The sequence below is a fragment of the Pseudomonas deceptionensis genome, from assembly GCF_900106095.1.
In the GTDB taxonomy this organism is placed as follows: Bacteria; Pseudomonadota; Gammaproteobacteria; order Pseudomonadales; family Pseudomonadaceae; genus Aquipseudomonas; species Aquipseudomonas deceptionensis.
The window spans coordinates 4,952,559-5,063,886 of sequence record NZ_FNUD01000002.1 but is presented as its reverse complement, the minus strand read 5'-3'; the positions used below and the strand labels follow the sequence as shown (position 1 = coordinate 5,063,886).

The window sequence follows — 111,328 nt, the reverse complement described above, 5'->3', positions numbered from 1 at the left end:
CTTGAGGCTCTGCAAGAGTCGCTGGCAACCATCGTTCAGGCTGTGAAAAGCGCGCTGGAGCAGTCTCCGCCAGAGCTGGCTTCGGACATCGCCGAGCGTGGTCTGGTACTGACCGGTGGTGGCGCCTTGCTGCGTGACCTCGACAAGTTGCTGGCTCAGGAAACCGGTCTGCCGGTGATTGTTGCCGAAGACCCGCTGACCTGCGTTGCGCGTGGCGGTGGCCGTGCGCTGGAAATGATGGATAAACACACAATGGACCTGCTCTCCAGCGAATAAGATCGCGTGGTGCAGTCCTTTGGTTATCACCAGAAGGTAGCACTTTGCAGTGCTGCCTTTTGGCGTTTATCTTCTGTCAATCTTCATCCAGGCCGCTTGAAGCCGTATGAATAAATTGAACACTTGCCCGGGAGGAGCGGCCTATTAAACCGCTCTTTTCCAAAGGCCCGTCATTGGGCGTGCGCTTTCTGGTGCTGGTCGTGCTATCCGTCACGCTGATGGTAGTGGACGCTCGCTTCACGTTGCTCAAGCCTGTGCGCAGTCAAATGTCGCTGGTGCTGATGCAGTCCTACTGGATCACCGATTTGCCGCAGCGATTGTGGCAGGGCGTGGCCAGTCAGTTCGGCAGCCGTACCGAGCTTGTGGCTGAAAACGAGAAACTCAAAACTGAAAACCTTCTGCTTCAAGGCCGCATGCAAAAGCTGGCCGCCTTGACCGAGCAGAACGTTCGCCTGCGCGAGTTGCTGAACTCTTCTGCGCTGGTCAACGAAAAGGTCGAAGTGGCCGAGCTGATCGGCATGGACCCCAACCCCTTTACCCATCGCATCATCATCAACAAGGGTGAGCGCGACGGTGTGGTGCTGGGTCAGCCAGTGCTCGACGCACGCGGGCTGATGGGGCAGGTGGTTGAGTTGATGCCCTACACCTCCCGTGTACTGTTGCTCACCGATACCACCCACAGCATTCCGGTGCAGGTAAACCGTAACGGCCTGCGTGCGATTGCCAGCGGTACGGGTAACCCCGAGCGTCTGGAACTGCGCCATGTGGCCGACACTGCGGATATCAAAGTGGGTGACTTGCTGGTCAGCTCGGGCCTGGGGCAACGCTTCCCGGCCGGTTATCCGGTGGCGACCGTCAAGGAAGTGATTCACGACTCGGGTCAGCCGTTTGCCATTGTGCGTGCGGTTCCCACGGCGGCATTGAATCGCAGTCGCTACCTGCTGCTGGTGTTCAGCGATAGCAGAACCCCGGAAGAGCGGGCCAACGATGCGGCCAAGGCCCAGGAGGCCGAGCAGAACGGTGAAGCACCGCCGATTATCCCGGCAACTGTGCCCAAACCGGTCGCTCCTGCTCCGGTTGTTGCGCCCGTCGTGGTTCCTGCCCCGGCAGTCACTGATCCCAAGGCTGTGAAAAAACCTGCGCCAGTTGCAACCCCCGCGGCCGCCAGGCCGCCAGCCGCTGTGCCGGCCACTACTCGGGAGAGGCAATAATGGCGAGTACGCGTTCGAGTAACAGCTGGCTTATCTGGCTGACGTTTGCCATAGGCATGTTGCTCAGCATCTCACCGATGCCGCAGTTCATGGAAATTCTGCGTCCGCTTTGGCTGGCTCTGTTATTGGCTTTTTGGGCCTTATACATGCCGCACAAAGTGGGTATGGTTACAGCGTTTTGCCTGGGGCTGGCCGAAGACGTGCTGTACGGCACGTTGCTGGGGCAGAACGCCCTGACACTGACCCTTATCACCTTCCTGGTACTGTCGCTTCAGCAGCGTCTGAGGGTGTTCCCGATGTGGCAGCAATGCCTGGTGCTGCTGGTGATTTTCGGTCTGGCTCAGCTTGCCCAGTTGTGGCTCAGTGCCTTGACCGGGAACCGACAGCCGACTCTGGCGCTGGTGCTACCCGCGTTGGTCAGCGCTCTGTTGTGGCCCTGGATCAGCTATGGGCTTCGCGGGTTGTGCAGACGCTTTAAAATCAATTAACCGGATCGCGAGCCATTTCCTGGTTTGTGCACTTTGACAGGGAGATGTCTCGATGACTTCGCTTTATCTGGCCTCTGGCTCACCACGTCGGCGCGAGTTACTGACTCAAATCGGCGTGCCGTTCCAAACGGTCAGTGCCGCCATTGACGAAACTCCCCTCCCGAATGAGTCCCCGGTGGCCTATGTCGAGCGCCTGGCGCGCGAGAAGGCCCTGGCCGGACGTCAACAGTTGCTCGGCGCATTGTCTGGCAGTACCCATTGCGTGCTGGGGGCCGACACGGCCGTTGTGCTCGATGAACGTATTCTAGGCAAACCGGTCGACGAGGCTGACGCCTTGGCTATGCTCATGGCGCTGTCTGGCCGAGAGCACGAGGTGTTGACCGCCATCGCACTTGTTGACGCCGGGCGCTGCGAGACCCGTGTGGTCAGCAGCCGGGTGCGCTTTCGCAACATCAGCACACAAGAAGCCAGCCTGTACTGGGCCAGCGGTGAACCCCGGGACAAAGCCGGTGGCTATGCCATTCAGGGGTTGGCAGCGGTGTTTGTTGCAGGCCTTAATGGTAGTTATTCCGCCGTTGTGGGCTTGCCTGTGTGCGAAACCGCAGAACTGCTGGGGCATTTCGGCATACCCTGTTGGCAAAACCTTACCGTGCGCTGAATACCGCACCTACGAGACGTGGCACTAATGTGATGACGCCTGAACGAGACCCAGCCATGAGTGAAGAGATCCTGATCAACATCACGCCGATGGAATCGCGCGTGGCGGTGGTAGAGAACGGTGTTCTGCAAGAGGTGCATGTCGAACGTACCCAGCGCCGGGGCATTGTGGGCAACATCTACAAAGGCAAAATTGTCAGGGTTTTGCCCGGCATGCAGGCCGCCTTTGTCGATATCGGCCTGGATCGCGCTGCTTTTATTCATGCCTCCGAGATTTCCCTGCGCGAAGGCCAGGCCGTTGAAAGCATCAGTGCGCTGGTGCACGAAGGCCAGAGCCTGGTGGTGCAAGTCACCAAGGACCCGATTGCGTCCAAGGGCGCACGTCTGACGACTCAACTGTCTATTCCTTCGCGCTATCTGGTGTACATGCCGCGCACTGCCCATGTTGGCATTTCGCTGAAGATCGAAGACGAAGCCGAGCGTGAGCGTCTTAAAAAGGTGGTCAGTGATTGTGTGGCCCTGGAAGGCATCCAGGAAGCCGGTGGTTTTATCCTGCGCACGGCGGCCGAAGGTGCCGGCGCGGATGAAATCCTGATGGATATCCGTTACCTGCGTCGTTTGTGGGACCAGATCGGGGCTCAGATCAAAACCGTTGGCGCGCCGACCGTGATCTATGAAGACCTGGGCCTGGCACTGCGCACACTGCGCGATCTGGTCAGCCCCAAGATCGAGAAAATCCGCATTGATTCGCGCGAAACCTTTCAGAGAACCACGCAGTTTGTGGCCGAACTGATGCCAGAAATTGCCGACCGCCTTGAGCATTACCCGGGCGAGCGACCGATTTTTGATTTGTACGGCGTAGAAGACGAGATCCAGAAAGCACTAGACCGAAAAGTGCCACTCAAGTCCGGCGGATACCTGGTGGTGGACCCGGCAGAAGCCATGACCACCATCGACGTCAATACCGGCGCATTTGTGGGCCATCGCAATCTTGAAGAAACCATTTTCAAGACCAACCTCGAAGCGGCCACCGCCATTGCCCGGCAACTGCGCCTGCGCAACTTGGGCGGGATCATCATCATCGACTTCATCGACATGGAAGATGAAGAGCATCAGCGCCAGGTCATTCGCACGCTCGAAAAACAGCTTGAGCGCGATCACGCCAAAACCAACATCATCGGAATCACCGAGTTGGGCCTGGTGCAGATGACCCGCAAACGTACCCGCGAGAGCCTGGAACAGGTGCTGTGCGAGCCGTGCGTGTGCTGCCAGGGGCGGGGCAAGTTGAAAACCCCCGAAACCATCTGCTATGAAATCTTCCGTGAAATCCTGCGCGAGGCCCGGGCTTATCAGGCCACCGGTTATCGGGTACTGGCCAACCAGAAAGTGGTCGATCGCTTGCTGGACGAAGAGTCGGGCAACGTCGCGGAGCTGGAAGGGTTTATCGGGCGCACGATTCGTTTTCAGGTCGAAACCATGTATTCCCAGGAACAATACGACGTGGTGCTGCTCTGAAGTCGCAGGCGCCGTATAGCGTTAAAAAGGGGCTGCACTCAGCCCCTTCGATCATTACTGAAGGGGCCACCTGACATGGAGCGTCTGACACGCTTTTTTGCCGCGCTGACCCGCTGGGGCCTGGGGCTGTGTGCCCTTGTGTTGGTGCTGACGGCGTTGTACGTCAGCCTGGGTCGCGAACTCACGCCCCTGGTTGCTGAATACCGTGTAGAGGTCCAGAGCAAGGCCCGCGAAGCTTTGGGCATGCCCTTGACCATTGGCAGCCTGGAAGGGCGCTGGAGTGGCATGGCGCCGGTGTTGCTGGCCCACGACGTGATGATCGGCGAAGGCAACAGCGCCCTGCGCCTTGATGAAGTGCAGGTGGTGCCCGATGTGTGGGCCAGCCTGCTGAACCGCGATATCCACATCGCCCGCATACAGCTCAATGGCCTGCAACTGAGCTTGCGTCAGGACGAGCACGGCCACTGGACCCTTGAAGGGCTGCCGGTTCAGGACGACCAGCCACTGGACCCTGAACAGCTGCTCAATCAACTGCAACGCGTGGCGCGGTTGTCTGTGCTCGACAGCCAGGTGACCCTCGAACCGTACAAGCAAGCGCCGCTGACCTTTACCTATGTGGGGCTTACGCTCGACGTTGGTCCCTCCGACCAGCGTCTGGATGCGCGACTGACCTTGCCTGATGGCCAGCCAGTAGCGCTGAGCCTGAAAACCCGGGTCCAGGCCAGTCACTGGCGTGACGGCGCGGCTCAGGCCTACGTGAGCCTGCCGCAAAGCGATTGGGCCAAATGGCTGCCCGCCACGCTGATTGCGCCCTGGAAAGCCTCCGAACTGAAGGCGGGCGGCGAGCTCTGGTTCAACTGGGGCCAAGGCTCGGTACAGAGCGCGGTAGCGCGCTTGAATGCGCCAAAACTGAAGGGTTCCTACGCCGACCGCAAACCCGAAACCATCGAGAACCTGGCCCTGCATGCCTGGGCTGAGCGGGGCAAACAGGGTTTCACTGTGGTACTCGATTCATTGGCAATGAATCTGGGCAAGACCCGCTGGGAAACCCGCATGCAACTGCAGCAGTTCGCGGCCACCGACAAGGAGCAGGAGCGCTGGCACTTGCAGGCCGACCGCCTGAATCTGACCCCGATCACTCCGTTGCTCGATTCGCTGGCGCCCTGGCCTGAGGGCCTGGCCAAGGTCGTCGACCAGCTCAAGGTCACGGGTACGCTGCGCAATGTTCTGGCCGATTACCGGCCCTACGCAACGGATGATCAAAAACTCAGCTTCGCGGCCAATCTGGAGCAGGTCGGCTTCAATGCCACCCACGGTGCGCCGGCTGTGCGCAATGTCAGCGGCCTGATCAGCGGCGACCTGGGCAAGGGTGAACTGCGTCTGGACAGCAAGGATTTCATGCTGCACCTGGACCCGATCTTCGCCAAGCCCTGGCAGTACCTGCAAGCCAATGCCTTGCTGACCTGGACCCTGAATAAAGACACCTTCACCCTGATTGCGCCGTACATCAAAGTGCTGGGCGAAGAGGGCAAGATCGCGGCTGACTTCCTGATCCGTATTAACCTCGACCATTCTCAGGAAGACTACATGGACCTGCGGGTCGGCCTGACTGATGGCGACGGTCGCTTCACCCCCAAGTACTTGCCAGAAGTATTGAGCCCGGCACTGACCGAATGGTTGAGCACGGCGATCATCAAGGGCGCGGTAGACGAGGGCTTTTTCCAGTACCAGGGCTCGTTGAGCCACGACGCCGTTGCGGCGGCGCGCAATATCAGCCTGTTCTTCAAAGTGCATGGCGCCGAACTGGCGTTCCAGCCCGGCTGGCCCCATGTGCGCAACGTCTCGGGCGATGTGTTTATTGAAGACAGCGGTGTGCGGATCATGGCCAGCAAGGGGCAGTTGCTCGACACCCAAGTGCGCAACGTCTCCGTCAGCATCCCCCATGTGCCCAGCGGCAAGGTCAGTCACCTGTATCTGGACGGCGACTTCGATGGCGGGCTGGGTGATGGCCTGAAAATCCTTCAGGAAGCGCCGATTGGCACCGCCCAAACCTTTGCCGGCTGGCAGGGTGAGGGTTCGCTCAAGGGCCGCGTCGATCTCAATATTCCGCTGGAAAAGGGCGAAGAGCCGAAAATCCTGGTGGACTTCAATACCGACAAGGCGCGCCTCAAACTCAGCGATCCCGAGCTGGAACTGACCCAGCTCAAGGGCGATTTCCGCTTTGACAGCGCCAAGGGCCTGAGTGGCAAGGGCATCAGTGCCCGAGTATTTGATCGCCCGGTCACCGCGCAGATTTTTGCCGACGGCAAGCCCGGTCGGATAAGCACCCGCGTCGTGGCCAGCGGTCAGGTCGGGGTTAAAAAGCTTACGGACTGGCTCAAGTTCAACCAGCCGATCCCGGTGACGGGGGATCTGCCTTATCAACTTCAGCTCACCCTGGACGGCGCTGACAGTCAGCTGCGGGTCAGCTCCAGCCTCAAGGGCGCGGTGGTTGACCTGCCCGCGCCCTTTGGCCTGGCGGCCAATGAGAGCCGCGCCAGTGTGTTCCGCATGACCCTGCAAGGGGCTGAGCGGCGTTACTGGTTTGACTACGGCGACCTGGCCAACCTGACCTTCGCGGCCCCTGACGGCAAATTCGAAGACGGGCGCGGCGAGCTGTTCCTTGGCGATGGTGACCCCGTACTGCCGGCCAGCAAGGGCTTGCGTATCCGTGGCGTACTCTCGGAGCTGGACGTTGCCCCGTGGCAGGCGCTGGTCGAGCGTTATGCCGGTAATGACCCGGGTGGCAGTGCCAAGCAAATGCTCAACAGTGCCGATTTCAAAGTCGGTAAGTTGATTGCCTTCGGCACCCAGCTGGATCAGGTTCGCTTGATCATGAAGCGCCACGCGGCCGCCTGGGCGCTGCAAATCGACAGCAAGCAGGCTATCGGTGCGGTGACCTTGCCGGATGCCAAAAACGCTCCGATTGTGGTCACGATGCAAAGCATTCGACTGCCCGCGCCCGACCCCAAGGTCGTGGCCGACGAAAATGCGCCGGACCCATTGGCCGCGGTTGATCCGCGTAAAATCCCTGCGCTGGACGTCACCATTCGCCAGCTCTATCAAGGGCCGGACCTGCTCGGCGCCTGGTCACTCAAAGTGCGACCCACCAGCCGGGGCATCACCCTGAGCAGTTTGAATCTGGGGCTCAAGGGCATGCTGCTCGAAGGCTCGGGTGGCTGGGAAGGCGTCGCGGGCAACAGCAAGAGCTGGTATCAGGGCCGCCTGGGTGGCGGTAATCTGGCCGATGTACTGAAGAACTGGGGCTTTGCCCCCAGCGTGACCAGCCAGAACTTCCACGTGGACATTGATGGTAACTGGCCGGGCTCTCCAGCCTGGATCGGCCTCAAGCGATTCTCCGGCACTCTGGACTCCTCGTTCAATAAAGGTCAGTTTGTGGAGGTCGATGGCAGCGCCCAGGTGCTGCGCATTTTTGGCCTGCTGAACTTCAATGCCATTGGCCGGCGTTTGCGCCTGGACTTCTCGGATCTGTTCGGCAAGGGGCTGAGCTATGACCGGGTCAAGGGCGTGCTCAATGCCAGCAGTGGCGTATACAGCACGAGCAAGCCGATCCTGATGACCGGGCCGTCCACCAACCTTGAGCTGAACGGCACGTTGAACATGATTTCGGACCAGGTCAACGCCAAGCTGCTGGTGACCTTGCCGGTGACCAACAACCTGCCCCTTGCCGCGTTGTTGGTGGGTGGGCCGGCGGCAGGCGGGGCGATGTTTTTGCTCAACAAGCTGATCGGTGACCAGGTATCCCGTTTTGCCAGCGTGCAATACAGCATTCAAGGCCCCTGGAACGACCCGAAGATCACCTTCGACAAGCCTTTTGAGAAAAACTAGGAGCGCGCCATGTCACTCGCAGTGATTCAAATGGTCAGCCAGAGCGATATTCCGGCCAACCTGGATCAGGCTCGGCGCCTGCTGGAGGAGGCTGCACGCGGTGGTGCGCAACTGGCCGTGTTACCCGAAAATTTCGCGGCCATGGGCCGTCGCGATATTGCCGATATCGGCCGCGCCGAGGCATTGGGCGAAGGTCCAATCCTGCCATGGTTGAAACAGACCGCTCGCGACCTCAACTTATGGGTAGTTGCAGGGACTTTACCCCTGCCACCCGAGGGTCGGCCTGAGGGCAAGGTTAATGCCTGCTCGCTGCTGATCAACGCCGACGGCGAGCCAGTGGCCCGTTACGACAAACTGCATTTATTCGACGTGGATGTGTCAGACAATCGTGGCCGCTATCGTGAGTCCGATGACTATGCTCATGGTAAACGCGTGGTGGTAGTGGATACCCCGGTTGGCAAGTTGGGCCTGACCGTCTGTTATGACCTGCGCTTCCCGGAGTTGTACAGTGAGCTTCGAGCCGCTGGCGCTGAACTGATTACTGCGCCGTCGGCATTCACTGCCGTAACCGGAGCTGCGCATTGGGACATTCTGATCCGTGCCCGTGCCATTGAAACCCAGTGCTACGTGCTTGCAGCGGCCCAGGGTGGCGTTCATCCGGGCCCGCGCGAGACCTACGGGCATGCTGCCATTATCGACCCCTGGGGGCGGGTGCTTGCCGAGCAGGCGCAAGGCGAGGGCGTATTACTGGCCCGCCGCGATGCTGGCGAACAAGCTGATATCAGGGCGCGCATGCCGGTGGTGAACCATCGACGGTTCAACACCCATTTGATTTAGGTTGGAGCGGGTTTACCTGCTCCCACAGATCCAGGCAGGACTAATTTTCAGGTCCGTGTATTCAGCACTCAAAGATGCTGAAGCAGGGGCCAAGACGGAGTGAATATGAGCGAGTTGTTGACCTCAGTCAGCGAACACCTGTTGGCACCGGGCGGTGTCACCATCGAAAGCCTGCAATCGGTACTGGGCGACCTCGCCGGGCCGGGCATTGATGCTGCGGACCTGTACTTTCAGGGCCAGATTTCCGAGTCCTGGGCACTGGAAGACGGCATCGTCAAAGAAGGCAGTTTCAATCTCGATCAAGGCGTAGGCGTACGCGCTCAGTCTGGCGAGAAGACCGGCTTTGCTTACAGCAATGCAATTACCCTGGAAGCGCTGGGCCTGGCGGCACGGGCTGCGCGCTCCATCTCCCGCGCCGGGCAAAACGGTACGGTGCAGGCGTTCACCACCCAGGACGTGGCTCAGCTGTACGGCTCGGACAACCCGCTGGAAGTCATCAGCCGCGCCGAAAAAGTCGAGCTGCTCAAGCGCGTCGACGCTGCGACCCGTGCGCTCGACCCGCGTATTCAGCAGGTGACCGTGAGCATGGCCGGGGTCTGGGAACGGATCCTGGTGGCATCCACTGACGGTGGCCTGGCGGCCGATGTGCGGCCTTTGGTGCGCTTCAATGTCAGCGTCATCGTCGAGCAGAATGGCCGTCGCGAGCGCGGCGGGCATGGCGGCGGCGGTCGTACCGACTACCGTTATTTCCTCGCTGAAGACCGCGCCATGGGGTATGCCCGTGAGGCGCTGCGTCAGGCGCTGGTCAACCTTGAAGCCGTGCCGGCACCGGCGGGCACCTTCCCTGTGGTTCTGGGTTCCGGTTGGTCCGGTGTGTTGCTGCACGAAGCCGTGGGCCACGGCCTGGAAGGCGACTTCAACCGCAAGGGCAGTTCAGCCTACAGCGGGCGCATGGGTGAAATGGTTGCCTCCAAGCTGTGCACCATCGTCGATGACGGCACACTGGCCGGCCGTCGTGGCTCGCTCAGCGTGGATGACGAAGGCACCCCGACCGAGTGCACCACGCTGATCGAAAACGGCGTGCTCAAGGGCTACATGCAAGACAAGCTCAACGCCCGCCTGATGGGCGTGGCCCGCACCGGCAACGGCCGTCGCGAGTCGTACGCGCATCTGCCGATGCCGCGCATGACCAACACTTACATGTTGGGCGGTGAAAGCGATCCGGCCGAAATTATTGCCTCGGTGAAAAAGGGCATCTACTGCGCCAATCTGGGCGGTGGTCAGGTGGATATCACCAGCGGCAAGTTTGTGTTCTCCACCAGCGAAGCGTATTTGATCGAAGACGGCAAAATCACTCGCCCAGTCAAAGGCGCGACCCTGATTGGCAACGGGCCGGAAGCGATGAGCAAGGTATCGATGGTCGGTAACGACCTGTCGCTGGACAGCGGCGTGGGCACGTGTGGCAAGGATGGGCAGTCGGTGCCGGTAGGCGTTGGGCAGCCAACCTTGAAGATTGACGCGATTACAGTAGGCGGTACGGGCGGTTGATGGAAGTTGCCGGGAAGGCTGCAAGGCAACCTTCCTGGCTACGAGGCTTAACGCAGACCGCGTTGAGTCTCGTCCAACCCACGGATGTACTTGAACAATTTGCGGCTTGAGGCCGGTGCCTTGTTCTGAGCCAGCTCGTGTTTGGCCTGACGTATGACCGAACGCATTTGCTGGCGATCGGCGTCAGGGAACTCGGCGACAAACTTTTCCAGTACAGCGTCATCACCTTCGATCAGGCGATCACGCCAGCGCTCGAGGTTGTGGAAACGTTCGTTGTACTGGCGAGAAGAGGCATCGACTTGATCGATCAAAGCAAGAATTTCGTCAAGCGGTTGATCGCGCATCAGTTTGCCGATGAACATCATATGGCGCTTGCGCGCAATATTGGCCGTGTGTTTTGGAGCATCTGCCAGAGCCTTTCGCATTGCGTCAGTCAGGGGCATTTTGTTCAGCAAGTCAGGCTTGAGTGTCGTGAGACGCTCGCCCAGATCAACCAGAGCATGAAGCTCGCGTTTGACCTGCGATTTGCTTTTTTCGCCGTCGAAGGCGTCGTCGTAAGAATCAACCATGGTGGCAGTCCGCAAAGAAACGCCGCCATGATAACCAGTCGGGGGCCGCTTGTCCGGCCCGGTCGCTCGGCGGCCCTGCCGAAAACAGAATTTGAGTGGAGAAAACCATGAGTGCAGTACAAAGCGTCGGCCCGCAGGCCTTGCCGGCACTGCAGGAGCAGGTCGAACACATCATCGCCGAAGCCAGGCGCCAGGGCGCCAGCGCCTGCGAGGTGGCCGTGTCGCTGGAGCAGGGGTTGTCGACCTCGGTGCGCCAGCGTGAAGTCGAAACCGTTGAGTTCAACCGCGATCAAGGTTTTGGGATCACCCTCTACGTAGGTCAGCGAAAAGGCTCGGCCAGCACCTCGGCCACCGGCCCTGATGCCATCCGCGAAACCGTCGCGGCAGCCTTGGCGATTGCCAAGCACACTTCCGAAGACGAGAGCTCGGGTCTGGCGGATGCCAGCCTGATGGCCCGTGACCTGCAAGACTTCGACGTGTTCCACACCTGGGACATTACCCCCGAGCAGGCCATCGAAAAGGCGCTGGCGTGTGAAGCGGCGGCGTTCGAGGCAGACAGCCGGATCAAAAATGCCGATGGCACGACCTTGAGCACCCATCAGGGTTGCCGTGTGTACGGCAACAGCAACGGCTTCATTGGCGGCTCGGCTTCGACCCGTCACAGCCTCAGTTGCGTGATGATTGCCGAAGGCGACGGCCAGATGCAGCGCGACTACTGGTATGACGTCAACTGCCAGGGCGAATTGTTGATGGACGCTGCAACCATCGGCCAGCGCGCCGCCGAGCGCGCCGCTCGCCGCCTGGGCTCGCGTCCGGTGCCAACCTGCGAAGTGCCGGTGCTGTTTTCGGCCGAGTTGGCCGGTGGTCTGTTTGGCAGCTTCCTGGGCGCGATCTCGGGTGGCAACCTGTATCGCAAGTCTTCTTTCCTGCTGGATGCAATGGGCCAGCAGATCTTCCCAGAGTGGCTGACCCTGGATGAGCGTCCGCACCTGATGCGCGCCATGGGCAGCTCGTCGTTTGATAACGATGGCCTGGCCACTTACGCCAAACCGTTCATCAAGGACGGCGAGTTGGTGTCCTACATCCTCAGCACCTATTCCGGCCGCAAGCTGGGTATGCCGAGCACAGCCAACGCAGGCGGCGTACACAACCTGTTTGTGACCCACGGTGATGAAGATCAGGCGGCGCTGATTCGCCGCATGGGCCGCGGCCTGTTCGTCACTGAACTGATGGGCAGTGGCCTGAACATGGTTACGGGCGACTATTCCCGTGGCGCGGCCGGTTTCTGGGTCGAGAATGGCGAGATTCAATTCCCGGTTCAGGAAGTGACCATTGCCGGCAACATGCGCGACATGTTCAAGCAGATCGTGGCCGTGGGCAACGACCTGGAACTGCGCAGCAACATCCGAACCGGCTCGGTGCTGATTGAACGCATGATGGTGGCGGGTAGCTAATAAGCGGGGCTGTGTGTGGACAGCCTGCGATCTCGGACTTCAACGGTGGGAGCGAGCCTGCTCGCGAATGACCTTCGCGAGCAGGCTCGCTCCCACCGTTGAAGTCGTTCTTCAAAACCAAATTGGAAAGCCGTTGCACCCTTGTACGCAGCCTTCGTTCCTCGTCAGCGGTACAGGGCTTGCTGCATCCGCAGGCTAGTCATAATTAAGCGTGTAAGTGACCCCGGAGTTTGCCGTGCCGCCTTTAATGGGGCCGGGGAGCCTTACATAGTTCACCGAGAGCGGGATTGAATAACTGCCCACGCCCGCCGCGCCATCAAGCCACTGTCCTGGGTTGCCCGTGCCAGACAAGTCCGGGCCGAAGCTGACAGCGCCAAATTTGTTGTGGACTTCGAGGGCAATGCCTTGTGCCCCGGAGTTTGGCGACAGATTTAACTGTGTTGAAGCGTTCGCCGGACTGTTGGCGTCGGTGAGCGTTACATGTACATCTCTCGTTCCAGAACCTCCCGTACAGTTCAGATCGATACTGAAATTTTGAGGTGTTGTTCGGCCACTTTGATTGAAATCTGAAATGTTAACCTCACCCAAATTGACATTGAGAATTGGGGTGTTTGCTACGCAAGTTGGCCTTAGTATGGTCACTGTTATGGGTTGTGCTAATGTAATGTTCAAAAAGTTAGTGTAGTCGTGATTGCGGATAGTACCTCTCATGGCTATATGGGTGGGAAGTATTTTGCCGCCTGTGAGTATTTCGCCTGTTTTGAAGAGGGCTATTTCGTTAGATATAAATGATTCTATTGTGTAAGTATCGCTGAGGGTGGTGAAGAGATGAGGTGCTTTCCCTGAGAAGAGGTTTGTCGATATATAAAAGCCCATCCCGATTCCAGGAATACCGCTCTCATAAACATTGTAATCAGGGGTCGTGAATACCAGTGGGTAATCAGAGTTTATTTCGAGCTCGGAGCCAGTCGCGTCACATGTAATTATTGTATCCGTTAACGAGCCGTTAAGTTTGATCAACGCTAAAAAACTACCCACAGGAGCCGATCCGTCAACTTGCACTATCCAAGAATCTGTGTTGTCCATCAATCGATCAATTGCACCTTCGACAGTGCAGCTAGCCAATGCCGCATAACTAAAAAAACTCCCGCCCATAACGACGAGCGTCATGATGATTTTTTTTGCTGTTTTAGCCGGGCAATAAAATTTACGAGGTGCTCGATATGTAATAGTGTTCATTATGTTCCCCGCTCTAAATATATTAAAAGTTTGTGCTGTGACCCGTAAATTAATTATCGGCACACCAACTTCATCTGGTCATAACCTTGGGTACTGCTGCGTTCCGGCAATGCATAACCCGCCTCACACGCCAGCGCACCCGACTTGATGTTCAATGTGCCTTTGTCCGACTCGACCAGTACCAGCGCCTGGCCGCTTGGATCGGCGATGGCCAATAGCGTGCCTTCGGCGTTTTCTACGCGGGTGCCAAAGGGCATTGGCGTGCCATCGGCCTTGACCAGCTCGAACTGCACCCGGCGACCCTGCTTTATGTTGAACCGTGCCACCGTCACCGAACCCCGGCGCGGAATGACTTGTTGGGTCGGGTTGTCGATTTCAATATCAGCGCCCAACTGGCTGGAGTCCAGGTTGATCCAGTTGGTGCGGTAGGGTTGCGAGTTTGGCACCACGGCATAGCCATTGGCGCCCGTGGTGACCCCGGCGTTGTTACCCACCGGGATCCCGGCCGCGCCCGGGACTTCTACCAGGGTAAAATTCTCGCCCACGGTTTGACCGAAGTTGATCCCTCCAGCATGCACCACGATGGAGCCGACCGCTGCGCCGTTGAGGGATTTGAAGGTGTCACCCTGGGCGTACCCAGCACTCACTTGGGCCACGGGGGTGGTGCCGTTGAGATTGCCGCTGAAGGTTTTGCCGCCCAGGCTTTCGTGACCCGCATTCACCGAATAGAACAAGTCGTCACGGCCCATGACCGAGCCATTGGCACCGGTTTGCAGGCTATGGGCACCATTGTTGTCAGTCGCCAGCGTGCTGCTGACCCGGGTAGGTCGGCTGCTGCTGCCCAGCGGGAACGACAGCGACAGCGAAACCCGTGTGCCTGCCGATTTTGCCCGGGAGGCGTCAGGCCTCAGTGTTTGCGTGGCATTCAGTTTGTAGGTCATAGCCCCCCAATTGCCGCCATACCCCAGGGAGAACTGCCGTGTTTTGCCTGGCAGGTTCCAATAGCGCTGCTCGCCCATTCTCAGGTAAAGCGCACCGTATTTGCGCCCGCCCAGACTCTGGTTGAGGGTGAGGTCAAAACGCGATTTGGCACGGCCACCACGGCGGTGCGGGTCATTGAAGTCCATATCGCTGACGTGTTCGTTCAAGGTGCGATAGCCCTCGGTCGAGTAGCGATAGCTGGCCAGGCTGAAGGTGGTGTCGGTACTGGCAAGGGTTTTGGAGTACAGCAGGCGTGCACTCTGGCCCTTGCTGCGTTGACCGGCAGCGTTGGTGCTGGTGGATTGGGTGACATCCGCCGAGAACGCACCGATGGCCGTGTTCTGCGAGGCGCCCAGATTGATGGCGCTGAAATCTTGGGCCCATTGCACGCCGCCGAACAGGGTGGTGTTATCGGCCGCACCATACGCCAGCCCGGCGATGCCAACCATAGGGGCAACCCCGTAGTAGCCATTGCTGTCGTATTGCCCCATGGCCAGGTTGTAGCGAAACGTCCCGCGACGCACCATTTGCGGCAAGGACGCGAATGCCTGGGTGGTCACCCGGCGGCGGCCGTCTGCCTCGATCACGGTAATTTCAAGATCGCCGTTGGAGCCGTTGGGGTAGATGTCGTCAATCACAAAGGGCCCGGGAGCCACGGTGGTGCTGTACAGCAAGTAGTTGTTCTGGCGCACCTCGATGGTCGCATTCGTTTCGGCATCACCCCGGATGGTGGGGGCATAACCGCGCAGGCTGTCTGGGAGCATGGAGTCATCGGATGCCAGGGTCAGGCCCTTGATACGAACGCTGTCGAAGACTTGGGAGCTGGTGAAAGTCTGGCCCAGGGTCAATTGGCTTTTCAGTAAGGTGATATCGCGCTGAGCAAAGGTGCGGTTGCTGGTCAGCGTGACGCCACTGGCTTCAGTGCTGCTGATGTTTGAATCATTGCGCAGGCGCCATGGCCCCAGGTTGATGCCGTTATTGAGGCCCACCGAGTAGCTGTCGTTGTTGCCTGCCCGGGTGGTATTTCGACGACCTGTGATGTTGTAGTTGGCGAATGCAGCCGGGACGCCTGCATCCCACAGGGCCGGGTCTACATAGCCCCGTGCGCTGCGCAGCATGGAGGCTTGCGGCACTCCAATACTGAGGTGTTGGCGACTGGCGTCGTATTCGACGCTGCTTTGCTCAATCAGGCTGACCAGGTCGTAGCAGAGCTCGGCCCCGGTTTCATCCAGCTTGCCGGCGTTTCGAAGCGGCTTGAGGTCCAGTCCAAGTGATTCGAAAATAGGGATTGTCAAACAGGCTTCAACTTTACCGGTTGTTTCCTGTTTGGTAAAACTGACATCCTGACGCCCAACCAACGAGCGGTTTATATAAATATCGACCCGGTAAGTACCTGCTACCACAGTGCTGCCTTGCAGGAAGTCATTGAGGTCGACACCTTGTCCGCCATTTTGCAAAAAGTGGGTGCTGAATGTTGATTTTTTGAAGGTTTCATCAGTACTGGCAAAAGTGACTGTCGAAGAAAAAACAACTGTGCCCAACGCGATATAACGAAAAAGTACGCTGACTTGAGTGGGGGCGCCGACACTTTTAGGTCGTGATGGTCGATGAAAAAAAGTGCAATTTTTTAATGCAGTTGAAACAATCATGTAACGCCTCGGCACTGGTCTATCCCATATGCAGGTCGATGCAGTAAACCGGTGAAGTGTTATAACTTCACTGCTGTGAAAGTTGTAATACAGTGTTTAGGGTTTTAGAGGCGTCAGGTGTGTTGGTGTTGAGCTTAAGGGTGTGCTGTACAAGTTTTTTGCCCCAAAGTCATCAATGCTTCCACTCGTGAGTGTCATGGAGCTTGTACGGGAGATTCCCGGAAAATTGAGGTGTTTGGTGTCACCCGGCGCAAGCATGAAGTTACTGACAGGAGCGCTGGTATAATCGTCAGCCTTGATTTGAATATCGGTCAGCGTCACGTGATAGGCTGTGGGGTTTCTAATCACCAGATTGCTGCCTTCAATTGCCCAGGTTACAGCTTCAGGTGCCTCTTTCGCAGTGCCAGGTAATCCGGTTGGGCGATAGAAAAACTTGATGCGTTGACGCACAGCAAGTTGAAGTATGTTTTCGCCTTCAGCGGCTTTTGGAATTTCCTGAACATTCAGCCAAAACACCGATTCTTTATCGGTAGGTACGCCAGTCCCTTTGAACAGTACTCGCAGGATCTGCCTGCTTTGGCCGGCCATATGGGCCAACGGCGGGGTCACGGCAAACGGGATGGACGCTGAGGTGGTGCCCGGTCTGTCGCTGTCCAGCCAGGATTGAACCAGCCTTTCGTCGGTGCCCAGATTGCGGACGGTGACGCTGGCTTCTTTTTTGTTTCCTTCAAATACAACTCGGGTTGAACTGAGCGTAATTGCAGCCTGTGCCTGGCTGCACATAAACAGGATAAATAAAACGGCTACCTTGTTTAAAGGTGGAAGCAACATGTAGAGAGTCTCACTGAATGTGCAAAAGTTAAGGGAAGACACAGGCCTCCCCTTATCGGCTGCTTAGTCGTAAATGAAAGTAAAAGGCATGCTCGCATTCGCAACACCGGCGGTCAGTGGTGTACCGTTTTTGATATATGCAGCGCGAAGATCAAGTTTTGCAGTGGCTGCCCCCGTGCCATCAACTGTAAGTGCTGTAGTTAAACGATCGCCTGCACCAAGATTCAAAATCGTATCAGTGCCATCCAACAGTGCAATGCCGACGCCAGTTGCACCACCGGTATCGATCTTAAGCAGGCGCGTGTCATTAGCATCAAGGCCAGAACCGCTAACCGGGTCGAAGGACATGTGCGCATTGGACAGGTCGGTGGCGCCCGTGCAGTTAATGTCCAGTTTAAGCTGGGTGGTAGTCGACGCTTGACCCGTAGAGCCATCTTCAAGGTCGGCGATGGATACAATACCCATTGGGACGTTAATGTTGTTGGTCGTGCTGCCGGGAGCAGTGGCGGAGCACGTTGCTGCCGTCAGGCTACCGGTAAAGTTTATGTCACCTGTTTTAGCTTGAGACAACTGCGTAAATAACGTGGCGGCAATAACGCTGGAGACAAAAATAAGCTTTTTCATATGTAACCTTTGAAGTAGCGGGAAGTCGCGGTAGAGAGCGGATGAATATGCGGTGAATGGTAGGTTCATGGCTGGAGATGGGATGCGAGATGTGCCTTATTGATTAGTAAGATCTACCCTTGGATTGATATGAAGGCGGTAGTGGAAAAGTGAGATAAAGCCATAAACTTTGTAATGTTTTTCCGACTCAAAAAAGTCCGCGCTCAATAATCGCGGCCTGACGGGGCTCGGGGGCAGGGCTCTGCACATTCCGCGGGCTTGTTTTGATAATCAATATCGCCTAATAATGAATCTCATTATCGAGTGGGCGTGATTATGAGTGCTGCCTTGCGTGAAGGGCCGTATCTAGAAAGCTGGCGCTGGATGAGCCGCCAGATCCGCTGCGGGCTGGCGCCGGACGAACCGCGCCTGATCGAGCATTACCTGGCAGAAGGCCGCTACCTTGCGGGCTGTACGCCAACCTCTCCCTGGATGATTGCCGTGACCACCTTCCGGCTGCTGCTGGACACCGCAACCGACACCGCGCTGCCCTGGCAGTGGCGCAGCCTGTGTCTTGACCATGCGTGGCGCCCGCTGCGCGATCTCGAAGCTCAAGCGTTGTGTACTTGCCGGCTCAAGCGTTGGCAAAGCTTTGCCTGGCAGTTGGCCACCTGTGAGCTCGAACCTTCAATTTCTTTAACAGAACTGGTGCAAGGATTTCCCGATGAGTAACACTCGTATCGAACGCGACAGCATGGGTGAGTTACGCGTACCTGAGGCCGCGCTGTATGGCGCACAAACCCAGCGTGCGGTCGACAACTTCCCCATCAGCCATCAACGCATGCCGGCACAGTTTATCCGTGCCCTGATCCTGGCCAAGGCCGCCGCTGCCCAGGCCAACGTTGAGCTCAAACAGATCAGTGCTCCCCAAGGCGAAGCCATTGTCGAAGCCGCGCAGATCCTGCTGACCGGCGATTTCATGGAGCACTTCCCGGTGGATATTTTCCAGACCGGCTCGGGCACCAGTTCCAACATGAATGCCAATGAAGTGATCGCGACGCTGGCCACGCGTTTGCTGGGCGAGCAGGTCAACCCCAATGATCACGTCAATTGCGGGCAAAGCAGCAACGACATCATCCCGACCACCATCCATGTCAGCGCCGCCCTGGGGCTGCATGAGCAACTGCTCCCCGCGCTGACCCATCTGGTGGAGGTCATCGAGCGCAAGGCGGTTGAAGCTCATGTGCATGTCAAAACCGGCCGCACGCACTTGATGGACGCCATGCCCGTACGCATGAGCCAGGTACTTAATGGTTGGGCGCAGCAGCTCAAGGCCAATATCGAACACCTGCACAACCTTCAGCCTGCGCTGCAATCGCTGGCTCAGGGTGGCACGGCGGTAGGGACCGGGATTAACGCGCACCCACAGTTCGCCGGGTTGTTCAGCCAGCAGCTCAGCGAGCTGACACAGGTGAAGTTCACGCCGGGCAAGGACCTGTTCGCGTTGATCGGTTCGCAGGACACTGCGGTTTCTGTGTCGGGGCAACTCAAGGCAACGGCCGTGTCGTTGATGAAAATCGCCAACGATCTGCGCTGGATGAACTCCGGCCCCTTGGCCGGTCTGGGTGAGATCGAACTGGAGGCCTTGCAGCCGGGGTCTTCGATCATGCCGGGCAAGGTCAACCCGGTGATCCCGGAAGCCACGGCGATGGTGGCGGCGCAGGTCATCGGCAATGACACGGTGATCACTGTGGCGGGTCAGTCCGGCAACTTTGAACTGAACGTGATGCTGCCGGTGATTGCCCAGAACCTGCTGAGCAGCATTGAACTGCTGGCCAATTCCAGCCGCCTGCTGGCGGACAAGGCCATTGCCAGCTTCAAGGTTAACGAAGCGAAGCTCAAGGAAGCGTTGTCGCGTAACCCGATTCTGGTGACGGCGCTGAATCCTATCATCGGTTATCAAAAAGCCGCCGAAATCGCCAAGACCGCTTATCAACAAGGTCGCCCGGTGATCGACGTTGCCCTCGAATACACCGATCTGCCGCGCAGCCAGCTTGAGGTCTTGCTCGACCCCGAGAAGCTGACAGCCGGCGGCGTTTAATGCTCTGACACTGCTTTGGAGGCTCACATGGAACACTGGAAACGCACGATCGAAAGAGCCAATCGCTGTTTCGCCGAGGGCGAGCTGGTCGATGCGCGAGAGCATTACTTGCAGGCGCTTGCGCTGGCTCAAGTGCTGTTCGAGCGCTGGAGTGATGCTGACGAAGCAGTGGCAGCCTGCGTCATTTCGCACCACAACCTGGCGGACCTGCACTTGCGTCTTAACCAGCCGGAGGAAAGCGTCGAGTACCTCTGCGCGATCCATCAGCGCTTATTGCAAACCATGCAGAACGCCCGTCTGTCGTCAGCGCTGCGTGAAGCAGCGTTGCGTCAGAGCAGTAAAACCTATGTCGAGCTTTTGAATTTCATCAGTGAGCACGGCGAATACCCGCGCTCCAATCTTTTGCTCAAAAGCAATGTGGCTCAGACCAGCCATGAGTTTTCGACAGTTAGCGGCCATCACTTAGGAGCACATTGATATGACTTTTGCCTTGCCAGCCCTGCCTTATGCCTACGACGCGCTTGAGCCGCATATTGATGCGCAGACCATGGAGATCCATTACACCAAGCATCATCAGACCTACATCAACAACCTGAATGCGGCGGTCGATGGCACGGAATGGGCGCAATGGCCGGTGGAAAAACTGGTGGCCAGTGTTCATCAGTTGCCTGAAAAGCTGCGTGCTGCGGTGATCAACCAGGGCGGCGGGCATGCCAATCACTCGCTGTTTTGGGAAGTCATGAGCCCGGCAGGCGGGGGCAAGCCGGAAGGTGCGCTGGCCAAGGCGGTTGATGAGCAGTTGGGTGGGCTGGAGACCTTCAAGGAGAACTTCACGAAGGCCGCCCTGACCCGGTTTGGCAGTGGCTGGGCATGGTTGAGCGTGACCCCGCAAAAAACGCTGGTGGTAGAAAGCAGTGGCAACCAGGACAGCCCGCTGATGAATGGCAATACACCGATCTTGGGGTTGGACGTGTGGGAGCACGCCTATTACCTGCGTTATCAGAACCGCCGTCCGGAATACATCAATGCGTTTTACAACGTGATCAATTGGCCAGAAGTTGCGCGTCGTTACCACGCGGCAACGGCCTGAGCCCACAAATAAGGATTCAGGCGGGATTATGGGCACGCAACTATTGGCGGTCGGCGGCGTGAGGATGTTTCGCTATGCCCTGGGCACGCTTTTGCTGTTGGCGGGCACGGCGTTGCTGGTGTCCAAGGGGTTGGTCTGGCTGGACCTTGAGCCGCGAATGTTGCGGGCACTGCAGGGTGGGGCGCTCTGTGCGCTGGGTACTGCATTGGGCGCGGTGCCGGTGCTGGTGATCCGCAATATGCCGGTGGCCGTCAGCGATACCTTGCTGGGCTTTGGCGCCGGGGTGATGCTGGCGGCTACCGCCTTTTCGCTGATCGTGCCGGGTATTGCCGCGGCTCAGGGCCTGGGGTTGTCACCCTGGGCCTCCAGTGGTCTGGTCAGTGCGGGTATCATGCTGGGCGCATTTTGCCTGTACCTGGTGGATCGCAAGGTCTCGGGGGGAGGGCCGGAAATACTCGTCAGTCGTCCTGGTGAGCCAGTCATCGCTCCGCGTATCTGGCTGTTTGTGATTGCGATTGTGGCGCACAACATTCCCGAAGGCATGGCGGTCGGAGTGTCGGCGGGTGGCGGTATGCCCGATGCGGATAGTCTGGCGATGGGGATTGCGTTGCAGGATGTTCCGGAGGGGCTTGTGATTGCACTGGTTCTGGCGGGGGCAGGGATGTCGCGGGTCAGAGCCTTCTTGATTGGAGCGGCCTCCGGTCTGGTCGAGCCGGTGTTTGCGGTGCTATGCGCTTGGCTGGTGAACCTTGCCGAAGTGTTGTTGCCGTTGGGGTTGGCCTTGGCGGCAGGTGCGATGTTGCTGGTGGTGACGCAGGAGGTGATCCCCGAGTCGCGGCGCAATGGTCACGACAAGCTGGCGAGCCTGGGGTTGTGCGTCGGTTTTTGCCTGATGATGGTGATGGACACAGCGTTGGGTTGAGGTAGGGAGCGCTGAACCTGTAGCCGCTGCCGAAGGCTGCGATCGCTCGCGCTCTTGATACTGATAAAGGTCCTGCGGACCTTATCGCAGCCTGCGGCAGCGGCTACAGGTTGAGTCTGCCAGTGGCTTACTCGCCTTCGTCGAAGAAGTTATTGATCAGCTTGGCCAGTGCATCCAGTGCTTCCTGTTCCTTCTCGCCTTCTGTCTTCAGGTGGATGGTGGTGCCTTTACCAGCAGCAAGCATCATCATGGCCATGATGCTTTTACCGTCGACCATTGATTCAGGTGTGCGTCCTGCTCTTATCTGACATGGATACTGACCCGCGATACCGACGAACTTTGCCGATGCCCGGGCGTGCAAGCCCAGTTTGTTGATGATTTCAATTTCCAGTGCAGGCATCGCAGGGTAGATCCTTCAAGTAAGGTCGCGGTGGCGAACCTGAACGTTCTTCAGAGTTTCTTGCAGGCACTTGCCCAGGCGTTCGGTCAGGTACACGGAGCGGTGATGCCCGCCCGTGCAGCCAATGCCAATGGTCACATAGGCACGATTGCTTGCGGCAAAGCGGGGTAACCACTTAAGCAGGTAGCTGGAGATGTCCTGGAACATCTCTTCGACATCCGGCTGGGCGGCCAAATACTCCGCCACCGGTTGGTCCAGCCCTGATTGTTCCCGCAGCTCGGGTTTCCAATAGGGGTTGGGCAGGCAACGAACGTCAAACACAAGGTCGGCATCCACCGGCATCCCGCGCTTGAAGCCGAATGACTCAACCAGAAAGGCAGTACCGGGTTCGGGCTTGTTCAGCAGACGCAGTTTGATGGTGTCGCGCAGCTGATACAGGTTCAGATTGGTGGTGTTGATGGTCAGGTCGGCCAGGTCGGCGATCGGGCCGAGCAACTGGGTTTCGTCACGAATGGCCTCTGCCAGCGAACGGCTGGCGCTGCTGAGAGGGTGACGCCGACGGGTTTCCGAGAAGCGCTTGAGCAAGGTTTCTTCGTCGGCATCCAGGTACAGGACATCGCACTGGATATGACGGTTGCGCACTTCTTCAAGCAACTGTGGGAAACGAGACAAGTGACTCGGCAAGTTTCGCGCGTCAATCGACACAGCCACCAGCGGCTGTGCCAGTTCGGTATGGATCAGTGCGCGTTCCGCCAGCTCAGGCAGCAAGCCGGCTGGCAGGTTGTCGATGCAATAGAAACCGTTGTCTTCAAGGACGGCGAGGGCGGTGCTTTTACCGGAGCCGGAGCGTCCGCTGACAATAACTAAGCGCATGATTAATGACCGTTCTGTACGTCCAGAACAACCTGATACAGCGCTTCGTTGCTGGGTGCACTGCGCAGTTTTTCGCGCACATCCTTGCGATCGAGCATGCTGGCGATCTGCCTAAGCAGTTCCAGGTGTGCATCGGTTGCCGCTTCGGGCACCAGCAAAACGAAAAGCAGGTCGACCGGCGCGCCATCGATGGCGTCGAAATCTATGGGAGCATCGAGGTGTAGCAAGGCGCTGACTGGCGACTCGCAACCCTTGAGGCGGCAATGGGGTATGGCGATGCCGTTACCAAAACCGGTTGATCCCAGTTTTTCACGGGCAATAAGGCTCTCGAAAACGTCCTGCATTTCCAGACCAGGCACTTCTCGGCTGATCAGGTTGGCAATGTGTTCGAGTGCGCGTTTTTTACTGCCGCCCGGCGCGTTCACCAAGGAACGGCCGGGGGTCAGGATACTTTCAAGTCGGATCATGGGTAGGGAGTATTAACGACCGGTTGCGCCCTGGAGCAGGCTTTGGGTCTTTTCCTTATGCTTTTTCAGTTGGCGATCAAGCTTGTCAGTGAGCAGATCAATGGCGGCATACATGTCGTCATGCTCGGCGTTGGCAACGACTTCTCCTCCATGGATGTGCAAGGTGGCTTCGATTTTCTGTTTCAGTTTTTCGACCGCCATCGTTACCTGTACGTTGGTAATCTTGTCGAAATGACGCTCCAGTCGGTCGAGTTTTTCGCCGATGTAAGCGCGTAGCGGTTCGGTGACTTCCAGTTGGTGTCCACTGATGTTGACTTGCATACAGTTTCTCCTTTGATGCCATTGCATAAAGCGGCAGGCCGAGCAGCCTGCCACTGAAACGCCGGGGTCCGTGGCTTACATCAAACGCTTGCGTTCGCTCGAAGGCGCTATCCCTAGGGATTCGCGGTACTTGGCGACGGTGCGACGGGCTACCTGAATACCTTGTGCCTCCAGTAAACCAGCGATCTTGCTGTCACTCAACGGCTTTTTCTGATTTTCAGCGGCAACCAGTTTTTTGATGATGGCACGGATGGCGGTGGAGGAGCATTCACCGCCTTCGGAGGTGCTGACGTGGCTGGAGAAAAAGTACTTGAGCTCATAAATACCGCGCGGGGTATGCATGAACTTCTGCGTCGTAACCCGGGAAATGGTGGACTCATGCATGCCGACGGCTTCTGCAATGTCATGCAGTACCAGTGGCTTCATGGCCTCGTCGCCATACTCCAGAAAGCCGCGTTGATGCTCGACGATTTGAGTCGCCACTTTCATCAGTGTTTCGTTGCGGCTTTGCAGGCTTTTGATGAACCAGCGCGCTTCTTGCAGCTGGTTGCGCATGAAGGTGTTGTCGGCGCTGGTGTCGGCGCGGCGCACGAAGCCTGCGTACTGCGGGTTGACCCGCAGGCGTGGCACGGACTCCTGGTTGAGCTCTACGAGCCAGCGTTCGTTGTCCTTGCGCACGATCACGTCAGGTACGACGTATTCCGCTTCGCTGGACTCGATTTGTGAACCCGGGCGCGGATTGAGGCTTTGCACCAGCTCGATGACCTGGCGCAGCTCATCTTCCTTGAGTTTCATGCGGCGCATCAGCTGGCTGTAGTCGCGCGCACCCAGCAGGTCGATGTAGTCCGTGACCAGGCGTTTGGCTTCGTTCAGCCAGGGCGTCTTGGCCGGGAGCTGGCGCAGTTGCAGCAACAGGCACTCGCCCAGGTTGCGTGCGCCGATACCGGCCGGTTCGAATTGCTGGATGCGGTGCAGAACGGCTTCGATTTCATCGAGCTCAATGTCCAGTTCCGGATCGAACGCCTCGAGAATTTCTTCGAGGGTTTCGTCCAGGTAGCCCTGGTTATTGATGCAGTCGATAAGGGTCACACCGATCAGGCGGTCGGTGTCGGACATCGGTGCCAGGTTCAGTTGCCACAGCAAGTGACTTTGCAGGCTTTCGCCGGCAGAGGTGCGCGTGGTGAAGTCCCACTCGTCATCGTCGCTGCTTGGCAGGCTGCTGGCGCTGGTCTGGTAGATGTCTTCCCAGGCAGTATCGACAGGCAGCTCATTGGGGATGCGGTCGTTCCAGTCGCCTTCGTCCAGGTTATCTACAGTCGGCGCGGATTCCTGGTAAGTGGGTTCCTGAATGTCGGAGTTGGGTTTTTGCTCGATGTTGTCGGCCAAGGGGTCTGCATTGTCGAAGTCGTCGCCTTCTTCCTGGCGTTCGAGCATCGGATTGGACTCCAGGGCTTCCTGGATTTCCTGTTGCAGGTCGAGGGTCGACAATTGGAGCAGGCGGATGGCCTGTTGCAGCTGAGGTGTCATTGTCAGCTGCTGGCCCATTCTCAGGACTAGCGATGGTTTCATGGCAGGGGCTTAACACCTTATTCGCCGGCGCGCATGGCGCCATCCACTACAGGGGCGCGTGCGCGCCAAACTTAAGCAAATTATATGCCTGAAACCGGTGCGTTTGCCTAGGGGTGTTCTGAATTAGTTTATTTGCTGCGGAACCAATTCAGGGCGCCCGATCGGGCGCCCGGGTAATACAAGCATACGGGCTTTGTGCGGGTACTGGCACTTTGGTAGTGCAGGGGGCGCCTGGTCTTACAGGCGGAACTCGTGGCCCAGATACACTTCTCTCACCAACTTGTTGGCCAGAATCGTTTCAGCATCGCCTTCAGCGATCAATTGCCCGTCGTTAACGATATAAGCGGTTTCGCAGATATCGAGGGTTTCACGAACGTTGTGATCTGTGATCAGCACGCCAATGCCTTTGGCTTTGAGGTGGTAGATGATTTGCTTGATGTCGCCGACCGAGATCGGGTCAACGCCGGCAAAGGGTTCATCGAGCAGGATGAACTTGGGTGCGGTGGCCAGTGCGCGGGCGATTTCTACCCGGCGGCGTTCGCCACCGGACAGGCTCATGCCCAGGTTGTCGCGGATGTGGTTGATGTGGAACTCCTGCAACAGGCTTTCCAGCTCTTTGCGCCGACCTGCCTTGTCGAGCTCTTTGCGCGTTTCGAGGATTGCCATGATGTTGTCAGCAACCGACAGCTTGCGAAAGATCGAGGCTTCCTGGGGCAGGTAGCCAATACCGGCGCGTGCGCGGCCGTGCATCGGCTCGTGGCTGACGTCCAGGTCATCGATCAGTACGCGACCCTGATCGGCATGTACCAGGCCGACAATCATATAGAAACACGTAGTTTTACCCGCACCGTTAGGACCGAGCAAACCCACGATTTGCCCGCTGTCGATCGACAGGCTGACATCACGAACTACCTGACGGCTCTTGTAGCTTTTGGCCAGATGCTGGGCTTTCAGAGTTGCCATTACTGGGCCTTCTGCGGGTCGGTTTTCTTCTTGGGCTGGATCACCATGTCGATACGCGGGCGAGGTGCAGTGACCTGGCTACCATTGGCGCGACCGGCGTTGGCGACTTGTTTCACCGTGTCGTAGACGATTTTTTCGCCTTCGGTGGTGTTGCCGTCGTTGATGACTTTAGCCTTGTCGATCAGCACGATGCGGTTTTGCGGCGCATGGTATTGAATGGTCACGGCATAAGCCTGAACCGGTTTCGGGTCAGTGGCCTTTTGCAGTTGCTCGAAATAAGCCAGGTTGCCGACGGAAGTTACTACGTCGATTTCGCCCGCCGGGTTGCGCGTGATGGTCACAGTGTTGCCGGTGATTTTCATCGAGCCCTGGGTGATGATCACATCGCCCTTGTAGGTGGCGACGCCTTGCTTGTCATCCAGCTGCGCTTCGTTGGCCTGGATGCGGATAGGTTGTTCGTTGTCGTTCGGCAGAGCCCAGGCGCTCACGCTTCCCAGTGCTGCGCTCAAACCGAGCAATAAAGGGAGGGTTTTAACGAGACTCATACTGTCCTCTTACGTTGGACAGCAGGTCCATCCTGCCGTCTTTCAAATATGCTTTCATTCCCTTGCCAGTAGTTACGCCGCCAGCGCCGTCGATTCTAACGTCTCGCTCGGTCTGCGCATATTGCTTCTGTGGGAATACAGTCATGCGGGTACTGGTGATAATCGTCGTGCGGTTCTTTTCGTCGGTGCGTGCTACACGCACCGAATCGATCAGCTCGACCTCGGTGCCGTCCGGGTTGACTTCACCGCGCTCGCTCTGGACGTGCCAGGGGAATGCGGTGCCGCGGTACATTTGCAGATCCGGGCGCGTCAACAGAGTGACTTCGGAAGCCTTTAAATGTTCCAGCTTGTCAGAGGTCATTTCGTACTGCAGCTTGCCGTCCGGTAAAAACTGCAGGCTGCGTGCGTTGGTGGCGTAATAGTCGATAGCGTTATCATCGACAGCCGCAGACGGGGTGTCGAGAAAACGTTCCGGCCTGATATTCCAATAGCCAACCGCTGCAAACAGCGAGGCTATGATCGCGAACAGCAGAATGTGGCGAATCTTTTTGCTCAGCATACAAGGCTCTATAGGTAGGCGGCGTGAGCTGCGTCCAGGCTGCCTTGGGCACGCAGGATAAGCTCGCAGAATTCGCGGGCGGCGCCTTCGCCACCGCGTGCCTGTGTAACGCCGTGGGCGTGTTGACGCACAAAGCTTGCGGCATTGGCCACGGCCATGCCCAGGCCGACTCGACGGATAACCGGCAAGTCAGGCAGATCGTCACCCAGGTAGGCAACCTGTTCATAGCTTAGGTTGAGTTGGCCAAGAAGCTCGTCCAATACGACCAATTTATCTTCCCGGCCCTGATACAGGTACGGAATGCCGAGGTTTTGTGCACGGCGTTCGACCACCGGTGTTTTACGGCCGCTGATGATTGCAGTTTGCACCCCTGCGGCCATCAGCATCTTGATGCCTTGACCGTCGAGGGTGTTGAAGGTCTTGAACTCGCTGCCGTCTTCGAGAAAGTACAGGCGGCCGTCGGTCAGCACGCCGTCAACGTCAAAAATGGCAAGCTTGATGTCTTTGCCGCGCTTGAGCAGGTCCTGGGTCATTACATCACTCCTGCGCGTAGCAAGTCGTGCATGTTCAAGGCACCGACGGGGCGGTCTTCCTTGTCGACAACAACCAGCGCGCTGATTTTGTGGTCTTCCATAATTTTCAAGGCTTCGGCTGCCAGCATGTCGGCCCGGGCAGTTTTGCCGTGGGGGGTCATGACGGCATCAATGCTTGCGTTGCGGATATCGATCTCGCGGTCCAGGGTGCGGCGCAGGTCGCCGTCGGTGAAGATTCCGGCCAGACGGCCGTCCTGTTCAACGACCACGGTCATGCCCAGGCCCTTATGGGTCATTTCCATCAGCGCTTCCTTGAGCAGGGTGCCACGTACCACTTGCGGCAGATCGTCGCCGGAATGCATGACGTTTTCGACTTTCAGCAGCAGGCGACGTCCCAGCGCGCCGCCGGGGTGCGAGAAGGCAAAGTCTTCGGCCGTGAAGCCGCGCGCTTCGAGCAGCGCAATGGCCAGGGCATCGCCCAGTACCAGCGTTGCGGTGGTTGAGGAGGTCGGCGCCAGGTTCAACGGGCAGGCTTCCTGAGCTACGCGGGCGTCAAGGCTGACGTCGGCGGCCTTGGCCAGGGGCGACTCGGGATTGCCGGTCATGCTGATCAGCTTGATGCCCAGGCGTTTGATCAGGGGCAGCAACGTGATGATCTCGGCGGTAGAACCCGAGTTGGACAGCGCGAGGATGATGTCATCGCGGGTGATCATGCCCATGTCGCCGTGGCTGGCTTCTGCCGGGTGAACGAAAAAAGCCGTGGTGCCGGTGCTGGCCAGGGTGGCGGCAATTTTGTTGCCGATGTGCCCGGACTTGCCCATGCCGACCACGACTACCCGGCCTTTACTTGCCAAAATCATCTCGCAAGCGCGTACGAAATCTGCGTCGATATGGGCCAGCAAACCTTCTACGGCTTCCAGTTCGAGGCGGATGGTGCGTTGGGCAGATTGAATCAGGTCGCTGGATTGGCTCATGTTTGAAGTCGGGTAGCCTGAGAAAAGGCAAGGATTATAGCGGTTATGTGCGCTTCCCTCACGTTTGATCGCAGTGCTTTATTCCTCATGCAGGTAAAGTGTTGCCGTGTTTGTACTAAAAACTGATTTATTTCACTGTATTGAAGCTGAACCGGCACTCCTTCGGTCTTGGGCGGTCACTATGAGCAGTGGTATAGTTCGCCGCCAGTTCGGCCCGCCAGGGAACGCGTGCTTCTTATTAAGAGGTTTTGGTGTCCGGGTGAGAGGCAGAGGCTGCATCGCAAGGAGTTTAGATGAGCGCCGATAACGCCTACGCGGTCGAGCTGAAGGGAGTGTCCTTCAAGCGCGGTACGCGCAGCATCTTCAATAATGTCGATATTCGTATCCCGCGTGGCAAGGTCACGGGGATCATGGGCCCGTCTGGCTGCGGCAAAACCACACTACTGCGCCTGATGGGCATGCAACTGCGTCCCAGCAGCGGCGAAGTGTGGGTCAACGATCAAAACCTGCCGACCCTGTCGCGCAGTGATCTGTTTGATGCCCGCAAGCACATGGGAGTGCTGTTCCAAAGTGGCGCCCTGTTTACCGATCTGGACGTTTTCGAGAACGTTGCCTTCCCGCTGCGGGTGCATACCGAGCTGCCGGAAGAAATGATTCGTGACATTGTGCTGCTGAAACTGCAGGCAGTGGGGTTGCGCGGGGCTATCGATTTGATGCCCGACGAGTTGTCCGGTGGCATGAAGCGCCGGGTAGCCCTGGCGCGGGCGATTGCCCTTGATCCGCAGATTCTGATGTATGACGAACCCTTCGTGGGGCAGGACCCCATCGCCATGGGGGTGTTGGTGCGGCTGATCCGCCTGCTCAACGACGCGTTGGGCATCACTAGCATTGTGGTTTCTCACGACCTGGCTGAAACAGCGAGTATCTCTGACTATCTGTATGTAGTCGGTGATGGTCAGGTGCTGGGGCAGGGCACGCCGGAAGAGTTGATGAACGCCGATAATCCGCGCATTCGTCAGTTTATGACCGGCGACCCGGATGGCCCGGTTCCGTTCCACTTTCCGGCGTCGGACTACCGAACCGATCTACTGGGGAAGCGCTGATGCGCAAGCGTTCATTAATGGACCGTATCGGCCTGTTTGGCCGAGCCGGGATCGATATCCTCGCGGTGCTGGGGCGTTCGACGGTTTTCCTGTTTCATGCATTGCTGGGGCGTGGCGGCATCGGTGGCGGGTTCGGTTTGCTGATCAAGCAACTGCACTCCGTGGGCGTGATGTCGCTGGTGATTATTGTCGTGTCCGGCATCTTCATCGGCATGGTGCTGGCGCTGCAGGGCTTCAGCATTCTGTCCAGCTACGGTTCCGAGCAGGCGGTTGGGCAAATGGTTGCCCTGACCCTGTTGCGCGAATTGGGGCCAGTGGTCACTGCCTTGCTGTTCGCCGGGCGGGCGGGGTCTGCATTGACGGCCGAAATCGGCAACATGAAATCGACCGAGCAACTGTCCAGCCTTGAAATGATCGGGGTCGACCCGCTCAAGTACATCATCGCGCCACGCTTGTGGGCCGGGTTTATTTCCCTGCCCGTGCTGGCGATGATCTTCAGTGTTGTCGGCATCTGGGGCGGTTCGTGGGTGGCGGTGGACTGGCTGGGCGTCTATGACGGCTCGTACTGGGCCAACATGCAAAACAGCGTAACCTTCAGTGGTGACGTACTTAACGGGATCATCAAAAGCATCGTATTTGCCTTTGTGGTGACCTGGATTGCCGTGTTTCAAGGTTATGACTGTGAGCCCACTTCAGAGGGGATCAGCCGTGCCACTACCAAGACCGTGGTGTATGCCTCTCTGGCAGTCCTCGGGCTGGACTTTATTTTGACTGCCTTGATGTTTGGAGATTTCTGATGCAAAACCGCACCATGGAAATCGGTGTCGGCCTGTTCTTGCTGGCTGGCATCCTGGCTTTGCTGTTGCTTGCCCTGCGGGTCAGTGGACTGTCCCCGACCGCCAGCACCGACACCTACAAGCTGTATGCCAACTTTGACAATATCGCAGGCCTGACCGTGCGCGCCAAAGTCACGATGGCGGGCGTAACCATCGGCAAGGTCACGGCTATCGATCTGGACCGCGACAACTTCACGGCCCGGGTCACCCTGCAGCTCGAAAAAGCAGTGGATAACCTGCCGACCGATTCGACAGCGTCTATTCTCACCGCTGGGCTTTTGGGCGAGAAGTACATTGGTATCAGCGTGGGCGGTGAAGATGCCGTGCTCAAAAATGGTGGCACCATTCACGACACTCAATCGTCGCTGGTCCTTGAAGACCTGATCGGTAAATTTCTGCTCAATACCGTTAGCAAAGACGCCAAATAAGGAGCTTCTAGATGATTTCTCTCTTGCGCCGTGGCCTGCTGGTTATTCTGGCGGCATCTCTTCCTCTGGTGGCCAATGCTGCGCCGGGGCAGTCTGCCCACGATATCGTTTCAGATACCACCACCCGGTTGCTGGCTGACTTGGCTGCCAACAAAGAGCAGTACAAGCAAAACCCGAGCAAGTTCTACGATGCCTTGAACGGTATTGTCGGGCCGGTAGTGGACGCTGACGGTATTTCCAAAAGCATCATGACCGTGAAGTACTCGCGCAATGCGACTCCAGCGCAAATGCAGCGTTTTCAAGAGAACTTCAAGCGCAGCCTGATGCAGTTCTATGGCAATGCCTTGCTTGAGTTCAACAACAAGGGCATCACCGTTTCGCCCGCCAAGGATGAAAGCGGGGATCGCACCAGTGTCGACATGACCGTGAAAGGCGATAACGGTGCCATTTACCCTCTGTCCTATACCCTTAACAAGGTGAATGGCGAGTGGAAGGTGCGCAACGTGATCATCAATGGCATCAACATCGGCAAGTTGTTCCGTGATCAGTTCGCCGACGCCATGCAGCGCAACGGCAATAACCTGGATAAAACCATCGATAACTGGGCTGGCGAAGTGGCCAAGGCCAAGGAAGCAACCGATGCTGCTTCCCCGAAGGCTGCTGCCCAATGAGTGAGGCGGCAGTAAGCCTGGCCGGCGAGAGCGAGTTGCACCTCAGTGGTGTGCTCGATTATCAGACCGGCCCCCGTTTGCGTACCGAAGGCCAGGCCCTGATCAAAAAAGCCACGGCCAGTGCCCTGGTGGTGGATTGCTCGGCGGTCACCAAATCCAGCAGCGTCGGTTTGTCGCTGTTGTTGTGCTATATCCGTGATGCGCAAGCGCTTAACAAGCCATTGAGCATTCGTGCCATGCCCGAAGACATGCGTGAAATCGCACAGGTTTCGGGTTTGACCGAGCTGCTGGCACATTATTAACTGCCACCTGTAGAAAAGCCCCCCCGTCAGAGTCCTGTTATGCGGGGTTCGCAGGCGCGGGGCTTTTTTGTATGATGGCCGACCCGCGCGCGTTAGGCGCCGATTGAGGTTGAGCATGCAGGCCGTAGAAGTGAAGAGCTTTCTTGAGGGAAAGCTGCCTGGTACCCAGGTAGAAGTTGAGGGCGAAGGCTGCAACTTTCAGCTGAACGTGATTAGTGACGAACTGGTGGCCCTGAGCCCGGTCAAACGTCAACAAAGCATCTATGCCCATTTGAACCCGTGGATTGCTGATGGCAGCATCCATGCGGTCACTATGAAATTCTTCAGCAGCGCGGCCTGGGCCGAGCGCACCTGAGCCCCCTGAGCCCATTGGCGTCGAGATTGTTATGGATAAATTGATTATTACCGGCGGCGTTCGTCTTGATGGCGAAATCCGCATTTCCGGGGCGAAGAACTCCGCCCTGCCGATTCTGGCGGCGACCTTGCTGTGCAATGGTCCGGTCACTGTGGCCAACCTGCCGCACTTGCATGACATCACCACCATGATCGAGCTGTTCGGTCGCATGGGCATTGAGCCGGTGATCGATGAAAAGCTCAGCGTCGAAATCAACCCGAACACCATCAAAACCCTGATCGCACCGTACGAACTGGTTAAAACCATGCGTGCCTCGATCCTGGTTCTGGGCCCGATGGTTGCGCGCTTCGGTTATGCCGAAGTTGCCTTGCCAGGCGGTTGCGCCATTGGTTCGCGTCCGGTTGACCTGCACATCCGCGGCCTTGAAGCCATGGGCGCAGTGATCGACGTTGAGGGCGGCTACATCAAGGCCAAGGCGCCGGAAGGCGGCTTGCGCGGTGCCAACTTCTTCTTCGATACCGTCAGCGTGACCGGTACTGAAAACATCATGATGGCCGCAGCTCTGGCCAATGGCCGCAGCGTTTTGCAGAACTCTGCACGCGAGCCTGAAGTCGTCGACCTGGCCAACTTCCTGAACGCCATGGGCGCCAAGGTGAGCGGTGCGGGCACTGACACCATCACCATTGATGGCGTTAAAGAGTTGCACCCAGCGACCTACCGCGTGATGCCGGACCGTATCGAAACCGGTACTTATCTGGTAGCCGCGGCTGTGACCGGTGGCCGAGTGAAGGTCAAGGACACTGATCCGACCATCCTCGAAGCCGTTCTTGAGAAACTCAAGGAAGCGGGCGCCGAAATCACCACCGGTGAAGACTGGATCGAGCTGAACATGCACGGCAAGCGCCCTAAAGCGGTGAACGTGCGTACGGCTCCGTACCCGGCGTTTCCGACTGACATGCAGGCGCAGTTCATCTCCCTGAACGCCATTGCCGAAGGCACTGGTGCAGTGATCGAGACCATCTTCGAAAACCGCTTCATGCACGTTTACGAACTGCACCGCATGGGCGCCAAGATCCAGGTCGAAGGCAACACTGCCATCGTGACCGGTACTGAAACGCTCAAGGGCGCGCCAGTCATGGCTACCGACCTGCGTGCTTCGGCCAGCCTGGTGATCTCTGCTCTGGTTGCTGAAGGCGACACGCTGATCGACCGCATCTACCACATTGACCGTGGCTACGAGTGCATCGAAGAAAAACTGCAAATGCTGGGCGCCAAAATCCGCCGCGTTCCGGGCTAGTTTTTGCTGTCTGGCCTCATGGGCACAGGGATCGTGTCCAGCCGCCAGGTGACGTAACGGCTTGCAAGCGTTACCTTACCTGGCCTCGAATCGTTCAAGTCGAGCCTGATATCAGGCTCGATGCTTGCCCGGCGCCGATTGCGTCCGGGCAAAAGTACCCTGATAAGGACTTACGTTTCCCATGTTGACCATTGCACTGTCCAAGGGCCGTATCCTTGACGATACTCTGCCGCTTCTCGCTGAAGCGGGCATTGTGCCGACCGAGAATCCGGACAAAAGCCGCAAGCTGATTATTCCGACTTCCCAGCCCGATGTACGCCTGCTGATCGTACGCGCCACCGACGTGCCGACGTATGTTGAGCATGGTGCGGCAGATCTCGGTGTGGCTGGCAAAGACGTGCTGATGGAATACGGTGGCCAGGGCCTTTACGAGCCGCTGGACCTTCGCATTGCCCAGTGCAAGCTGATGACTGCCGGCGCTATCGGTGCCGTTGAGCCCAAAGGCCGCCTGCGCGTTGCGACCAAGTTCGTCAATGTCGCCAAGCGTTACTACGCCGAGCAAGGCCGTCAGGTCGATATCATCAAGCTGTATGGCTCGATGGAACTGGCTCCGCTGATCGGCTTGGCCGACAAGATCATCGACGTGGTCGATACCGGCAACACCTTGCGTGCCAATGGCCTGGAACCCCAGGATTTCATTGCCGCCATCAGCTCCCGTCTGGTGGTTAACAAGGCTTCGATGAAAATGCAGCACGCCCGCATTCAAGCCCTGATCGATACCCTGCGCAAGGCAGTGGAATCGCGACACCGCGGCTGACTCACCTGCGCGGCCGGGGTCTTCCCCCTAAAGCCGCGCCCATCTATCCGTGCAATAGCCAGAAATCTCAGGTACCCGCGCGGATGGCTTGGTAGTCTTGAGGTGCCTGAGATCTGCAACATCAAAAATTCCAAGCATTCGCCCATTACCGAGGCCCTCGCTATGACCGCTCCCACTGCAATTCGCCGACTCAACGCTGCTGACCCGGACTTCGCGCAGCATCTGGATCATCTGCTGAGCTGGGAAAGTGTGTCTGATGACTCGGTCAACCAGCGTGTGCTCGACATCATCAAAGCCGTGCGTGAGCGTGGCGATGCGGCACTGGTTGAGTTCACCCAGCGTTTTGACGGGCTGAGCGTCAACTCGATGGCTGACCTGATCCTGCCCCGCGAGCGCCTGGAGCTGGCCCTGACCCGCATCACCGCGCCGCAGCGTGAAGCGCTGGAAAAAGCCGCGCAGCGTGTACGCAGCTACCACGAAAAACAGAAGCAGGATTCCTGGAGCTACACCGAAGCCGACGGCACAGTATTGGGCCAGAAAGTCACGCCGCTGGACCGTGCCGGTTTGTACGTGCCGGGAGGCAAGGCCTCGTACCCGTCATCGGTGTTGATGAACGCCATTCCGGCCAAGGTGGCAGGCGTCACCGAAGTGGTGATGGTCGTTCCGACCCCGCGCGGTGAAATCAACGAGCTGGTATTGGCCGCAGCCTGTATCGCAGGTGTAGACCGTGTGTTCACCATTGGCGGGGCGCAAGCCGTCGCAGCGTTGGCTTACGGCACCGAAAGCGTGCCGAAAGTGGACAAGGTGGTTGGCCCGGGCAACATCTATGTCGCGACGGCCAAGCGCCATGTGTTTGGCCAGGTCGGTATCGACATGATTGCCGGCCCTTCGGAAATCCTCGTGGTGTGCGATGGCCTGACCGATCCGGACTGGATCGCCATGGACCTGTTCTCCCAGGCCGAACACGACGAAGACGCACAGGCGATTCTGGTCAGCCCTGACGCCGAGTTCCTCGACAAGGTCGCGGCCAGCATCGCCAAGCTGCTGCCGACCATGGAACGCGCCGAAATTATCGAAACCTCGATCAATGGTCGTGGCGCGTTGATTCTGGTGGAAGACATGCAGCAGGCGATCGATGTCGCCAACCGCATCGCCCCCGAGCACCTGGAGTTGTCGGTGGCCGACCCGCAAGCCTGGTTGCCGCAGATCCGTCACGCCGGTGCGATCTTTATGGGCCGTCATACGTCCGAAGCCCTGGGTGATTACTGCGCGGGTCCAAACCACGTATTGCCGACTTCCGGCACGGCGCGCTTTTCCTCGCCGCTGGGGGTGTATGACTTCCAGAAGCGCTCTTCGATCATCTTCTGTTCCGAGCAGGGCGCGTCCGACCTGGGCAAGACCGCCTCGATTCTCGCTCGCGGTGAATCGCTGACCGGCCACGCCCGCAGTGCTGAATACCGGATCATCGCCGACACCGAGCAGGGGCAATAAGCATGAGCAAATTCTGGAGTCCGTTCGTTAAAGAACTGGTGCCTTACGTGCCGGGTGAGCAGCCGAAACTGACCAGGCTGGTCAAACTCAATACCAACGAAAACCCCTATGGGCCTTCGCCGAAAGCGCTGGCGGCAATGCAGGGCGAGATCAACGACAACCTGCGTTTGTACCCTGATCCGAACAGCGATTTGCTCAAGCAGGCGGTGGCCGAGTATTACGGCGTGCAAACCGGTCAGGTGTTTTTGGGCAACGGTTCGGACGAAGTCCTGGCCCATGTGTTTAACGGTCTGTTTCAGCACGACAAGCCGCTGCTGTTCCCGGATATCAGCTACAGCTTCTATCCGGTTTATTGCGGCTTGTATGGCATCGAATTTGACGCCGTGCCGCTGGATGAGCAGTTCCAGATTCAACCTGCGGATTACACCAGGCCCAATGGCGGGATCATCTTCCCCAATCCCAACGCTCCGACGGGCTGCCTGCTGGCGCTGGACGCCATCGAGCAGATGCTCAAGGCCAACCCCGATTCAGTTGTCGTTGTGGATGAGGCCTATATCGACTTTGGCGGTGAGACAGCCATCAGCCTGGTGGACCGTTACCCGAACCTGCTGGTGACTCAGACCCTGTCCAAATCACGCTCGCTGGCCGGGTTGCGGGTTGGCCTGGCGGTGGGGCACCCGGACCTGATCGAAGCCCTGGAGCGGATCAAGAACAGCTTCAACTCCTACCCGCTCGACCGTGTGGCGATAGCGGGTGCGGCAGCAGCGTTTGCAGACCGTGAGTACTTCGAGCAGACCTGCAAGCAGGTGATCGACAGCCGCGAGCAGGTTGTGGGCCAATTGAAGGCGCTGGGCTTTGAGGTGCTGCCGTCGGCGGCGAACTTTATCTTTGCCCGTCACCCTGAGCATGATGCGGCGGCGCTGGCAGCCAAGTTGCGTGAGCAGGGCGTGATCGTGCGTCACTTCAAGCAACTGCGCATTGCCCAGTTCTTGCGCATCAGCATCGGCACGCCGGAGCAAAATGCGGCGCTGATTGAAGGGCTGTCAGAGCTGTAACCGCACCTTCACCCTCTCCCAAGGGAGAGGGTGAAGGTAGCCCTGTTTATTGATTCTTCTGCGGTGGCTGCTCTGGCGGCGGGCGCAGGCCCACTTCAGCGGTGAGCTTGTGCTCCTGGCCGTTGCGCATGACCTGAATCGTGATCTTGTCCGACGGTTTGATCCGCGCCACCTGATTCATCGAGCGACGACCATCGTTGGCGGGCTCGCCATCAATGCTCAAAATAACGTCCCCCACCTGCAGACCGGCTTTTTGCGCCGGGCCATCACGGAAAATCCCCGCGACCACAATCCCCGGGCGGCCACTGAGCCCAAACGACTCGGCCAGTTCCTGGGTCAGCGGTTGCACTTCAATCCCCAGCCAGCCGCGAATCACCTGACCGTGCTCGATGATCGACTTCATGACCTCCATGGCCAGATTGATCGGGATCGCAAAACCGATCCCCTGCGAACCACCGGACTCGGAGAAAATCGCGGTGTTGATCCCGGTCAGGTTGCCATTGGCATCCACCAGCGCACCGCCCGAGTTGCCCGGGTTGATCGCGGCGTCGGTCTGGATGAAGTCTTCGTAGTTGTTCAAACCCAACTGGTTGCGCCCCGTGGCGCTGATGATGCCCATGGTGGTGGTTTGGCCCACACCAAACGGGTTGCCAATCGCCAGAGCGATATCGCCGATGCGCAGGGTGTCCGAGCGGCCGATGGTGATCGCCGGCAAGTTCTTCAAGTCGATCTTCAGCACCGCCAGGTCAGTCTCGGGGTCGCTGCCAATGATACGGGCATGTGTTTCGCGGCCGTCCTTGAGCGCCACCACGATCTGGTCGGCACCGGCGACCACGTGGTTGTTGGTCAGCAAGTAGCCTTCGGGACTCATCAGAACCGCCGAGCCGAGGCTCGACTCCATACGTTTTTGCTTGGGCTCGTTGTTGCCGAAAAAGTGCCGGAACTGCGGGTCTTCAAACAACGGCTTGGCGTTTTTGTTCACCACCTTGGTGGTGTACAGGTTGGCCACGGCTGGCGCTGCACGGGTTACGGCATCGGCGTAGGTCACCGGCCCTTGCTGCATGTAGCTGGTTTGTGGCGCTTGTTGCAGATTAACGTCCAGGCTCGGCAGCCCAACCCATTGCGGGTAACGCTGAATAATCAGCAAAGCGATAAGCACGCCAGCCAGCAATGGCCAGCCAAAGAAACGCAAAGCCTTAAACATTGAACTCGATCCTGAAGGTTGCAGAGCCATCTTGACGGCCCATAATGGCGCCATTATACGAGGGCCGTCGGCCTCTGAACGCTATATTTAGGAGTCTTTTATGGCTGTTGCCCTGAGCACGCTGGTAGAAGAAGCAAATCGTTATCTCAACTGTGGCTCCATTGGCGATTATTGCCCCAACGGTTTGCAGGTCGAAGGCCGGCCCCAGGTGATGCGCATCGTCAGTGGTGTGACCGCCAGCCAGGCTTTGCTGGATGCGGCGGTCGAGGCGCAGGCCGATCTGGTGCTGGTGCACCATGGTTATTTCTGGAAGGGCGAAGACCCCTGCGTGACCGGTATGAAGCAGCGTCGCCTCAAGACCTTGCTCAAGCACGACATCAGCCTCTTGGCGTATCACTTGCCGCTGGACCTGCACCCCGAGGTGGGCAACAACGTGCAGTTGGCGCGGCAGCTGGACATCACCGTCGAAGGGCCGCTGGACCCGGGCAATCCGAAAGTGGTGGGGCTGGTGGGCTCCCTGGCCGAACCTGTCACGGCCCGCGACTTTGCGCGCCGCGTTCAAGAGGCGCTGGGGCGTGAGCCGTTGCTGATCGAAGGCAGCGAGATGATTCGCCGCGTGGGCTGGTGCACCGGCGGCGGGCAGGGCTATATCGATCAGGCGGTGCTGGCGGGGGTTGACCTGTACCTGAGCGGCGAAGCTTCGGAGCAGACTTTCCACAGTGCCCGGGAAAACGACATCAGCTTTATTGCCGCCGGGCACCACGCCACCGAGCGCTATGGCGTGCAAGCCCTGGGCGATTACCTGGCCCGTCGCTTTGCCCTTGAACACCTGTTTATCGATTGCCCGAACCCGATCTGAATCCAAAACGCGTGGGAGCGAGCCTGTTCGCGAAGAGGCCATTAGCTGCATCGCTTTCGCGAGCAGGCTCGTTCCCACAGGCAATTACAGGCCAAACTCCGCGATCTATTCTTAGACCGTTTCGATCTAGTTGGGGCCATCTATAGAAGAGGGCGCTGTGCTAGCATTCGAGCCTCGAACACGGCCCGCAGGCCGTTCATAAGATAGCTTTCGTGAGTAGCCATGGTCGACAAACTGACGCACCTGAAACAGCTGGAGGCGGAAAGCATCCACATCATCCGCGAGGTGGCCGCCGAGTTCGATAACCCGGTGATGCTGTACTCGATCGGTAAAGATTCCGCCGTGATGCTGCACCTTGCACGCAAGGCGTTTTTCCCGGGCAAGCTGCCGTTTCCGGTGATGCATGTCGACACCCAGTGGAAATTCCAGGAGATGTACAGCTTTCGCGACAAGATGGTCGCCGAGCTGGGCCTGGACTTGATCACTCACGTCAACCCGGACGGCGTGGCGCAAGGGATCAACCCCTTCACCCACGGCAGCGCCAAGCACACCGATATCATGAAAACCGAGGGCCTGAAGCAGGCTCTGGACCAGTACGGCTTCGACGCCGCCTTCGGTGGCGCGCGCCGCGATGAAGAGAAATCCCGTGCCAAAGAGCGCGTGTACTCCTTCCGCGACAGCAAGCACCGCTGGGACCCGAAAAACCAGCGCCCCGAGTTGTGGAATGTCTACAACGGCAACGTCAACAAGGGCGAATCGATCCGCGTATTCCCGCTGTCGAACTGGACCGAACTCGATATCTGGCAGTACATCTACCTCGAAGGTATCCCGATTGTGCCGCTGTACTTTGCGGCCGAACGCGACGTAATCGAGAAGAACGGCACGCTGATCATGATCGACGACGAACGTATCCTTGAGCACCTGTCTGATGAAGACAAGGCGCGCATCGTCAAGAAAAAGGTCCGCTTCCGTACCCTGGGTTGCTACCCGCTGACCGGCGCGGTGGAGTCAGAGGCTGAAACCCTGACCGACATCATCCAGGAAATGCTCCTGACGCGAACTTCCGAGCGCCAGGGCCGAGTCATCGATCATGATGGCGCAGGCTCAATGGAAGATAAAAAACGTCAAGGTTATTTCTAAGGGGTTGTCATGTCGCACCAATCTGATTTGATCAGCGAGGACATCCTCGCCTACCTGGGCCAGCACGAGCGCAAAGAGATGTTGCGCTTCCTGACCTGCGGCAACGTCGACGACGGCAAAAGCACCCTGATCGGGCGCCTGCTGCACGACTCCAAGATGATCTACGAAGACCATCTGGAAGCCATTACCCGCGATTCGAAAAAGAGCGGCACCACGGGCGATGACATCGACCTGGCGTTGCTGGTGGACGGTCTGCAAGCCGAGCGCGAGCAGGGCATCACCATTGACGTGGCGTACCGTTACTTCTCGACCGCCAAGCGCAAATTCATCATTGCCGATACCCCGGGCCATGAGCAGTACACCCGCAACATGGCCACCGGTGCGTCCACCTGTGACCTGGCGATCATTCTGGTGGATGCCCGCTACGGCGTGCAGACCCAGACCCGTCGCCACAGCTTTATCGCCTCGTTGCTGGGCATCAAGCATATCGTTGTGGCCATCAACAAGATGGACCTCAAGGGGTTTGACGAAGGTGTGTTCGAGTCGATCAAGGCCGACTACCTGCAGTTTGCCGAAGGCCTGAAACTCAAGCCTACCAGCCTGCACTTTGTGCCGATGTCTGCCCTTAAAGGCGACAACGTGGTGAACAAGTCCGAGCGCTCTCCGTGGTACACCGGCCAGTCGCTGATGGAAATTCTCGAAACCGTGGAAGTGGCGGCAGACCGCAACCTCACCGATCTGCGCTTCCCGGTGCAGTACGTGAACCGTCCCAACCTGAACTTCCGTGGTTTTGCCGGTACGCTGGCCAGCGGCATCGTGCGCAAGGGTGACGAGATCGTGGTGCTGCCGTCGGGCAAGAGCAGCCGCGTCAAATCCATCGTGACCTTTGAAGGTGAGCTGGAACACGCAGGCCCGGGCCAAGCGGTCACGCTGACCATGGAAGACGAGATCGACATCTCCCGTGGCGACCTGTTGGTGCATGCCGACAACCAGCCGCTGGTGACTGACAACTTCGAAGCCATGCTGGTGTGGATGGCGGAAGAGCCGATGCTGCCGGGCAAGAAGTACGACATCAAGCGTGCGACCAGCTATGTGCCGGGCTCGATTGCCAGCATCGTCAACAAAGTCGATGTGAACACTCTGGAAGAAGGCCCGGCCAGTGCCTTGCAGCTGAACGAAATCGGCAAGGTCAAGATCAGCCTCGATGCACCGATTGCGCTGGATGGCTATGACAGCAACCGCACCACCGGTTCGTTCATCATCATTGACCGCCTGACCAATGGCACCGTCGGTGCCGGGATGATCGTTGCGCAGCCGTTGAGTCATGGCAGCGCAACCCATCATGGCAAACTGGCGCACGTGGCTGTTGAAGAGCGTGCCCAGCGTTTTGGTCAGCAACCGGCCACCGTGTTGTTCAGCGGCCTGTCGGGCGCTGGCAAAAGCACCTTGGCTTATGCAGTTGAGCGCAAGTTGTTCGACATGGGCCGTGCGGTTTTCGTACTGGATGGCCAGAACCTGCGCCATGACCTGAACAAAGGTCTGCCGCAGGATCGTGCCGGGCGTACTGAAAACTGGCGTCGTGCCGCCCACGTGGCGCGTCAGTTCAACGAAGCCGGCCTGCTGACATTGGCCGCGTTCGTGGCGCCGGATGCCGAAGGCCGTGAACAGGCCAAGGCGCTGATTGGCAGCGATCGTCTGGTCACCGTGTATGTCCAGGCATCCCCGGCCGTGTGCGCCGAGCGTGACCCGCAAGGGCTGTATGCGGCGGGGGGTGACAACATTCCGGGTGAGTCTTTCCCGTATGACGTGCCGCTGGATGCCGACCTTGTGGTCGACACCCAATCGCTGTCGCTGGAAGACAGCGTCAAGTTGGTGCTGGACCTGTTGCGTCAACGCGGCGCTATCTAAGCCGCACTAAAAAGCCCGCCACCGAGAGATCGGTGGCGGGCTTTTTATTGGGTGGACATTTTACCCTCACCCCAGCCCTCTCCCAGAGGGAGAGGGGGCTGATTGGTGGTGTTGCGCAGATATGCTTTGCCTTTAGTCCCCTCTCCCTCCGGGAGAGGGTTAGGGTGAGGGGCTTTTAGCTCTGCGAATATTCCCGATGCAGCTCGCCCAACAACCGGTCCTTGTCTTCCCAAAGCTGGTTGATCCAGCTCTGGAATGCCAGCCGGTACTCCGGGTCCTGGTCGTAGTTCTTGCCCAGAAATTCAGCCGGAATTTGCAGCTCTTCAAACACCACCACCACGTCTTTCACATTGCCGCACAGCAAGTCCCAATACCCCGGGCGCCCGCCGGGATAGTGGATTGTCACGTTGACGATCGATTGCAGCTGCTCGCCCATGGCATCCAGCACAAAGGCGATGCCTCCGGCCTTGGGCTTGAGCAGATAGCGGAACGGAGAGTTCTGCAGCGCGTGCTTGGCTTCGGTAAAGCGCGTGCCTTCGACGAAGTTGAAAATCCCCACCGACTGGTTCTTGAACTTGGCGCAGGTTTTACGGGTAGTCGCCAGGTCTGCGCCTTTCTTCTCCGGATGCTTGGCCAGGTAGGCCTTGGAGTAACGTTTCATGAACGGGAACCCCAGCGCCCACCACGCCAGGCCAATCACCGGTACCCAGATCAGCTCCTGTTTGAGGAAGAATTTCAACGGGCGAATACGTTTGTTGAGCACGTATTGCAGCACCATGATGTCGACCCAGCTCTGGTGGTTGCTGGTGACCAGGTACGAGTGCTCATAGTCCAGCCCCTCAAGGCCCTTGATATGCCAGCGGGTCTTGCGCAGCAAATCCATCCAGCGATTGTTGTTGCCGACCCAGGCTTCGTGGATACGGCGCATCAACTCGTCGGTTACCCGTTGCGCCGCCGGGAACGGCAGGCAGAGCTTGAAAATCGCGACAATAAATAGCGGCGTGCAACACACGATGGTGTTGATCGCCAGCAGCAGTGAAGCAATGACGCCGCGTATCGGCGCAGGCAGAAAATCCAGCATTTACACATCCATAGGTCGGTTGGCGGCTTGAATCGCCGTGAGGGCGATGGTGTAGACGATGTCGTCCACTTGCGCGCCGCGTGGCAGGTCGTTCACCGGTTTGCGCAGCCCTTGCAGCATCGGCCCGAGGCTGACGCAATCGGCACTGCGCTGTACGGCCTTGTGCGTCGTGTTGCCGGTGTTCAGGTCGGGGAACACAAACACCGTAGCCCGGCCAGCGACCTGGCTGTTGGGCGCCAGTTGTCTGGCTACGGCTTCGTTGGCCGCCGCATCGTATTGCAAAGGGCCGTCGATCAGCAGTGCATGCTGGGCTTCATGGGCCAGCAAGGTGGCCTCGCGGACTTTTTCGACCTCTTCACCGCTGGCCGAATCGCCGCTGGAGTAGCTGATCATCGCCACCCGCGGGGTGATGCCGAACGCGGCGGCAGAGTCGGCGCTTTGCAGGGCAATTTCAGCCAGTTCGGTGGCTGTGGGGTGCGGGTTCATCACGCAGTCGCCGTACACCAGCACCTGCTCGGGGAACAACATGAAAAACACCGACGACACCAAGGTGCAGCCCGGGGCCGTCTTGATCAGTTGCAGGGCAGGGCGGATGGTGTTGGCCGTGGAGTGGATCACGCCGGAAACCAGCCCGTCGACCTCGTCCAGTGCCAGCATCATGGTACCGATCACCACCGGGTCTTCCAACTGCTGCTCGGCCATCGGGGCATTGATGCTTTTGGTTTTGCGCAGGGCCACCATTGGCTCGACATAGCGGGCGCGGATCAGGTCCGGGTCGAGAATCTCCAGGCCTTCGGGCAAGTCGAAGCCGTGTGCCTTGGCCACCGCCTGAACTTCTTCGGGCTTGGCCAGCAAGACGCAACGTGCGATGCCGCGAGCATGGCAAATAGCGGCGGCCTGTACGGTCAGCGGTTCGCTGCCTTCTGGCAACACGATGCGTTTGTTGGCTTGCTGGGCGCGCTGGATCAGCTGGTAGCGGAACACCGCTGGGGTCAGGCGCATTTCCCGTGGCGTGCCACACCGTTGATGCAGCCAGTGGGCGTCGAGGTGGCTGGCAACAAAGTCGGTGATGATTTCCGCACGTTCGCGGTCATCAATCGGGATTTCCTTGTTCAGGCTATTGAGGCGGTTGGCGGTGTCGTATGAGCCGGTGCTCACCGACAGTACCGGCAACCCCGCCTGCAACGCACCCCGGCAAAGCTCCATCAGGCGCGGGTCGGGCTGGGTGTCGCTGGTGAGCAGCAGGCCGGCCAGCGGCACGCCGTTCATGGCCGCCAGGCTGACAGCCAGGATAATGTCGTCGCGATCGCCCGGGGTCACCACCAGTACGCCCGGTTTTAGCAGTTGCAGGGTGTTGAGCACGGTGCGTGCGCACAGGATGATTTTCGACATGCGCCGGGTTTCATAATCCCCGGCATTGAGCACCTGCGCGCCCAGCAGCTCGGCCACATCGCGGGTGCGCGGGGCGTTGAGTTCGGGTTGATAGGGAATGCAGCCCAGCAGCTTGAAATCACCACTGCGCAGCAGCGGCGAGTGTTCCTTGAGGCGTGCCGAAAAGGCCTCCATGGTCTCGTCGGTACGCACCTTGTTGAGGATGACGCCGAGCACTTTCGGGTCTTTGGGGCCACCAAACAATTGGGCCTGCAACTCGACCCGGCCAGAGAGCTCGGTCAGCACTTCGTTTTCCGGGGCCGAAACCAGGATCACTTCGGCGTCCAGGCTCTTGGCCAGATGCAAGTTGACCCGCGCCGCGTAGCTGGCAGTCCGGGTGGGCACCATGCCTTCGACGATCAGCACGTCTTTGCCGATGGCTGCCTGCTGATAGAGGCTGATGATTTCTTCGAGCAATTCATCCAGCTGGCCGTCGCCGAGCATGCGCTCGACATGCGCCAGACCCAGCGGGGTAGGCGGCTTGAGGCCGTGGGTGCGGGCCATCAGCTCGGTGGAACGCTCGGGGCCAAGATCGCCCGGATGGGGCTGGGCAATGGGCTTGAAAAAGCCGACTTTCAAACCGGCGCGCTCCAGTGTGCGAACCAGGCCGAGGCTGATGGATGTCAGGCCCACACCAAAGTCAGTGGGGGCGATAAAGAAAGTTTGCATGCGAGCTTCCTGACGTGGCAGTGCAAGGGCAACACCCTTTAAGCGGGCTTTTGCCTGAATCAATTGCCAAGATTAGCGCTATCCGCGTTTTGAGCACACCAGCCACAGTCAAAGGGCTGGCCTATTTTTGCCTGGCGTTGCTCAGGGTCAAGCACCCAGGGTCTTGATTGCCAGGGCGGTTGGTGACGCTGGTGCTGGGTATGGCCGCAGGAAAGCACGACAACCCAGTGTTGCTCTTCATCCTGACGCCAGCCAATGATCGTTGAAGTTTTCAAAATTATCCGTTGGTCTTGGTTGTGTTCGCTTTCAGGCGATTGCTTGGTTAAACTTGCGCACTCATTATTTTTTTGCAAAAGGTCTCGCCCCATGACGATCGCCGCCAATAAGGCTGTCTCCATCGACTATACCCTGACCAATGACGCTGGTGAGGTCATCGACAGTTCTGCCGGCGGCGCGCCGCTGGTCTACCTGCAAGGCGCAGGTAACATCATTCCGGGTCTGGAAAAGGCTCTGGTTGGCAAGGCTGTTGGTGATGAACTGGAAGTCAGCGTTGAGCCTGAAGACGCTTACGGCGAGTACTCCGCCGAGCTGGTAAGCACGTTGAGCGCCAACATGTTCGAAGGCGTTGACCAACTGGAAGTTGGCATGCAGTTCCACGCTTCGGCGCCGGACGGCCAAATGCAAATCGTGACCATCCGTGATCTGGACGGCGACGACGTGACTGTAGACGGTAACCACCCATTGGCTGGTCAGCGTCTGAACTTCAAGGTAAAGGTTGTTGCTATCCGTGACGCGAGCGAAGAAGAAATCGCTCACGGCCACGTCCACGGTGAAGGCGGTCATCAGCACTGACAAGTGCTGCTAAGCTCACGTGTGAACTAGCTTAAAAAAGGCGCCTACGGGCGCCTTTTTGCATCATTGATGATTATGGCAATCGGCATATTGAGCGATTGTCTGAACATAGACCGCGAATTTTGGAGTCCGTCATGAGTGCTTTTCACGACCTGATCTTAGACACACTGAGCGGCCAGCCACTGCCCTTGGGCACTTTCAAGGGCAACGTGGTGCTGGTGGTCAACGTCGCCTCCAAATGTGGTTTGACGCCGCAATATGCGGCGCTGGAAAACCTCTATCAGCAGTACAAGGGCCAGGGCTTCAGCGTATTGGGTGTGCCCTGCAACCAGTTCGCTGGGCAAGAGCCGGGTACCGAGCAAGAGATTCAAGCGTTTTGCAGCCTCAACTACGGCGTCAGCTTCCCGCTGAGCAGCAAGCTGGACGTCAACGGGCCTGACCGTCATCAGCTTTATCGTTTGCTGGCAGGCGAAGGGGCGGAGTTTGAAGGGGATATCACCTGGAACTTCGAGAAATTCCTGGTCGGTCAGGACGGCCGGGTGCTGGCGCGCTTCTCACCGCGCACCGCACCCGACGATGCAACGGTAATCCTGGCGATTGAAAAGTCCCTGGGGGCTGTTGACGTTTAGTTGTGACACGCGCCCCGAAGGGCCGATAGCCAAACCTCAACCGGCCCTGGTTCAAGTTTTTTTCGATTCGATCTGCACCAGAGCTTCGCTTGCGCAGCCCTGGCAAGCCCGGTGCAATTGGCTTTCGAACTGCTCTATGACCCTCGGCCAGCCTTGGCGGCTGGCATGGCGGCGCGCATTAAGGCGCAGGGTGCGCAAGGTTTCGGGGTCTTCCAGCAACCAGCACGCGGCTTCGATCCAGGCGTATTCATCGCCAGGCATGGCCAGCACGCCGTTGTAGCCGTGGCGAATATGCTGGCCCGCCGCGGCCTCGTCATACGCCACCACGCCCAGCCCCGAGGCCTGAGCTTCGAGCACCACATTACCGAATGTCTCACTCAGGCTCGGAAACAAAAACACATCCCCGCTGGCGTAGTGCCGCGCCAGCGCTTCCCCGGACTGTTGCCCGCAAAAAATCGCCTCAGGCAACGAGGCTTCCAGTGCTGCGCGTTTTGACCCGTCGCCCACCACGATCAACTTGAAGCGTCGCGTCGGGTAACGGGCTTGCAGTGCATCAAGGCAGCGCTTGAGGGCGCCGAGGTTTTTCTCCGGTGCCAGGCGCCCGACATGCAACAGCGCAATATCGTTGTCTCTGAGGCCCCAGCTGTGGCGCAACCCATTCTGGCGTTTTGCGGGGCTGAACAGCTGACTGTCGACACCCCGTTCGAGCAGCTCCAGGCGTTCAAAATGCCGGCGTGCAAGTTCCAGGCGCTGGCTGGTGCTGGGGACGAGGGTTAATGCCGAACGGTTATGGAACCAGCGCAGGTAGTGGGTCAGCGCGCGGGTAAGCAGGCCCAGTCCATATTGGCTCAAGTACTGCTGGAAATTGGTGTGAAAGCCCGTGACCACCGTAATGCCCAAACGCCGCGCGACGCGTAATGCGCACAGGCCCAGTGGTCCCTCTGTGGCGATATAGATCACATCAGGAGGTTGTTGGCGCCAGCGTTTTGTCAGGCGGTGGGTGGATGTCAGGCCCCATTGCAGTCCCGGGTAGCCGGGTAATGCCCCGCCCCGGCAGAGCATCAACTCGTCGTTGCTGCGCAGGTCTCCATCGTCGGCCTGGCGCGGGCGCACCAGCTCTACATGGTGATTGCGTGCACGCAAGCCATTGCACAGCTGGCCAAGGGTATTGGCCACACCGTTGATTTCGGGCGGGAAGGTTTCGGTGATCAGGGCGATGTGCAGGGCTGTGGTCATGGCCCCAGTGTGCTTGGGGGCCATGACGCCCATATGTCACGGTGATGATGAATTTATGAAGCCGTTAGCTGCGACCGGACGCTGCCAGCGCTTCGTCGCCGCGTTCACGCACCCAGAACAGGGTCGCCCCGGCCACGGCAGCAGGCATCATCAGCACGTTGACCACCGGGATCAGCAGTGCCAGATAGACGATGCCGCCGAAACTCATGCTCTGCCAGCGCTTCTCGCGCAGCCAGGCAAGCATCTCGTTCCAGCCCAGCTTGTGGTTGTCGGCCGGGTAGTCGATGTACTGAATGGCCATCATCCAGATCCCGAACAGCAGCCAAAGCGGTGCCGCGATCAGGTTGAGCACCGGAATGAACGAGAGGATCAGCAGCGCAATGGCCCGAGGCAAGAAATAGCCCAGCTTGCGCATCTCCCGGGCCAGGGTGCGGGGCACCATGGCAGCCAGCTCGGCCCAGCTGAAGGGGGGGGAGTTATCGATTCCGCGCACGACGGCTTCGACTTTTTCCGCGAGAAATCCGTTGAACGGCGCAGCAATGATATTGGCCAGCATGGTGAAGGTGAAAAACACCATCAGTGCCACCAGCACCACGAACAGTGGCCATAACACGTAGTTGAGAAAACTGAGCCAGCCGGGCAGCGAGGGCATCAAGGCATCGACCCAGAGGCTGAACTGATGCCCGGCGAAATAAATCAACCCGACGAACAGCACCAGATTGGTCAGCAACGGCAGCAGCACGAACAAGCGCAGGCCGGGGCTGAGTACCAACTTTAGGCCTTCACGCAGATACTGAGGGCCAGACAGAACGGGGGCGGGCATAGAGAGCTCCGAGCAGTGGGAAACCGGGCGACCTTAACGGCTTTATCTGTAGGACGAAAGCCTTGTCGCTGTATCGACAATAACTGTAACAAAGCCGTCTAAAATCGAATTCGACTACATAGAGACCTGCTATGAGCTGGATTGTTAATGCGTATTTCCTTACTCTCTGCGGCCTCTATAAGCTTCACCCATATTTTTCAGGATCTGCGAATTTCAGGCTTTGCCTGAGCAGGTTTAAAGTTTTTTTATTCCAGCCGGTAAAGCGGCGTTCCGACCCGGTTTCAATGCGGGCGGTCATAGGAGTGAGTCATGTCTGAAGTACGTCATTCGCGTGTGATTATTCTGGGCTCCGGCCCTGCCGGTTACAGCGCTGCAGTCTATGCGGCCCGCGCCAACCTCAAACCACTGCTGATCACGGGCATGCAGGCTGGCGGTCAGCTGACCACCACTACTGAAGTCGACAACTGGCCGGGTGATGTTCACGGCTTGACCGGCCCGGTCTTGATGGAGCGCATGCGCGAACACGCCGAGCGTTTTGAGACTGAAATCATTTTCGACCACATCAATGAAGTGGATCTGAAAAACCGTCCGTTCACCCTCAAGGGTGACAGCGGTACTTTCACCTGCGACGCGCTGATCATCGCGACCGGCGCCAGCGCCCGTTACCTGGGCCTGCCGTCTGAAGAAGCGTTCATGGGCAAGGGCGTTTCGGCCTGTGCGACCTGTGACGGTTTCTTCTACCGCAACAAGCCTGTTGCCGTGGTGGGGGGTGGTAACACTGCCGTTGAAGAGGCCCTGTACCTGGCTAACATCGCCAGCAAGGTGACCCTGGTTCACCGTCGCGAAACATTCCGTGCCGAGAAGATCCTGATCGACAAGCTGCACGCACGTGTAGCTGAAGGCAAGATCGAGCTCAAGCTGAACGCGACCCTGGACGAAGTCCTGGGCGACAACATGGGCGTAACGGGTGCCCGTCTGAAAAACAACGACGGCAGCTTTGACGAGCTGAAAGTCGACGGCGTGTTTATCGCCATCGGCCACACGCCGAACACCTCGTTGTTCGAAGGCCAGCTGGAGCTTAAAGACGGTTACATGGTTGTGCAGGGCGGCCGTGAAGGCAACGCCACGGCCACCAGCATCGAAGGCGTGTTTGCCGCGGGCGACGTGGCTGACCACGTTTACCGTCAGGCCATCACCTCGGCTGGCGCCGGCTGCATGGCTGCACTGGACACCGAGCGTTACCTGGACGGCCTGCAGAACGCTCAGTTCTGATAGCCCGCCCCAACAAAAAAACCGGCCTTGGCCGGTTTTTTTGTGTCTTGTGCCAACCCCACAAACTGTAGCCGCTGCCGAAGGCTGCGATGGGGGGCGCAGCCGCCCGTTTTTGAAGGTTCTTCGAACCTTATCGCAGCCTTCGGCAGCGGCTACAGTTTGGTGTTACGCCTTGCGCGTCAGCGGTTGGGCTTCGAACTTCACACCGGCCAGACCGTGGTCAATCAGCGCACGGATATTGCTGTGGTCAGTGCCTTCGGGGGTGGCCAGTACCGAGCGGTAATGCTCGCCAAACGCCAATAGCGCCTCCTGATCACTCAAGCCTTCCAGCAGGGCCAGGCCCAGAGTCTTGCACGAACCTTCGTTTTGCCCGGCCGCGTTTTCTACGCCGCCGTTGTTGAACGCTTGCGGCTGGTAATCGTAGTGCGCTGCGATAAACGCCAGGGTGTCGGCAAAGGCGTGTTCGCCGCTGTTGAGGCTGGCGCGCAGGGTGTTCAGATCAGTCATGCTTTTTTCCTTGGGCAAACGCCGCCGATTGTTCGGCGCTGGCTTCTTTCTGGTATTGGGATTTCCACTCGGCATACGGCATGCCGTACACCACTTCGCGGGCGTCATCGAGGCTGAGGTCGATCTGACGCTCGTCAGCCGCGGCCTTGTACCACTTGGACAGGCAATTGCGACAGAAACCCGAGAGGTTCATCAGGTCAATGTTCTGCACGTCCTTGCGACTGTCCAGATGTGCGACAAGGCGGCGAAAGGCGGCCGCCTCCAGTTCAAGCTGTTCTTGTGGCGTCATGGGGGTCACCGGGGTCAAGAGGTTGCAGTCTGGCGGCTGGCCGCCAGCGTTATCGATACCGACTCGGCAAAACGCAGCGCGTGCGGCTTGTCGACTTCAACTTCGGCATACAGCACAGCCGTGTTGGCCATCACCAGGTCCAGCAGCTCCTGGGTCAGGCGCTCCAGCAGGGCGAAGCGGTTTTCTTCGACATGATGGATCACGGCCTTGGTGATGGTCCGGTAATTGAGCGCATGGTCGATGTCGTTGTCACGCACCGCCTCCTGCGCCGCATAGAGGATGGTGAGGTTGATCAACACATCCTGCTTGTTGAGGATCTCATCCTCATTGATCCCGATAAACGTGCGCAGGCACAGGTCCTTGACGCGAATACGGGCCATTCCAGGCTGAAGTTGTGGCATTACGACTTGCTCCGTCCAATCAATTGCAAGAACTCCATGCGGGTGCTCGGTTCGCGAAATGCGCCCAGCATGACCGAGGTGTTCATGGTCGAATTCTGTTTTTCCACGCCGCGCATCATCATGCACATGTGTTTGGCTTCAATCACCACGGCCACGCCTGCGGCCTGGGTGACGCCCTCAATGGCATCGGCGATTTCCCGGGTGAGGTTTTCCTGGATCTGCAGGCGCCGGGCAAACATGTCGACAATGCGGGCAATTTTCGACAGCCCCAGGACTTTGCCGGTCGGGATATAGGCCACATGGGCCTTGCCGATAAACGGCAGCAAGTGATGCTCGCAGAGCGAGTACAGCTCGATGTTGGCGACTATTACCATTTCGTCACTGTCGGAGGCGAACAGGGCGCCGTTGACGATGGTCTCCAGGCTCTGGTCGTAACCCTGACACAGGTACTGCATGGCCTTGGCCGCACGCTTTGGGGTGTCGACCAAACCTTCGCGGTCCGGGTTCTCACCCAGGCCAATAAGGATGTCGCGGTAATACCCGGGCAGTAATACGCTCATGAAAATACTTCCTCGCGGGGCGGCTTATTTGAGATGCCGGCCGCCATTGACGGTCAGGGTAGTGCCGGTCACATGGGGGTTGTCCAGCAGATAGCGCAGGCTCTGGTAGATCACCTCTGCGCCGGGTTCTTTGCCCAGCGCAGATTTGGCCAGCGCTTTGGTGCGGTACGCCGCATCGTCGTCAGGGTTGAACAACAGCATGGCCGGGGCGATACCGTTGACTTTGATCTGTGGCGCCAGTTTAGCTGCGAATGACAAGGTCAGGCTTTCGAGCCCGGCTTTGGTGGCGCAATAGGCAATGTGCTTGCTACTGCCCTTGCGCGTCACGTCATCACTGATATGTACGATATCCGCCGGGTTCGAACGCTTGAGCAACTCGCTGCAATGCAGGTTGATCAGGTACGGCGCGAGCATGTGCACGCTGAACATCTGCATGAAGGCGCTGGTGTGTGTTTCTGGCGTTTCTGCCAGCCAGGCCGAGGCGTTGTGGACAATCGCCCGCAGGCTGTCGGTGTGCTTTTCAAGGCTTCGGATGAAATCGAGAATGCCGGCCTCGCTCGAGAAATCGGCAAACAACCCGGTAGCGCCCAGATCTCGCAGGGTTTGCACGCCAGGCTTTTCGCTGCGATAGGTGAAAATCACCGGGTAGCCGTCTGCCAGCAGCTGCTGTGCACAATGCAGGCCGATGCGTTGGCCGGCACCAGTGATCAGGATTGGAGCAGAAGAAGTGGGCATGACGGACTCGGAGCAGGTAAGCCGGAAACAGTCGCGGCGCAATGGCAAAACTATACCAGCGTCCGCGACGTAACGCCCAAGCCCAGGTTTAGTTGCGGTGAGTCGCGACAGTACTGCGCAAAGGTTTGTTTGGCGTGCTGTGCAGCCAGCCGGCCAGCAAATGGGTCGACAGTGGAATAAACAGATAAACCATCAGGGGCGTCAGGGCCAGGGTGCTGACCAGAACCCGTGGCACCAGGCTCAACTCGGCCAGTAAAGGGGCGCACACAAAGTTGAACAACAGCGAGACGGGGAAGAAGGCCAGCCAAATGGCAACCGCTTGCTTCCAGCGTGGGGGCCGCTGCCCGGCAGCGCCAAACCAGCCGTCAATACCTCTGACCCGATGCTCTGAAGGGTTGGCGAACAAGTCACTGCCGCGCAGTAACCAGGCCTTGCGCGACACGGAGTGCTCCCAGGCGTGCAGTGTGGATTCGTCGGCAAAGCGAAAAATGATTTGGAACTCGTCGTCGCCCGGAGGCGGGGCCAGTACGCCGGAGCCCAGGTAGCCGGAAAAGTCCGTGGCCAACTGTTCGCCTTCATGCAGCCAGGCGATCAACTCCTGATAGCGGCCTTTGGCAACACGGCGCGCGACCATCAACGTGACGGGGGAGGTAGACATTGTGTATCTCCATGAGGCTGATGTTGCCCGGGTAGGGCAAACACAAAACACAGCGCCGGGGTGGTGGGCTGAGTGATGGAAAACAAGCAAGTATCGTTCCTGAGTGCAGCGGTTTTAGCTTGCGTAGCAGCTGCCGAAGGCTGCGTCCGGCGGCGAAGCCGTCGTAAATCCATTCAATGCGTTCAACCAGTTAAACCAGAACTCAGAATTCACAGTCGCTTCGCAACCGGACGCAGCCTTCGGCAGCTGCTACGGGAGCGGGGGCGCTCACAGGAAATGGAGCGTAGAATGCGCCCATCTACTGCAAATTGTGCCTTCCCAATGCCCGTAATTACTGAAGCTGAGCCCATTACACTGGCTGATGATTGCCAAGGTCTCTACCCGATCCGGGAAGTGGCTAGGCTCACGGGCATCAACCCGGTGACACTGCGCGCCTGGGAGCGGCGTTATGGTTTGATCGAACCAAAACGCACCGAAAGTGGGCATCGCCTGTACTCAATGACCGATATTGAGGCAATTCGCCGGGTCATGGGCTGGCTTGAGCGTGGGGTTGCCGTCAGCAAAGTCGCGCAATTACTCGCGAATACCCCGCCCGCCGACAACCCGCCGCCTGTTGCCAGCGAGTATGGCGACTGGCAAGCCCGGATCAGCAGCGCCCTCACGACATTCAACGAACCGGAGCTGGAGCGCCTGTATGGGCAGATTTTTTCCAGCTACCCGGCAGAAATCGTGTTTCAGGGGATTTTCCTGCCGCTGTGGCAGCAGTTGCTCAGAACTCAGGATGTTTTTGGCCACACCAGCGAATGGTTGATGCTGGATGGGTTTTTGCGCGGGCGGGTGCAGCATCGCCTGCAATTGCAGGCGGCGGGTGCCCGGCAGTGTGTGATCGTGGTGGCGATGCCCGGGCTGTGTCGCGAGCTGGAACTGCTGGTGGCAGGCTTGCTGCTGACGCGTAATGAACGGGTGGTCAGGGTGCTGGCCATCGGTCAGCCATTGGATGAGCTGTCGCTGATTTGCCAGAAGCTGGAGCCCCAGGCCGTGGTGCTGTTTGCCAGCCATGCGCTGGGCACGGCGCACCAGCGCAGGCTGATGCGGCTGGCGCAAACCTTGAACTGCTCGGTGTCGTTGGCGGGGGAGGGGGCAAACCTGGCCCAAGAGGCGCTGGCCGATTCGTCCATTGCTTGCCTGGGCAGCGAGGCCCGGCTGATGAACCAGCGTCTGGACGCCGATCTCAAGGCAATCCTGGGCAGCTGACCGGTGTCAGACGTGCAGGCTTGGATGGGCCAGGCGGTGTTGTTGCAGGATGTACTGGCGCAACCGCTCGGTTTCGCCCTTGTCCCGCTGGCTTAGACGGTAGGCGTACAACCCCAGCTCAGTCTTGCGCTCGAGGGTGCCGCGCAGGGCAATCCGTTCATATCCGTCGGGGCTGAACCACTGTGCGAACTGGCGGGGTGGCGGGCTGTCGTGCCGCATCTCAACCAGTACCCCCTTGAACGACATTTCGGTGATCCACAGGTGCCCGGCCTTGCCCCGGATGTTCTCCAGTGGCACCGGCTCGGCCAGCGTCAGGCGCCAGGGGCGGGCCTTAGGACCGTCTTCGAAGATGCTTGGAACCCCCAGTTGAAGATGCTGGGCGTGGAACTCGTCCTCCACCAGGCGCAGCGGAAAACTCATTTGCTGGTTGTCAAATTGCGCCAGGATCGTGACTTGTTCGTGGGCGGCCAGCCGTGTCAGCAAATCACGGATTTGCGACACCCCATTGACCATCAGGCTGGACGACGCATCCCGCCTGTTCAGCAGCGGGTTCTGGTGCATCGTTTGGATGAAATCCAGTTCGTCCTGAGTCAAAAGGGCATCGTGGGACATGGGGGTGGGGCTCAAAAAAGGTCTGAAAAATCGGGTCAGCAAGTATCTGACCGCAATTTTTACCTTTTGTTTGATCCGCTCGTCGCCTTGAGTGCCAGCAGTTCGGCCTGTACCGCGGCCAGCTGGGCTTCGAGCTGCGCGACCCGCTGCTCTGCCTTGACCTGTTGGGTGACATCCTTTTGCACACCAATGAAGTACGTCAGCTTGTCGCTTTCGTTGAACACCGGCGTGATCGACAGCTCATTCCAGAAGTGCGTACCGTCCTTGCGGTAGTTGCGCAGTACCTGGCGGGTTGGCTGCCCGCTGGCGATGGCTTCGCGGATCAGCTTCAGGCCACACTGGTCACGGTCGCCGGCCTGCAAAAAGCGGCAGTCCTGATACAGGATATCGTCGCGGCTGTAGCCGGTAAGGGCTTCAAAGGCGTTGTTCACATAAATCAGAATGTTGTCTTCGCCCTCTTGTTCGGCGACCACAATGCCGTCCTGGGACGCATCCACCATGCGTTGTAACAAGCGAGCGTTGATCATTGTGTTGTTCTCCAGAGAGGCGTGCAGAGTTGTGCATGGTAAGGCATCGCCGCCAGACCTGTTAATATCCCAGCCTTTTAGTCAGTTACAGGATCAGATTGATGAAAGTCGCCATCCTTTCCGGCTCGGTGTACGGCACCGCTGAAGAAGTCGCTCGCAATGCAAAACAGCTGCTTACCGATGCCGGTTTTGAGGTTTTGCTCAATACCCGCGCAACCCTGGCCGATATTCAGGCGTTTGGCCCCGAGGCTTTTCTGGCCGTGACTTCAACCACGGGCATGGGCGAGTTGCCGGACAATCTTGTGCCGCTCTACAGCGCCATTCGTGACCAGTTGCCCGCCGCCTGGCGCGGCTTGCCAGGTGCGGTGATCGCGCTGGGAGACGAAAGCTATGGCGACACCTTCTGTGGCGGTGGCGAGCAGATGCGCGAGCTGTTCGCAGAGCTGGGAGTGCGTGAAGTGCTGCCGATGCTGCGTCTGGATTCCAGCGTCACGGTGACCCCGGAAGAAGACTCCGAGCCATGGGTTGCAGACTTGATCAAAGCCCTGAGCCAGTAACCGGGCGTTCACGCAGCAGCTCCAGCCAGGCTTGGGCTGCCCGTGACAAATACGCGCCGTCACGCCAGATAAATGCAATGTCCCAGCGCAGATAATCCGGTGCGACAAGCTTTAAACGAACCACTCCGGGGCGTTCCAGGGCGCGGGCAACCACGCTGGGCAGCAACACCACGCCTTGGCCTGCGGCCACCAGCGCCACCAAAAAATCTGCCTGGCCACTGCGCCCCCCTTCCTTGGGAGTAAAGCCTGCTTGCTGGCAGGCCTTGAGCACACGCTCGTTGAGCACAAAGCTGCGCTGATAGAGCAAAAAGGGCGTGTCGGCCAATTGCTCAAGGCGCACGCTGGGCCCTTCTGCCAGTGGGTGATCTGCCGGGATCAGCACGTCCAGGGGCTCGTCACAAAATGGTTGATAAGCGAATGTGGGGTTTTTCGGGGTCAGGCTGCCGCCCAGCTCCAGCTCGCCACTCAATACCGCCTTCTCAATATTCAGGCTGCCTTCTTCCAGCAACTGCACTTGAATATTCGGATAGCGCCGACGGTATTCTGCAAAGAGCCCGGCGAACAGTGTATTGCTGCCCAGCAGCGGCAGGCCCACCCGCAACTCGCCCCGGGCCATGTGGCTCAAGTCGTCGAGTTCACTCAACAATTCCTGATGCAACCGCAGCATGCCTTCGGCCCGCTGCAACACCACATTACCCGCAGCCGTCAGCCTGACCTGTGAACCCAGTCGATCAAACAGCGGCGTGCCGAGGCTGTGCTCAAGCTGCGCCACCTGCTTGCTCACCGCTGACTGGCTGATATGCAGACCTTGGGCCGCCTGGGTAAAGCCCCCCAGGCGTGCGACTTCAACAAAGGTGCGCAGGTGTTTGAATTCCATCTTCGTGATTCCATTTTGGAATGCCTATAAGTCTGACAATTCGTTTTCGGGATGGCAACAGGCTCTTTAAACTGAAGGCCTGTCTGGAATGGAAACATCATGAAAAGCTTCGATGTAAAACGCGTGGGTCGGCTGATCAGTGAACTGGCCGTGTTGCTGGCGCTCTACTTTTTAGGCTGCCAACTGGCGGCCTGGGGGCACTTGCCGATACCGGGCGGTGTGGTGGGGATGGCGCTGTTGCTGCTGGCGTTTGCCCTGGGCTGGGTCAAGCCTGCGACCCTGCAACTGGGCGCCGGCGTGTTGATGGCTGAAATGCTGTTGTTCTTTATTCCCGCCCTGATGAGCCTGCTCGACTACGGCGTGATCGTGCGCGATGACGGCTGGCGCATCCTGCTGGTGATTGGCGTGAGTACTTTGCTGGTGATGGTCGTGACGGCGTTTACCGTGGAAGCGGTGTGCCGCTGGAGGGTGCGCCATGAAGTTTGAGCTGATGCCCATGTTCTGGCTGTTGTTCACTCTGGCGACCTACGGCTTTAGCCGCTGGTTGTACCGGCGCACCGGGCGTTACCTGCTGTCGCCGCTGATCCTGGTGCCCGCATTGCTGCTTGCCGTGGCCGTGCCGCTGCACACCGCGTATGCCGAATATTCAAGCAACACCCATTGGTTGATGCTGGTGTTGGGCCCGGTCACGGTGGCCTTCGCCGTGCCGATCTGGCAGCAACGCAAGTTGCTGGCCCGGCACTGGGTGGCGCTGTTACTGGGGATGCTGGCGGGCAGTGCGGTGTCTATCGGCAGCTCATTCTGGCTGGCCCGGGCGCTGTCGCTCGACACCTCGCTGACCATGTCCCTGGTGCCGCGCTCCATCACCACGCCGTTTGCCATGCCGCTGGCACAAGACCTGGGCGGCGTACCGGAGCTGACGGCCGTGTTCGTGATGTTTACCGGTGTGTTTGGCGCGTTGCTGGGGGGCATCCTGCTCAAGTGGTTGCCGCTGCGCAGCAGCCTGGCACGGGGCGCGCTGTTCGGCATCGGCGCCCACGGTGCGGGTGTCAGCCGCGCCCGGGAAGTGGGCAGCGAAGAAGGTTCGGTCGCGGGGCTGGTCATGGTCCTGACCGGCATCCTCAACCTGTTCGCCGCGCCGTTGCTGACAATGGTGTTTTAGAAGGCATAAAAAAGGCCGCTGTAAAACAGCGGCCAAGGAAGACGTTCATCAAGGAGCAACAAATCAACGTCAGGGTAAATCGGGTGGCAGAGTCGATGCGACTCGATGCGGGTAAGTGCTGGAAAGTTCGACAAGAATAAGGGCTTGGCAGCAGCGGAGTAAGGTCGCTTTGCGACAATCTCTGTTACAGCTTTGGCAACAGTTTTCTGGTCGGAAAATGGCGGTGAGTCAAGGAGTTAGACGCCTGTGAGCGGCGCGATAACTATGTGTTTCACCGCTTGTGCCTGGCCCGTATTGAATGCGCCTTCACATGAAGGCTCCCGGCAGTTTCAGTCACGGCACCACGCCGCGCTGGTTGGGGGCACTAACAGGAGGTACATCATGAGCCATATGGATAAACGCGCATTCGATGCTGGCGACTTCACCCTTAAGCCGAGCCCGGAAGTGGTCGAGAGGGTGCGTTCATTTCTGAATCAGCAGTTGCAACCTTTTGGGGTGGACTGCGAAAACATCCACATCAACACGGTCAACAACATCGTTGATGAGAGCCTGACCTTTAGCCAGAACTTGCTGGGCCTGGGCATGGATACGCTGGAGTGGGGCACCGTGCAGTCGCACAACGATTGGGAGAGCGGGGTTTTCTCCAAAGCCAATACGTTCCAGGACATGCACCGCATGCGGCAACTCCCCATCGAGCGCCTCGAGGAAATGATGCGAGAGCTGCTCGATGAGGCCAAATACAAGTGGATGGTCTAATACCGTCGACGGTCAGCCCGGCTGGTAGCCCATCCGCCAGCTGATGGCCTGGCTCGCAGCCAGCAATCGTTTGGCTGCGGGCCCGTTCTCATCGGCATGGAACAGTGACGTCGGGCCAACCACTGTCAGTACGCCCGCCACCTTGGCGGTAGCATCAAATACCGGGGCCGATAACGCATCGACGCCGGGCATCAGCAAGCCGTGCACAAAGTGCAAACCGCGTTCGCGGATCTGTTCACAAAGCCGGGTGTAGGCCTCAGGGGTTTGCAGCGGATGAACCAGGTCGGTTTTCAACTCCTGCTCGCGCAAGTCGGCGGTTTCGCGGTCAGGCAAAAAGGCGTTGAACACTAGGCCCGTGGATGAACTCAACAGCGGTAGAACCGAACCCAACTGGGTCACCACCGTGATAGCACGCACCGCCGGCTCTATATGCACCACGGTTGCGCCCTGATTGCCCCAAACGGCTAAAAAGCAGGTTTCGTTCAAGTCATCACGCAGCTCGGCCAAGGGCATGGCGGCGACTTTGAGCACATCCATGCTGTTGAGCGCGGCCAAACCCACTCGCAACGCCTCGCGCCCCAGGCCGTAATGGTTGGTGGCGACATTCTGCTCGGCAAAGCCACTGGCAATCAGCGCCTGCAAGTAGCGATGCACCTTGCTGGCAGGCATTTGCACGTGCTCGGCCAGGCGCGACAGAGAGGTCGAGGGTGACAGCTGGGCCAGGGCCTTGAGGATGTCGGTGCCGACCTCGGCTGAACGTACTTTTTGCTTACCGGCACTCTCGTTGCTGCTGCGGGGCTTTTCCATGGCGATGCTTGGATCTCGGGACGAATGGGCGTCTTTATAGCTTGACGCTGAATACCAATCAAATTACGTTATGCGTAATCGAATTACGATAAAAATAACGCAGCGACGCGCAAGCTGTTTCATCGCAGCGCGCAGTCAACTGTCTTCTCCACTCTGGAGGCTCCATGAACCTCGACGCGTCTTCGCCAGACTTGGGCTATCAATCCGGGTTTGGCAACGAATTCAGTAGCGAAGCACTGCCTGGCGCCCTGCCGGTTGGTCAGAATTCCCCACAAAAAGCCCCCTACGGCCTGTACGCCGAATTGTTCTCCGGCACCGCGTTCACCATGGTGCGCAGCGAAGCACGGCGTACCTGGATGTACCGTATCCAGCCGTCGGCAAACCACCCGGCGTTCGTCAAGCTTGAGCGCCAACTGGCCGGTGGCCCGCTGGGCCCGGTGACGCCAAATCGCTTGCGCTGGAACCCGCTGCCGATTCCTGCCGAGGCCACTGACTTTATCGATGGCCTGGTGGGTATGGTGGCCAATAGCGGGGCGGAAAAACCCTCGGGCATCAGCATTTACCACTACCGCGCCAACACCTCGATGCAACGGGTGTTCTTCAATGCCGACGGCGAATTGCTGCTGGTGCCGGAGCAGGGGCGCTTGCGCATCTGCACGGAGCTGGGGCGACTGGACCTGGAGCCTTTGGAGATCGCGGTGATCCCCCGTGGTTTAAAGTTTCGCGTTGAGTTGCTCGACCCGCAGGCCCGTGGCTATGTCGCCGAGAACCACGGCGCGCCGCTGCGTCTACCCGATCTGGGGCCTATTGGCAGCAACGGCCTGGCCAACCCGCGTGATTTTCTGACCCCGGTCGCCTATTACGAAGACACCCGGCAAAGCACGCCGCTGGTGCAAAAGTTTCTCGGTGAACTGTGGGGCTGCGAGCTGGATCATTCGCCGCTGAACGTAGTCGCCTGGCACGGTAATAACGTGCCGTATAAATACGACCTGCGCCGTTTCAACACCATCGGCACCGTCAGTTTCGATCATCCCGATCCGTCCATTTTTACCGTACTGACCTCGCCAACCAGCGTGCCTGGCCTGGCCAACCTCGACTTTGTGATCTTCCCGCCGCGCTGGATGGTGGCTGAAAACACCTTCAGGCCACCGTGGTTCCATCGCAACCTGATGAACGAATTCATGGGCCTGATCCAGGGCAGCTACGACGCCAAGGCCGAAGGTTTCCTGCCGGGTGGCGCGTCGCTGCACAGCTGCATGAGCGCCCACGGGCCGGATGGCGAAACCTGTACCAAAGCGATTGCCGCCGAACTGCAACCGAGCAAAATCGACAACACCATGGCTTTCATGTTCGAGACCAGCCAGGTGTTGCGCCCCAGCCGGTTTGCGCTTGAGTGCCCGCAACTGCAATCGAACTACGACGCTTGCTGGGCCTCGCTGCCCGTGACCTTCACCCCGAATCGGAGATAACCCATGACCCAGTCCACTTTCCCCCGTAGCTGGATCGACTCCGCTAACGGTCACAGCGACTTCCCGCTGCAAAACCTGCCGATGGGCATCTTCAGCATTGACGGCTCGGCCCCGCGCAGCGGGGTTGCCATTGGCGATGCTATTTTCGATCTGGAAGCCGGGTTAGCGGCCGGCCTGTTTGAAGGGCAGGCCAAGGAAGCCGTTGAGGCTTCGTTGGGCGGTGCGCTCAATACCTACTTTGCACTGGGCCGCAGTGCCCGCGTGGCCTTGCGCGCGCGCTTGCTTGAACTGCTGGGCGAAGGCAGCACCCTGCGCGGAAAAATCGAAGCGCAAGGTGCAAAGCTGCTGCCACTGGCGGCGCATTGCCAACTGCACCTGCCCGCTAAAATCGGTGACTACACCGACTTTTATGTGGGCATTGAGCACGCGAAAAACGTCGGCAAACTGTTCCGCCCCGATAACCCGTTGCTGCCTAACTACAAGTACGTGCCGATTGGCTATCACGGCCGCGCTTCGACTATTCGAGCCTCCGGCGCCCAGGTGCTGCGCCCCAAAGGCCAAACCCTGCCGGCCGGTCAGACCGAACCGAGCTTTGGCCCGTGTGCGCGTCTGGACTACGAACTGGAGCTGGGGATCTGGATTGGTCAGGGCAATGACATGGGCGATGCAATCCCGGTCAGCGAAGCAGGCGAGCACATCGCCGGCTTCTGCCTGCTCAACGATTGGTCGGCCCGTGATATCCAGGCCTGGGAATATCAGCCGCTGGGGCCGTTTCTGTCCAAAAGCTTCATCACCAGCATCTCGCCGTGGGTGGTCACCGCCGAAGCGCTGGAGCCGTTCCGTCGTGCACAGCCGGCCCGCCCTGAAGGTGATCCGCAGCCGCTCGCGTATCTGCTCGATGCCAAAGATCAGGCCAATGGCGCGCTGGATATCGAACTTGAAGTGCTGTTGCTGACCGAGGCGATGCGCGAGCAGAACCTGCCAGCCCATCGACTGGGCCTGAGCAACAGCCTGAACATGTACTGGACCGCTGCGCAGCTGGTGGCCCACCACAGCGTTAACGGGTGCCAGTTGCAGTCCGGCGACCTGTTCGGTTCGGGCACCCTGTCGGGGCCGGACCGCTCGCAGCTGGGCAGCCTGCTGGAGATTACCGAGGGCGGCAAACATCCGATCGAGCTGGCGTCGGGCGAAGTGCGCAAGTTCCTGGAAGATGGCGACGAAATTATCCTGCGTGCCCGTTGTACCCGTGAAGGCCATGCCTCCATTGGTTTCGGCGAGTGCCGGGGCAAGGTCATCGCCGCACGCTAAAAGGAGCGGGTCATGGAACTCTTTACCTACTACCGCTCGACGTCGTCCTACCGGGTGCGGATCGCACTGGCACTCAAAGGTCTGGATTATCAGGCTGTGCCCGTCAATTTGATTGCTGCGCAGGGTGGTGAACATCGTCAGGCGGCGTATCTGGCGGTCAACCCGCAAGGCCGGGTGCCGGCCTTGCGCACCGATGAGGGCAGCGTACTGACCCAGTCGCCGGCGATCATCGAGTATCTCGAAGAGCGATACCCGCAGCCGGCGCTGCTGTCCCGGGACCTCACCGCCCGTGCTCACGAACGGGCGGTGGCCGCTTTGGTCGCCTGCGATATACACCCGCTGCACAACGTCAGCGTGCTCAACCAGCTGCGCCAGCTGGGAGAGGGCGAGGAGCAGGTCGAGCACTGGATCGGTCACTGGATCACCCAAGGGCTGACAGCCATCGAGCAGTTGATAGGCGACAGTGGCTACTGCTTTGGGCCTGAACCCGGGTTGGCAGATGTGTATTTGATCCCGCAACTGTATGCCGCGCAGCGGTTCAAGGTATCGCTGGCGCCGTACCCGCGTATTGCCCGGGTGGCGGCATTGGCTGAGCAACACCCTGCGTTTATCCAGGCGCACCCGGCCAATCAGCCTGACACGCCTGCCTGACCTCACTCACTGTGGGGGCGAGCAAGCCCGCTCCCACAGACTTGACCCCGCCCGGATATGTCCGAAACCCCGAAAACCGTACAGGCTTATTCCTGCGCATTTCAACGATTTTTCTGACGCCGCCTATACTGGCGAGTACCCGTAATCATTCGAGGGCCTGACGATGTTTGCTCTCATGCAAAGCGCTCAGCTTGAGTCGCTGCACCTAAGTGTGGACCCCGTTACAGGCCTCAAAGCCGTGATTGCGATTCATAACACTCGCCTGGGCCCTGCACTGGGGGGCTGCCGTTATCTGGCGTATCCCAACGACGAAAGTGCGGTGAACGATGCCATCCGTCTGGCCCAGGACATGAGCTACAAGGCGGCGCTGGCCGGGTTGACCGTGGGAGGCGGGCAGGCAGTGGTCGTGCGTGCGGCCCATGTCGACAGCCGCGCCGCGTTGTTTGAAGCGTTTGGCCGCTGCGTTGAGCAACTGGACGGGCGCTATATCACCGCGATCGACAGCGGCACCTCTACCGCCGACATGGACTGTATCGCCCAACACACCCAGCATGTCACCAGCACCACCGCTGCCGGCGATCCTTCGCCTCATACGGCCATGGGGGTGTTTGCCGGTATCCGCAGCACCGCCTCCTCGCGCTTGGGCAGTGACAACCTTGAAGGCTTGCGGGTGGCGGTGCAGGGGTTGGGCAAGGTCGGCTACGCGCTGGCCGAGCAGCTGCATGCGGCGGGGGCCGAACTGCTGGTCTGCGATACCGACCCCGGCAAGGTACGCCTTGCCATGGATCAGCTGGGTGCGCACCCCATTGCCTGCGAGGCCTTGCTCAGTACTCCGTGCGACATCCTGGCGCCATGCGGCCTGGGCGGCGTTTTGAACTGGCACAGCGTGGCGCAACTGCGCTGCTCGGCTGTGGCCGGATGTGCAAACAATCAGCTGACCAACTTGCAGGTGGCCGACCAACTCGAACGGCGCGGCATTTTGTATGCGCCCGATTACGTCATCAATTCCGGAGGGCTTATCTACATGGCCCTGACCCATGAAGGGGCTGCGCCCGAGGCCATCAATGAGCAGTTGTTGCGCATCAGCCAGCGCCTGACCGGTATTTACGCCCACGCTCAGGCCGAAAAACGCTCTCCGGCCCGGGTCTCTGATGAACTGGCGCAGCAGTTGTTGTACCCCAAGGAGTAAGCAGGGGCCCTGTCAGTCATTGATTTTGCTGCAACTGGCATTGTTCCTCGGCTTGGCTGAAGCGCTTCTCAAATTCGACCAGCCCGGCATGTACCTGCTGCAACGCATCGATCTGGCTGGCCACCGCTTGTTTTTTGCTGGCGATGGCGCTGCTCACCACTTCCCATGGCAGCGCCCGACCCCGGTGCTCATCAAGGATCGACTGCATTTCCTTGAGCTTGAAACCCAGTTGCTGCGCACATTTGATAAACATCAGCAGTTCAACGCTTTGCTCGCAGTAGACGCGATAGGCGCCACGGCGTTGCGCCGGGGGTAACAGGCCGATTTCTTCGTAGTGGCGAATGCTTTTGACGGTGGTGCCTGATAGCCGGGCGGCTTTGCCTATATACATAAAAGTCCTTTTTTATGGCTGCCCGCTGATTTGGCGCTTACCGGGTGGCGAGCGCGCGGGCTTGCTGGAGCCAAATATCTCGTTGTTTGCCCGTGGAATCCAGGATCGGGCCAAATGTCAGGGTTGCGAGGGGTTTTATGCCACAAAACGCCAATGTGGTTTTGCGCATTTGATGCAGCCCCGGCATGCGGTAAATCCATTTGTAGTACCACGGCGGGGTATCCATCGTCACCAGCAGGTGGGCGGTGCGACCTTTGAGGAGCTTGTCGGGGAAGGCTTTGCCCTTGCGATATTGAAAAGCAAAACCGGGCAGCAGGAGGCGGTCGAGAAACCCTTTGAGCAGCGCCGGGATCCCGCCCCACCAAATCGGATAGACCCACACGATGTGCTCAGCCCAGGTGATGTCTGCCTGGGCGTCCAGCAAGTCAGGTTCCAGGGCCTGGATCTGCTTGTAGCCTTCACGCAGTACCGGGTCGAAGCGCAGGGCGCCCAAGCGCATTACGCGAACATCATGACGGGCCGCTACGGCCGCTTCGATATAGCTGTCGGCCAGTGCGCCACAGAAACTGTCAGTGCAGGGGTGACCCAGAATCACCAGTACTCGCTTGCTCATCTTGACGCCAACTTCAAAGGGGGCCTTTGAGGATAGGGTCTGCCCCGTAGGGGAGAGTCAAGCGAGGACCCGGTGCGATTACTCGCTGTCGACCAGCAACTCGGACAGGGCGTCCGGCTGGCTCTTGAAGGCCTTGGCAAACACATCGCGATTTTTCGCCATGTAGATACCGGCTTCTTCGACTTGCTGTTCGCTCAGTGACGGCACAGCTTTTTGCAACACTTCAGCCAGCAATTCGGCCAGCTCCAGCATTTTGTCATGACGGTCAGCTTCGGCTTTATCCATGAACAAACGCTCCAGATCTCGGCTGCTGCGGTATACCACTTCGACGGCCATTTACCACCTCATATGCCTTCACGTAAATTATCTAACGATTACTGTATTTATATACAGCGAAAAGGATAAGCCAATCACCAGGATTTGAATAGCGGCTTTTTTACTCTAGCTGCAAATGGAGCGCTATTGAGGTGCTCGCATGGCTTGCGAGGTGTCTAATAGCCGCTGGCCACCTTCTCACCAGAAGACACTGGCCTTTTTTCTGCATGTAAAAAGCGTCATGTTCATCGCGGATGATCCGTTCGAGTCGATTCAAGGAGCTGCATCGTGAGAGTTAACAAAGCTGAAAAGCTACGTCGCCAGGTTCATGAACTGGCCGAGTCGATGGGCAATCTGTTCGTTGAAACCTTCCACTACATGGCGTTGTTCGCCATTGGTGCGGTCACTGCCTGGGCGGCGGTGATGGAATTTCTGGGGATGGTGGAGAAGGGCAACATCACCATTGATGACATTCTGCTGCTGTTCATCTACCTCGAACTGGGCGCCATGGTCGGGATTTATTTCAAGACCAACCATATGCCGGTACGGTTCCTGATTTACGTGGCGATCACGGCGCTGACCCGCTTGCTGATTTCCAACGTGTCACATCACAACCCGCCTGACATGGGCGTGGTGTACCTGACCGGGGCGATTCTGTTACTGGCGTTTGCCATCCTGGTGGTGCGCTATGCGTCCTCGCAGTTCCCGTCGGTGAAGATCGAGAACCCGCACCGCAAGACCGGTGCCGGCTCCGGTGAGCACCCGGAAGTGGAGAAGGGCGAGCTGTAAGGCCTGGTTTTACGCACCATAAAAAAGGGCGGGCTTACCGAAGTAAGCCCGCCCTTTTTGTTACGTGCCGAACCTTGAATCAGTTGTTGAGCTCGAGTTCTTTTTCTTTCTCCAAAAACTCTTCTTCAAGCAATGCGTCAGCGCTCTGCTTTGGTTCTTTCTCTTCAAACCCTTCAATGGCCAGTTTTGGGGTGTGTTTGCCACGCAGCTTGCCGAACAAATGCTCCAGAGCGTGCTCCAGTTTAGTTGCAGCGCCTTCAACGGCGAGTGTCAGCTCATCAGCGTCGTGGGATACGGAAATCGGTTGGTGACCTTTAGGTCGAGCCTCCATTTTGCAGCGTTTGTCTTTCGGCCCGGACTTGCCGCCATTTTCATCGCTGAGGTGGACCTCGACCCGGGTCAGATCCTCCAGATGGCGTTCGAGCGTGACTTCAACAGTCGCCTTGACCCAGTTTTGAGTACGTTCGTCACTGTTGATGTGTTTATCGGAAAAGACGTTAATTTGCATAATTCTTCCCTTATATAAGCTTGCTCGTGTGAGGTCTGACGGCCTCGAGTGTTCAAAGGTTCATCGTCATCGCTCAGTTACAGTGTTTGGGCCGATGAGCAAATATTTCAAGCACTATTTTCAGTAAGTCTTTCAAGCCGTGACCGGCGTCAGTCTTTGGCTGTGAGAAAAGCCCGGGTGTGCGGGCTTTGGTTGATTTATATCAAAATGCGACAGATGTCTGGACGTAGAGGGTGCGCGGTTCGCCCACGTATTTGCCCTTGTTGTTATCGTCAAACGAGCGGGTGTAGTACTCGTGATTGAGGATATTTTTGACCCCCACGGCCACGTTCAGGTCAGACAATTGATGACCAAAGTCGTAGCCCACGCGGCTGTTGAACACCATGTAACCGGGGATTAAACCGGTGCTGCCATCAGCGCTTTCGGCGCGGGTGTTGGCGTTGTCGGCAAACTGGTTGCTCTGAAAGGTGCTGTCCAGGTTGGCTTTCCACGGACCTTCGGTGTAACCCACCCCGATGCTGCCCTTGTTTTTCGAGGAGAACGGCACACGATTGCCTTTGTTCGGCCCGTCTTCGCGGATGGTTGCGTCAACATAGGCGTAGGTGGCGTAAACGTCGAAACCGGCCAGTGCCGGGCTCAAGCCATCCAGCGCGTAGTTGATGCTGGCCTCGATCCCTTGATGACGGGTTTTACCGCGGGCGATCACCGTGTCGGTGGTCTGGTTGCTGTCGTACTGGTTGTTGAAGTTGATCAAAAATGCGCCGATCTCCGCGCGCAGGTTGCCATTGTCGTAGCGCGTGCCAAGTTCCCAGGTTCGGGCTTTCTCAGGTTTGACCTCGCCGCCGGTGACGCGATTGGGCATCTGACTGTACTGAACGCTGCCGAACGAGCCTTCGGTGTTGGCATAGATATTCCAGCTGTCCGTCACGTGGTACATCACGTTCAGCGCCGGCAGCGGGGTGTTGTAGTCGCCCTTGTATTTGACATGGGTCAGCAGGTTGGTTTGCTGCTGCTCGATCATCTCGTAGCGAATGCCGGGGGTGAATGTCCATTTGCCGATGTCGATCTTGTCATCGATAAAGAACGCATGGGCTTCGGTGGCGCCTCGGGTGTCGCGGTCATTGCGGCTGTCGGTGGTTGGCAGCTCGTTGGCGGCAATGGGTGTGCGATAGCGCAGCTCGTGGCCGGCTTCGCTGATGTAGCGATAACCCGCGCCCACTTCGTGGCTGCTGCTGCCCAGGTCAAAGCCCTGGGCTATGCGGGTTTCGATCCCGCGTACCCAGTATTCCCGTGGCGACAGCGAGAGGAAGGTGCCCTGGTCCAGATAACCGCTGCGCAGGGTTTTGGTGAAGAAGCTGTTGACCGTGAATTCGCGGCGGTCTTGCTGGTAGCGATAGCCGAAGTTGACCAGGGTGCGACGGCCCCAGAACTTGTCGTTCGGGCGTGTCGACTGGTACGGATCAGCTTTGTAGGCTGCGGTGCTAAGGCCGCCGGGCATATCGGCTTCGCCATCGTAGTACTGGGCCATGGCGTGCACGCTGTTGGCTTCGTCTATCTGGTAGTTGCCTTTGAGGATCAGGTCGTCGATGCGCGTGTCGCTGTGCTCGCGCCAGTCGCCACCGCGCACGCCGGAATACAGCACGGCGCCGCCCAGGCCATTGTCGTTGGTGCCGCCCGCCAGCAGGTTGGCGGTTTTCTTGAAGCCATCCTGGGTGGAAGAGGGGCTGGTTTCGGTCTGCACGCCAACCTTGACGGTGGGTTCGTCAGGAATGGCGCGGGTCACGAAGTTGACGATGCCGCCCACGTTTTGTGGGCCATAACGTACGGCACCGCCGCCGCGCACCACGTCTACCGCGTCCATGTTGCCCATGCTGATCGGGGCAAACGACAGCTGCGGCTGGCCGTAGGGGGCGAAGGGCACCGGGATGCCGTCCATCAACACGGTGGAGCGGGTGGCCAGCCGTGGGTTTAACCCGCGAATGCCGAAGTTGAGCGCCATGTCGTGGCTGCCGGTGCCGTTGTTTTCCGGGGCGTTGACGCCGGGAATACGGTTGAGTACCTCGCGGGCGCTGGTGGCGCCCTGACGCTCGAAATCTTCGCGGCGGATCACGTCACGAGCGCCGGGGTGTTCGAACACATCGGTTTGCGCCGCGTCACCCAGCCAGTCGCCGACCACGCTGGAGGCGCCCAGTTCTATGCTCGCGGGCGCCGTTGAGGCGGTTACGGGTTGCAGGCTGAATGCGCCCTGACCTTCGGCGCGGGCTTGCAGCCCTGTGCCTTCCAGCAAGGCTTGCAGGCCTTGTTCGGGCTCGTAAGTGCCTTCCAGGCCCTTGCTCTGAATGCCGCTGGCGGTGGTGGAGCTGAAGGAAATCAGCACGCCGGCTTCACGGCCGAACTGGTTCAGGGCGTTTTCCAGTGAGGCGGGGGCGATGTGATAAGCCTTGGCGTCGGCAAAGGCCGCCGCGCTAAAACTCAAACTGGCACCCAGCAGCAAGCGGGCTAAAGACGTGAGACGCAAAGGCTGAGCAGACATGAACGAATCCTGGAAAGGTAAAAATCGAAGTGGCTTACCTCCTCTGTCACGCCAGATTCGAAAACAGCTCACATTGTTTGAAATTTAAATCGCCCCTGTAGCCGCTGCCGCAGGCTGCGATCGATCCCGAAGGGGGCGCGTTTTTCAAGAACTAAGGTCCTTCGGCCCTTATCGCAGCCTGCGGCAGCGGCTACAGATTTTGTTTACACCCGGGCTTCAACTGTCACCCAATACCGGGTAAAGCGCCTGACTCGCACCGGCAGGCTGATTTGCAGCAGGTCCAGAACGCGTTCGCTGTCGTCCACCGGGTAGGTGCCGGAGATCAGCAGGTCGGCCACTGTTGGATCGCAGTTGAGCTGGCCGCGGCGATAGCGTCCCAGTTCGGCCAAGAAGTCCCCGAGGCGCATGTGGGCGGCCACCAGCATGCCGTCGGCCCAGGCGCCGCTGCCCGCATCCAGCGGCCGTGGTGCGTTCCAGCCCTGGCGGTCAAAGCTCAGTTGCTGACGGGGTTGCACCCATAGCGCAGGCCCTGGATGGGCCTGCGGGGTGAGTTCAACCCGGCCATCAAACACGGCGAGTTCGGTGCGGTCGCCGAATTGGCGCACATTCAGGCGTGCGGCCTGGGGCTGCAATGCGCCGTGGGCGGTCAGTACCTGCAAGGGGCGGGCATCCTGGGCGCTGGTCAGCAGCATCTCGCCTTCGAGCAGGCGAATGACCCGGCGCTGCGCATCAAAATGCACGTCCACCGAACTGCCGGTATTGAGATGAATCTGGCTGCCATCGTGCAATTGCAGTCTGCGCCGTTGCCCCACCGGGGTGCTGAAGTCCGCCAGCAGCGGGGTGATGGGCAATTGATCGCGCAGGCCATAGGTCAGCGCCGACCCTGCGCCCAACAGCAGCAACAGTTTCAGGGCCTGACGCCGGCTGCTGCTTTTGGGGGCATTCAAGGCCGCGTGGGCCAGTGGCGATGACACGTTGCGCAAACGCTGGTTGACCCGCTGGATATGCTCCCACGCCCGCTGATGTTCGCTATGGGCTTGCAACCATTGTTCCCAGGCTTGCTGGCGCAGAGGGGTGAGTGCGCCGCCCTGCATTTCGATCAGCCAGCTCACCGCTTGCTCGGCAACGGCTGCACCGATGTCGGGCGGGTGGTTGAACGCGCCGCTCACAGGGCGAAGTAGCAGCGCAGGGCTGCCTTGCTTAAATGGCGTTTGACCGTGGCAATCGATATGCCCAGCCGGGCACCGATCTGGGCATGGCTCAGGCCATCGACCTGAGCCAGCACAAACGCCTGTTTGACCGGGCAGGGCAGGCCGTCGAGCAACTGATCCAGCTCCATCAGGGTTTGCAGGATGATCGCCCGTTCTTCTTCGCTGGGTGCGAGTTGCTCGGGCATCTCGGCCAGTGCCAGCAGATAGGCGCGTTCCAGATCCTGGCGACGGTAGTGATTGAACAGCACGCGCTTGGCGACGACGGTCAGGAACGCCCGGGGTTCGGCCGGTGAGGGCGTTTCACGGGCGGTCAGCAGCCGCATGAAAGTGTCCTGGGCCAGGTCGGCGGCACTTTGCGGGCAGCCCAGCTTGCGCCGCAACCAGCCCGTGAGCCAGCTGTGGTGGTCCTGATAGAGGACCTCGACGGTGTTTGACTGCGGCAACGACCACTCCAGCTGCGTTAAAAACGCGTTAGAGAACAAGAATTGTTCGCATTGTAGAGGTGGCTGATTGCATTGAGCAATCACCGCTTATCAATGACATAAACACAGCCCGTCATATGTTTTTGCATATGAGAATATTTATCATTAGTATCGCTTTCCTTTTTGACCTGCGCACCGATGTCCATGACCCCTCCCGACCTCAAGGATGGCCCCAGCAATGAAGCGCGCCATGGACGAGCGCATTTTCTGCAGGTGTTTTTGTCCCAGCGTCCGCAAATGGAGGCGCTGGTGAGCCGCCGCGTGGGGTGCCGGGCCACTGCTGCCGATCTGGTTCAGGACTTGTTCCTGCGTTTTTGGCGCCGGCCTCTGGTGCAGGTCGAAGAACTCAGCACCTACCTGCTGCGTTGTGCGGGCAATATCGCCATTGACCATTTGCGCAGCGAAGGCACCCGTGAGCGGGTCAGCCATCAATGGCAGCCCTTGCCGGATGCCAAAAGCTGCGAGCCCCAGGCGGCGCTGGAAGCGGGCAACGATTTACGCCAGGTCGAGGCGGCCTTGCGCAGCCTGCCCGAGCGCACGCGGCATATTTTTTTGCTCAACCGGATCCACGGTCGCACCTATGCCGACATCGCCAAGGTCATGGGCGTGTCCCAAAGTGCCGTTGAAAAACATATGATGCGCGCCCTAGAGGCCTGCAAGGCCAGTTTGCGTGAGCCGCCGTCCGAGACCCAGTTGTGATCAGTCGTTCGAGTATCCCCGTCACCCCCGAGCAAGAGCGCACCGCGCTGGCGTGGCTCAGTGTGTTGCACGATCAGCCCGACAGCGGTGACCAGGCCACCTTCAGCCGCTGGCTGCAGGCCGACCCGGCCCATGCCGAGGCCTATGCCCGGGCGCAGGTGGTGTGGGAGTTGAGCGAAGTGGCCGGCACCACCCTGGCAGACGAAGAGGCGCTGGTGATGCAGCGTTACCTCAACGCGATGGACCGGTCCCGGCGCAGCCGCCTGCGGCACTGGGCCAGCGGGTTGGCGGTGGCGGCCTGTTTGCTGTTGATGGTGGGTGTGTTTGCCGGCTGGCAGCCTGCCCGCTGGCTGGACGATCTGGGCGCTGATTATGTGAGCGCACCGGGGCAAGTGCGCACGGTGGTGCTGGCGGATCAGTCCCGGGTCACGCTCGATGCCGACAGTGCCATTGCGGTGAACTTCAGTGGCGGTGAGCGCCATGTGCAACTGCGCCGTGGCGTAGCCTTTTTTCACGTCACCCACACCGGTGAGCCCTTTGTCGTGGATGCCGAGGGTGGCGAAGCGCGGGTGCTGGGCACGGAGTTCGAAGTGCGCCTGCAGCCGGGTGGTGCGCAAGTCACGGTGCTGTCCGGGCGGGTAGGGGTCAGGGCGGGCAAAAACGCGGCGCAGCAGATCCTCATCGCGGATCAGCAAGTGACCTACGATGCCGGCGTGACCGATGCGGTGCACCCCGTCGACAGCCAGGCCCGACTGGGTTGGCGCACGGGCTGGCTGACCTACTCCAGAGCGCCGATGGCCGACGTCGTGGCGGACCTCAAGCGTTATTACCCGGGGCAGATTGTGTTGCTCAATGCCCAATTGGGCACACGGCGCATCAGTGGCAGCTTCCCCAGCCAGGACCCGCAAGCGGTGCTCAATTCCTTGCAGGGCGTGCTCGGGTTTGAACAGCACAGTGTGTTTGGGCTGATTGTGTTGCGTTGACTTGTAGCCGCCGATCGCAGCCTTCGTTCCTCGTCAGCGGCTACAGAGTTTCATTCTGTTCATTTATTTTTCAGCATCAGGTGAGGTAAACCTCGGGCCCATCCGTGTAGTGCTTGAAAATGCGAAAAATTCGTATTCCGTATCAGGTCAGCACAGGTCATGAGCATGAAGTCCAGGGCAAGTTCGGTGAAACAGTGGTTGGGGGCTTCTGCTTTAGTGATGGCCGGGTCGGCACTTAACCCGCTTTACGCAGCAATGGCCGCCGGGGCCACCCAGCAGGCCAGTGCACTGTTTGAGTTCAATCAGCCCGCCAAGCCGTTACCCCAGGCCTTGAACGATTTCAGCCGCTTTACCGGCCTCAGCGTGGTCTACACCGACGAAGCGCCTTTGGGCCTGCAAGCCCCGGCCATCAAGGGCCGCATGAGTGCCGATCAGGCCTTGCAGCAGTTGCTCGCGCAGTCGGGCTTCAATGCCCGGCGCACCGACGCCAATACCTTCGCCCTCGAACCTCAGCCCGCCGCTGGCGCCTTGAACCTGGGCGCCACCAGCATTACGGCCCAGACGCAAAATGACACCAGCTATCAGCCACCGGCCACCACTTCGGTGATGCGCGGCACGGGCTCGAGCATGGAAATCCCGCAAACCATCAACGTGGTTGCCGCCCAGGTGATTCGTGACCAGGCGCCGCGCAATCTGGATGACGCACTGAACAACGTCAGCGGCATCACCCAGGGCAACACGCTGGGCAGCACCCAGGACTCGGTGATGAAGCGCGGTTTCGGTGACAACCGGGACGGCTCGATCATGCGCGATGGCATGCCATTGGTGCAGGGGCGGGCGATGGGGGCCGCGACGGAGCGGGTCGAAGTGCTCAAGGGGCCCGCGTCATTGCTCTACGGCATCCAGGACCCGGGAGGCGTGGTCAACGTGGTCAGTAAAAAACCGCAGCTGGAGCAAAACAACGCGCTCACCGTGCGCGGCTCGAGCTATGGCGCGGGCAAAAACGGCAGTGGTGGCAGCCTGGACAGCACCGGCCCGTTGGGGGAATCGGGGCTGGCGTACCGGATGATCATCGACCATGAAGACGAAGATTATTGGCGCAACTTTGGCATCCATCGCGAGACGTTGATTGCGCCGTCGCTGGCCTGGTATGGCGACAACACCCAAGTGCTGCTGGCATACGAGCACCGCGAGTTCCTGACCCCGTTTGACCGGGGTACGGCGATCAACCCGGCCACCAACCACCCGCTGGATATCCCGGCCACGCGCCGTCTGGATGAGCCGTTCAACAATATGGAAGGGCGCTCCGACCTGTATCGCCTTGAAGTCGATCACGACCTCAACGACGACTGGAAAGCCCATTTCGGCTACAGCTGGAACCGCGAGACCTACGACGCCAGCCAGGTGCGCGTCACCAAGGTCAACCCGGACGGCACCCTGACCCGAAAAATGGACGGCACCAAAGGCGCCATCACCACCGACCGTTTTTCCACCATCAGCCTGCAAGGCAAGGTCCAGGTGGCGGGCATGCAGCATGACCTGGTGTTTGGCGTGGATGACGAATACCGCAAAATCTACCGCGCCGAGCTGATCCGCCAGGACAGCCAGTCCATCTTCAGTTACGAGAACCCGGTGTATGGCAATGAAGTTGCCGGCACCACCGTCAGCGCCAGTGACAGCAACCAGACCGACTTGCTGCGCAGCGATTCGCTGTTTGCCCAGGACTCCATCCACCTCACCGATCAATGGATTCTGGTGGCGGGTGCGCGCTTTCAGAAGTACGACCAGCTGGGCGGCAAAAGCATTCCGTTCAAGGTCAGTACCGACACCAGCGGCGTGAAGTGGATCCCCCGTGCCGGGCTGGTCTACCGCTACACCGATGAACTGTCGTTTTATGGCAGCTACACCGAATCCTTCAAGCCCAACTCCAGCATTGCGCCGCTGACGGGCGGTGTGGTGCTGGATTCATCCATTGCACCGGAGCAGTCCAAGTCCTGGGAACTGGGGGCCAAGCTGGATTTGCCGGGGCGCATCACCGGCACCGTGGCCTTGTACGACATCAAAAAACGCAACGTGCTGGTGTCCTCTACGGTGGACGGCATCACGGCGTACTCGGCGGCCGGTGAAGTCCGCTCGCGGGGGCTGGAGCTGGACGTCAGCGGCCAGTTGAGCGACCAGTGGAGCCTGATCGGCAGCTACGCCTACACCGATGCCGAAGTCACCAAAGACAAGACCTACCAGGGCATGCGCTTGCAGAACGTGGCCAAAAACAGCGGCTCGGTATCGGCGGTTTATGACTTTGGCAACATCATCGGCGGTGACAAATTGCGCGTTGGCGCTGGCGCCCGCTACGTGGGCGAACGTGCCGGTGATGCGCTGAACGACTTCGACCTGCCGGGCTACACCGTGGCGGATGCCTTTGCGACCTACGACACTCGGGTCGAAGGACAAAAGGTCAAGTTCCAGGTCAACGTCAAAAACCTCTTCGACCGCACTTACTACACCTCGGCGGCCAGCCGCACCTTTGTATCGATCGGGGATTCACGGCAAGTGACGTTCTCCAGCACATTGGAGTTTTAAGGCCTGAAACCTGTGGGCGTTACAGCCTGTACACCGCCCGATACTCCCCCGGTGTACAGCCCAGGCTTTGTTTGAAGCGGTTGGCGAAGTGGCTGGCGCTGGCGAAGCCGCAGGCCAGTGCCACATCGCCCAGAGGCAGGGGGCTGTTGCGCAGCAAGTCGCGGGCGCGGGTCAGGCGGCGGGCCAGCAAGTACTGGTGCGGGGGCACGCCGAAGCTTTCGCGGAACATGCGTGCAAAGTGATAGGGCGACAGCGCGCACTGCGCCGCCAGTTGGCCGATGTTCAGCGGTTCGGCCAGTTGGTGTTCGATGTAGTCGACCAGTTGGCGACGCTGGAAGGCCGCCAGCCCACCCTTGAGTTGCAGCCCGTCCCGCAGGCCCACCTGAGTCAACACGGCATGGTCGAGCAGGGCGCTGGCCAGGCTGCTGGTCAGCAGGCGTTCACCGGGTTCGTCCCAGTTCATCTCTATCAGTCGATGAAAGCGCCGGCTTTGCTGCTCGTCATCCAGAAAGGTGATTTCACGCAACAGCAGTTCCCGCGGTTCGCGGTCGAGCAGGGTGATGCAGCCCAGCGCAAATTGCTCCCGGCTGACATACACATGGGCCAGACGAATCTCGCCATTGATGACCCACGCTGATTGATGATCCGCAGGCAGGACGCACAGCTTGCCCGGCGCGCCTTTGGCCCCGGGTTGCTCACGGCGAAAGGTGCCAGTGCCGCCGGAGATGTAACACGACAACGTGTGATGGGTCGGCGCTTGATATTCGCGTGCGTCGTGGTGGTTGGTCCACAAAGCAGCAGCCATGCCTTCGCTCAGTTCGACACTGTGCTCCAGACGGGCATTGGGCGAGCTGTTCATGGACTGGAAAACTTGCAGGGTATCGAATGCGGGCATGTTCGCATCCTACTCCGTCGTATCCAGGCTGCCAGCCCCGGGCCAACAAAAGCGCAAGAATCTGCAAGTGGCCGCACAGACCGGGGATCACACTAAAGGCCATTGTCTGGAGTGCGCCATGAATCTTTTTTTGTACCTGTCGACTGTCCTGATCTGGGGCACCACGTGGATTGCCCTGAAGCTGCAACTGGGGGTGGTGGCGATTCCGGTGTCCATCGTTTACCGCTTTGGCCTGGCGGCGCTGGTGCTGTTTGTCGTGCTGCTGCTCAGCCGCAAATTGCAGGTGATGAACAGGCGCGGGCATATGATTTGTCTGGCCCAGGGGTTGTGCCTGTTTTGCGTTAACTTCATGTGTTTCCTGACGGCCAGCCAGTGGGTGACGACAGGCTTGATCGCGGTGGTGTTTTCTACCGCCACCCTGTGGAACGCACTGAATGCGCGGATCTTCTTCAAACAGAAAATCGCCCGCAATGTCATCGCCGGTGGTGCTCTGGGGATGCTGGGGCTGGGTTTGCTGTTCTGGCCGGAACTGAGCGGGCATACCGCAACGCCGCACATTTTGCTCGGCTTGGGGTTGGCACTGATCGGCACCCTGTGTTTTTCGGCGGGCAACATGTTGTCCAGCCTGCAACAAAAAGCCGGGCTCAAGCCGCTGACGACCAATGCCTGGGGCATGTTCTATGGCGCGAGCATGCTGGCGGTGTACTGCGTGTTTAAAGGCATCCCGTTCGACATGGAGTGGAACACGCGCTATGTCGGCTCGCTGCTGTACCTGGTGATTCCGGGTTCGGTGATCGGGTTTACCGCCTACCTGACACTTGTGGGGCGCATGGGCCCGGAGCGTGCCGCGTATTGCACGGTGTTGTTCCCGTTGGTGGCGCTGAACGTGTCGGCGTTTGTTGAAGGCTACCAGTGGACGGCTCCGGCTTTGGCCGGGCTGGTACTGGTGATGCTGGGCAACGTGCTGGTGTTTCGCAAGCCCAAACCGGTGGCACTGAACGCCAAGCTGGCGTGAGGTTTTGTAGCCGCTGAGGAGCGTAGCGAGGCTGCGAAAAGGACCGAAGGGCCTTCAAAACGGGCCTGCTACGCAGTCCATCGCAGCCTCGCGGAGCTCGTCAGCGGCTACAAGGTTTGTATTGCCAGGTGGTCAGCCCTTGAACACGTGCGGGTTGACCAGGTCTTGCGGGCGTTCGCCCAGCAGGGCACTGCGCAGGTTGGCCAGCGCACGGTTGGCCATCGCTTCACGGGTTTCGTGGGTGGCCGAACCGATGTGGGGCAAGGTCACTGCGTTTTTCAACGCAAACAACGGTGACTCGGCCAGCGGTTCTTTCTCGTAAACATCCAGCCCGGCGCCACGAATGGTGCCGTTTTGCAGGGCTTCGATCAGCGCCGGTTCGTCCACCACAGGGCCACGGGAGATGTTCACCAGGATGGCACTTTTCTTCATCAGCCCCAGTTCGCGATGGCTGATCAGGTGTTTGGTCTTCTCGCTGAGCGGCACCACCAGGCACACGAAATCCGCCTCGGCCAGCAACTGGTCCAGGCTGCGAAACTGCGCGCCCAGTTCTTGCTCAAGCGCGGTCTTGCGGCTGTTGCCGCTATAGAGGATTGGCATGTTGAAGCCCAGCCGGCCCCGACGGGCAACGGCCGCGCCGATATTGCCCATGCCGACGATGCCCAGGGTTTTGCCGTACACGTCACTGCCGAACAAGGCGGGCGGCACGCTGGCTTGCCACTGGCCGGCCTTGGTCCAGGCGTCCAGTTCAGCGACCCGGCGTGCGCTGCTCATGATCAGGGTAAAACCCAGGTCTGCCGTGCTTTCGGTGAGCACGTCCGGGGTGTTGGTGAGCATGATGCCGCGCTCGTTGAAATAGTCGACATCGTAGTTGTCGTAACCCACCGACACGCTGGACACGACTTCCAGCTGTCTGGCGTTTTCCAGTTGCTTGCGACCCAGCTTGCGGCCGACGCCGATCAAACCATGGGCGTGGGGCAGCGCCTCCTCAAACTGTGCGTTGATGTCACCCAGCTTGGGGTTGGGGGCAATGACGTTGAAGTCCTGCTGCAAGCGCTCGATCATTTCGGGCGTTACGCGGCTGAAGGCAAGTACGGTTTTTTTTGTGCTGGGAAGGCTCATCGGAACAAGGCTCATCGGCTGTCGGGAATGTAAGCACGCTAACATTCCCGCCCACCATCCGCCAATCCTGTAGCCGCTGCCGAAGACGAGCGCTGTTCTAGCTGTAGGTGGCCAGCTCGGTCTGGTGCGCGGCCAATATCTCCGGCAAAGAGCCTTTCAGATACTCGACCCAGGTTTTGATCTTCGCATCCAGATACTGGCGTGACGGGTAGATGGCGTACAGGTTCAGTTCTTGCGAGCGGTACTTGGGCAGCATGCGCACCAGCGTGCCGTTGCGCAGGCCTTCGATGGCGGCGTACACCGGCAGCACACCCACGCCCATGCCGCTGGTGATTGCGGTTTTCATCGCATCGGCGGAGTTGACCAGGAACGGCGAGGAGTTGATCAGGACCATCTCCTGACCTTCCGGGCCTTCGAACACCCATTTGTCCAGCGCAATCACCGGGCTTACCAGGCGCAGGCAGGCATGGTTGAGCAGGTCGCTAGGTTTGGTTGCAGTGCCGTTGGCTTTCACGTAACCGGGCGATGCGCAGACGATGCTGTAGGTGATGCCCAGGCGCTGGGACACAAAGCCCGAATCCGGCAGCTCGCTGGCCAGCACGATGGACACGTCGTACCCCTCGTTGAGCAAGTCCGGCACGCGGTTGGCCAGGGTCAGGTCGAAGGTCACATCCGGGTGGGCCTTGCGGTAGCGGGCAATGGCGTCGATCACAAAGTGCTGGCCGATGCCGGTCATGGTGTGCACTTTCAGTTGGCCGGCAGGGCGCGAGTGCGCGTCGCTCGCCTCGGCTTCGGCCTCTTCGACATAGGCCAGGATCTGCTCGCAACGCAATAAATAGCGCTTGCCGGCTTCGGTCAGGGCTATGCGCCGGGTGGTGCGGTTCAAGAGGCGGGTTTGCAAGTGGGCCTCAAGGTTCGAGACCGCGCGCGACACATTGGCGGTGGTGGTATCCAGCATGGCGGCGGCGGCCGTGAAACTTCCGGCTTCGGCCACGCAACTGAAGGCGCGCATATTTTGCAAAGTGTCCATGGGGTGCTCTCAAGGGGCGGTATAGGGGACAACGACAACCAGCAGCGGCAAATTGTGACATGAAGTTTCAGCCTTTACAGGCTGCTTTGCATGCGACTAACGGATTATCCCAAGAACGGTAATAAAGATTCACATTTATGCCAGCTTATCGTTGCGCCTGCCAAGCCATAGACTTCTCTGCCTCAAGCCTTATCCCCTCATGTCAGGAATTTGCAGCAGTGCAGCGTCGCATCAACAGAGAGCTTAAAGCCCTCAGTGTTCTGGCTTTATCGTTAGCATTAAACGGCTGCATTGGTTTTGGTGGCATCGGTCCAAAAGACACGATGCTCCCCGCCAATAACCTGGCCACTGACGAGGCGATTCAAAGCGCCGCGAAAGACGCAAACTGGCCCAAAGCCCAATGGTGGCACGCTTACGGCGATCCTCAGCTGGATGCCTGGATAAGCCTCGCCGTGCAGGGTAGCCCAACAATGGCAATGGCTGGCGCCCGTGTGCGTCAGGCCAGGGCCATGGCGGGGGTTGCCGAGTCGGCCGAATCGCTGCAAATCAATGGTGAGTCGACCCTCAAGCGCCACAACTGGCCGTCGGACCAATTTTATGGCCCGGGCGCGTTGGACAACTCCACCACGTGGGACAACAACGCCGCCCTGGGCTTCAGTTTTGCCCTCGACCTGTGGGGGCGCGAAAGCAATGCCACCGAGCAGGCCGTGGACATGGCGCACATGAGTGTGGCCGAAGGGCGTCAGGCCCAGCTCGAATTGCAGAACAACGTGATTCGCGCCTACATCCAGCTGTCGCTGCATTACGCCCAGCTCGACATCATCGAATCGACCCTGCACCAGCAAGAACAGATCCTCGATCTGGCGCAAAAGCGACTGGACGGCGGCATTGGTACACATTTTGAAGTCAGCCAGGCGCAAGCACCGCTGCCCGAAATCCATCGTCAGATCGATGCCCGGGAAGAAGAAATCGCCCTGACCCGCAACCAACTGGCAGCGCTGGCGGGTAAAGGTCCGGGCGAGGGCGCGCGTCTGAAGCGTCCGACCCTGGCCTTGAATACCGCACTGAAACTGCCATCGGCGTTGCCCGCGCAACTGCTGGGGCAACGCCCGGACGTGGTCGCCAGCCGCTGGGAAGTGGCGGCCCAGGCCCGGGGCATCGATGTGGCGCACGCCGGTTTCTACCCCAACGTAGACCTGGTGGGCAGCATCGGCTTTATGGCCACCGGTGGCAGCGCGCTGGGTTTTCTGACCGGCAAGAAGCTCAACTACAACGTTGGCCCGGCGATCTCGCTGCCAATTTTTGACGGCGGTCGTCTGCGCTCGGAACTGGGCGTGGCTTCTGGCGGCTATGACATGGCCGTGGCCAAGTACAACCAGACGCTGGTGACGGCCCTCAAGGGCATTTCCGACCAGTTGATCAAACGCGAGTCGATGGAAAAACAGCAGGTCTTCGCCGCCGAGTCGGTGCAGGCCGCACAGAAAACCTACGACATCGCCATGGTCGCGTTCCAGCGCGGGCTGACTGACTACCTCAACGTACTGAATGCGCAAACCCTGTTGTTCAAGCAGCAGCAAATCCAGCAGCAGGTCCAGGCTGCCCGCCTGAGTGCCCATGCCGAGCTGGTAACGGCCCTGGGTGGCGGTCTTGGGGCTGGCTTTGATGTGCCCAAAGACGATCGCTATGTCCCCGACAAACCGCCGGCAGTCATGGCGCTGTTCAATCAATAAATCCCTGATGGCTAATTTTGAGAGCCTGTAGATGAACCACTTGCCCGCCCCGGTACGCTGGCTGTATTCCCTGGAATGGCGCCGTGGCTTTTATGAATGGGCACGCAGTGATGGCGTGACTTGGGTACATATTTTCAAAGTGCTGGTTGCGGCCTTTTTGACCCTGTGGCTGGCCATGCGCCTTGAGTTGCCGCAGCCGCGCACGGCGATGATCACGGTGTTTATCGTGATGCAGCCGCAAAGTGGCCAGGTGTTCGCCAAAAGCTTTTACCGGTTTTTGGGCACCCTGACCGGTTCGGCGGTGATGGTCGCGCTGATCGCTTTGTTTGCACAAAACACGGTGCTGTTTCTCGGCGCCATGGCGATTTGGGTGGGCATCTGCTCGGCCGGTGCGGCCCGTTGCCGTAACTTCCGTGCCTATGGCTTTGTGCTGGCGGGCTATACCGCCGCCATGGTCGGCTTGCCCGCGCTGGCGCACCCCGACGGGGCCTTTATGGCCGCGGTATGGCGGGTGCTGGAAATCTCGTTGGGCATCTTGTGCTCCACGGTGATCAGCGCTGCCATCCTGCCTAAAACCGCAGGTGCGGCGATGCATGACGCGCTCTACAAACGCTTCGGTGTGTTTGCCGGCTTTGTGAGCGAAGGCTTGCGCGGCCAGTCCACCCAAGAGGCCTATGAAGCCAGCAACGTGCGTTTTATCGGTGAGAGCGTGGGGCTCGAAGGCATGCGCAGCGTGACGGTGTTTGAAGACCCGCACATGCGTCGTCGCAGTGGCCGCTTGAGCCGTCTGAACAGCGAGTTCATGGCCATCACCACGCGCTTCAATGCCCTGCACCAATTGCTCGCGCGTTTGCGCAGCCGTGGCGTGGTGGACGTGGTGTCGGCCATTGAACCGGAGCTGGAAATACTTGCCCGGTTGCTCGACACCTACGCCGGTCGTTCGTTGACCGATAAAGATGCCGTCTTGCTGGCCGAGCAGCTGGATGCATTCAAGTCGAGCCTGCCGGGGCATGTGCGTGCGCTGCGGGTGAAGTTTCTGGAAAGCGATCCGAGCTCCTCGGACTTTCTGGACTTCAACACCGCGTACGAGCTGCTGTTCCGCTTCGTTGACGACTTGCACAGCTACGCGTTGACCCACGCCTCGCTGGCCGATCACACCCACGAGCGCGAGCGCTGGGACCAGCCCTTTATCTCGCAAACCAACTGGTGGTCAGCTGCTGCGTCGGGCATTCGGGCAGCATTTATTCTGGTGGTGCTCGGCACCTACTGGGTGATGACGGCCTGGCCCAGCGGCGCCACCATGACCTTGATTGCAGCCGCCACCGTGGGCTTGTCGGCGGCCACGCCGAACCCCAAGCGCATGGCGTTCCAGATGGCGTGCGGGACCTTTATCGGTGCGCTGGTGGGCTTTGTCGAAATGTTCTTCGTGCTGCCCCATATCGATGGCTTCCCGCTGTTGTGCCTGGTGTTGACGCCGGTGATCGTACTTGGCTCGTTCCTCACCTCACGGGCCAACTACGCGGGTGTCGGCCTGGGCCTGCTGATTTTTTTCAGCACCGGTTCGGTCCCCGACAACCTGACGATTTACAACCCGTACCAGTTCATCAACGACTACATCGCGATGGTGCTGGGCATGCTGGTTTGTGCCGCCGCCGGGGCGATTATCCTGCCGCCCAACAGCCGCTGGTTGTGGAGCCGCCTGGAGCAGGATCTGCGCGAGCAAGTGGTGTACGCCATCAGCGGCAAGCTGCGGGGCCTGAGCTCCAGCCTGGAAAGCCGCACCCGTGACCTGATGCACCAGGCGTATGGCCTCGCCGCCGGCAAGCCGCAGGTGCAACGCGAACTGTTGCGCTGGATGTTTGTGGTGCTGGAGGTCGGCCACGCCATTATCGAATTGCGCAAAGAACAGGCGATCTTGCCGATTCACCCGGCCTACGCCGAGGCCCAGCCCTGGCGTCAGGCCATCCGGGTGATGGGCCGGGCGCTGGTGCGGCTGTTCATAGCTCCTAGCGAAAGCAACCTGGAGCGTGCGCTGATTGCCGTCGATCACGCCATCAGCCGGGTCCAGTCCACCGATGAGCCGTTCGCCCGCAACTTCGACACCTCGGCACTGGTCCGGGTGCAAAGCTACCTGCACTTCATTCGTACTTCACTGCTGGACCCGCAATCGCCGCTGGCCGCTTACGCCCAGCCGCAAGGACTTGAACATGCCACGTGAAATCGCCTTCCACGGCGTCTACATGCCCACCATGACCCTGATGTTTTTTATCGCGGCGGGGTTGGCATGGGGCTTTGACCGACTGTTTTCCGGTTACGACCTGTACCGCTTCTTCTGGCATCCGGCGCTGCTGCGCCTGAGCCTGTTTGCCTGTCTTTTTGGCGCCATGGCGCTCACTGTTTACCGTTGAGACCGATCCGATGAAAAAGTTTTTCAGCCTGCTCGCCACCTTGCTGGTTCTGGCCCTTGCGATATGGATCGGCCGCACCCTGTGGGAGCATTACATGAACACCCCGTGGACCCGTGATGGACGGGTGCGGGCCGATATCATCAACGTCGCGGCCGACGTTAACGGCTATGTGACAGGCGTGCCGGTCAAAGACAACCAGTTGGTGAAAAAGGGCGACGTGCTGCTGGAAATCGACCCTGAACATTACGAAATCGTGGTCAAACAAGCGCAATCGCTGGTGGCGTCCCGCAAGGCCACCTGGGAGATGCGCAAGGTCAACGCCCATCGCCGCGCGGACATGGACAGCCTGGTGATCTCCCGCGAAAACCGTGACGACGCCAGCAACATCGCCGACTCGGCCCTGGCTGATTACCAGCACGCGCTGGCCCAGCTGGACGCGGCGCAGCTCAACCTCAAACGCACCAAAGTGTTGGCCACGGTCGATGGCTACGTGACTAACCTCAACGTGCATCGCGGTGACTATGCGCGGGTGGGCGATCCGAAAATGGCCGTGATCGACAAGGATTCGTTCTGGGTTTATGGCTTCTTCGAAGAAACCAAACTGCCGCACATCCGTGTGGGCGACAAAGCAGACCTGCAGATGATGAGCGGCGAAGTGCTGAAGGGGCATGTAGAAAGCATCTCGCGCGGTATCTACGACCGCGACAACCCTGAGAGCCGTGAGCTGGTGGCGGATGTAAACCCGACGTTCAACTGGGTACGGCTGGCGCAACGGGTGCCGGTGCGCATCCACATCGATGAAATCCCCGATGGTTTCCTGCTGGCGGCGGGCACTACCTGCACGGTGATCGTGGCGCAGGAAAAAGCAGAGTAACCAGGTCTGCTCAATTTTGGTGGGAGCTGGCCTGCCAGCGATTCAGGCGGGAGGTGTTTGAGACACGCCGCATGATGCCTTCGCGAGCAGGCCCGCTCCCACGGTTTTAATCCGCGATGAACGTCTCATGCAAATGGCGCCACAGCACCTTGCCGTCGGCGGCTTGTTCAAACACCACGGTGGCGCGGCGGTCGGTGCGGTTGCCGTTGTGTTCCTCCTGCAGTTCCCGGTAGCTGATCACCGCACCGCCTGCGTAGTGGGCGATGCCCGTGAATTCGCTCAGGGAAATTTTCAACCCGGGGCGCGCACCGCGCAGTTGTTCAAACAGCGCTTCTACGCCGTCGGCATCCAGCACTTTACCGCTGGGTGTGATCATCGAAAACTCGGGTGAAAAACGCCCCAGCAACACCGGTAACACGCCGGGCTCCAGGCCAGAAAACCAGCCTTCGATCTCTACGTGGGTTTCGTTAACAAGGTCAAAGTAGCTCGCAAAATCAGTCATCAGAATCTCCAGGTCAGGGTGCGAGCAAGGCCAGCACGCGGGATGTATCAAGGCGTAGAACGGGGATAAGCGGCACCAGCGTCAACCCGCAGCCGATGGCAAAGCATAGGGCAAAGGCGTGGGGCGTCGAGGTGATCGTGGTCAAGGCGCCAAACAAGGCCATCATCAATGCCGGGCCGAGTAAAAAACTCAACTGACGATTGATATTCCACAGCGCACTGGCGGGGCCCATGTGTTGGGGGGCGATGTCGATAAATGCCGTGTTTTGCGCAGTGCTGCTGCTCAGGCTGCCACCAAAGCCCATCAGTGCGTACAACGCCATCGGCAACAGCAGATCGGTGTTTTGAATCTGTATCAACAGTGCAATGCCCAGTGCCTGGGCGCTCATGCCCAACAGCAGCAAGGGCTTGGGGCCGACGCGGTTGAACTGGTAGCGGCTCAGGGTGATGCCCAGCGCCGAGGCCAGGGCCCACGGCAACATCAGGGCGCCGGTTTGCGTGGCGCTAAAACCCAGTTGGTGCAGATACAAAATGCTCACCAATTGCGTGCCGATAAAAATCCCGGGGATGAACAGGTACGTGAGCATTGCCACCTGCAGCGGCGGGCCTTTAAGCAAATGCCCCATCAGCGCGGCGCCAGCCCTCAGCCCGGCCTTGTCCAGGCGCGGCGGGTGAGGCGGTCGTGGTTCGGTTTTGAGCCAGCAGGCGGCCAGCAACAGCGTCAGCAAAGCCAACGGCAAATTGGCGTAAAACACCCAGCGCCATGACAGTGTCTGCACCATCCAGCCACCCACTACCGGCGACAGGGCAGGCACCAGCAGCGCCACGAGCAAAATCACCGAGGTCAGGCGGGCGCGTTCGCGAACCGGAAAGTGCCGATACGCCATGGCCTGGCCGACCGGAATCAACAACCCACCGCCCAACCCTTGCAGCAGGCGCCAGCCAATCAGTGCCTCGATCGACGCCGCGTTCGCCACGCACCACGACGCCACGCTGAACAGCACCAGCGAGATCACCATCAGGCGCTTTTCGCCAAACACCGCTGCCAGCCACACGCTGGGCAAGATGATCAGGATCAGGCCGAGCATGTAGGCATTGCCGATCCAGGCCAGTTGAGTGACCGACGCCTGCAGTTCCTGACTGATGTCGGGGTAGGCAATCGCGGCGGCGAACATGTTCACCAGATCCAGCGCAAAGCCCAGCAAATACACCAGTGCGATTTTGTTGCGATAGGCCATGGCCGGCTCCTTGATCAGAAGCCGAACAGTAGGCGGCTTTTGCGCCTGGAGGAACGCCGCTTACGCTGCTAGATTGTCAAAATTATTTTGACAATGGGCAGGTTCACAGATGGTCAGCCTCGATCGATTCGACACCTTCAAAGCCGTGGTCGAAGCCGGCTCACTCACCGCAGCGGCCGATTTACTGGGCCAGACCCGTGCCGTGGTCAGCTTTAACATCAAGCGGCTGGAGGCTGAACTGGGGGTCACCTTGCTCACGCGCAACACTCGGCGGCTGGCCCTGACCGAGGCGGGCGAACGTTTTTATCTGCATTGCGTGAATATGCTGGAGGCGGCCCGGCTGGCCATTGATCAAGCGCGCAGCGACCACACCGAACTCAAGGGCACGCTGCGCATCACCACCACGGTGGAATATGCACTGGCCAAAGTGGTGCCCGCACTGGAGCTGTTTCGCGCGTTGCACCCTGACCTGAACGTGCACTTGTCTACCTCATCGACCCATGCCGACCTGATCTCCGAGCGTTTTGACGTGGCGTTGCGGCTGGGCCGCGTGCTCGACTCCAGCCATCGTGCGGTGCAGTTGAGCACCTTCGAGATTTTGCCCGTGGCCTCACCGGCGTTTGTGGCCCGCGTGCCGAGTGTCAACAGCGTACAAACCCTTGAGCAGGCCCCGTGGCTGGAACATGGCCGGGTAGGGGAGTTGAGCATCACCGAGGTGAGCAGCGGCACAGTGAGGCCCTGGCAACCCAACCCCGCCAAGGCAGGGATCAAGGCTGACAACTCATCGGTGCTGCGCGCTTTTGCCCTGACCGGGCAGGGGGTGGCGATCCTGCCCGACTGGTTGATCGAGGACGATTTGCAGGCGGGGCGCCTGATTCATTTACTGCCCGGCTGGCAATTTACCCGCCAGGGGGTTTACGCCCTGTACCCCGACACCCGTCATCTGCCGTTGAAGGTGCGGGTGTTTATCGATTTTATGAAGGCCCATGCGTAGACGGCGCCTGATCACAGGGGCTTATTCAACCCGAACCGCTTCATCAGGATTTTTTGCAGCAGGCGGGCCGGCACCAGCGCGGCCAGCAATGGCATGGCACGGCTGCCGTTGCCGTATCTGAGCAACATCGGCGGCCCGGGTTTTTGTACGGCCTTGAGCACCGCATCAGCAAAGGCCGCTACGGGAGTGGGGTTGTCTTGCGAGGCTTTGGCCCTTGCGCGAATACCGTCACGCACCGGCCACCACGCCGAGCGTTCGTCAATCAACTGCTCGGCCTGTGCGCTGGCATTGTTTGCGAAGCGGGTGTCGATGGCGCCGGGCTGCACTTCGAGCACGTCAATGCCAAAGGGTGCCAGCTCCATGCGCAGGGCATCGCTCAGGGCATGGACGGCGGCCTTGGAGGCGCAGTAAGCACCGGCAAACGGGGTCACCAGTACGCCGGAGACACTGCCAATATTGACCACCAGCCCCTTGTTGCGGCGCAGTGCTGCAAACAGGGCGCGGGTGACACCGACCACTGAAAATACATTGGTTTCAAACTGCTGTTGCAGACCCTCGACGCCGCCATCGAGCAACGGACCCATGGCGCCGAAACCGGCATTATTGATCAGCACGTCCAGGCCTGCGTCATCGCTGGCCAGGTGCTCGGCCAATTGCGCCAGCGCCTCCTTGTCATTCACGTCCAGTTGCACCGCGTTGAACCCTGCTGCTGCCAACAGGGCCACATCCTCAGGCTTGCGGGCGCTGGCCCAGACCTCGTACCCCGCAGCCTTGAAGGCATCGGCCAGAGCACGGCCTATACCGCTGGAGCAACCGGTGATCAAAACACGCTGCATCAAAATATCCTTAGTTGGCAAAGCTGCCTTGCAGGCGCTCGGCTCTGAATTCGAGGGTTTGCGGGCGATAACCGGCGCGCAGGGGTGGCATGGGCAGGCAGTCCTGCCAGCTAGCTCCGGGTTGCAGCTCGCCAGGCCCACGGTAGCGCGGGGCGGTGTAGAGGTTGTCGGCAAGGTTGACGGTATCGCCGGGGGCATAGGCCGCGATGCGCCAGCCGAGTTCGGCCAAGGGCACGGTATTGCGGTTTTGCAGCGTGAGTTGCAGTGGCCGGTCTGCGGGGCACTGCACAGGGTCATAGACGATACGCAGCTCCAGGCGTGCCAGTTGCTGAGATTCGCGATGATCCAGCCATGCGACTGATGCTGCAACTATCGCAAGTCCCAGCACAGCAGCCAGCGAAACCGGCAATGCCTTGGCCGGATAGCGCAGCAGCAGCACAAGCCAGGTGATGATCAGTAATACGCCGATGAACATGGCGGGGGTCCCGTAATACGGCTGGTGTGGGCTGCGGGTTCTGCGGTTGTTTGCCGGTACGCGCCGCTCACTTCCAAGTTTAGGCCTTTGTCCATGTATATGGACGATTCAATTCCCAACCATACCTGAGCGAGAGCGATACCGTTAGTCGTGACTGTCATAGTTGACAGTCTCCGAGTCGCGGCGCCAAGGATTAACTATCGATTACCACCCGCTACCTGCCTGCGAGAGTTGATGATGTTAAATCAGGATCGCTACACGCCTACATTGGCTGTTTTGGACCCCCTGGGCCGGACGGTGCGTTCGGTTGCTTATTGCAGTGTTGGCAGCAGCCCGGTTGCCGAGGCGCGTATCAACCGAATCAAGTTCGATGCAGCGGGCAGGGCCGCCGCTCAATGGGACCCGCGCTTATGGGCGTTGCATGCACAAGATGCTTCGACCCCGAGCAATCTTGAGAATGTGTTTTCCCTGTCGGGCGTGTTGTTGAACTCGCGGAGCGTTGATGCCGGTGTACGAATCAACTTGACCGGTGACCTCGGGCAGGTGCTGCACAGCTGGGATGGACGTGGCAGTCAGCAGCACGTCGAATACGACCATTTGCTGCGCCCGACGGCTGTTTTTGAACAGGCGTCGGGCGGCTCTGAGTCTTGTATTGCGCGCTACCTTTATGGCACTGCGGATGAGCTTTTTGCTGTTCGCAACCAGTATGGCCAAGTGGTTCGCCTCGATAGCCCGGCAGGCACCTGTCACTTCAGCTCATTCGGGGTTACAGGGGCGTTGCTTGAACAGCATCAGTTTTTTTTGCAGGCGCTGGAGCCGCCGCACTGGCCAGAGTCACTGAGTGATCGCGATGACTTGCTTGAGTCAGAAGAGGGCGCGACCACGCAGATGCTCTTCAACGCCTTGGGTGAGCTTGTGATGCAAACCGACGCCCAGGGCAACCAGCAGCAGTTTGATCACAACGTGGATGGGCAGTTGCGCCAGACACACTTGCGCCTCAAGGATGGCGAGCCTCAAGTGCTGGTGCGCGATATTCACTACAACGCCCAAGGTGAGATAACGTATCAAACCGCGGGCAATGGTGTGGTCAGCGTGTTTGGTTACGCGCCTTGCAATGGGCGGCTTATACGGCTGTACGCGAGCCTGCCACAGCAGAAAGCCTTGCAGGACTTGTATTACGTCCACGACCCGGTAGGCAATATCCTGAGTATCGAGGACAAGGCCTTGGAGGTTCGTTACTTTGCAAACCAGCGCATCGAACCGATCAGCCATTACACCTACGACAGCCTTTACCAGTTGGTCGATGCCAAAGGATGGGAGGCCGGGCGGGCCAACCGGGGGCCAGACCAGATAGCGGACCCACAAGCGGTGGCCTCGTATCATCAAACCTATCGTTACGATGCAGGCGGCAATTTACTGGAGCTGGTTCACCAGGGGCCGCAAAGTAATGGACGCGTGCTGACGGCTGCCAAATACAGCAATCGGTGCCTGCCCGAACACAATGGCCTGGGGCCGACGCAAGCCGATATTGATGCGGGTTTTGATATGTGCGGCAATCTGCGGGCCCTGGAAAATACGCGGACGCTGGTGTGGAACTTACGTAATCAGCTAAGCGAAGTCAGACCGGTAGAGCGCGAGTCGGGGCTCGATGACAGCGAGCTCTATATTTATGATGTTGACGGCTTACGCCAGCGCAAGATCCGCTCAGTCCAAACCAATGTTCGTACCGTAATCAACGAGACTCGCTATTTGCCGGGGCTGGAAGTTCGCATGAACAAAGCCAGCGGCGAAACGGTGTACGTCATCAGCGCACAGGCTGGCCGCAATAGTGTGCAGGTGCTGCAGTGGAACAGCTCACCGCCCAAAGGGTTGGCCAATCAACAGTATCGCTACACGCTAAGCGACCATCTGAGATCTTGCACCCTTGAGCTGGACAGTCAGGCCCGGGTCGTCAGCCGCGAAACCTATCACCCGTTTGGCACTACGGCATTCAGTGAAAAAGGCGATTCGAGCGAGAGTAGCTATCGCACGTTGTGTTATTCGGGCAAGGAGCGGGATGCCACAGGGCTTTATTACTATGGACTTCGTTACTACATGCCCTGGTTGCAGCGATGGATCAATCCTGATCCCAAGGGTTATAGGGATGGGCCGAATCTATACGCGTTTGTTGGGGGCAACCCGGTAACGTTCATGGACACTGATGGGGCCGTCCGTATTGACGTCAGTAATCTAACCAAAGAGCAGAAAAAAGCGATTGACCTGGATGGGCCACAGGCGAAACCCGCGTGGAAGGTCTATGACGCCGGTCGGGGTGAGGTAAAACCCAGTAGTAAAACCCGAGAATTGAACAGTGAAATGTACAACTCCTTCAAACAGGGGCATGTAACTAACCTGATCACCAAAACACTGTTGATTGAAGGCTCTCCCAATCAATTCGTTGATTTGTGGCGATCACAGAGGGCTCCGCAAGAATTTCTCCAGCAGCGTCGATTCAAACAGGGTACGAGTGCTTATATCCAATGCCGAACAGGGAACTGCGGTGAACATTCGGAAATCGCTTTCAGCCTGCTGGCAAGTACCAAAACCGAGCAACCTGTATTTCGCGTTAATGCACAGGGGCTTGATCATGCTTTTGTTGTGATTGGTGACCGTCGCCAGATGAGTGATGAAAAACTGGTGATTGTTGACCCGTGGCCAAACTTCCCCATGGTTCATACTGCTGATGTTGGGGAGTTCACCATAGGGAGTACGATAGAAGAGTCGGGGCGGGAAGCGGTGTCCAGTCATCGATTGGATGATGCGACATTGAAGGGGAACAGTGGAATGTTGTTCCCGACATTAGCGGTTGGTGGCGGCGCCAGTCAGAAGCGCAAGGTGTTAATCAAGGCATTTGATGACAAGGCCAAAGCCCATAGCCCAACGGGTGAATCGCCGCTCTTTGAACAGCTGTTTTCAATTGATGATAAATATCGCGGTATGTTGTACATGAAGTCGGGCAAGGAAAAAGTCTTCAATGCCCTGCCTGCCAGTTATGTAAATGACCGTATGAAGCACTATTCAAGTTACATGAACAATCACTACGGTCTGCAGTAAAGCGAGTGGGGTGTGAGCAGTCAGCATTGAGGGCTGGCTGCATCACATCCGTCGAAAGGCGGGAGACTATTGCGGGGCGTGGTCGCGTAAAAACACCAACAGGTTCGGCTTGGACTGTTCTGCGCTAAAGCGATAACCCTGCTCATCGAACTGCTTGAGGTGATCCGGGTTATTGATGCGTTCCTTGATCACGAACCGGCTCATCATGCCGCGGGCTTTTTTGGCGTAAAAACTGATGATCTTGTGCTGACCGTTTTTCAGGTCCTTGAATTCGGTATTGATAATGCGTGCGTTCAAGACCGGCTTTTTGACCGCCGAGAAATACTCATTGGACGCCAGGTTTAGCAGTACGTCATCGCCTTGCTCGGCCAGCGCTTCGTTGAGCCACTCGCTGATACGGGTGCCCCAGAACGCATAGAGATCCTTGCCGCGGGCATTGGCCAGCTTGGTGCCCATTTCCAGGCGATACGGCATCATCAGGTCCAGCGGACGCAGCAGGCCGTACAGCCCCGAGAGCATGCGCAGATGAGTTTGCGCGTAGTCGAAGTCTGCCTCGTTGAAGTCCACGGCGTTGAGCCCGGTGTACACGTCGCCCTTGAACGCCAGCAGTGCCTGCTTGGCATTTTCGGGGGTGAACGCGGGTGTCCAGCTGCCGAAACGCGCTGCGTTGAGGCCTGAAAGCTTGTCGGACAAGTGCATCAGCTCGCCAATCTGTTGCGGGCTCAGTTCGCGCAGTTGTTCGATCAGTTCCTGGGAGTGGTCCAGGTATTGCGGCTGGGTGAAACGCGCAGTGGCCGGCGGCGTCTCGTAGTCGAGGGTTTTAGCGGGTGAAATCACCATCAGCATGAGGTCGTCTCCATTTAGCGTCGGGGGATTCTAGGGGGTTGAGCGGTTTGACTCCACCTATGAGCGCGATAGACCCACAGTGTGCGGTTATAGTGCTGCCAGTTTTTACTGGGAGATTGACCCGTGCGCATTGCTCTTTTTTTGTCGGCCTGGTTGCTGTGTCTGGGGGCGGTGGCGGCGCCGAATGAGCCGGCGACGCTGGACCGCAGCACCTGGCCCGAGCAATTGATCAGCCCGGCTCTGTTCGATGTGGCCTCACGCGCTGAAATCCTTGCCTTTGCCCATGCCTTGCTGGCCAGCGAGGCGCTGGACGACACCGCGCTCAAGCAGCGCCTGAACCTCAAAACCATCAACATCGACGCGATCGACAACGTTCGCCAGCGAATGTGGCAGCGGTTGTTGGCCAACTACAATTTTGCCCAGCAGAGCTGCGATCAGGACGCTTCGTTTTGCTATTACGTCGACGGCATGGACAGCTTGCGCGAGCAGGCGGGCAAGTTTGAAATCGCCGATGACTCGTTTTATGTGGCCTGGGCCGAGCCGAGTCGTGAATTTCACCAGCGTTACCTGGACGAACAACTGCGCAAGGCGGCGCTGCTCCCGCAAATCAGCAGCGAAATCGAGCTGTTGGGCGAGCAAGAGTTCAACGGTGATCAGATGCATGACCGGCTGTTCATGCTGACCTTCGACAGCGGCCCCACCCAATTGCCGGGCACCACCGACTGGCTGACCGATTACCTGCGCAAGCAGTCCATGAACGCGACTTTTTTTGTGCTGGGCAACAGCGTGCAAGTGCGGCTCGACAACGGCGGTGAACAGGCCCTGCAAGGGCTGTACAAGGGGCAGTGCGTGGGCGTGCAGGGCTGGGAATATCGCTCCCACAGCCACTGGCAGGCCTGGCAGGACTCGATTTTGCGCAGCACGGGCGTGGTCAAACAGGCGTTGGCGAACAACTACGTGCCCCTGTTCCGTCCGCCCTATGGGCAGAGGCGGGCAGACAGCGGGGCGTTTTTCCAGACGCAGGCGTTGCGGGTGGCGCTGTGGAGCATTGATGCACAAGACATGGCGGCCAGCCTGAGTGCAGAGCAGTCGGCACAACGGGTGCTGAGCCTGATGCTTTTGTGGCGCCACGGGGTGATTGTGTTTCACGATACCCAGGACAAAGTGCGCACGGCATTGCCCTGGTTGCTTAAGGCAACGGCGCAAAGTGGCTTGGGGTGGGAGGATTGTGCAGCGTTGGGCGCAGGGTAAACAGAACGCCCGCCTGAGGTGGGCGGGCGATTTCTCCGGGGGTTACAGAAGGTGCAAGGCCAGGTCGCTGCCGACGCGAAGGTATTCAACCTGGGCAATGATGGCGTCTTTGACAATGGTTTCACCGGTGTCGCTTAGTTTGGCCTTTTTGGCGTCAATGACCGAGAGCTGCAGCAATTGCAGGGCGACATCCATCGCCTTTTGAAAGGCGGTCAGGTTGTTATGCTGACCAAACTCCCGAATGATCACAGCCATGCGTTCGTCGGCGTTGTCGCGAAGTTGCTGGTATTCGAAAACAGACACGCTGCCGTCTTTGTAAATATCGAGCAGCATGTGCTCCAGCGTTTTGGAAACAGGGGTCATATAGCCTCCTTTGGCATGAAGATGGGTCGCGCAGGCTTAAGTCAGCCAATGCGAAACGAAGCTTAATGCTGCCGAAAAGAAGGGTTTGTAGGCTCTGTCCATGCTTCCAGTCAGAGGGCTCTGGCTTTGCCGGGAACAGGCCGGATCATGCTCGAGAAATTGCAAATTTGTAGCAGGTGATTACTAAGCCTAGTAGCGATTAGTCATGACGCCAAGGCTATTCGTCATTCCGAAAAATAAATCCTCCAATCGCTAAAAAAACTTTTTTTTGTCACACATTTAGGAGTATTACGAAGACAGACGGCCGAAACCTGCAACACAGGTGGCGTCTTCCAAGACCCATCGGGCAGGTATTTGACGGCAGTCACTTCGAGGCGCAGCACTGTTGCGGTATTGCGTCGACTGGCTCCCCACAAAGGTGACCGAGTATGGATGATCACGGACGCACTCCTTCTGCCCACAAGCCAATCCTTTATGTACTCGATACCAATGTTCTGATTCACGATCCAAACGCATTGCTTAACTTCGAGGAACACCACGTCACCATCCCGATGACAGTGCTCGAAGAGCTCGACAAACTCAAAACCGGCAAATTGCTGGTGGCAGCAGAGTGCCGCCAGGCTATTCGTTTGATTGATCAACTGCTCGGTGATGCCAGCCCTGAAAATGTTGAAAAGGGCGTGCCGATCCAGCGTGGCAAAGGTGCTCCGAAGGGCTTTCTGTCGATCCTGATGAGCAAGCGCCGCGAGCCCAATGCGCTGTTGCCCGAAAACCTCAACGACAACATCATCATCAATCAGCTGATTGACCTGCACGCCCGCGAGCCGAAGTTGCGTGTAGTGCTGGTGACCAAAGACATCAACATGCGGCTCAAGGCCCGGGCTTGCGGGATCGAGTCCGAGGATTACAGCACCGATCAGCTGGTCGATGACGTGTCGATGCTGTCCCGTGGTTACCACACCATGACAGGCTCGTTCTGGGACCGGGTCAACAAGGTGGAAACCCGTCAGGGCCATGGCCGCACCTGGCACCAGGTGCAGATGAACGAAAACCTGCCTTCGGTGCATATCAATGAATTCATCATTGATGAGCAGGGCTTTGTTGGCTGGATCAAGGAAGTCCGCAAGGATCAGCTGCTGATTCTGGACATGCACCAGGAGCCGCTGCTGCATCAGGAAGCCTGGGGGTTAAAACCACGGGACATTTACCAGGGGCTCGCGCTGTTTGCCTTGCTCGACCCGGATATTCACCTGGTCAACCTGTCGGGTGCAGCGGGTTCGGGTAAAACCATTCTGGCGCTGGCGGCGGCCATTGAACAAACCATGGTCAGCAAGCGCTACCGGCGGATTATCTGTACCCGCAGCGTGCAAGGGCTGGATCAGGAAATCGGCTTTTTGCCGGGTACCGAAGCCGAGAAGATGGAGCCTTGGCTGGGGGCTATCACCGACAACCTTGAAGCCCTGCACATGGATGACGAAAACACCCATGGCAGCGTCGACTACATCCTGAGCAAGGTGCCGTTGCAGTTCAAATCCCTGAACTACATCCGCGGTCGCAGCTTCCAGCAGAGCCTGATCCTGATCGATGAGTGCCAGAACCTGACACCGCACCAGATGAAAACCATCATCACCCGTGCCGGCGCCGGTTCCAAAGTGGTGTGCCTGGGCAACCTGGCACAGATCGATACGCCTTACCTGTCGGCCACCAGTTCGGGGCTGACCTACCTGACGGAGCGTTTCAAAGATTTCCCCAACGGCGTGCATATTGCGCTGCAAGGGGTACCACGCTCGATTCTGGCGGAATACGCCGAGTCGCACCTCTGACATTGCCTGTTTAACCCTGACCCGGGCGGCCTTGAGCCGCCCGGTTGCGTTTCAGGGGGAGGGTGCTGTCGTGTGTTTTTTGGAGATCAGGCTATAGATCGACGGCAACACAAACAGCGTAAACAGCGTCCCCACCACCATCCCCACGACTATCACGATGCCCAGCCCGAAGCGGCTGCTGGCCCCTGCGCCGCTGGCAAACAGCAAAGGCACGAGGCCGACCACCATGGCGGCGGCGGTCATCAGGATCGGCCGCAAGCGGATGCGGGCCGAACGGATGATGGCGTTGGCCGGTGAGCAGCCTGTGGCGGCTTGCAGCTCGTTGGCAAACTCGACCATCAGGATCCCGTGTTTGCTGATCAGACCAATCAGCGTCACCAGTCCTATCTGCGTGTAGATGTTGAGCGTGGCCCAGCCCAGCGCCAATGGGATCAAGGCTCCGCAGATGGACAGCGGTACGGTGATCAGGATGATCAGCGGGTCTCGCAGGCTTTCGTACTGCGCCGCTAGCACCATGTAGATCACGATCAGGGCGAACAGGAACGTCAGCATCAGCGCGTTGCCTTCATGGATAAATTGCCGCGAATCGGACTGCCAGTCGTAGCTGAAACTGGCGGGCAATTGCTCGCTGTGTTCGGTCAAAAAAGCCACGGTCTGGCCCAGGCTCACGCCCGGTGCCGCGATGCCCTGCAAGGTCGCCGAATTTTGCTGGTTGAACTGTTTAAGGCGGTTGGGCTGGATATCGCTGTGCAAGCTGACCACGGTGGCCAGCGGTACTTGTACCCCGGCATCTGTGGCGAGGTAAAAGCCGTTCAAGGCCTCTGGCGTCAGGCGCTGGCTGGCCCCGGTTTGTGCGATCACATCATAGGAGCGGCCCTGCATCGCGAAGCGGTTGGTGTAGTTCTCGCCGACCAGTATCGCCAGGGTGCTGGCGATGTCTTGCAGACGGATACCCAGGCTGTTGGCCTTGTTGCGGTCGATCCGCACCTCGGTCACCGGGTTGTTGAACGCCAGGTCGCTGTCGACCACGGCAAACAAACCGCTGGCCCGAGCCTGCTGTTTCAGCTGTTCCATGGCCAGGTACAGCGAGCGGTAATCCTCGGTGCTGCGGATCACCAGTTGTACCGGCAAACCACCGGTGGAAGCGGGCAGCGCCGGCATCTGGAAGACGAAGATGGCATTGCCTTCCACGCCGTCGACCTGCTGCTGCAATTGCGTCTGGATCTGCGCCGCACTGCGCCCGCGCTGGTTCCACTCCTTGAAATTGACCCCGGCATAGCTGGCCGCCACACCGTCGGTGCCGTTGATGATCCAGGTGCCGGTGGCTTCGGGGATGGCGCCGAGGACACCACTCAGTTGCGCGGCGTAGCGCTCAACAAAATCGAGGTTGGCGTGCTGCGGGGATTTGATCGCCAGCAGCAGGTTGCCCTGGTCTTCGTTGGGCGCCAGCTCTTTTGCGGCCTGGCCGTAGAGCAGTGGCAGGCTGAGCAGGATCAGCACGGCAAAGCCCAGGACCACGCCGCGCTTGCGCAATGACAGCAGCAAGCCTCGCTGATAACGCCGTGATAAACGGTGGAAGAACCCCTCGGCCATCATGCCCATGGCGCCTTCGTTTTGCCCGGCCGGCAGCAGTTTTGCGCACATCACCGGGGTCAGCGTGAGGGCGATCACGCCCGACACCAGCACCGCGCCGGCCAGGGTCAGGGCGAACTCCTTGAACAGCGCGCCGGTCAGGCCGTTCATCAGGCCGATGGGCATGTATACCGCGGCGAGGGTGACGGTCATGGCGATCACCGGCGAGGCGATTTCCCGTGCGCCGATCAGTGCGGCCTGAAGCGGGGCGAGGCCTTCCTTGATATGGCGGTGGATGTTTTCGGTGACCACAATCGCGTCGTCCACTACCAGCCCGATGGCAAGCACCATTGCCAGCAGCGTCAGCAGGTTGATGCTAAAGCCAAACAAATCCATCAAGGCCAGGGCGCCGAGGATCGACAGCGGGATGCTGAGGATCGGGATCAGCACCGTGCGCCATGAACCCAGGCACAGAAAAATGATCAGCACCACGATCAGGATCGCTTCGAGCAAGGTCTGGACCACCTCCACAATCGAGGCTTCGATAAAGTGCGCGGTTTCGAACGCCAGCGCGGCTTCGACCCCGGGTGGCAGGGTTTTCTGGATGTCCGGCAGCAGGCGCTTGATGCCCTCGACAATGACCAGTGGGTTGCCCTTGGGCGTGGCGTACAGCCCCAGATGCACCGCGGGTTTTCCGTCCATCAGGGCGCTGGTTTCGTAGGCGGCCGAGCCCAGCTCGATCTCGGCAATATCGCGCAGGCGCAGCAGGCGGTCCCCACGATTGCTGATCACCAGGTCGCGAAACTCGTCAAGGGAGGTGAGGTCGCTGTTGACCTGAATCGATGAAACCACGTACTGCCCTTTGATTTGCCCCGGGGCGGCCTGGAAGTTGTTGGCGCGGATCGCCTGTTCAACCCCGGCGGCGCTGATGCCATGGCCGGCCATGCGTTGCGGGTCGAGCCACAGGCGCATGGCCAGGCGCTGGCCGCCAAAGGTATCGACCTTGGCCACGCCTTCAATCGTGGCGAACAAGGGCTGTACCACCCGGCTTAGGTAGTCGCTCAGGGCTGCGGCCGAGAGGGTATCGCTGGTAAAACCGACATACGCCACGGCGGTGGACTCACCGGCCGAGCGCTCGATCACCGGGTCGTAGGCCTGTTCCGGCAAGCGATACTTGACCTGGTTGACCTTGGCGATCACCTCGCTCAGGGCCTTGGCCGAGTCTTGGTTCAGCGCCATGCGCAACGTTACCAGGCTGTGGCCCTGCACCGAGGACGAGCTGATGTAGTCGACGCCCTCCACCGAGGCCAGCGACTGGTTGATGGGCTGGGTGACAAAGCCCTGCATCAGTTCGGCCGGGGCCCCGGGGTAGTCGGTGCTGACGGTGATCACGGAGCTTTCCAGCAATGGGTACTGGCGCACGGGCAAGCCCATATAGGCTTTGAGCCCGGCCAGCAGGATCATCAAACTGACCACCAGCGCGAGCACCGGGCGCCGGACGAACATATCTGTGAACTTCACTCGATGGCTCCTGCGTCAACGGCCAGTACGCTGTGGGTGATGGGCTCGATACGTGCGCCATCGCTGAGTTTGATCTGACCGGAGATCACCACCTGATCCCCCGGCGCCACTCCATGGGTGATCACCACCCAGCCATCGCGGCGCTCGCCGGTCTTGACCGAGACCCGGCGCACAGTGGGTATGCCTGCAGGTTGCACGACATAGAGGTCTTCGCCATAAGCGCTGTAGGTCACTGCCGTTTCTGGCACGCTCAAGGTGTTTTCGGGCAGCGGCTGGGGCAAGCGTACCCGGGCAAACATGCGCGGCAGAGCGGTGCTTGGCGGGTTTATCAGGTGTGCCTGCACGCTTACGGTTCGGGAACGATCAAGGAATGGATCGATGCTGCTGACCACGGCCGTCAGCGGTTGATGGGGCAGGGCATCGAGTTCGATCAGCAGGCTTTTGCCGGTGGAGAAGCGGAGCAGGGCTTGCTCGGGCACACTGAAATTGACATACAGGCCCTTGCTGCCGATCAGGTTGATCAGGGTATCGCCGGGGTTCACGTACTGGCCCAAATGGACTTTACGAATCCCCAGAGTGCCGTCGAACGGCGCTCGGATGGTGCGCTGCTCGATCTGTGCCACCAGCCCCTGAACTGCACCGCGTGCGGTGGTGTATTCGGCTTGTGCGTTGTCCAGCGCTTCACGGGAAATGGCGTTTGAGCCGATCAGTTTTTTCATCCGCTCCAGGCGTACCCGGGTGTTGTCCAGTTGGCCCTGCAAGCGCACCAGTTGACCACGCTCGGGCGCATCGTTGAGCCGTAACAGAACTTGCCCACGGGTGACCCTTTGCCCGGATTCAATGGGCAATTCGATGATCCGCCCGCCAATCTCGGCGGGCACGCTGACTTCCTGCACCGCTTCCAGTTCGCCAATCGCGTCCAGATACCGGATAAACGGCTGGTTGCTGACCATGGCCACGGCCACCTTGACCGGCGCGGCCTCATACGCGGCGGGTGCCGGCTGTTGCCAGCGCCATACGGCCCAGAAGATCAGGATCAACATCAGGCCTGAAAACCCGTAAAGGGCGTTGCGTGGGGTAAGCTGGCTCGTGTTACGCGCCGTGGCAGTGGAAGGTGTGGGATCTAGCATGCAGCGCTCCCTAGGAGTGGGCTAATGACAGGAGAGTCGGAGTGTTACTGCGCAATATCGATTTGAATCTGCTGGTGGTGCTCGATGCGTTGCTCACGGAAAAACACGTGACCCGCACCGGTGTTCGCTTGCATCTGAGCCAGCCGGCCATCAGCCACTCGCTGAACAAACTCAGGCTGCTGCTGGGTGACCCGCTGCTGATTCGCCAGGGCAACGAGGTTGTGCTCAGTGCGCTGGCGCAAAACCTCCAGGCGCCGCTCAAGGCCGTGCTCGGCCAGATCGAAACCTTGCTTGGCCAGTCCATCGACTTTGTGCCGGGCGACTCGCAGCGCACCTTTCGCGTGGCGATGTCCGATTACGGCGCCGCTATCGTGCTGCCCAAATTGCTGGTGCAACTGCGCAAGCTGGCGCCGGACACCTCTCTGGTGGTGATTCAGGACAGCCGCCTGGGCATGCTGGAGCAAATCGAACAGGGCAAAATCGACCTGGCTGTGGGTGTATTTGCGGCGCTGGCGGCGGATATCAGCTGCGACGTACTGTTCGAAGAAACCTTTACCTGCCTGCTTAACCGGCGTTCGTTGCCCGAAAATGGCGTGCTCGACCTGGACAGCTATCTGGCGCGTCCGCATTTGTTGGTGTCGATGGATGGCAACACCCAGGGCGAGGTCGATAACGTTTTGCGCGCCCAGGGTCTACAGCGCCGGGTGGCGGTCAACGTTCCCCATTGGGGCACGGCGCCGGGGATGATTGCCGACACTGATCTGATCCTCACCGTGGCCACCCGCACCCTGGACAACGTGCCGCTGGGGGACACGCTGGTGGCGATGCCTCCGCCGCTGACCGTGGCGCCGTTCAACTATGTGCAGGTCTGGCACCAGCGTTTTAATCAGGACCCGGCCCATCGCTGGCTGCGTGAACTGGTCAAACAGGTGAGTGCGCCTTCAGCCCCGTGAGGCAATGACAAACCCTGCCAGCACCACACTCACCCCCAGAATCTTCTGCAGGCTTGGGCTGTTTTTAGGCAGGCCGAGCAAGCCGAAGTAATCAATCACCAGCGAAATGATCAACTGGCCCACCACCACCGCCATGATGAAATTCAGTGCCCCCAGACGCGGCACGGTGATCAGCGCGACGGTGATGTAAAACACCCCGGCCAGGCCGCCGAGCCAGATCCACCAGGGGCCGCTGATCAGCGCCGAGAGGTTGGGGCGGGGCACTTTGACGATCAGCATCACCAGCGCAATTGCCAAGCCACTGACCAGCAACGAAATCACCGTGGCCCAAAACGGATGGCCGAGCACAATGCCCAGCCGGGCGTTGCTGCCAGCCTGCAAGGGCACGGCAAAGCCTGCAAACAGGCTCAGGGCAATGACAATAAAAAGCGGCATAAAGACGGCTCCAAAGTTTCAACCGTTGTACGGCGAATGCCGCCAGGCGGCCAATTCGATGTTCTGATGCGCGGTATTCGTGGGGTCGATGGCCTTAAGCAATCCTCGGGTTTACACTCCTTGCTCCCGTCTGGAGTACCCCCCTGTGCTGACTCATTTAGATTCTCAAGGCCGCGCCAACATGGTTGATGTCACCGATAAAGCGGTGACATCCCGTGAGGCGCTGGCACAAGCCGTGGTGCGCATGCGCCCTGAAACCCTGGACATGATCGTCAGTGGCGGCCACCCCAAGGGCGACGTGTTTGCCGTGGCGCGGATCGCCGGAATTCAGGCGGCCAAGAAAACCTCGGACCTGATCCCGCTGTGCCATCCGCTGATGCTCACCAGCGTCAAGGTTGAGCTCAGCGCCCAGGGCAGTGATGCCGTACTGATCGTGGCGCGTTGCAAGTTGTCCGGGCAGACCGGCGTCGAGATGGAAGCCCTGACGGCTGCCAGTGTTGCGGCGCTGACGATCTATGACATGTGCAAGGCGGTCGACCGCGGCATGACCATCGAGAGCGTGCGTGTGCTGGAGAAGCTCGGCGGCAAGAGCGGGCACTTTCAGGCGGATGCGACATGAAGCTCACGGTGATGTTTTTTGCCCGCTACCGTGAAGCCCTGGGGCTTGACGGTGAGTCGGTAAGCGGTGAGTTCTCGTCGATTGAGCAGTTGCGTTCGCACTTGCTGCAGCGCGGTGGCGCCTGGCAGGTGTTGGCCGAGCCCAACCTGATGTGTGCGCGCAACGAAGAACTGTGCAAGCTCGATGAACCGCTGGCGGACGGCGATGAAGTGGCGTTTTTCCCGCCCGTGACGGGAGGCTGATCATGGGCATTCGGGTGCAAGTGGCAGCCTTTGACCCGGGCGCTGAAGTCAACGCACTGCACGCGGCCAACCTGGGCGTGGGGGCAGTGGTGAGTTTTGTCGGTTACGTGCGCGACTTTAATGAGGGGCGTGATGTGGCGGGGATGTTCCTGGAACACTACCCGGGCATGACCGAAAAAGCGCTGGGCAAGATCATGGTTGAGGCTGAGCAGCGTTGGCCGTTACTCAAGCTTGAGGTGCTGCACCGTATTGGGGCGCTGGAGCCGGGGGAGCCGATCGTGTTTGTCGGCGTGGCCAGTGCTCACCGTCAGGCGGCCTTCGATGCGTGTGCGTTTGTGATGGATTACCTGAAAACCCGCGCCCCGTTCTGGAAAAAAGAACAGACCACCGACGGCCCGCGCTGGGTCGAAGGGCGGGCCAGTGATGATGCGGCGGCAGATCGCTGGAAGTAGTGTGCGAACTTTGTAGCCGCTGTCGAAGGCTGTGATGGGCTGCGAAGCGGCCCCGCTGGTTGAAGGGCCTTTGGCCCTTGTCGCAGCCTGCGGCAGCGGCTACAGATTCAGTCAGGCCGTTGCATCCGGATCGTACGGCTTGCGTACAGCACGTACGACGGGGCGCAGCAGTTCGGTCGGCGGCGTTTCGCAGCTGATCTTGCGACCCAGCAGGGTTTCAATCGATGGCAGTTGATACGAGTCGTCTTCACCGGCAAAGCTGATGGAAACGCCGCTGGCGCCTGCACGGCCAGTACGGCCAATGCGGTGCACGTAGTCGTCCGGCACTTCGGGCAGGGTGAAGTTGATCACGTGGCTGATGCCGTCGATGTGAATCCCGCGGCCCGCCACGTCGGTGGCCACCAGTACGCGGATCTTGCCTTCGCGAAAGCCTTCCAGCGTCTTGATGCGCTTGTGTTGCGGCACGTCGCCTGACAGTTGGGCGGCATTGATGCCGTCACGTACCAGACGCTCTTCGATGCGGCGCACTTCGTCCTTGCGGTTGGCGAACACGATGACGCGTTCCCAGCCGTTGTCGTTGACCAGGTTGAACAACAATTTGTATTTGTCGGCACCGGCAACGGCATACACGTGCTGCTCGACCATGTCGCTGGCGACGTTGAGCGCTTCGATTTCAACGATGGCCGGGTCGGTGGTCCATTGCTTGGCCAGGTTCATCACGTCCTCGGTAAAGGTCGCAGAGAACAGCAGCGTCTGACGCTCGGCTTTAGGCGGCGTCTGACGAATGATCTGGCGTACTTGAGGAATGAAACCCATGTCCAGCATGCGGTCGGCTTCGTCGAGCACCATCACTTCGACCATGTCCAGGTGCACTTCGCCGCGCTGGTTGAAGTCCAGCAGACGGCCCGGTGTGGCCACCAGAATGTCGCAATGGCGGGCTTCAAGCTGCTTGAGCTGCTTGTCGAAGTCCATGCCGCCGACGAACGTCATGACGTTCAGGTCGGTGTACTTGGTCAGGTCAGCCGCATCTTTGGCGATTTGCACCACCAGCTCGCGGGTCGGTGCAATGATCAGTGCGCGCGGCTCGCCCATGTAGCGTTCTTTGGGCGGCGGGGTCTGGGTCAGCTGGCTGATGATCGAAATCAGGAACGCGGCGGTTTTGCCGGTGCCGGTCTGGGCGCGACCAATAGCATCGCGACCGCTCAGGGTATAGCCCAATACTTCAGCCTGGATCGGCGTGCAGTACGGAAAGCCCAGGTCTTGAATGGCATGCATCAGCTCAGGGGTGAGCTTGAAATCGTGAAAGCGGGTTTTGCTTTCTTGTGGCTCTACCGCAAAGTCTTCTAGCTTCCAGGGGATGACCGGTGGCTTGGGGGCCACTTCGCGCCGTGGTTTTGCAATTTTTGGTTTTTCGATGTGCGGTTGTTCGGCAGCGGGCTGTGCGTCAGGAATGGTCACCGGCGCGGGGGCTGGAACAGGAGCAGGAGCAGGAGCAGAACGACCAGGCTGTTGCGCGTCGGTTCGCGGGCTGGTGTTGCTCGAAGGTGTCATGGAAGCTGGCGCGAGCGGCTCAGCCTCGCTTTTACCGAATATTTTTTTGAGTGCTTTGAGCACGGTCATCTCATCAGTTGGTTAAGGAGTGTACGCCGGGCAGTGTAATGCAAGTCGGGTGCTCGGCGTAGTGAGCGAAGGATGTTTCGGTTTTAGCCCAGGCGTTTTGCCAACCAGGCACCGATATCGCGGATTTCTTCGGGTAACACTTCATGGCCCATTGGGTATTCCTGCCATGTAACCGCCACACCTGCAGCCTTCAAACGCTCATAAGCTGTACGGCCCATGGCGTTTTGAACCACTCCGTCGTACTGACCATGCAGGCACAAGGCCGGGATCCGTTGCTGGCTGGCAGACAAAGGCAGCACTTCGCTGAAAGTCGGTGCGTAGGTGGAGAGGGCAAGTACGCCACCCAGCGGCCCTTGCCATTTCAGGTAAGCGGTGTGGAACACCACGGCGCCGCCTTGGGAGAAACCGGCCAGAAAAATCCGGTTGGCGTCGATACCGCTCTGGCGCTGGTCTTCTATCAGCTTGATGACCGTATCCGCCGACTCTTCCAGTTCTTCTTCGCTGATGGAACGGGCAGGGCTCATGGCCTTGATGTCGTACCAGCTGGGCATGGCATAACCGCCATTGATGGTCACCGCGCGGGTCGGTGCCTGCGGCAATACAAAGCGAGTGGTCAGCAACGACTGTTGCAGTGCTTCGGCCACCGGCATGAAGTCATAGCGGTCGGCGCCCAGGCCGTGGAGCCAGATAACACAGGCGTCTGCGGTCTTTTGAGGCTGAATGATCAGAGGTTGGGTCATGGCTGCTCCATCGTTGTGCATGTGCGCAAACCGGGTGCGCTACAAAAGTGCTTGGTCGGTTAAAAATTACAGAAAATGTCGCTTGCTTGAACGTTTTTTCCGATATTACGTACTGAACTTACTAAGACACGAGTGTGGTACGGGCTTTGCTATGTGGACAGGGACGTGAATGCGTTCACCCTCGGCGGTAACACTAACAGGCTACTGCCGACGGGGGGACAGCAAAAATCCCGAGGGTGAAGTTAGACAAGGAATTCAACAGCTCAAGTGAGCGCTTCAGTTTGACGGTTCGTGCGATGCACCCATCGCTCAAGACTTATGCCGCTTGACCCAATAAAAAGCCAACACGGGTCAACATGCGCCTCACAAGGGGGCGGCGGGTCTTGTTCAAACACAAAAAAGCAGCACTGGAGGTTTGAATGAAGCAGTTGAAATCCACCCTGGCTTTGGCCACAGCAGCCATCGTGTTGAGTGTCAGTGGTTTTGCACATGCAGGCGCAACTCTGGACGGCGTTAAAAAGAAAGGGTTTGTGCAATGTGGTGTCAGTGACGGTTTGCCGGGTTTTTCGGTACCTGACAAAGACGGCAAGATCATGGGTATTGATGCTGATATATGCCGCGCAGTGGCCGCAGCGGTATTCGGCGATGCAACCAAGGTCAAGTTCAGCCAGTTGAACGCCAAGGAGCGTTTCACCGCGCTGCAGTCGGGTGAAGTTGACGTGCTGTCGCGCAATACCACCTGGACCAGTTCCCGTGACTCGGGCATGGGCATGGTGTTTGCGGGCGTGACGTATTACGACGGCATCGGCTTTTTGGTCAACAACAAGCTGGGTGTAAAAAGTGCCAAGGAACTGGACGGTGCAACCATCTGCATCCAGGCCGGTACCACCACCGAGCTGAACGTGTCGGACTACTTCCGCGCCAATAACCTCAAGTACACCCCGATTACCTTCGACACTTCTGACGAAAGCGCCAAGTCGCTGGAAAGCGGCCGTTGCGACGTACTGACTTCTGACAAGTCGCAGCTTTATGCACAGCGCAGCAAACTGGCGAACCCGAACGACTATGTCGTTCTGCCGGAAACCATTTCCAAGGAGCCTCTGGGCCCTGTGGTACGCAAGGGTGATGAGGACTGGTTCAGCATCGTCAAATGGACCCTGTTCGCCATGCTCAATGCTGAAGAGGCGGGTGTCACCTCCAAAAACGTCCTGGCAGAAGCCAAGTCGACCAAAAACCCGGACGTCGCCCGCCTGCTGGGTGCGGACGGTGAATACGGTAAAGACCTGAAACTGCCGAAGGACTGGGTGGTACAGATCGTCAGCCAGGTCGGTAACTACGGCGAAGTCTTCGAGAAAAACCTCGGCAAAAGCACTCCTCTGGCCATCGACCGCGGGCTGAACGCTTTGTGGAATAACGGCGGCATCCAATACGCACCTCCTGTGCGCTGATTGCCCTTTCACCCGGTAGGCCAACTGCCGGGTGATGTTGTCTGATCCAATTTTTCAGGGGCATTTCATGCAAATTAAAGTCGGCGCACCCAAGCCCAGGTTCAGCCTTGGCGATCCACGTGTGCGTGCGTGGTTATTCCAGATCATCACCGTTGCACTGGTGGTCTTCATGGGTTGGTACCTGTTTAACAACACCCAGACCAACCTGCAGCACCGTGGCATTACTTCGGGTTTTGACTTTCTTGAACGCAGTGCCGGGTTTGGCATTGCGCAGCATTTGATTGACTACACCGAGTCCGACAGTTACGCCCGGGTCTTCGTTATCGGTTTGCTGAACACCCTGCTGGTGTCGGTGATCGGTATCGTGCTGGCGACGATTCTGGGTTTTATCGTCGGTATCGCGCGTTTATCGTCGAACTGGATGATCAGTAAACTGGCGACGGTGTATGTAGAGGTCTTTCGCAATATTCCTCCTCTGCTGCAAATCCTGTTCTGGTACTTCGCGGTGTTTCTGACCATGCCGGGGCCCCGCAACAGCCATAACTTTGCCGACATCTTTTATATGAGCAGTCGCGGCCTGAACATGCCAGCGGCGGTTGGCACAGAGGCTTTCTGGCCATTTGCTGCCAGCGTGGTGCTCGCGATGGTGGCCACCGTTCTGATGGTCCGTTGGGCCAACAAGCGCTTCGAAGATACGGGCGTGCCGTTTCACAAGTTCTGGGCAGGGCTGGGGCTGTTGCTGGTGATCCCGGCGCTGTGCGTGTTGCTGTTCGGCACCCCGGTGCATTGGGAGATGCCGCAGCTCAAAGGCTTCAACTTTGTCGGTGGATGGGTGCTGATCCCTGAGCTGCTGGCGCTGACCATTGCGTTGACGGTGTACACGGCAGCCTTTATTGCCGAAATCGTGCGTTCGGGGATCAAGTCGGTCAGCCACGGCCAGACCGAAGCTGCCCACTCGCTGGGCCTGAGCCCTGGGCCTACGTTGCGCAAAGTGATCATCCCGCAAGCGCTGCGGGTGATTATTCCTCCGCTGACCAGCCAGTACCTGAACCTGGTGAAAAACTCGTCCCTGGCGGCGGGCATCGGGTATCCGGAAATGGTTTCACTGTTTGCCGGCACGGTACTGAACCAGACCGGGCAGGCTATTGAAGTCATCGCCATCACCATGAGCGTTTACCTGTCTATCAGCATCAGCATTTCGCTGCTGATGAACTGGTACAACACGCGTATTGCGCTGATCGAGCGATGAGGACGGGACTATGACGACTCATGTTTTCAAACCCGACATGCCGCCGCCGGGCAACCGCATCGGCATCGTCGCCTGGGCTCGGGCCAATCTGTTTTCCAGTTGGCTCAACACCTTGCTCACCCTGTTTGCCTTTTACCTGATCTGGCTGATCGTGCCGCCATTGCTGAGCTGGACGGTCTTTGATGCCAACTGGGTCGGCACCACTCAGGCTGACTGCACCAAGGAAGGCGCTTGTTGGGTGTTTATCCAGCAGCGTTTTGGTCAGTTCATGTATGGCTATTACCCGACCGGACTGCGCTGGCGGGTAGACCTGACTGTGTGGCTTGCCGTGGTTGGCGCAGCACCGCTGTTTATCTCGCGCTTCAAGCACAAGGCAATCTGGGGGCTGGGCTTTTTGGTGGTTTACCCGATTTTGGCCTTCAGCTTGTTGCATGGCGGTTACTGGGGCCTGACCAACGTCGCCACCAGCCAGTGGGGCGGCCTGATGCTCACGCTGGTCATCGCCACGGTGGGCATTGCCGGTGCCTTGCCATTGGGGATTTTGCTGGCGCTGGGACGACGCTCAGACATGCCGGCCATTCGTGTGGTGTGCGTGACTTTCATCGAGTTCTGGCGCGGCGTTCCGCTGATTACCGTGCTGTTCATGTCCTCGGTGATGCTGCCGCTGTTTCTGCCTGAGGGCATGAACTTCGACAAGCTGCTGCGGGCCTTGATCGGGGTGATTCTGTTCCAGTCGGCGTATGTGGCTGAAGTGGTGCGCGGCGGTCTGCAAGCCATTCCCAAAGGGCAGTACGAAGCCGCTGCGGCCATGGGCCTGGGGTACTGGCGCAGCATGGGTCTGGTGATTTTGCCGCAAGCCTTGAAGATGGTTATTCCCGGCATCGTGAACACCTTTATTGCCCTGTTCAAGGACACCAGCCTTGTGATCATCATCGGGCTGTTCGACCTGCTCAATAGCGTCAAGCAAGCTGCAGCCGACCCGAAATGGTTGGGCATGGCGACCGAAGGCTATGTGTTTGCAGCGTTGGTGTTCTGGATTTTCTGTTTTGGTATGTCCCGCTACTCCATGCATCTGGAGCACAAGCTGGACACTGGCCACAAGCGTTAGGTAGGAGTGCGACATGAGTGAAGCAATCAAAAAACCTGCGAGCCCTGAAGGCATTATTCAGATGCAGGGTGTTAACAAGTGGTACGGCCAGTTTCACGTGCTCAAGGACATCAACCTCAACGTGCAACCGGGTGAGCGGATTGTATTGTGCGGGCCCTCGGGGTCGGGCAAGTCAACCACGATCCGTTGCCTCAATCGCCTTGAAGAGCACCAGCAGGGCCGCATTGTGGTGGATGGCGTAGAGTTGACCAATGACATCAAGCAGGTCGAGGCCGTGCGTCGTGAAGTCGGTATGGTGTTTCAGCATTTCAACCTGTTCCCGCATCTGACCATCCTGCAAAACTGCACGCTGGCTCCGATGTGGGTACGCAAGATGCCCAAGCGCAAGGCTGAAGAAATCGCCATGCATTATCTGGAACGAGTGCGGATTCCGGAGCAGGCGCACAAGTTTCCGGGGCAGTTGTCGGGTGGTCAGCAGCAGCGTGTGGCGATTGCCAGGGCGCTGTGCATGAAACCCAAAATCATGTTGTTCGATGAGCCGACTTCAGCGCTCGACCCGGAGATGGTCAAAGAGGTACTGGACACCATGATCGGTTTGGCCGAAGACGGCATGACCATGCTCTGCGTGACCCATGAAATGGGTTTTGCCCGCACCGTGGCCAACCGGGTGATCTTTATGGACAAGGGGGAAATCGTTGAAGAGGCGGCCCCGAATGACTTCTTCGACAACCCGCAAAATGACCGGACCAAGTTGTTCCTGAACCAGATTTTGCATTGATCCACCGGCACCTGTAATCGCTGGCGCAGGCTGTGATGGGGAGCGTAGCGACCCCCTTGTCGGAGCCTGTGCCAGCGCTACAGGTTATTTTTGGCGCTGCTGCTCTTTTTGCACCAGCAGCGCATTGATGTCTGCGCACTCGTTGATTACTTGCAGCTCCTGAACCAGTTCGGGGTGGCGATCGAGCAGGCGCATCAGTACAAACAAGGGTTTGGGTGGTTCCACTTCGGCCCGTTCATAGCGGCTGAACGCATTGTGCCCGCCCCCGACAGCAACTGCACGGCACTTTTTTGGGTGAAGTGCAGCTTGCGCCGGATACGCTTCATTTCATCGGCCATCACCCGTTTGGCATCTTCGATCAGTTCATCGCCGGCCCGGGCGTAACGCTCTGCGCTGGGGGCATCGAACTCGATTTCTGCGCATTCAGTGCACTCATGGCCTGCCAAGCTGTGCACCATCCGGTTCAATTGCTTGAAGCTCACATTGAAACTGCGGCCCTTGAACGCTTGCATCGCATTGGGGGCACCGCAGGTGTAGCAGTCATGTCTGCTCACAGGTCTTTCTCCTTGAAGGCGATGACGGGCGGCCCTCCACAGGGGCGATAGGTCACCTTGATATAGATAGCCAAACCGTAGGCCTGCGCGTGATAGACGTCCTGCCAGACCTTGTGGTCGGCGTGGGTCGACATCGACTTGTACAGCGCCCTGCGCTCTAAAGAGGCAATGACCCGCTGCATTTGGGCGAGGGTCAGGCCCATGGTTCGTCCGCCATCCAGTGCACTTTTGGTGAACGCTACTGCGCCAAGCCGGAGTACATCGGCTTGTATGCACTGGAGGTTGTAGTGAGGTGTTTTCTTTTCCATAAGAGGCAGCCTCGATACGCTTGAAATTACCCTTAAAGGGTTTTTTATTCAATGGTTAATTATCATTTTTTTGGAGCTCTTAATCTGTAGTTGATTGCCCATATGCAGAGCTCTGGATAGGATGTGGGAAAATTCATCCTATGATTGGATGAAAAGGCGA

113 protein-coding genes and 1 pseudogene (1 of these 114 running past the window's edge) are annotated in these 111,328 nt (G+C 59.0%); 60 read left to right on the top strand and 54 right to left on the bottom strand.

Annotation, left to right across the window (positions count from 1 at the left end):
- The 8 genes from mreB to tldD all read left to right on the top strand — a co-directional run.
- Positions 1 to 276 carry the 3' portion of a rod shape-determining protein MreB gene (mreB, locus tag BLW11_RS23435; protein ID WP_003439856.1) on the top strand. It extends 762 nt beyond the left edge of the window, so only the last 276 of its 1,038 coding nucleotides appear in the window; the start codon falls outside the window, past its left edge; its stop codon occupies positions 274 to 276.
- 143 nt (positions 277 to 419) lie between these two features.
- Positions 420 to 1,487, top strand: coding sequence for a rod shape-determining protein MreC (gene mreC / locus BLW11_RS23430; protein WP_074836904.1), 1,068 nt, complete (start codon positions 420 to 422; stop codon positions 1,485 to 1,487).
- Complete coding sequence (gene mreD / locus BLW11_RS23425; RefSeq protein WP_048360097.1) at positions 1,487 to 1,975, top strand: rod shape-determining protein MreD; 489 nt, start codon at positions 1,487 to 1,489, stop codon at positions 1,973 to 1,975. The genes mreC and mreD overlap by 1 nt, the downstream gene beginning before the upstream one ends.
- 52 nt (positions 1,976 to 2,027) lie before the next feature.
- Entirely contained in the window at positions 2,028 to 2,633 is a 606-nt protein-coding gene (locus BLW11_RS23420) for a Maf family protein (RefSeq protein WP_048360096.1), read from the top strand.
- 56 nt (positions 2,634 to 2,689) lie between these two features.
- Positions 2,690 to 4,147 (top strand): ribonuclease G, encoded by a 1,458-nt coding sequence (gene rng, locus BLW11_RS23415; protein WP_048360095.1) that lies wholly within the window; start codon positions 2,690 to 2,692, stop codon positions 4,145 to 4,147.
- A gap of 75 nt (positions 4,148 to 4,222) precedes the next feature.
- Complete coding sequence (locus BLW11_RS23410; protein ID WP_048360094.1) at positions 4,223 to 8,035, top strand: YhdP family protein; 3,813 nt, start codon at positions 4,223 to 4,225, stop codon at positions 8,033 to 8,035.
- 9 nt (positions 8,036 to 8,044) lie between these two features.
- The gene (locus BLW11_RS23405) at positions 8,045 to 8,872 is read left to right on the top strand and encodes a carbon-nitrogen hydrolase family protein (RefSeq protein ID WP_048360093.1); all 828 of its coding nucleotides are present in this window, start codon (positions 8,045 to 8,047) and stop codon (positions 8,870 to 8,872) included.
- Positions 8,873 to 8,977: 105 nt separating this feature from the next.
- A complete protein-coding gene (gene tldD, locus BLW11_RS23400; RefSeq protein WP_048360092.1) occupies positions 8,978 to 10,420 on the top strand; it encodes a metalloprotease TldD in 1,443 nt (480 codons plus the stop codon).
- Between the two features lie 47 nt (positions 10,421 to 10,467).
- Here tldD and yjgA read toward each other — a convergent pair whose 3' ends face one another.
- Positions 10,468 to 10,989 (bottom strand): ribosome biogenesis factor YjgA, encoded by a 522-nt coding sequence (gene yjgA, locus BLW11_RS23395; protein ID WP_048360091.1) that lies wholly within the window; start codon positions 10,987 to 10,989, stop codon positions 10,468 to 10,470.
- Positions 10,990 to 11,096: 107 nt separating this feature from the next.
- On the opposite strand from yjgA, the gene pmbA reads away from it, so the two are divergent.
- Positions 11,097 to 12,443: a metalloprotease PmbA gene (gene pmbA / locus BLW11_RS23390; protein WP_048360090.1), complete on the top strand. Its 1,347-nt coding sequence runs from the start codon at positions 11,097 to 11,099 to the stop codon at positions 12,441 to 12,443.
- Positions 12,444 to 12,638: 195 nt separating this feature from the next.
- Here pmbA and BLW11_RS23385 read toward each other — a convergent pair whose 3' ends face one another.
- The 4 genes from BLW11_RS23385 to BLW11_RS23370 all read right to left on the bottom strand — a co-directional run bounded on the left by BLW11_RS23385 (position 12,639) and on the right by BLW11_RS23370 (position 17,767).
- Complete coding sequence (locus BLW11_RS23385) at positions 12,639 to 13,682, bottom strand: fimbrial protein (protein ID WP_139272586.1); 1,044 nt, start codon at positions 13,680 to 13,682, stop codon at positions 12,639 to 12,641.
- 53 nt (positions 13,683 to 13,735) lie between these two features.
- Positions 13,736 to 16,204 carry a fimbria/pilus outer membrane usher protein gene (locus tag BLW11_RS23380; protein WP_277620420.1) on the bottom strand — a complete coding sequence of 823 codons (2,469 nt, stop codon included), beginning with the start codon at positions 16,202 to 16,204 and terminating at the stop codon, positions 13,736 to 13,738.
- 204 nt (positions 16,205 to 16,408) lie between these two features.
- Positions 16,409 to 17,143: a fimbrial biogenesis chaperone gene (locus BLW11_RS23375; protein ID WP_048360089.1), complete on the bottom strand. Its 735-nt coding sequence runs from the start codon at positions 17,141 to 17,143 to the stop codon at positions 16,409 to 16,411.
- Between the two features lie 63 nt (positions 17,144 to 17,206).
- On the bottom strand, positions 17,207 to 17,767 hold the full coding sequence (locus BLW11_RS23370) for a fimbrial protein (RefSeq protein WP_048360088.1): 561 nt from the start codon (positions 17,765 to 17,767) through the stop codon (positions 17,207 to 17,209).
- A 315-nt stretch (positions 17,768 to 18,082) separates the two neighbouring features.
- Here BLW11_RS23370 and BLW11_RS23365 point away from each other — a divergent pair, with 315 nt between their 5' ends.
- From BLW11_RS23365 to BLW11_RS23345, 5 genes are read left to right on the top strand one after another with little or no spacing between them, the layout of a single operon-like run.
- Positions 18,083 to 18,478: a hypothetical protein gene (locus BLW11_RS23365; protein ID WP_048360087.1), complete on the top strand. Its 396-nt coding sequence runs from the start codon at positions 18,083 to 18,085 to the stop codon at positions 18,476 to 18,478.
- A complete protein-coding gene (locus tag BLW11_RS23360; RefSeq protein ID WP_048360086.1) occupies positions 18,471 to 19,847 on the top strand; it encodes a class II fumarate hydratase in 1,377 nt (458 codons plus the stop codon). The genes BLW11_RS23365 and BLW11_RS23360 overlap by 8 nt, the downstream gene beginning before the upstream one ends.
- Before the next feature lie 27 nt (positions 19,848 to 19,874).
- Positions 19,875 to 20,324 carry a hypothetical protein gene (locus BLW11_RS23355; RefSeq protein ID WP_048360085.1) on the top strand — a complete coding sequence of 150 codons (450 nt, stop codon included), beginning with the start codon at positions 19,875 to 19,877 and terminating at the stop codon, positions 20,322 to 20,324.
- Position 20,325: 1 nt separating this feature from the next.
- The gene (locus tag BLW11_RS23350; protein ID WP_048360084.1) at positions 20,326 to 20,937 is read left to right on the top strand and encodes a superoxide dismutase; all 612 of its coding nucleotides are present in this window, start codon (positions 20,326 to 20,328) and stop codon (positions 20,935 to 20,937) included.
- 28 nt (positions 20,938 to 20,965) lie between these two features.
- Positions 20,966 to 21,859, top strand: a complete 894-nt coding sequence (locus BLW11_RS23345) for a ZIP family metal transporter (protein WP_048360083.1) — start codon at positions 20,966 to 20,968, stop codon at positions 21,857 to 21,859.
- A gap of 127 nt (positions 21,860 to 21,986) precedes the next feature.
- Here BLW11_RS23345 and BLW11_RS23340 read toward each other — a convergent pair whose 3' ends face one another.
- The 10 genes from BLW11_RS23340 to BLW11_RS23295 all read right to left on the bottom strand — a co-directional run bounded on the left by BLW11_RS23340 (position 21,987) and on the right by BLW11_RS23295 (position 29,063).
- On the bottom strand, positions 21,987 to 22,259 hold the full coding sequence (locus BLW11_RS23340; protein WP_048360082.1) for an HPr family phosphocarrier protein: 273 nt from the start codon (positions 22,257 to 22,259) through the stop codon (positions 21,987 to 21,989).
- Positions 22,260 to 22,274: 15 nt separating this feature from the next.
- The gene (gene rapZ, locus BLW11_RS23335) at positions 22,275 to 23,132 is read right to left on the bottom strand and encodes an RNase adapter RapZ (protein ID WP_048360081.1); all 858 of its coding nucleotides are present in this window, start codon (positions 23,130 to 23,132) and stop codon (positions 22,275 to 22,277) included.
- Between the two features lie 2 nt (positions 23,133 to 23,134).
- Positions 23,135 to 23,599: a PTS IIA-like nitrogen regulatory protein PtsN gene (gene ptsN / locus BLW11_RS23330; RefSeq protein ID WP_048360080.1), complete on the bottom strand. Its 465-nt coding sequence runs from the start codon at positions 23,597 to 23,599 to the stop codon at positions 23,135 to 23,137.
- 12 nt (positions 23,600 to 23,611) lie between these two features.
- Positions 23,612 to 23,920 (bottom strand): ribosome hibernation-promoting factor, HPF/YfiA family, encoded by a 309-nt coding sequence (gene hpf, locus BLW11_RS23325; RefSeq protein WP_016781796.1) that lies wholly within the window; start codon positions 23,918 to 23,920, stop codon positions 23,612 to 23,614.
- Positions 23,921 to 23,995: 75 nt separating this feature from the next.
- Positions 23,996 to 25,489 carry an RNA polymerase factor sigma-54 gene (locus BLW11_RS23320; protein WP_048360079.1) on the bottom strand — a complete coding sequence of 498 codons (1,494 nt, stop codon included), beginning with the start codon at positions 25,487 to 25,489 and terminating at the stop codon, positions 23,996 to 23,998.
- Between the two features lie 237 nt (positions 25,490 to 25,726).
- Positions 25,727 to 26,452 (bottom strand): LPS export ABC transporter ATP-binding protein, encoded by a 726-nt coding sequence (lptB, locus tag BLW11_RS23315; protein WP_016781798.1) that lies wholly within the window; start codon positions 26,450 to 26,452, stop codon positions 25,727 to 25,729.
- Positions 26,452 to 26,997, bottom strand: a complete 546-nt coding sequence (lptA, locus tag BLW11_RS23310) for a lipopolysaccharide transport periplasmic protein LptA (protein WP_048360078.1) — start codon at positions 26,995 to 26,997, stop codon at positions 26,452 to 26,454. The genes lptB and lptA overlap by 1 nt, the downstream gene beginning before the upstream one ends.
- Positions 26,984 to 27,556 carry an LPS export ABC transporter periplasmic protein LptC gene (lptC, locus tag BLW11_RS23305; protein ID WP_048360077.1) on the bottom strand — a complete coding sequence of 191 codons (573 nt, stop codon included), beginning with the start codon at positions 27,554 to 27,556 and terminating at the stop codon, positions 26,984 to 26,986. The genes lptA and lptC overlap by 14 nt, the downstream gene beginning before the upstream one ends.
- An 8-nt stretch (positions 27,557 to 27,564) precedes the next feature.
- On the bottom strand, positions 27,565 to 28,089 hold the full coding sequence (locus BLW11_RS23300) for a KdsC family phosphatase (protein WP_048360076.1): 525 nt from the start codon (positions 28,087 to 28,089) through the stop codon (positions 27,565 to 27,567).
- Entirely contained in the window at positions 28,089 to 29,063 is a 975-nt protein-coding gene (locus BLW11_RS23295) for a KpsF/GutQ family sugar-phosphate isomerase (protein ID WP_048360075.1), read from the bottom strand. Before BLW11_RS23295 ends, BLW11_RS23300 begins: the two co-directional genes overlap by 1 nt.
- A gap of 293 nt (positions 29,064 to 29,356) precedes the next feature.
- On the opposite strand from BLW11_RS23295, the gene BLW11_RS23290 reads away from it, so the two are divergent.
- The 10 genes from BLW11_RS23290 to hisC all read left to right on the top strand — a co-directional run bounded on the left by BLW11_RS23290 (position 29,357) and on the right by hisC (position 37,418).
- Positions 29,357 to 30,166: an ATP-binding cassette domain-containing protein gene (locus tag BLW11_RS23290; protein WP_048360074.1), complete on the top strand. Its 810-nt coding sequence runs from the start codon at positions 29,357 to 29,359 to the stop codon at positions 30,164 to 30,166.
- A complete protein-coding gene (mlaE, locus tag BLW11_RS23285; protein WP_048360073.1) occupies positions 30,166 to 30,963 on the top strand; it encodes a lipid asymmetry maintenance ABC transporter permease subunit MlaE in 798 nt (265 codons plus the stop codon). Before BLW11_RS23290 ends, mlaE begins: the two co-directional genes overlap by 1 nt.
- A complete protein-coding gene (mlaD, locus tag BLW11_RS23280; protein ID WP_048360072.1) occupies positions 30,963 to 31,430 on the top strand; it encodes an outer membrane lipid asymmetry maintenance protein MlaD in 468 nt (155 codons plus the stop codon). The genes mlaE and mlaD overlap by 1 nt, the downstream gene beginning before the upstream one ends.
- Positions 31,431 to 31,441: 11 nt before the next feature.
- Positions 31,442 to 32,101, top strand: coding sequence for an MlaC/ttg2D family ABC transporter substrate-binding protein (locus BLW11_RS23275; protein ID WP_048360071.1), 660 nt, complete (start codon positions 31,442 to 31,444; stop codon positions 32,099 to 32,101).
- Positions 32,098 to 32,403 carry an STAS domain-containing protein gene (locus BLW11_RS23270; RefSeq protein ID WP_048360070.1) on the top strand — a complete coding sequence of 102 codons (306 nt, stop codon included), beginning with the start codon at positions 32,098 to 32,100 and terminating at the stop codon, positions 32,401 to 32,403. Before BLW11_RS23275 ends, BLW11_RS23270 begins: the two co-directional genes overlap by 4 nt.
- Positions 32,404 to 32,518: 115 nt before the next feature.
- A complete protein-coding gene (locus tag BLW11_RS23265) occupies positions 32,519 to 32,758 on the top strand; it encodes a BolA family protein (protein WP_003439919.1) in 240 nt (79 codons plus the stop codon).
- A 31-nt stretch (positions 32,759 to 32,789) separates the two neighbouring features.
- The gene (gene murA, locus BLW11_RS23260) at positions 32,790 to 34,055 is read left to right on the top strand and encodes a UDP-N-acetylglucosamine 1-carboxyvinyltransferase (RefSeq protein ID WP_048360069.1); all 1,266 of its coding nucleotides are present in this window, start codon (positions 32,790 to 32,792) and stop codon (positions 34,053 to 34,055) included.
- A 181-nt stretch (positions 34,056 to 34,236) separates the two neighbouring features.
- Complete coding sequence (hisG, locus tag BLW11_RS23255) at positions 34,237 to 34,872, top strand: ATP phosphoribosyltransferase (RefSeq protein WP_048360068.1); 636 nt, start codon at positions 34,237 to 34,239, stop codon at positions 34,870 to 34,872.
- 162 nt (positions 34,873 to 35,034) lie between these two features.
- On the top strand, positions 35,035 to 36,363 hold the full coding sequence (hisD, locus tag BLW11_RS23250) for a histidinol dehydrogenase (RefSeq protein ID WP_048360195.1): 1,329 nt from the start codon (positions 35,035 to 35,037) through the stop codon (positions 36,361 to 36,363).
- Between the two features lie 2 nt (positions 36,364 to 36,365).
- Entirely contained in the window at positions 36,366 to 37,418 is a 1,053-nt protein-coding gene (gene hisC / locus BLW11_RS23245) for a histidinol-phosphate transaminase (RefSeq protein ID WP_048360067.1), read from the top strand.
- Positions 37,419 to 37,464: 46 nt separating this feature from the next.
- Here hisC and algW read toward each other — a convergent pair whose 3' ends face one another.
- Positions 37,465 to 38,622: a Do family serine endopeptidase AlgW gene (gene algW / locus BLW11_RS23240; RefSeq protein ID WP_048360066.1), complete on the bottom strand. Its 1,158-nt coding sequence runs from the start codon at positions 38,620 to 38,622 to the stop codon at positions 37,465 to 37,467.
- Between the two features lie 100 nt (positions 38,623 to 38,722).
- On the opposite strand from algW, the gene BLW11_RS23235 reads away from it, so the two are divergent.
- From BLW11_RS23235 to cysN, 3 genes are all read left to right on the top strand, one after another.
- A complete protein-coding gene (locus tag BLW11_RS23235) occupies positions 38,723 to 39,481 on the top strand; it encodes a Nif3-like dinuclear metal center hexameric protein (protein WP_048360065.1) in 759 nt (252 codons plus the stop codon).
- A gap of 222 nt (positions 39,482 to 39,703) precedes the next feature.
- Positions 39,704 to 40,621, top strand: coding sequence for a sulfate adenylyltransferase subunit CysD (cysD, locus tag BLW11_RS23230; protein ID WP_048360064.1), 918 nt, complete (start codon positions 39,704 to 39,706; stop codon positions 40,619 to 40,621).
- Between the two features lie 9 nt (positions 40,622 to 40,630).
- Positions 40,631 to 42,529 (top strand): sulfate adenylyltransferase subunit CysN, encoded by a 1,899-nt coding sequence (gene cysN / locus BLW11_RS23225; RefSeq protein ID WP_048360063.1) that lies wholly within the window; start codon positions 40,631 to 40,633, stop codon positions 42,527 to 42,529.
- Positions 42,530 to 42,704: 175 nt separating this feature from the next.
- Here cysN and BLW11_RS23220 read toward each other — a convergent pair whose 3' ends face one another.
- From BLW11_RS23220 to BLW11_RS23210, 3 genes are read right to left on the bottom strand one after another with little or no spacing between them, the layout of a single operon-like run.
- On the bottom strand, positions 42,705 to 43,610 hold the full coding sequence (locus BLW11_RS23220) for an acyltransferase (RefSeq protein WP_048360062.1): 906 nt from the start codon (positions 43,608 to 43,610) through the stop codon (positions 42,705 to 42,707).
- A complete protein-coding gene (pta, locus tag BLW11_RS23215) occupies positions 43,611 to 45,710 on the bottom strand; it encodes a phosphate acetyltransferase (protein WP_048360061.1) in 2,100 nt (699 codons plus the stop codon).
- 59 nt (positions 45,711 to 45,769) lie between these two features.
- Positions 45,770 to 46,108 carry a DUF3565 domain-containing protein gene (locus tag BLW11_RS23210; protein ID WP_074836961.1) on the bottom strand — a complete coding sequence of 113 codons (339 nt, stop codon included), beginning with the start codon at positions 46,106 to 46,108 and terminating at the stop codon, positions 45,770 to 45,772.
- Between BLW11_RS23210 and BLW11_RS23205 the strand changes: the two genes are divergently transcribed.
- Entirely contained in the window at positions 46,077 to 46,562 is a 486-nt protein-coding gene (locus tag BLW11_RS23205) for an FKBP-type peptidyl-prolyl cis-trans isomerase (protein ID WP_048360060.1), read from the top strand. The two genes, BLW11_RS23210 and BLW11_RS23205, sit on opposite strands and share 32 nt — an antisense overlap.
- Positions 46,563 to 46,696: 134 nt before the next feature.
- On the top strand, positions 46,697 to 47,191 hold the full coding sequence (locus BLW11_RS23200; RefSeq protein ID WP_048360059.1) for a glutathione peroxidase: 495 nt from the start codon (positions 46,697 to 46,699) through the stop codon (positions 47,189 to 47,191).
- A gap of 51 nt (positions 47,192 to 47,242) precedes the next feature.
- On the opposite strand, the gene BLW11_RS23195 is transcribed toward BLW11_RS23200, so the two are convergent.
- Positions 47,243 to 48,427, bottom strand: a complete 1,185-nt coding sequence (locus BLW11_RS23195; protein ID WP_088500150.1) for a glycosyltransferase family 4 protein — start codon at positions 48,425 to 48,427, stop codon at positions 47,243 to 47,245.
- Positions 48,428 to 48,491: 64 nt separating this feature from the next.
- The gene (gene cysZ / locus BLW11_RS23190; protein ID WP_048360058.1) at positions 48,492 to 49,250 is read right to left on the bottom strand and encodes a sulfate transporter CysZ; all 759 of its coding nucleotides are present in this window, start codon (positions 49,248 to 49,250) and stop codon (positions 48,492 to 48,494) included.
- A gap of 309 nt (positions 49,251 to 49,559) precedes the next feature.
- Here cysZ and trxB point away from each other — a divergent pair, with 309 nt between their 5' ends.
- The gene (gene trxB, locus BLW11_RS23185) at positions 49,560 to 50,522 is read left to right on the top strand and encodes a thioredoxin-disulfide reductase (RefSeq protein WP_048360057.1); all 963 of its coding nucleotides are present in this window, start codon (positions 49,560 to 49,562) and stop codon (positions 50,520 to 50,522) included.
- 165 nt (positions 50,523 to 50,687) lie between these two features.
- Here trxB and BLW11_RS23180 read toward each other — a convergent pair whose 3' ends face one another.
- The 6 genes from BLW11_RS23180 to BLW11_RS23155 form a co-directional block, all read right to left on the bottom strand.
- Entirely contained in the window at positions 50,688 to 51,029 is a 342-nt protein-coding gene (locus tag BLW11_RS23180; RefSeq protein WP_048360056.1) for a HopJ type III effector protein, read from the bottom strand.
- A complete protein-coding gene (locus BLW11_RS23175; protein ID WP_048360055.1) occupies positions 51,022 to 51,318 on the bottom strand; it encodes a DUF1244 domain-containing protein in 297 nt (98 codons plus the stop codon). The genes BLW11_RS23180 and BLW11_RS23175 overlap by 8 nt, the downstream gene beginning before the upstream one ends.
- Positions 51,319 to 51,332: 14 nt before the next feature.
- Positions 51,333 to 51,719, bottom strand: coding sequence for a dihydroneopterin triphosphate 2'-epimerase (folX, locus tag BLW11_RS23170; protein ID WP_048360054.1), 387 nt, complete (start codon positions 51,717 to 51,719; stop codon positions 51,333 to 51,335).
- Positions 51,719 to 52,279, bottom strand: coding sequence for a GTP cyclohydrolase I FolE (gene folE / locus BLW11_RS23165; RefSeq protein WP_048360053.1), 561 nt, complete (start codon positions 52,277 to 52,279; stop codon positions 51,719 to 51,721). The genes folX and folE overlap by 1 nt, the downstream gene beginning before the upstream one ends.
- A gap of 24 nt (positions 52,280 to 52,303) precedes the next feature.
- Positions 52,304 to 53,014, bottom strand: coding sequence for a dihydromonapterin reductase (gene folM / locus BLW11_RS23160; RefSeq protein ID WP_048360052.1), 711 nt, complete (start codon positions 53,012 to 53,014; stop codon positions 52,304 to 52,306).
- 88 nt (positions 53,015 to 53,102) lie between these two features.
- On the bottom strand, positions 53,103 to 53,672 hold the full coding sequence (locus BLW11_RS23155; protein WP_048360051.1) for a putative antibiotic biosynthesis monooxygenase: 570 nt from the start codon (positions 53,670 to 53,672) through the stop codon (positions 53,103 to 53,105).
- A gap of 321 nt (positions 53,673 to 53,993) precedes the next feature.
- Here BLW11_RS23155 and BLW11_RS23150 point away from each other — a divergent pair, with 321 nt between their 5' ends.
- A complete protein-coding gene (locus BLW11_RS23150; RefSeq protein WP_048360050.1) occupies positions 53,994 to 54,926 on the top strand; it encodes a MerR family transcriptional regulator in 933 nt (310 codons plus the stop codon).
- Between the two features lie 6 nt (positions 54,927 to 54,932).
- On the opposite strand, the gene BLW11_RS23145 is transcribed toward BLW11_RS23150, so the two are convergent.
- A complete protein-coding gene (locus BLW11_RS23145) occupies positions 54,933 to 55,538 on the bottom strand; it encodes a hypothetical protein (protein WP_048360049.1) in 606 nt (201 codons plus the stop codon).
- A gap of 59 nt (positions 55,539 to 55,597) precedes the next feature.
- Positions 55,598 to 56,065 (bottom strand): PAS domain-containing protein, encoded by a 468-nt coding sequence (locus BLW11_RS23140; protein ID WP_048360048.1) that lies wholly within the window; start codon positions 56,063 to 56,065, stop codon positions 55,598 to 55,600.
- Positions 56,066 to 56,166: 101 nt separating this feature from the next.
- Between BLW11_RS23140 and BLW11_RS23135 the strand changes: the two genes are divergently transcribed.
- Entirely contained in the window at positions 56,167 to 56,622 is a 456-nt protein-coding gene (locus tag BLW11_RS23135) for a flavodoxin (protein ID WP_048360047.1), read from the top strand.
- Here the strand turns inward: BLW11_RS23135 and BLW11_RS23130 are convergent.
- On the bottom strand, positions 56,603 to 57,499 hold the full coding sequence (locus tag BLW11_RS23130; RefSeq protein WP_048360046.1) for a LysR family transcriptional regulator: 897 nt from the start codon (positions 57,497 to 57,499) through the stop codon (positions 56,603 to 56,605). The genes BLW11_RS23135 and BLW11_RS23130 overlap by 20 nt on opposite strands.
- A 99-nt stretch (positions 57,500 to 57,598) precedes the next feature.
- Between BLW11_RS23130 and BLW11_RS23125 the strand changes: the two genes are divergently transcribed.
- The 3 genes from BLW11_RS23125 (at position 57,599) to BLW11_RS23115 (ending at position 59,417) form a co-directional block, all read left to right on the top strand.
- On the top strand, positions 57,599 to 57,985 hold the full coding sequence (locus BLW11_RS23125; protein ID WP_048360045.1) for a CidA/LrgA family protein: 387 nt from the start codon (positions 57,599 to 57,601) through the stop codon (positions 57,983 to 57,985).
- Positions 57,975 to 58,661 carry an LrgB family protein gene (locus BLW11_RS23120; RefSeq protein WP_048360044.1) on the top strand — a complete coding sequence of 229 codons (687 nt, stop codon included), beginning with the start codon at positions 57,975 to 57,977 and terminating at the stop codon, positions 58,659 to 58,661. The genes BLW11_RS23125 and BLW11_RS23120 overlap by 11 nt, the downstream gene beginning before the upstream one ends.
- A gap of 381 nt (positions 58,662 to 59,042) precedes the next feature.
- Positions 59,043 to 59,417 carry a hypothetical protein gene (locus tag BLW11_RS23115; RefSeq protein WP_048360043.1) on the top strand — a complete coding sequence of 125 codons (375 nt, stop codon included), beginning with the start codon at positions 59,043 to 59,045 and terminating at the stop codon, positions 59,415 to 59,417.
- 12 nt (positions 59,418 to 59,429) lie between these two features.
- Here BLW11_RS23115 and BLW11_RS23110 read toward each other — a convergent pair whose 3' ends face one another.
- Positions 59,430 to 60,224: an IclR family transcriptional regulator gene (locus BLW11_RS23110; protein ID WP_048360042.1), complete on the bottom strand. Its 795-nt coding sequence runs from the start codon at positions 60,222 to 60,224 to the stop codon at positions 59,430 to 59,432.
- 164 nt (positions 60,225 to 60,388) lie between these two features.
- Here BLW11_RS23110 and hmgA point away from each other — a divergent pair, with 164 nt between their 5' ends.
- The 4 genes from hmgA (at position 60,389) to BLW11_RS23090 (ending at position 64,841) form a co-directional block, all read left to right on the top strand.
- Complete coding sequence (gene hmgA / locus BLW11_RS23105; protein ID WP_048360041.1) at positions 60,389 to 61,693, top strand: homogentisate 1,2-dioxygenase; 1,305 nt, start codon at positions 60,389 to 60,391, stop codon at positions 61,691 to 61,693.
- 3 nt (positions 61,694 to 61,696) lie between these two features.
- On the top strand, positions 61,697 to 63,001 hold the full coding sequence (gene fahA / locus BLW11_RS23100) for a fumarylacetoacetase (protein WP_048360040.1): 1,305 nt from the start codon (positions 61,697 to 61,699) through the stop codon (positions 62,999 to 63,001).
- Between the two features lie 12 nt (positions 63,002 to 63,013).
- Entirely contained in the window at positions 63,014 to 63,652 is a 639-nt protein-coding gene (gene maiA / locus BLW11_RS23095; RefSeq protein WP_048360039.1) for a maleylacetoacetate isomerase, read from the top strand.
- A 163-nt stretch (positions 63,653 to 63,815) separates the two neighbouring features.
- A complete protein-coding gene (locus BLW11_RS23090) occupies positions 63,816 to 64,841 on the top strand; it encodes a Leu/Phe/Val dehydrogenase (RefSeq protein ID WP_048360038.1) in 1,026 nt (341 codons plus the stop codon).
- 16 nt (positions 64,842 to 64,857) lie between these two features.
- Here BLW11_RS23090 and BLW11_RS23085 read toward each other — a convergent pair whose 3' ends face one another.
- The 3 genes from BLW11_RS23085 to BLW11_RS23075 form a co-directional block, all read right to left on the bottom strand.
- Complete coding sequence (locus BLW11_RS23085) at positions 64,858 to 65,232, bottom strand: MerR family transcriptional regulator (RefSeq protein ID WP_048360037.1); 375 nt, start codon at positions 65,230 to 65,232, stop codon at positions 64,858 to 64,860.
- Between the two features lie 37 nt (positions 65,233 to 65,269).
- Entirely contained in the window at positions 65,270 to 65,845 is a 576-nt protein-coding gene (locus BLW11_RS23080) for an NAD(P)H-dependent oxidoreductase (protein ID WP_048360036.1), read from the bottom strand.
- 78 nt (positions 65,846 to 65,923) lie between these two features.
- Positions 65,924 to 66,181 (bottom strand): YebG family protein, encoded by a 258-nt coding sequence (locus tag BLW11_RS23075; RefSeq protein ID WP_019410845.1) that lies wholly within the window; start codon positions 66,179 to 66,181, stop codon positions 65,924 to 65,926.
- A 267-nt stretch (positions 66,182 to 66,448) separates the two neighbouring features.
- On the opposite strand from BLW11_RS23075, the gene BLW11_RS23070 reads away from it, so the two are divergent.
- Entirely contained in the window at positions 66,449 to 66,949 is a 501-nt protein-coding gene (locus tag BLW11_RS23070; protein WP_048360035.1) for a phosphate-starvation-inducible protein PsiE, read from the top strand.
- 79 nt (positions 66,950 to 67,028) lie between these two features.
- Here the strand turns inward: BLW11_RS23070 and BLW11_RS23065 are convergent, their stop codons facing one another.
- The 4 genes from BLW11_RS23065 to BLW11_RS23050 form a co-directional block, all read right to left on the bottom strand.
- Complete coding sequence (locus tag BLW11_RS23065) at positions 67,029 to 67,457, bottom strand: HPF/RaiA family ribosome-associated protein (RefSeq protein ID WP_048360034.1); 429 nt, start codon at positions 67,455 to 67,457, stop codon at positions 67,029 to 67,031.
- A 202-nt stretch (positions 67,458 to 67,659) separates the two neighbouring features.
- Positions 67,660 to 69,990: a TonB-dependent Fe(3+) dicitrate receptor FecA gene (gene fecA / locus BLW11_RS23060; RefSeq protein ID WP_048360033.1), complete on the bottom strand. Its 2,331-nt coding sequence runs from the start codon at positions 69,988 to 69,990 to the stop codon at positions 67,660 to 67,662.
- A gap of 203 nt (positions 69,991 to 70,193) precedes the next feature.
- Entirely contained in the window at positions 70,194 to 71,159 is a 966-nt protein-coding gene (locus BLW11_RS23055; RefSeq protein ID WP_048360032.1) for a FecR domain-containing protein, read from the bottom strand.
- Entirely contained in the window at positions 71,156 to 71,644 is a 489-nt protein-coding gene (locus BLW11_RS23050; protein ID WP_048360031.1) for a sigma-70 family RNA polymerase sigma factor, read from the bottom strand. Before BLW11_RS23050 ends, BLW11_RS23055 begins: the two co-directional genes overlap by 4 nt.
- A gap of 183 nt (positions 71,645 to 71,827) precedes the next feature.
- On the opposite strand from BLW11_RS23050, the gene BLW11_RS23045 reads away from it, so the two are divergent.
- The 3 genes from BLW11_RS23045 (at position 71,828) to BLW11_RS23035 (ending at position 75,945) form a co-directional block, all read left to right on the top strand.
- Positions 71,828 to 72,382, top strand: a complete 555-nt coding sequence (locus BLW11_RS23045; protein WP_088500149.1) for an RNA polymerase sigma factor — start codon at positions 71,828 to 71,830, stop codon at positions 72,380 to 72,382.
- Positions 72,379 to 73,365, top strand: coding sequence for a FecR family protein (locus tag BLW11_RS23040; RefSeq protein ID WP_048360029.1), 987 nt, complete (start codon positions 72,379 to 72,381; stop codon positions 73,363 to 73,365). The genes BLW11_RS23045 and BLW11_RS23040 overlap by 4 nt, the downstream gene beginning before the upstream one ends.
- A 165-nt stretch (positions 73,366 to 73,530) precedes the next feature.
- On the top strand, positions 73,531 to 75,945 hold the full coding sequence (locus BLW11_RS23035; protein ID WP_048360028.1) for a TonB-dependent siderophore receptor: 2,415 nt from the start codon (positions 73,531 to 73,533) through the stop codon (positions 75,943 to 75,945).
- A 19-nt stretch (positions 75,946 to 75,964) separates the two neighbouring features.
- On the opposite strand, the gene BLW11_RS23030 is transcribed toward BLW11_RS23035, so the two are convergent.
- Positions 75,965 to 76,840 (bottom strand): helix-turn-helix domain-containing protein, encoded by an 876-nt coding sequence (locus BLW11_RS23030; RefSeq protein ID WP_048360027.1) that lies wholly within the window; start codon positions 76,838 to 76,840, stop codon positions 75,965 to 75,967.
- A gap of 118 nt (positions 76,841 to 76,958) precedes the next feature.
- Here BLW11_RS23030 and BLW11_RS23025 point away from each other — a divergent pair, with 118 nt between their 5' ends.
- Positions 76,959 to 77,855, top strand: coding sequence for a DMT family transporter (locus BLW11_RS23025; protein ID WP_048360026.1), 897 nt, complete (start codon positions 76,959 to 76,961; stop codon positions 77,853 to 77,855).
- A 132-nt stretch (positions 77,856 to 77,987) separates the two neighbouring features.
- Here BLW11_RS23025 and BLW11_RS23020 read toward each other — a convergent pair whose 3' ends face one another.
- Positions 77,988 to 78,977: a 2-hydroxyacid dehydrogenase gene (locus BLW11_RS23020; protein ID WP_048360025.1), complete on the bottom strand. Its 990-nt coding sequence runs from the start codon at positions 78,975 to 78,977 to the stop codon at positions 77,988 to 77,990.
- A 97-nt stretch (positions 78,978 to 79,074) separates the two neighbouring features.
- The gene (locus tag BLW11_RS23015; protein ID WP_048360024.1) at positions 79,075 to 80,007 is read right to left on the bottom strand and encodes a LysR family transcriptional regulator; all 933 of its coding nucleotides are present in this window, start codon (positions 80,005 to 80,007) and stop codon (positions 79,075 to 79,077) included.
- Positions 80,008 to 80,225: 218 nt separating this feature from the next.
- On the opposite strand from BLW11_RS23015, the gene BLW11_RS23010 reads away from it, so the two are divergent.
- Genes BLW11_RS23010 through BLW11_RS22995 form a run of 4 tightly spaced genes read left to right on the top strand, consistent with a single transcriptional unit; the run spans position 80,226 to position 85,019 of the window.
- Positions 80,226 to 81,737: an efflux transporter outer membrane subunit gene (locus BLW11_RS23010; RefSeq protein WP_048360023.1), complete on the top strand. Its 1,512-nt coding sequence runs from the start codon at positions 80,226 to 80,228 to the stop codon at positions 81,735 to 81,737.
- A gap of 31 nt (positions 81,738 to 81,768) precedes the next feature.
- Positions 81,769 to 83,955 (top strand): FUSC family protein, encoded by a 2,187-nt coding sequence (locus BLW11_RS23005; protein ID WP_048360022.1) that lies wholly within the window; start codon positions 81,769 to 81,771, stop codon positions 83,953 to 83,955.
- On the top strand, positions 83,945 to 84,145 hold the full coding sequence (locus BLW11_RS23000) for a DUF1656 domain-containing protein (RefSeq protein ID WP_016781859.1): 201 nt from the start codon (positions 83,945 to 83,947) through the stop codon (positions 84,143 to 84,145). The genes BLW11_RS23005 and BLW11_RS23000 overlap by 11 nt, the downstream gene beginning before the upstream one ends.
- A 10-nt stretch (positions 84,146 to 84,155) precedes the next feature.
- Entirely contained in the window at positions 84,156 to 85,019 is an 864-nt protein-coding gene (locus BLW11_RS22995) for an efflux RND transporter periplasmic adaptor subunit (protein ID WP_048360021.1), read from the top strand.
- 106 nt (positions 85,020 to 85,125) lie between these two features.
- Here the strand turns inward: BLW11_RS22995 and BLW11_RS22990 are convergent, their stop codons facing one another.
- Together BLW11_RS22990 and BLW11_RS22985 are read right to left on the bottom strand one after the other, a co-directional pair.
- Positions 85,126 to 85,521 (bottom strand): hypothetical protein, encoded by a 396-nt coding sequence (locus BLW11_RS22990; RefSeq protein ID WP_048360020.1) that lies wholly within the window; start codon positions 85,519 to 85,521, stop codon positions 85,126 to 85,128.
- A 13-nt stretch (positions 85,522 to 85,534) separates the two neighbouring features.
- Positions 85,535 to 86,758, bottom strand: coding sequence for an MFS transporter (locus BLW11_RS22985; protein WP_048360019.1), 1,224 nt, complete (start codon positions 86,756 to 86,758; stop codon positions 85,535 to 85,537).
- Between the two features lie 109 nt (positions 86,759 to 86,867).
- Between BLW11_RS22985 and BLW11_RS22980 the strand changes: the two genes are divergently transcribed.
- A complete protein-coding gene (locus BLW11_RS22980) occupies positions 86,868 to 87,752 on the top strand; it encodes a LysR family transcriptional regulator (RefSeq protein WP_048360018.1) in 885 nt (294 codons plus the stop codon).
- Positions 87,753 to 87,763: 11 nt separating this feature from the next.
- On the opposite strand, the gene BLW11_RS22975 is transcribed toward BLW11_RS22980, so the two are convergent.
- Entirely contained in the window at positions 87,764 to 88,588 is an 825-nt protein-coding gene (locus tag BLW11_RS22975; protein ID WP_048360017.1) for an SDR family oxidoreductase, read from the bottom strand.
- Positions 88,589 to 88,598: 10 nt separating this feature from the next.
- Positions 88,599 to 89,063, bottom strand: a complete 465-nt coding sequence (locus tag BLW11_RS22970; protein WP_048360016.1) for a multidrug transporter — start codon at positions 89,061 to 89,063, stop codon at positions 88,599 to 88,601.
- A 237-nt stretch (positions 89,064 to 89,300) separates the two neighbouring features.
- Between BLW11_RS22970 and BLW11_RS22965 the strand changes: the two genes are divergently transcribed.
- Positions 89,301 to 92,156, top strand: coding sequence for an RHS repeat domain-containing protein (locus tag BLW11_RS22965; RefSeq protein WP_053069546.1), 2,856 nt, complete (start codon positions 89,301 to 89,303; stop codon positions 92,154 to 92,156).
- Positions 92,157 to 92,222: 66 nt separating this feature from the next.
- Here the strand turns inward: BLW11_RS22965 and yaaA are convergent, their stop codons facing one another.
- Positions 92,223 to 93,002, bottom strand: coding sequence for a peroxide stress protein YaaA (gene yaaA, locus BLW11_RS22960; RefSeq protein WP_048360015.1), 780 nt, complete (start codon positions 93,000 to 93,002; stop codon positions 92,223 to 92,225).
- Positions 93,003 to 93,125: 123 nt separating this feature from the next.
- Here yaaA and BLW11_RS22955 point away from each other — a divergent pair, with 123 nt between their 5' ends.
- A complete protein-coding gene (locus tag BLW11_RS22955; RefSeq protein WP_048360014.1) occupies positions 93,126 to 94,253 on the top strand; it encodes a polysaccharide deacetylase family protein in 1,128 nt (375 codons plus the stop codon).
- Between the two features lie 42 nt (positions 94,254 to 94,295).
- Here the strand turns inward: BLW11_RS22955 and BLW11_RS22950 are convergent, their stop codons facing one another.
- Entirely contained in the window at positions 94,296 to 94,616 is a 321-nt protein-coding gene (locus BLW11_RS22950) for a hypothetical protein (protein ID WP_048360013.1), read from the bottom strand.
- Positions 94,617 to 95,044: 428 nt separating this feature from the next.
- Here BLW11_RS22950 and BLW11_RS22945 point away from each other — a divergent pair, with 428 nt between their 5' ends.
- The gene (locus BLW11_RS22945) at positions 95,045 to 96,439 is read left to right on the top strand and encodes a PhoH family protein (RefSeq protein WP_048360012.1); all 1,395 of its coding nucleotides are present in this window, start codon (positions 95,045 to 95,047) and stop codon (positions 96,437 to 96,439) included.
- A 51-nt stretch (positions 96,440 to 96,490) separates the two neighbouring features.
- On the opposite strand, the gene BLW11_RS22940 is transcribed toward BLW11_RS22945, so the two are convergent.
- Both BLW11_RS22940 and BLW11_RS22935 read right to left on the bottom strand, forming a co-directional pair.
- Positions 96,491 to 99,532, bottom strand: a complete 3,042-nt coding sequence (locus tag BLW11_RS22940) for a MexW/MexI family multidrug efflux RND transporter permease subunit (RefSeq protein WP_048360011.1) — start codon at positions 99,530 to 99,532, stop codon at positions 96,491 to 96,493.
- Positions 99,529 to 100,662, bottom strand: coding sequence for an efflux RND transporter periplasmic adaptor subunit (locus BLW11_RS22935; protein WP_053069545.1), 1,134 nt, complete (start codon positions 100,660 to 100,662; stop codon positions 99,529 to 99,531). Before BLW11_RS22935 ends, BLW11_RS22940 begins: the two co-directional genes overlap by 4 nt.
- Before the next feature lie 41 nt (positions 100,663 to 100,703).
- Between BLW11_RS22935 and BLW11_RS22930 the strand changes: the two genes are divergently transcribed.
- On the top strand, positions 100,704 to 101,615 hold the full coding sequence (locus BLW11_RS22930) for a LysR family transcriptional regulator (RefSeq protein ID WP_048360010.1): 912 nt from the start codon (positions 100,704 to 100,706) through the stop codon (positions 101,613 to 101,615).
- Here the strand turns inward: BLW11_RS22930 and BLW11_RS22925 are convergent.
- Entirely contained in the window at positions 101,604 to 102,050 is a 447-nt protein-coding gene (locus BLW11_RS22925; RefSeq protein ID WP_048360009.1) for a DMT family transporter, read from the bottom strand. The two genes, BLW11_RS22930 and BLW11_RS22925, sit on opposite strands and share 12 nt — an antisense overlap.
- Positions 102,051 to 102,195: 145 nt before the next feature.
- Between BLW11_RS22925 and moaC the strand changes: the two genes are divergently transcribed.
- From moaC to moaE, 3 genes are read left to right on the top strand one after another with little or no spacing between them, the layout of a single operon-like run.
- A complete protein-coding gene (gene moaC / locus BLW11_RS22920; protein WP_048360008.1) occupies positions 102,196 to 102,669 on the top strand; it encodes a cyclic pyranopterin monophosphate synthase MoaC in 474 nt (157 codons plus the stop codon).
- Positions 102,666 to 102,911 carry a MoaD/ThiS family protein gene (locus tag BLW11_RS22915; protein WP_048360007.1) on the top strand — a complete coding sequence of 82 codons (246 nt, stop codon included), beginning with the start codon at positions 102,666 to 102,668 and terminating at the stop codon, positions 102,909 to 102,911. Before moaC ends, BLW11_RS22915 begins: the two co-directional genes overlap by 4 nt.
- A 2-nt stretch (positions 102,912 to 102,913) precedes the next feature.
- Positions 102,914 to 103,363, top strand: coding sequence for a molybdopterin synthase catalytic subunit MoaE (gene moaE, locus BLW11_RS22910; protein WP_048360006.1), 450 nt, complete (start codon positions 102,914 to 102,916; stop codon positions 103,361 to 103,363).
- 111 nt (positions 103,364 to 103,474) lie between these two features.
- Here moaE and rhlB read toward each other — a convergent pair whose 3' ends face one another.
- Positions 103,475 to 104,983: an ATP-dependent RNA helicase RhlB gene (gene rhlB, locus BLW11_RS22905; protein WP_048360005.1), complete on the bottom strand. Its 1,509-nt coding sequence runs from the start codon at positions 104,981 to 104,983 to the stop codon at positions 103,475 to 103,477.
- A gap of 83 nt (positions 104,984 to 105,066) precedes the next feature.
- Positions 105,067 to 105,723, bottom strand: a complete 657-nt coding sequence (locus tag BLW11_RS22900; protein ID WP_048360004.1) for an alpha/beta hydrolase — start codon at positions 105,721 to 105,723, stop codon at positions 105,067 to 105,069.
- 419 nt (positions 105,724 to 106,142) lie between these two features.
- Between BLW11_RS22900 and BLW11_RS22890 the strand changes: the two genes are divergently transcribed.
- The 4 genes from BLW11_RS22890 (at position 106,143) to BLW11_RS22875 (ending at position 110,306) form a co-directional block, all read left to right on the top strand.
- Entirely contained in the window at positions 106,143 to 107,171 is a 1,029-nt protein-coding gene (locus BLW11_RS22890; RefSeq protein WP_048360003.1) for an amino acid ABC transporter substrate-binding protein, read from the top strand.
- 67 nt (positions 107,172 to 107,238) lie between these two features.
- On the top strand, positions 107,239 to 108,420 hold the full coding sequence (locus tag BLW11_RS22885; RefSeq protein WP_048360002.1) for an amino acid ABC transporter permease: 1,182 nt from the start codon (positions 107,239 to 107,241) through the stop codon (positions 108,418 to 108,420).
- 10 nt (positions 108,421 to 108,430) lie between these two features.
- Positions 108,431 to 109,528 (top strand): amino acid ABC transporter permease, encoded by a 1,098-nt coding sequence (locus BLW11_RS22880; protein WP_048360001.1) that lies wholly within the window; start codon positions 108,431 to 108,433, stop codon positions 109,526 to 109,528.
- Positions 109,529 to 109,541: 13 nt separating this feature from the next.
- Positions 109,542 to 110,306, top strand: a complete 765-nt coding sequence (locus tag BLW11_RS22875; RefSeq protein ID WP_048360000.1) for an amino acid ABC transporter ATP-binding protein — start codon at positions 109,542 to 109,544, stop codon at positions 110,304 to 110,306.
- Between the two features lie 84 nt (positions 110,307 to 110,390).
- Here the strand turns inward: BLW11_RS22875 and BLW11_RS22870 are convergent.
- Positions 110,391 to 110,860 (bottom strand): annotated as a pseudogene (locus BLW11_RS22870) (type II toxin-antitoxin system MqsA family antitoxin).
- Positions 110,857 to 111,168, bottom strand: a complete 312-nt coding sequence (locus BLW11_RS22865; protein WP_048359998.1) for a type II toxin-antitoxin system MqsR family toxin — start codon at positions 111,166 to 111,168, stop codon at positions 110,857 to 110,859. The pseudogene BLW11_RS22870 and the gene BLW11_RS22865 overlap by 4 nt, the downstream one beginning before the upstream one ends.
- Between the last annotated feature and the right edge of the window lie 160 nt (positions 111,169 to 111,328).

Coding starts and splice junctions, on each gene's coding strand:
- mreD (WP_048360097.1), top strand. CDS start 1,487: ATGGCGAGTACGCGTTCGAGTAACAGCTGGCTTATCTGGCTGACGTTT.
- BLW11_RS23420 (WP_048360096.1), top strand. CDS start 2,028: ATGACTTCGCTTTATCTGGCCTCTGGCTCACCACGTCGGCGCGAGTTA.
- rng (WP_048360095.1), top strand. CDS start 2,690: ATGAGTGAAGAGATCCTGATCAACATCACGCCGATGGAATCGCGCGTG.
- BLW11_RS23410 (WP_048360094.1), top strand. CDS start 4,223: ATGGAGCGTCTGACACGCTTTTTTGCCGCGCTGACCCGCTGGGGCCTG.
- BLW11_RS23405 (WP_048360093.1), top strand. CDS start 8,045: ATGTCACTCGCAGTGATTCAAATGGTCAGCCAGAGCGATATTCCGGCC.
- tldD (WP_048360092.1), top strand. CDS start 8,978: ATGAGCGAGTTGTTGACCTCAGTCAGCGAACACCTGTTGGCACCGGGC.
- yjgA (WP_048360091.1), bottom strand. CDS start 10,989: ATGGTTGATTCTTACGACGACGCCTTCGACGGCGAAAAAAGCAAATCG.
- pmbA (WP_048360090.1), top strand. CDS start 11,097: ATGAGTGCAGTACAAAGCGTCGGCCCGCAGGCCTTGCCGGCACTGCAG.
- BLW11_RS23385 (WP_139272586.1), bottom strand. CDS start 13,682: ATGAACACTATTACATATCGAGCACCTCGTAAATTTTATTGCCCGGCT.
- BLW11_RS23375 (WP_048360089.1), bottom strand. CDS start 17,143: ATGTTGCTTCCACCTTTAAACAAGGTAGCCGTTTTATTTATCCTGTTT.
- BLW11_RS23370 (WP_048360088.1), bottom strand. CDS start 17,767: ATGAAAAAGCTTATTTTTGTCTCCAGCGTTATTGCCGCCACGTTATTT.
- BLW11_RS23365 (WP_048360087.1), top strand. CDS start 18,083: ATGAGTGCTGCCTTGCGTGAAGGGCCGTATCTAGAAAGCTGGCGCTGG.
- BLW11_RS23360 (WP_048360086.1), top strand. CDS start 18,471: ATGAGTAACACTCGTATCGAACGCGACAGCATGGGTGAGTTACGCGTA.
- BLW11_RS23355 (WP_048360085.1), top strand. CDS start 19,875: ATGGAACACTGGAAACGCACGATCGAAAGAGCCAATCGCTGTTTCGCC.
- BLW11_RS23350 (WP_048360084.1), top strand. CDS start 20,326: ATGACTTTTGCCTTGCCAGCCCTGCCTTATGCCTACGACGCGCTTGAG.
- BLW11_RS23345 (WP_048360083.1), top strand. CDS start 20,966: ATGGGCACGCAACTATTGGCGGTCGGCGGCGTGAGGATGTTTCGCTAT.
- BLW11_RS23340 (WP_048360082.1), bottom strand. CDS start 22,259: ATGCCTGCACTGGAAATTGAAATCATCAACAAACTGGGCTTGCACGCC.
- rapZ (WP_048360081.1), bottom strand. CDS start 23,132: ATGCGCTTAGTTATTGTCAGCGGACGCTCCGGCTCCGGTAAAAGCACC.
- ptsN (WP_048360080.1), bottom strand. CDS start 23,599: ATGATCCGACTTGAAAGTATCCTGACCCCCGGCCGTTCCTTGGTGAAC.
- hpf (WP_016781796.1), bottom strand. CDS start 23,920: ATGCAAGTCAACATCAGTGGACACCAACTGGAAGTCACCGAACCGCTA.
- BLW11_RS23320 (WP_048360079.1), bottom strand. CDS start 25,489: ATGAAACCATCGCTAGTCCTGAGAATGGGCCAGCAGCTGACAATGACA.
- lptB (WP_016781798.1), bottom strand. CDS start 26,452: ATGGCAACTCTGAAAGCCCAGCATCTGGCCAAAAGCTACAAGAGCCGT.
- lptA (WP_048360078.1), bottom strand. CDS start 26,997: ATGAGTCTCGTTAAAACCCTCCCTTTATTGCTCGGTTTGAGCGCAGCA.
- lptC (WP_048360077.1), bottom strand. CDS start 27,556: ATGCTGAGCAAAAAGATTCGCCACATTCTGCTGTTCGCGATCATAGCC.
- BLW11_RS23300 (WP_048360076.1), bottom strand. CDS start 28,089: ATGACCCAGGACCTGCTCAAGCGCGGCAAAGACATCAAGCTTGCCATT.
- BLW11_RS23295 (WP_048360075.1), bottom strand. CDS start 29,063: ATGAGCCAATCCAGCGACCTGATTCAATCTGCCCAACGCACCATCCGC.
- BLW11_RS23290 (WP_048360074.1), top strand. CDS start 29,357: ATGAGCGCCGATAACGCCTACGCGGTCGAGCTGAAGGGAGTGTCCTTC.
- mlaE (WP_048360073.1), top strand. CDS start 30,166: ATGCGCAAGCGTTCATTAATGGACCGTATCGGCCTGTTTGGCCGAGCC.
- mlaD (WP_048360072.1), top strand. CDS start 30,963: ATGCAAAACCGCACCATGGAAATCGGTGTCGGCCTGTTCTTGCTGGCT.
- BLW11_RS23275 (WP_048360071.1), top strand. CDS start 31,442: ATGATTTCTCTCTTGCGCCGTGGCCTGCTGGTTATTCTGGCGGCATCT.
- BLW11_RS23270 (WP_048360070.1), top strand. CDS start 32,098: ATGAGTGAGGCGGCAGTAAGCCTGGCCGGCGAGAGCGAGTTGCACCTC.
- BLW11_RS23265 (WP_003439919.1), top strand. CDS start 32,519: ATGCAGGCCGTAGAAGTGAAGAGCTTTCTTGAGGGAAAGCTGCCTGGT.
- murA (WP_048360069.1), top strand. CDS start 32,790: ATGGATAAATTGATTATTACCGGCGGCGTTCGTCTTGATGGCGAAATC.
- hisG (WP_048360068.1), top strand. CDS start 34,237: ATGTTGACCATTGCACTGTCCAAGGGCCGTATCCTTGACGATACTCTG.
- hisD (WP_048360195.1), top strand. CDS start 35,035: ATGACCGCTCCCACTGCAATTCGCCGACTCAACGCTGCTGACCCGGAC.
- hisC (WP_048360067.1), top strand. CDS start 36,366: ATGAGCAAATTCTGGAGTCCGTTCGTTAAAGAACTGGTGCCTTACGTG.
- algW (WP_048360066.1), bottom strand. CDS start 38,622: ATGTTTAAGGCTTTGCGTTTCTTTGGCTGGCCATTGCTGGCTGGCGTG.
- BLW11_RS23235 (WP_048360065.1), top strand. CDS start 38,723: ATGGCTGTTGCCCTGAGCACGCTGGTAGAAGAAGCAAATCGTTATCTC.
- cysD (WP_048360064.1), top strand. CDS start 39,704: ATGGTCGACAAACTGACGCACCTGAAACAGCTGGAGGCGGAAAGCATC.
- cysN (WP_048360063.1), top strand. CDS start 40,631: ATGTCGCACCAATCTGATTTGATCAGCGAGGACATCCTCGCCTACCTG.
- BLW11_RS23220 (WP_048360062.1), bottom strand. CDS start 43,610: ATGCTGGATTTTCTGCCTGCGCCGATACGCGGCGTCATTGCTTCACTG.
- pta (WP_048360061.1), bottom strand. CDS start 45,710: ATGCAAACTTTCTTTATCGCCCCCACTGACTTTGGTGTGGGCCTGACA.
- BLW11_RS23205 (WP_048360060.1), top strand. CDS start 46,077: ATGACGATCGCCGCCAATAAGGCTGTCTCCATCGACTATACCCTGACC.
- BLW11_RS23210 (WP_074836961.1), bottom strand. CDS start 46,108: ATGGAGACAGCCTTATTGGCGGCGATCGTCATGGGGCGAGACCTTTTG.
- BLW11_RS23200 (WP_048360059.1), top strand. CDS start 46,697: ATGAGTGCTTTTCACGACCTGATCTTAGACACACTGAGCGGCCAGCCA.
- BLW11_RS23195 (WP_088500150.1), bottom strand. CDS start 48,427: ATGACCACAGCCCTGCACATCGCCCTGATCACCGAAACCTTCCCGCCC.
- cysZ (WP_048360058.1), bottom strand. CDS start 49,250: ATGCCCGCCCCCGTTCTGTCTGGCCCTCAGTATCTGCGTGAAGGCCTA.
- trxB (WP_048360057.1), top strand. CDS start 49,560: ATGTCTGAAGTACGTCATTCGCGTGTGATTATTCTGGGCTCCGGCCCT.
- BLW11_RS23180 (WP_048360056.1), bottom strand. CDS start 51,029: ATGACTGATCTGAACACCCTGCGCGCCAGCCTCAACAGCGGCGAACAC.
- BLW11_RS23175 (WP_048360055.1), bottom strand. CDS start 51,318: ATGACGCCACAAGAACAGCTTGAACTGGAGGCGGCCGCCTTTCGCCGC.
- folX (WP_048360054.1), bottom strand. CDS start 51,719: ATGCCACAACTTCAGCCTGGAATGGCCCGTATTCGCGTCAAGGACCTG.
- folE (WP_048360053.1), bottom strand. CDS start 52,279: ATGAGCGTATTACTGCCCGGGTATTACCGCGACATCCTTATTGGCCTG.
- folM (WP_048360052.1), bottom strand. CDS start 53,014: ATGCCCACTTCTTCTGCTCCAATCCTGATCACTGGTGCCGGCCAACGC.
- BLW11_RS23155 (WP_048360051.1), bottom strand. CDS start 53,672: ATGTCTACCTCCCCCGTCACGTTGATGGTCGCGCGCCGTGTTGCCAAA.
- BLW11_RS23150 (WP_048360050.1), top strand. CDS start 53,994: ATGCCCGTAATTACTGAAGCTGAGCCCATTACACTGGCTGATGATTGC.
- BLW11_RS23145 (WP_048360049.1), bottom strand. CDS start 55,538: ATGTCCCACGATGCCCTTTTGACTCAGGACGAACTGGATTTCATCCAA.
- BLW11_RS23140 (WP_048360048.1), bottom strand. CDS start 56,065: ATGATCAACGCTCGCTTGTTACAACGCATGGTGGATGCGTCCCAGGAC.
- BLW11_RS23135 (WP_048360047.1), top strand. CDS start 56,167: ATGAAAGTCGCCATCCTTTCCGGCTCGGTGTACGGCACCGCTGAAGAA.
- BLW11_RS23130 (WP_048360046.1), bottom strand. CDS start 57,499: ATGGAATTCAAACACCTGCGCACCTTTGTTGAAGTCGCACGCCTGGGG.
- BLW11_RS23125 (WP_048360045.1), top strand. CDS start 57,599: ATGAAAAGCTTCGATGTAAAACGCGTGGGTCGGCTGATCAGTGAACTG.
- BLW11_RS23120 (WP_048360044.1), top strand. CDS start 57,975: ATGAAGTTTGAGCTGATGCCCATGTTCTGGCTGTTGTTCACTCTGGCG.
- BLW11_RS23115 (WP_048360043.1), top strand. CDS start 59,043: ATGAGCCATATGGATAAACGCGCATTCGATGCTGGCGACTTCACCCTT.
- BLW11_RS23110 (WP_048360042.1), bottom strand. CDS start 60,224: ATGGAAAAGCCCCGCAGCAGCAACGAGAGTGCCGGTAAGCAAAAAGTA.
- hmgA (WP_048360041.1), top strand. CDS start 60,389: ATGAACCTCGACGCGTCTTCGCCAGACTTGGGCTATCAATCCGGGTTT.
- fahA (WP_048360040.1), top strand. CDS start 61,697: ATGACCCAGTCCACTTTCCCCCGTAGCTGGATCGACTCCGCTAACGGT.
- maiA (WP_048360039.1), top strand. CDS start 63,014: ATGGAACTCTTTACCTACTACCGCTCGACGTCGTCCTACCGGGTGCGG.
- BLW11_RS23090 (WP_048360038.1), top strand. CDS start 63,816: ATGTTTGCTCTCATGCAAAGCGCTCAGCTTGAGTCGCTGCACCTAAGT.
- BLW11_RS23085 (WP_048360037.1), bottom strand. CDS start 65,232: ATGTATATAGGCAAAGCCGCCCGGCTATCAGGCACCACCGTCAAAAGC.
- BLW11_RS23080 (WP_048360036.1), bottom strand. CDS start 65,845: ATGAGCAAGCGAGTACTGGTGATTCTGGGTCACCCCTGCACTGACAGT.
- BLW11_RS23075 (WP_019410845.1), bottom strand. CDS start 66,181: ATGGCCGTCGAAGTGGTATACCGCAGCAGCCGAGATCTGGAGCGTTTG.
- BLW11_RS23065 (WP_048360034.1), bottom strand. CDS start 67,457: ATGCAAATTAACGTCTTTTCCGATAAACACATCAACAGTGACGAACGT.
- fecA (WP_048360033.1), bottom strand. CDS start 69,990: ATGTCTGCTCAGCCTTTGCGTCTCACGTCTTTAGCCCGCTTGCTGCTG.
- BLW11_RS23045 (WP_088500149.1), top strand. CDS start 71,828: ATGACCCCTCCCGACCTCAAGGATGGCCCCAGCAATGAAGCGCGCCAT.
- BLW11_RS23035 (WP_048360028.1), top strand. CDS start 73,531: ATGAAGTCCAGGGCAAGTTCGGTGAAACAGTGGTTGGGGGCTTCTGCT.
- BLW11_RS23030 (WP_048360027.1), bottom strand. CDS start 76,840: ATGCCCGCATTCGATACCCTGCAAGTTTTCCAGTCCATGAACAGCTCG.
- BLW11_RS23025 (WP_048360026.1), top strand. CDS start 76,959: ATGAATCTTTTTTTGTACCTGTCGACTGTCCTGATCTGGGGCACCACG.
- BLW11_RS23020 (WP_048360025.1), bottom strand. CDS start 78,977: ATGAGCCTTCCCAGCACAAAAAAAACCGTACTTGCCTTCAGCCGCGTA.
- BLW11_RS23015 (WP_048360024.1), bottom strand. CDS start 80,007: ATGGACACTTTGCAAAATATGCGCGCCTTCAGTTGCGTGGCCGAAGCC.
- BLW11_RS23005 (WP_048360022.1), top strand. CDS start 81,769: ATGAACCACTTGCCCGCCCCGGTACGCTGGCTGTATTCCCTGGAATGG.
- BLW11_RS23000 (WP_016781859.1), top strand. CDS start 83,945: ATGCCACGTGAAATCGCCTTCCACGGCGTCTACATGCCCACCATGACC.
- BLW11_RS22995 (WP_048360021.1), top strand. CDS start 84,156: ATGAAAAAGTTTTTCAGCCTGCTCGCCACCTTGCTGGTTCTGGCCCTT.
- BLW11_RS22990 (WP_048360020.1), bottom strand. CDS start 85,521: ATGACTGATTTTGCGAGCTACTTTGACCTTGTTAACGAAACCCACGTA.
- BLW11_RS22985 (WP_048360019.1), bottom strand. CDS start 86,758: ATGGCCTATCGCAACAAAATCGCACTGGTGTATTTGCTGGGCTTTGCG.
- BLW11_RS22980 (WP_048360018.1), top strand. CDS start 86,868: ATGGTCAGCCTCGATCGATTCGACACCTTCAAAGCCGTGGTCGAAGCC.
- BLW11_RS22975 (WP_048360017.1), bottom strand. CDS start 88,588: ATGCAGCGTGTTTTGATCACCGGTTGCTCCAGCGGTATAGGCCGTGCT.
- BLW11_RS22970 (WP_048360016.1), bottom strand. CDS start 89,063: ATGTTCATCGGCGTATTACTGATCATCACCTGGCTTGTGCTGCTGCTG.
- BLW11_RS22965 (WP_053069546.1), top strand. CDS start 89,301: ATGTTAAATCAGGATCGCTACACGCCTACATTGGCTGTTTTGGACCCC.
- yaaA (WP_048360015.1), bottom strand. CDS start 93,002: ATGCTGATGGTGATTTCACCCGCTAAAACCCTCGACTACGAGACGCCG.
- BLW11_RS22950 (WP_048360013.1), bottom strand. CDS start 94,616: ATGACCCCTGTTTCCAAAACGCTGGAGCACATGCTGCTCGATATTTAC.
- BLW11_RS22945 (WP_048360012.1), top strand. CDS start 95,045: ATGGATGATCACGGACGCACTCCTTCTGCCCACAAGCCAATCCTTTAT.
- BLW11_RS22935 (WP_053069545.1), bottom strand. CDS start 100,662: ATGCTAGATCCCACACCTTCCACTGCCACGGCGCGTAACACGAGCCAG.
- BLW11_RS22925 (WP_048360009.1), bottom strand. CDS start 102,050: ATGCCGCTTTTTATTGTCATTGCCCTGAGCCTGTTTGCAGGCTTTGCC.
- BLW11_RS22915 (WP_048360007.1), top strand. CDS start 102,666: ATGAAGCTCACGGTGATGTTTTTTGCCCGCTACCGTGAAGCCCTGGGG.
- moaE (WP_048360006.1), top strand. CDS start 102,914: ATGGGCATTCGGGTGCAAGTGGCAGCCTTTGACCCGGGCGCTGAAGTC.
- rhlB (WP_048360005.1), bottom strand. CDS start 104,983: ATGACCGTGCTCAAAGCACTCAAAAAAATATTCGGTAAAAGCGAGGCT.
- BLW11_RS22900 (WP_048360004.1), bottom strand. CDS start 105,723: ATGACCCAACCTCTGATCATTCAGCCTCAAAAGACCGCAGACGCCTGT.
- BLW11_RS22890 (WP_048360003.1), top strand. CDS start 106,143: ATGAAGCAGTTGAAATCCACCCTGGCTTTGGCCACAGCAGCCATCGTG.
- BLW11_RS22885 (WP_048360002.1), top strand. CDS start 107,239: ATGCAAATTAAAGTCGGCGCACCCAAGCCCAGGTTCAGCCTTGGCGAT.
- BLW11_RS22880 (WP_048360001.1), top strand. CDS start 108,431: ATGACGACTCATGTTTTCAAACCCGACATGCCGCCGCCGGGCAACCGC.
- BLW11_RS22875 (WP_048360000.1), top strand. CDS start 109,542: ATGAGTGAAGCAATCAAAAAACCTGCGAGCCCTGAAGGCATTATTCAG.
- BLW11_RS22865 (WP_048359998.1), bottom strand. CDS start 111,168: ATGGAAAAGAAAACACCTCACTACAACCTCCAGTGCATACAAGCCGAT.